The 110,113-nt window shown below is 68.2% G+C and carries 114 protein-coding genes, 1 tRNA gene and 2 pseudogenes (2 of these 117 cut by a window edge); 72 read left to right on the top strand and 45 right to left on the bottom strand.

Annotated elements, in window-relative coordinates; all coding sequences use genetic code 11:
• Both ABIB51_RS05075 and ABIB51_RS05070 read right to left on the bottom strand, forming a co-directional pair.
• Positions 1–199: pseudogene (locus ABIB51_RS05075) on the bottom strand (CapA family protein) (its annotated part extends 146 nt beyond the left edge of the window); the annotation flags it as partial.
• Positions 200–269: 70 nt separating this feature from the next.
• A complete protein-coding gene (locus tag ABIB51_RS05070) occupies positions 270–521 on the bottom strand; it encodes a DUF2630 family protein (protein WP_354186080.1) in 252 nt (83 codons plus the stop codon).
• Positions 522–754: 233 nt separating this feature from the next.
• On the opposite strand from ABIB51_RS05070, the gene ABIB51_RS05065 reads away from it, so the two are divergent.
• The gene (locus ABIB51_RS05065; RefSeq protein ID WP_354186078.1) at positions 755–1,321 is read left to right on the top strand and encodes a type 1 glutamine amidotransferase domain-containing protein; all 567 of its coding nucleotides are present in this window, start codon (positions 755–757) and stop codon (positions 1,319–1,321) included.
• 124 nt (positions 1,322–1,445) lie between these two features.
• A complete protein-coding gene (locus tag ABIB51_RS05060; RefSeq protein WP_354186076.1) occupies positions 1,446–1,859 on the top strand; it encodes a VOC family protein in 414 nt (137 codons plus the stop codon).
• A 32-nt stretch (positions 1,860–1,891) separates the two neighbouring features.
• Here the strand turns inward: ABIB51_RS05060 and ABIB51_RS05055 are convergent, their stop codons facing one another.
• Both ABIB51_RS05055 and ABIB51_RS05050 read right to left on the bottom strand, forming a co-directional pair.
• Positions 1,892–2,137 carry a hypothetical protein gene (locus ABIB51_RS05055; protein WP_354186074.1) on the bottom strand — a complete coding sequence of 82 codons (246 nt, stop codon included), beginning with the start codon at positions 2,135–2,137 and terminating at the stop codon, positions 1,892–1,894.
• Positions 2,138–2,258: 121 nt separating this feature from the next.
• On the bottom strand, positions 2,259–2,699 hold the full coding sequence (locus ABIB51_RS05050; RefSeq protein WP_354186072.1) for a MarR family winged helix-turn-helix transcriptional regulator: 441 nt from the start codon (positions 2,697–2,699) through the stop codon (positions 2,259–2,261).
• Between the two features lie 99 nt (positions 2,700–2,798).
• On the opposite strand from ABIB51_RS05050, the gene ABIB51_RS05045 reads away from it, so the two are divergent.
• The 7 genes from ABIB51_RS05045 (at position 2,799) to ABIB51_RS05015 (ending at position 9,260) form a co-directional block, all read left to right on the top strand.
• A complete protein-coding gene (locus ABIB51_RS05045; RefSeq protein WP_354186070.1) occupies positions 2,799–3,863 on the top strand; it encodes an ABC transporter permease in 1,065 nt (354 codons plus the stop codon).
• Between the two features lie 112 nt (positions 3,864–3,975).
• Positions 3,976–4,185 carry a hypothetical protein gene (locus tag ABIB51_RS05040; protein WP_354186068.1) on the top strand — a complete coding sequence of 70 codons (210 nt, stop codon included), beginning with the start codon at positions 3,976–3,978 and terminating at the stop codon, positions 4,183–4,185.
• Positions 4,186–4,252: 67 nt separating this feature from the next.
• Positions 4,253–5,074 (top strand): alpha/beta fold hydrolase, encoded by an 822-nt coding sequence (locus ABIB51_RS05035; protein WP_354186066.1) that lies wholly within the window; start codon positions 4,253–4,255, stop codon positions 5,072–5,074.
• On the top strand, positions 5,071–5,742 hold the full coding sequence (locus ABIB51_RS05030; RefSeq protein ID WP_354186064.1) for an esterase/lipase family protein: 672 nt from the start codon (positions 5,071–5,073) through the stop codon (positions 5,740–5,742). Before ABIB51_RS05035 ends, ABIB51_RS05030 begins: the two co-directional genes overlap by 4 nt.
• A gap of 159 nt (positions 5,743–5,901) precedes the next feature.
• Positions 5,902–7,257 (top strand): phosphoribosyltransferase family protein, encoded by a 1,356-nt coding sequence (locus tag ABIB51_RS05025; protein WP_354186062.1) that lies wholly within the window; start codon positions 5,902–5,904, stop codon positions 7,255–7,257.
• 63 nt (positions 7,258–7,320) lie between these two features.
• Positions 7,321–8,193, top strand: a complete 873-nt coding sequence (locus ABIB51_RS05020; protein WP_354186060.1) for an NAD-dependent epimerase/dehydratase family protein — start codon at positions 7,321–7,323, stop codon at positions 8,191–8,193.
• Positions 8,194–8,228: 35 nt separating this feature from the next.
• Positions 8,229–9,260 (top strand): aldo/keto reductase, encoded by a 1,032-nt coding sequence (locus tag ABIB51_RS05015; protein ID WP_354186058.1) that lies wholly within the window; start codon positions 8,229–8,231, stop codon positions 9,258–9,260.
• A 3-nt stretch (positions 9,261–9,263) separates the two neighbouring features.
• On the opposite strand, the gene ABIB51_RS05010 is transcribed toward ABIB51_RS05015, so the two are convergent.
• Complete coding sequence (locus tag ABIB51_RS05010) at positions 9,264–10,010, bottom strand: FadR/GntR family transcriptional regulator (RefSeq protein ID WP_354186057.1); 747 nt, start codon at positions 10,008–10,010, stop codon at positions 9,264–9,266.
• A gap of 140 nt (positions 10,011–10,150) precedes the next feature.
• Between ABIB51_RS05010 and ABIB51_RS05005 the strand changes: the two genes are divergently transcribed.
• The 7 genes from ABIB51_RS05005 (at position 10,151) to manD (ending at position 17,681) form a co-directional block, all read left to right on the top strand.
• The gene (locus tag ABIB51_RS05005; RefSeq protein WP_354186055.1) at positions 10,151–11,446 is read left to right on the top strand and encodes an ABC transporter substrate-binding protein; all 1,296 of its coding nucleotides are present in this window, start codon (positions 10,151–10,153) and stop codon (positions 11,444–11,446) included.
• Positions 11,447–11,558: 112 nt separating this feature from the next.
• Entirely contained in the window at positions 11,559–12,512 is a 954-nt protein-coding gene (locus ABIB51_RS05000; RefSeq protein WP_354186053.1) for a carbohydrate ABC transporter permease, read from the top strand.
• Positions 12,509–13,402, top strand: a complete 894-nt coding sequence (locus ABIB51_RS04995) for a carbohydrate ABC transporter permease (protein WP_354186051.1) — start codon at positions 12,509–12,511, stop codon at positions 13,400–13,402. The genes ABIB51_RS05000 and ABIB51_RS04995 overlap by 4 nt, the downstream gene beginning before the upstream one ends.
• Before the next feature lie 6 nt (positions 13,403–13,408).
• Entirely contained in the window at positions 13,409–14,557 is a 1,149-nt protein-coding gene (gene dgoD, locus ABIB51_RS04990; protein WP_354186049.1) for a galactonate dehydratase, read from the top strand.
• A 116-nt stretch (positions 14,558–14,673) separates the two neighbouring features.
• Positions 14,674–15,348: a bifunctional 4-hydroxy-2-oxoglutarate aldolase/2-dehydro-3-deoxy-phosphogluconate aldolase gene (locus ABIB51_RS04985; protein WP_354186047.1), complete on the top strand. Its 675-nt coding sequence runs from the start codon at positions 14,674–14,676 to the stop codon at positions 15,346–15,348.
• The gene (locus ABIB51_RS04980; RefSeq protein ID WP_354186045.1) at positions 15,345–16,382 is read left to right on the top strand and encodes a sugar kinase; all 1,038 of its coding nucleotides are present in this window, start codon (positions 15,345–15,347) and stop codon (positions 16,380–16,382) included. Before ABIB51_RS04985 ends, ABIB51_RS04980 begins: the two co-directional genes overlap by 4 nt.
• Positions 16,383–16,451: 69 nt before the next feature.
• Positions 16,452–17,681 carry a D-mannonate dehydratase ManD gene (manD, locus tag ABIB51_RS04975; RefSeq protein ID WP_354186043.1) on the top strand — a complete coding sequence of 410 codons (1,230 nt, stop codon included), beginning with the start codon at positions 16,452–16,454 and terminating at the stop codon, positions 17,679–17,681.
• Between the two features lie 137 nt (positions 17,682–17,818).
• Here manD and ABIB51_RS04970 read toward each other — a convergent pair whose 3' ends face one another.
• Complete coding sequence (locus ABIB51_RS04970; RefSeq protein ID WP_354186041.1) at positions 17,819–18,028, bottom strand: hypothetical protein; 210 nt, start codon at positions 18,026–18,028, stop codon at positions 17,819–17,821.
• Positions 18,029–18,228: 200 nt separating this feature from the next.
• Positions 18,229–18,657: a YybH family protein gene (locus ABIB51_RS04965; RefSeq protein WP_354186202.1), complete on the bottom strand. Its 429-nt coding sequence runs from the start codon at positions 18,655–18,657 to the stop codon at positions 18,229–18,231.
• A 99-nt stretch (positions 18,658–18,756) separates the two neighbouring features.
• On the opposite strand from ABIB51_RS04965, the gene ABIB51_RS04960 reads away from it, so the two are divergent.
• Positions 18,757–19,539, top strand: a complete 783-nt coding sequence (locus ABIB51_RS04960) for a phosphatase PAP2 family protein (protein ID WP_354186039.1) — start codon at positions 18,757–18,759, stop codon at positions 19,537–19,539.
• Between the two features lie 41 nt (positions 19,540–19,580).
• A complete protein-coding gene (locus ABIB51_RS04955) occupies positions 19,581–19,889 on the top strand; it encodes an MmcQ/YjbR family DNA-binding protein (RefSeq protein WP_354186037.1) in 309 nt (102 codons plus the stop codon).
• Between the two features lie 23 nt (positions 19,890–19,912).
• Here ABIB51_RS04955 and ABIB51_RS04950 read toward each other — a convergent pair whose 3' ends face one another.
• Positions 19,913–20,239, bottom strand: a complete 327-nt coding sequence (locus ABIB51_RS04950; RefSeq protein WP_354186035.1) for a MerR family transcriptional regulator — start codon at positions 20,237–20,239, stop codon at positions 19,913–19,915.
• A gap of 136 nt (positions 20,240–20,375) precedes the next feature.
• Here ABIB51_RS04950 and ABIB51_RS04945 point away from each other — a divergent pair, with 136 nt between their 5' ends.
• The 3 genes from ABIB51_RS04945 to ABIB51_RS04935 all read left to right on the top strand — a co-directional run bounded on the left by ABIB51_RS04945 (position 20,376) and on the right by ABIB51_RS04935 (position 22,894).
• A complete protein-coding gene (locus ABIB51_RS04945) occupies positions 20,376–20,801 on the top strand; it encodes an Hsp20/alpha crystallin family protein (protein ID WP_354186200.1) in 426 nt (141 codons plus the stop codon).
• Positions 20,802–20,918: 117 nt separating this feature from the next.
• A complete protein-coding gene (locus ABIB51_RS04940; RefSeq protein ID WP_354186033.1) occupies positions 20,919–21,308 on the top strand; it encodes a hypothetical protein in 390 nt (129 codons plus the stop codon).
• A gap of 56 nt (positions 21,309–21,364) precedes the next feature.
• Entirely contained in the window at positions 21,365–22,894 is a 1,530-nt protein-coding gene (locus ABIB51_RS04935) for a GH1 family beta-glucosidase (RefSeq protein ID WP_354186031.1), read from the top strand.
• On the opposite strand, the gene ABIB51_RS04930 is transcribed toward ABIB51_RS04935, so the two are convergent.
• Both ABIB51_RS04930 and ABIB51_RS04925 read right to left on the bottom strand, forming a co-directional pair.
• A complete protein-coding gene (locus ABIB51_RS04930; protein WP_354186029.1) occupies positions 22,891–23,961 on the bottom strand; it encodes an App1 family protein phosphatidate phosphatase in 1,071 nt (356 codons plus the stop codon). The genes ABIB51_RS04935 and ABIB51_RS04930 overlap by 4 nt on opposite strands.
• Before the next feature lie 57 nt (positions 23,962–24,018).
• Positions 24,019–24,565 (bottom strand): annotated as a pseudogene (locus tag ABIB51_RS04925) (DUF72 domain-containing protein).
• A gap of 93 nt (positions 24,566–24,658) precedes the next feature.
• On the opposite strand from ABIB51_RS04925, the gene ABIB51_RS04920 reads away from it, so the two are divergent.
• From ABIB51_RS04920 to ABIB51_RS04910, 3 genes are all read left to right on the top strand, one after another.
• Complete coding sequence (locus ABIB51_RS04920) at positions 24,659–26,452, top strand: glycoside hydrolase family 15 protein (protein ID WP_354186027.1); 1,794 nt, start codon at positions 24,659–24,661, stop codon at positions 26,450–26,452.
• A gap of 93 nt (positions 26,453–26,545) precedes the next feature.
• The gene (locus ABIB51_RS04915; RefSeq protein ID WP_354186025.1) at positions 26,546–26,854 is read left to right on the top strand and encodes a hypothetical protein; all 309 of its coding nucleotides are present in this window, start codon (positions 26,546–26,548) and stop codon (positions 26,852–26,854) included.
• Complete coding sequence (locus tag ABIB51_RS04910; RefSeq protein WP_354186023.1) at positions 26,841–27,572, top strand: HAD family hydrolase; 732 nt, start codon at positions 26,841–26,843, stop codon at positions 27,570–27,572. Before ABIB51_RS04915 ends, ABIB51_RS04910 begins: the two co-directional genes overlap by 14 nt.
• 32 nt (positions 27,573–27,604) lie before the next feature.
• Here ABIB51_RS04910 and ABIB51_RS04905 read toward each other — a convergent pair whose 3' ends face one another.
• Positions 27,605–28,486 carry a CHAD domain-containing protein gene (locus ABIB51_RS04905; RefSeq protein ID WP_354186021.1) on the bottom strand — a complete coding sequence of 294 codons (882 nt, stop codon included), beginning with the start codon at positions 28,484–28,486 and terminating at the stop codon, positions 27,605–27,607.
• A gap of 65 nt (positions 28,487–28,551) precedes the next feature.
• Here ABIB51_RS04905 and ABIB51_RS04900 point away from each other — a divergent pair, with 65 nt between their 5' ends.
• From ABIB51_RS04900 to ABIB51_RS04890, 3 genes are all read left to right on the top strand, one after another.
• The gene (locus ABIB51_RS04900) at positions 28,552–28,884 is read left to right on the top strand and encodes a hypothetical protein (RefSeq protein WP_354186019.1); all 333 of its coding nucleotides are present in this window, start codon (positions 28,552–28,554) and stop codon (positions 28,882–28,884) included.
• Positions 28,885–28,993: 109 nt separating this feature from the next.
• Complete coding sequence (locus tag ABIB51_RS04895) at positions 28,994–29,755, top strand: SDR family oxidoreductase (RefSeq protein ID WP_354186017.1); 762 nt, start codon at positions 28,994–28,996, stop codon at positions 29,753–29,755.
• A gap of 46 nt (positions 29,756–29,801) precedes the next feature.
• The gene (locus ABIB51_RS04890) at positions 29,802–30,458 is read left to right on the top strand and encodes a Pr6Pr family membrane protein (protein WP_354186015.1); all 657 of its coding nucleotides are present in this window, start codon (positions 29,802–29,804) and stop codon (positions 30,456–30,458) included.
• Positions 30,459–30,484: 26 nt separating this feature from the next.
• Here ABIB51_RS04890 and ABIB51_RS04885 read toward each other — a convergent pair whose 3' ends face one another.
• From ABIB51_RS04885 to ABIB51_RS04875, 3 genes are read right to left on the bottom strand one after another with little or no spacing between them, the layout of a single operon-like run.
• A complete protein-coding gene (locus tag ABIB51_RS04885) occupies positions 30,485–30,862 on the bottom strand; it encodes a sterol carrier family protein (protein ID WP_354186013.1) in 378 nt (125 codons plus the stop codon).
• An 8-nt stretch (positions 30,863–30,870) separates the two neighbouring features.
• Positions 30,871–31,887 carry an asparaginase gene (locus tag ABIB51_RS04880; protein ID WP_354186012.1) on the bottom strand — a complete coding sequence of 339 codons (1,017 nt, stop codon included), beginning with the start codon at positions 31,885–31,887 and terminating at the stop codon, positions 30,871–30,873.
• 36 nt (positions 31,888–31,923) lie between these two features.
• Complete coding sequence (locus tag ABIB51_RS04875; RefSeq protein ID WP_354186011.1) at positions 31,924–33,531, bottom strand: molybdopterin-dependent oxidoreductase; 1,608 nt, start codon at positions 33,529–33,531, stop codon at positions 31,924–31,926.
• 213 nt (positions 33,532–33,744) lie between these two features.
• On the opposite strand from ABIB51_RS04875, the gene purD reads away from it, so the two are divergent.
• Positions 33,745–35,058, top strand: coding sequence for a phosphoribosylamine--glycine ligase (gene purD, locus ABIB51_RS04870; protein ID WP_354186009.1), 1,314 nt, complete (start codon positions 33,745–33,747; stop codon positions 35,056–35,058).
• Between the two features lies 1 nt (position 35,059).
• Positions 35,060–36,022: a phosphoribosylaminoimidazolesuccinocarboxamide synthase gene (locus ABIB51_RS04865; RefSeq protein WP_354186007.1), complete on the top strand. Its 963-nt coding sequence runs from the start codon at positions 35,060–35,062 to the stop codon at positions 36,020–36,022.
• A gap of 57 nt (positions 36,023–36,079) precedes the next feature.
• On the opposite strand, the gene ABIB51_RS04860 is transcribed toward ABIB51_RS04865, so the two are convergent.
• A complete protein-coding gene (locus ABIB51_RS04860) occupies positions 36,080–37,348 on the bottom strand; it encodes a helix-turn-helix domain-containing protein (RefSeq protein WP_354186005.1) in 1,269 nt (422 codons plus the stop codon).
• Between the two features lie 130 nt (positions 37,349–37,478).
• On the opposite strand from ABIB51_RS04860, the gene ABIB51_RS04855 reads away from it, so the two are divergent.
• Positions 37,479–37,697, top strand: coding sequence for a hypothetical protein (locus tag ABIB51_RS04855; RefSeq protein ID WP_354186003.1), 219 nt, complete (start codon positions 37,479–37,481; stop codon positions 37,695–37,697).
• A gap of 138 nt (positions 37,698–37,835) precedes the next feature.
• Here the strand turns inward: ABIB51_RS04855 and ABIB51_RS04850 are convergent.
• The 5 genes from ABIB51_RS04850 to ABIB51_RS04830 form a co-directional block, all read right to left on the bottom strand.
• Positions 37,836–37,912 (bottom strand) — tRNA-Pro (locus ABIB51_RS04850).
• A 91-nt stretch (positions 37,913–38,003) separates the two neighbouring features.
• The gene (locus ABIB51_RS04845) at positions 38,004–39,833 is read right to left on the bottom strand and encodes an ABC transporter ATP-binding protein (protein WP_354186001.1); all 1,830 of its coding nucleotides are present in this window, start codon (positions 39,831–39,833) and stop codon (positions 38,004–38,006) included.
• Entirely contained in the window at positions 39,830–41,647 is a 1,818-nt protein-coding gene (locus tag ABIB51_RS04840; RefSeq protein WP_354185999.1) for an ABC transporter ATP-binding protein, read from the bottom strand. Before ABIB51_RS04840 ends, ABIB51_RS04845 begins: the two co-directional genes overlap by 4 nt.
• 308 nt (positions 41,648–41,955) lie before the next feature.
• Positions 41,956–42,903 (bottom strand): metallophosphoesterase, encoded by a 948-nt coding sequence (locus ABIB51_RS04835; RefSeq protein ID WP_354185997.1) that lies wholly within the window; start codon positions 42,901–42,903, stop codon positions 41,956–41,958.
• A 4-nt stretch (positions 42,904–42,907) separates the two neighbouring features.
• A complete protein-coding gene (locus ABIB51_RS04830; RefSeq protein ID WP_354185995.1) occupies positions 42,908–45,172 on the bottom strand; it encodes a transglycosylase domain-containing protein in 2,265 nt (754 codons plus the stop codon).
• A 37-nt stretch (positions 45,173–45,209) separates the two neighbouring features.
• On the opposite strand from ABIB51_RS04830, the gene sp36 reads away from it, so the two are divergent.
• From sp36 to ABIB51_RS04815, 3 genes are read left to right on the top strand one after another with little or no spacing between them, the layout of a single operon-like run.
• Positions 45,210–45,365, top strand: a complete 156-nt coding sequence (gene sp36 / locus ABIB51_RS04825) for a Sp36 family protein (RefSeq protein WP_107503899.1) — start codon at positions 45,210–45,212, stop codon at positions 45,363–45,365.
• A 2-nt stretch (positions 45,366–45,367) separates the two neighbouring features.
• Entirely contained in the window at positions 45,368–45,937 is a 570-nt protein-coding gene (locus ABIB51_RS04820; protein ID WP_354185994.1) for a RidA family protein, read from the top strand.
• An 18-nt stretch (positions 45,938–45,955) separates the two neighbouring features.
• A complete protein-coding gene (locus tag ABIB51_RS04815) occupies positions 45,956–46,870 on the top strand; it encodes an NUDIX hydrolase (RefSeq protein WP_354185992.1) in 915 nt (304 codons plus the stop codon).
• A gap of 324 nt (positions 46,871–47,194) precedes the next feature.
• On the opposite strand, the gene ABIB51_RS04810 is transcribed toward ABIB51_RS04815, so the two are convergent.
• Complete coding sequence (locus ABIB51_RS04810; protein WP_011693220.1) at positions 47,195–47,872, bottom strand: Crp/Fnr family transcriptional regulator; 678 nt, start codon at positions 47,870–47,872, stop codon at positions 47,195–47,197.
• A 191-nt stretch (positions 47,873–48,063) separates the two neighbouring features.
• Between ABIB51_RS04810 and ABIB51_RS04805 the strand changes: the two genes are divergently transcribed.
• A complete protein-coding gene (locus tag ABIB51_RS04805) occupies positions 48,064–49,248 on the top strand; it encodes a MarP family serine protease (RefSeq protein ID WP_354185991.1) in 1,185 nt (394 codons plus the stop codon).
• On the opposite strand, the gene ABIB51_RS04800 is transcribed toward ABIB51_RS04805, so the two are convergent.
• The 3 genes from ABIB51_RS04800 to acs all read right to left on the bottom strand — a co-directional run bounded on the left by ABIB51_RS04800 (position 49,238) and on the right by acs (position 53,058).
• Positions 49,238–50,386 carry a DUF2332 domain-containing protein gene (locus tag ABIB51_RS04800; RefSeq protein ID WP_354185989.1) on the bottom strand — a complete coding sequence of 383 codons (1,149 nt, stop codon included), beginning with the start codon at positions 50,384–50,386 and terminating at the stop codon, positions 49,238–49,240. The two genes, ABIB51_RS04805 and ABIB51_RS04800, sit on opposite strands and share 11 nt — an antisense overlap.
• Before the next feature lie 2 nt (positions 50,387–50,388).
• Positions 50,389–50,862, bottom strand: a complete 474-nt coding sequence (gene aroQ / locus ABIB51_RS04795) for a type II 3-dehydroquinate dehydratase (protein WP_354185987.1) — start codon at positions 50,860–50,862, stop codon at positions 50,389–50,391.
• A gap of 147 nt (positions 50,863–51,009) precedes the next feature.
• Positions 51,010–53,058, bottom strand: coding sequence for an acetate--CoA ligase (acs, locus tag ABIB51_RS04790; protein ID WP_354185985.1), 2,049 nt, complete (start codon positions 53,056–53,058; stop codon positions 51,010–51,012).
• A 464-nt stretch (positions 53,059–53,522) separates the two neighbouring features.
• Here acs and ABIB51_RS04785 point away from each other — a divergent pair, with 464 nt between their 5' ends.
• The 3 genes from ABIB51_RS04785 to ABIB51_RS04775 are packed head-to-tail and all read left to right on the top strand — an operon-like array spanning position 53,523 to position 56,503.
• A complete protein-coding gene (locus ABIB51_RS04785) occupies positions 53,523–55,031 on the top strand; it encodes a hypothetical protein (RefSeq protein WP_354185983.1) in 1,509 nt (502 codons plus the stop codon).
• Between the two features lie 9 nt (positions 55,032–55,040).
• Positions 55,041–55,826 carry an endonuclease III gene (gene nth / locus ABIB51_RS04780; RefSeq protein ID WP_354185982.1) on the top strand — a complete coding sequence of 262 codons (786 nt, stop codon included), beginning with the start codon at positions 55,041–55,043 and terminating at the stop codon, positions 55,824–55,826.
• Positions 55,823–56,503 (top strand): NUDIX hydrolase, encoded by a 681-nt coding sequence (locus ABIB51_RS04775; RefSeq protein ID WP_354185980.1) that lies wholly within the window; start codon positions 55,823–55,825, stop codon positions 56,501–56,503. The genes nth and ABIB51_RS04775 overlap by 4 nt, the downstream gene beginning before the upstream one ends.
• Before the next feature lie 22 nt (positions 56,504–56,525).
• On the opposite strand, the gene ABIB51_RS04770 is transcribed toward ABIB51_RS04775, so the two are convergent.
• Both ABIB51_RS04770 and ABIB51_RS04765 read right to left on the bottom strand, forming a co-directional pair.
• Positions 56,526–56,786, bottom strand: a complete 261-nt coding sequence (locus ABIB51_RS04770) for a YegP family protein (protein ID WP_354185978.1) — start codon at positions 56,784–56,786, stop codon at positions 56,526–56,528.
• A 143-nt stretch (positions 56,787–56,929) separates the two neighbouring features.
• Complete coding sequence (locus ABIB51_RS04765) at positions 56,930–58,645, bottom strand: bifunctional 3'-5' exonuclease/DNA polymerase (protein WP_354185976.1); 1,716 nt, start codon at positions 58,643–58,645, stop codon at positions 56,930–56,932.
• A 93-nt stretch (positions 58,646–58,738) separates the two neighbouring features.
• On the opposite strand from ABIB51_RS04765, the gene ssd reads away from it, so the two are divergent.
• The 7 genes from ssd to ABIB51_RS04730 all read left to right on the top strand — a co-directional run bounded on the left by ssd (position 58,739) and on the right by ABIB51_RS04730 (position 64,050).
• On the top strand, positions 58,739–59,845 hold the full coding sequence (gene ssd, locus ABIB51_RS04760; protein WP_354185975.1) for a septum site-determining protein Ssd: 1,107 nt from the start codon (positions 58,739–58,741) through the stop codon (positions 59,843–59,845).
• A complete protein-coding gene (locus tag ABIB51_RS04755) occupies positions 59,842–61,095 on the top strand; it encodes a TadA family conjugal transfer-associated ATPase (protein WP_354185974.1) in 1,254 nt (417 codons plus the stop codon). The genes ssd and ABIB51_RS04755 overlap by 4 nt, the downstream gene beginning before the upstream one ends.
• A 215-nt stretch (positions 61,096–61,310) precedes the next feature.
• Entirely contained in the window at positions 61,311–61,949 is a 639-nt protein-coding gene (locus ABIB51_RS04750; protein WP_354186198.1) for a type II secretion system F family protein, read from the top strand.
• Positions 61,946–62,584, top strand: coding sequence for a type II secretion system F family protein (locus ABIB51_RS04745; protein ID WP_354185972.1), 639 nt, complete (start codon positions 61,946–61,948; stop codon positions 62,582–62,584). The genes ABIB51_RS04750 and ABIB51_RS04745 overlap by 4 nt, the downstream gene beginning before the upstream one ends.
• A 250-nt stretch (positions 62,585–62,834) precedes the next feature.
• A complete protein-coding gene (locus ABIB51_RS04740; protein WP_502916072.1) occupies positions 62,835–63,134 on the top strand; it encodes a DUF4244 domain-containing protein in 300 nt (99 codons plus the stop codon).
• 179 nt (positions 63,135–63,313) lie between these two features.
• Positions 63,314–63,661, top strand: coding sequence for a TadE family type IV pilus minor pilin (locus ABIB51_RS04735; protein ID WP_502916071.1), 348 nt, complete (start codon positions 63,314–63,316; stop codon positions 63,659–63,661).
• The gene (locus tag ABIB51_RS04730) at positions 63,658–64,050 is read left to right on the top strand and encodes an Rv3654c family TadE-like protein (protein ID WP_354185966.1); all 393 of its coding nucleotides are present in this window, start codon (positions 63,658–63,660) and stop codon (positions 64,048–64,050) included. The genes ABIB51_RS04735 and ABIB51_RS04730 overlap by 4 nt, the downstream gene beginning before the upstream one ends.
• A gap of 27 nt (positions 64,051–64,077) precedes the next feature.
• On the opposite strand, the gene ABIB51_RS04725 is transcribed toward ABIB51_RS04730, so the two are convergent.
• Both ABIB51_RS04725 and ABIB51_RS04720 read right to left on the bottom strand, forming a co-directional pair.
• A complete protein-coding gene (locus tag ABIB51_RS04725) occupies positions 64,078–66,522 on the bottom strand; it encodes a DEAD/DEAH box helicase (RefSeq protein ID WP_354185964.1) in 2,445 nt (814 codons plus the stop codon).
• Positions 66,523–66,565: 43 nt separating this feature from the next.
• Positions 66,566–67,258, bottom strand: a complete 693-nt coding sequence (locus ABIB51_RS04720) for a GNAT family N-acetyltransferase (RefSeq protein WP_354185962.1) — start codon at positions 67,256–67,258, stop codon at positions 66,566–66,568.
• Between the two features lie 184 nt (positions 67,259–67,442).
• On the opposite strand from ABIB51_RS04720, the gene trhO reads away from it, so the two are divergent.
• Complete coding sequence (gene trhO / locus ABIB51_RS04715) at positions 67,443–68,348, top strand: oxygen-dependent tRNA uridine(34) hydroxylase TrhO (protein WP_354185960.1); 906 nt, start codon at positions 67,443–67,445, stop codon at positions 68,346–68,348.
• A 35-nt stretch (positions 68,349–68,383) separates the two neighbouring features.
• Here the strand turns inward: trhO and ABIB51_RS04710 are convergent, their stop codons facing one another.
• From ABIB51_RS04710 to srmL, 4 genes are all read right to left on the bottom strand, one after another.
• Positions 68,384–68,938 (bottom strand): DUF6023 family protein, encoded by a 555-nt coding sequence (locus tag ABIB51_RS04710; RefSeq protein ID WP_354185958.1) that lies wholly within the window; start codon positions 68,936–68,938, stop codon positions 68,384–68,386.
• A 176-nt stretch (positions 68,939–69,114) separates the two neighbouring features.
• Positions 69,115–69,681, bottom strand: a complete 567-nt coding sequence (locus tag ABIB51_RS04705; protein ID WP_354185956.1) for a hypothetical protein — start codon at positions 69,679–69,681, stop codon at positions 69,115–69,117.
• 57 nt (positions 69,682–69,738) lie between these two features.
• Positions 69,739–70,197: a DUF6023 family protein gene (locus tag ABIB51_RS04700; RefSeq protein ID WP_354185954.1), complete on the bottom strand. Its 459-nt coding sequence runs from the start codon at positions 70,195–70,197 to the stop codon at positions 69,739–69,741.
• 81 nt (positions 70,198–70,278) lie between these two features.
• Positions 70,279–71,436, bottom strand: a complete 1,158-nt coding sequence (gene srmL / locus ABIB51_RS04695; RefSeq protein ID WP_354185952.1) for a PheS-related mystery ligase SrmL — start codon at positions 71,434–71,436, stop codon at positions 70,279–70,281.
• Between the two features lie 283 nt (positions 71,437–71,719).
• Here srmL and ABIB51_RS04690 point away from each other — a divergent pair, with 283 nt between their 5' ends.
• From ABIB51_RS04690 to proC, 9 genes are all read left to right on the top strand, one after another.
• Positions 71,720–72,484 carry a MerR family transcriptional regulator gene (locus ABIB51_RS04690; protein ID WP_354185950.1) on the top strand — a complete coding sequence of 255 codons (765 nt, stop codon included), beginning with the start codon at positions 71,720–71,722 and terminating at the stop codon, positions 72,482–72,484.
• Positions 72,485–72,507: 23 nt separating this feature from the next.
• Positions 72,508–74,154, top strand: coding sequence for a DUF7059 domain-containing protein (locus ABIB51_RS04685; protein ID WP_354185948.1), 1,647 nt, complete (start codon positions 72,508–72,510; stop codon positions 74,152–74,154).
• A 561-nt stretch (positions 74,155–74,715) separates the two neighbouring features.
• Positions 74,716–75,381 carry an ArsR/SmtB family transcription factor gene (locus ABIB51_RS04680; RefSeq protein WP_502916070.1) on the top strand — a complete coding sequence of 222 codons (666 nt, stop codon included), beginning with the start codon at positions 74,716–74,718 and terminating at the stop codon, positions 75,379–75,381.
• Between the two features lie 266 nt (positions 75,382–75,647).
• Positions 75,648–78,386, top strand: coding sequence for a type I DNA topoisomerase (gene topA / locus ABIB51_RS04675; protein ID WP_354185946.1), 2,739 nt, complete (start codon positions 75,648–75,650; stop codon positions 78,384–78,386).
• Positions 78,387–78,505: 119 nt separating this feature from the next.
• Positions 78,506–78,958 carry an SseB family protein gene (locus tag ABIB51_RS04670; protein ID WP_354185944.1) on the top strand — a complete coding sequence of 151 codons (453 nt, stop codon included), beginning with the start codon at positions 78,506–78,508 and terminating at the stop codon, positions 78,956–78,958.
• Between the two features lie 42 nt (positions 78,959–79,000).
• A complete protein-coding gene (locus ABIB51_RS04665) occupies positions 79,001–80,020 on the top strand; it encodes a Ppx/GppA phosphatase family protein (protein ID WP_354185942.1) in 1,020 nt (339 codons plus the stop codon).
• A gap of 100 nt (positions 80,021–80,120) precedes the next feature.
• Complete coding sequence (locus tag ABIB51_RS04660) at positions 80,121–80,462, top strand: YciI family protein (RefSeq protein ID WP_354185940.1); 342 nt, start codon at positions 80,121–80,123, stop codon at positions 80,460–80,462.
• Between the two features lie 10 nt (positions 80,463–80,472).
• Positions 80,473–81,807 carry an RNA polymerase sigma factor gene (locus ABIB51_RS04655; RefSeq protein WP_354185938.1) on the top strand — a complete coding sequence of 445 codons (1,335 nt, stop codon included), beginning with the start codon at positions 80,473–80,475 and terminating at the stop codon, positions 81,805–81,807.
• A 451-nt stretch (positions 81,808–82,258) separates the two neighbouring features.
• Entirely contained in the window at positions 82,259–83,092 is an 834-nt protein-coding gene (gene proC, locus ABIB51_RS04650; protein ID WP_354185936.1) for a pyrroline-5-carboxylate reductase, read from the top strand.
• Positions 83,093–83,180: 88 nt separating this feature from the next.
• Here proC and ABIB51_RS04645 read toward each other — a convergent pair whose 3' ends face one another.
• On the bottom strand, positions 83,181–83,819 hold the full coding sequence (locus ABIB51_RS04645) for a potassium channel family protein (protein ID WP_502916073.1): 639 nt from the start codon (positions 83,817–83,819) through the stop codon (positions 83,181–83,183).
• A gap of 40 nt (positions 83,820–83,859) precedes the next feature.
• Positions 83,860–85,290 (bottom strand): TrkH family potassium uptake protein, encoded by a 1,431-nt coding sequence (locus ABIB51_RS04640; protein ID WP_354185932.1) that lies wholly within the window; start codon positions 85,288–85,290, stop codon positions 83,860–83,862.
• A 103-nt stretch (positions 85,291–85,393) separates the two neighbouring features.
• Between ABIB51_RS04640 and ABIB51_RS04635 the strand changes: the two genes are divergently transcribed.
• The gene (locus ABIB51_RS04635) at positions 85,394–86,617 is read left to right on the top strand and encodes an acetoin utilization protein AcuC (RefSeq protein ID WP_354185930.1); all 1,224 of its coding nucleotides are present in this window, start codon (positions 85,394–85,396) and stop codon (positions 86,615–86,617) included.
• Positions 86,618–86,671: 54 nt separating this feature from the next.
• Entirely contained in the window at positions 86,672–87,220 is a 549-nt protein-coding gene (locus ABIB51_RS04630; protein WP_354185928.1) for an ArsR/SmtB family transcription factor, read from the top strand.
• 25 nt (positions 87,221–87,245) lie between these two features.
• On the opposite strand, the gene ABIB51_RS04625 is transcribed toward ABIB51_RS04630, so the two are convergent.
• A complete protein-coding gene (locus tag ABIB51_RS04625; protein ID WP_354186194.1) occupies positions 87,246–88,574 on the bottom strand; it encodes an alpha-hydroxy acid oxidase in 1,329 nt (442 codons plus the stop codon).
• Between the two features lie 120 nt (positions 88,575–88,694).
• On the opposite strand from ABIB51_RS04625, the gene ABIB51_RS04620 reads away from it, so the two are divergent.
• The 4 genes from ABIB51_RS04620 to ABIB51_RS04605 all read left to right on the top strand — a co-directional run bounded on the left by ABIB51_RS04620 (position 88,695) and on the right by ABIB51_RS04605 (position 91,421).
• Positions 88,695–89,384: a FadR/GntR family transcriptional regulator gene (locus ABIB51_RS04620; protein WP_354185926.1), complete on the top strand. Its 690-nt coding sequence runs from the start codon at positions 88,695–88,697 to the stop codon at positions 89,382–89,384.
• A gap of 247 nt (positions 89,385–89,631) precedes the next feature.
• Positions 89,632–90,744, top strand: coding sequence for a 3-deoxy-7-phosphoheptulonate synthase (locus ABIB51_RS04615; RefSeq protein ID WP_354185924.1), 1,113 nt, complete (start codon positions 89,632–89,634; stop codon positions 90,742–90,744).
• A 175-nt stretch (positions 90,745–90,919) separates the two neighbouring features.
• Positions 90,920–91,132, top strand: a complete 213-nt coding sequence (locus ABIB51_RS04610; protein ID WP_354185922.1) for a helix-turn-helix domain-containing protein — start codon at positions 90,920–90,922, stop codon at positions 91,130–91,132.
• Between the two features lie 190 nt (positions 91,133–91,322).
• On the top strand, positions 91,323–91,421 hold the full coding sequence (locus ABIB51_RS04605; RefSeq protein ID WP_003792170.1) for a 30S ribosomal protein bS22: 99 nt from the start codon (positions 91,323–91,325) through the stop codon (positions 91,419–91,421).
• 133 nt (positions 91,422–91,554) lie between these two features.
• Here the strand turns inward: ABIB51_RS04605 and ABIB51_RS04600 are convergent, their stop codons facing one another.
• Positions 91,555–92,373 (bottom strand): HAD family hydrolase, encoded by an 819-nt coding sequence (locus ABIB51_RS04600; protein ID WP_354185920.1) that lies wholly within the window; start codon positions 92,371–92,373, stop codon positions 91,555–91,557.
• 106 nt (positions 92,374–92,479) lie between these two features.
• Here ABIB51_RS04600 and ABIB51_RS04595 point away from each other — a divergent pair, with 106 nt between their 5' ends.
• Both ABIB51_RS04595 and ABIB51_RS04590 read left to right on the top strand, forming a co-directional pair.
• The gene (locus ABIB51_RS04595; protein WP_354185918.1) at positions 92,480–92,752 is read left to right on the top strand and encodes a glutaredoxin family protein; all 273 of its coding nucleotides are present in this window, start codon (positions 92,480–92,482) and stop codon (positions 92,750–92,752) included.
• A gap of 73 nt (positions 92,753–92,825) precedes the next feature.
• Positions 92,826–93,521, top strand: a complete 696-nt coding sequence (locus ABIB51_RS04590) for a redox-sensing transcriptional repressor Rex (protein WP_354185916.1) — start codon at positions 92,826–92,828, stop codon at positions 93,519–93,521.
• Between the two features lie 50 nt (positions 93,522–93,571).
• Here the strand turns inward: ABIB51_RS04590 and ABIB51_RS04585 are convergent, their stop codons facing one another.
• The 3 genes from ABIB51_RS04585 to ABIB51_RS04575 form a co-directional block, all read right to left on the bottom strand.
• Positions 93,572–94,375: a hypothetical protein gene (locus ABIB51_RS04585; protein ID WP_354185914.1), complete on the bottom strand. Its 804-nt coding sequence runs from the start codon at positions 94,373–94,375 to the stop codon at positions 93,572–93,574.
• Between the two features lie 225 nt (positions 94,376–94,600).
• A complete protein-coding gene (locus tag ABIB51_RS04580; protein WP_354185912.1) occupies positions 94,601–95,383 on the bottom strand; it encodes a hypothetical protein in 783 nt (260 codons plus the stop codon).
• 186 nt (positions 95,384–95,569) lie between these two features.
• Positions 95,570–96,118, bottom strand: coding sequence for a YceI family protein (locus ABIB51_RS04575; protein WP_354185910.1), 549 nt, complete (start codon positions 96,116–96,118; stop codon positions 95,570–95,572).
• A 210-nt stretch (positions 96,119–96,328) separates the two neighbouring features.
• On the opposite strand from ABIB51_RS04575, the gene ABIB51_RS04570 reads away from it, so the two are divergent.
• Genes ABIB51_RS04570 through ccsB form a run of 5 tightly spaced genes read left to right on the top strand, consistent with a single transcriptional unit; the run spans position 96,329 to position 101,360 of the window.
• The gene (locus ABIB51_RS04570) at positions 96,329–96,994 is read left to right on the top strand and encodes a histidine phosphatase family protein (RefSeq protein ID WP_354185908.1); all 666 of its coding nucleotides are present in this window, start codon (positions 96,329–96,331) and stop codon (positions 96,992–96,994) included.
• A gap of 2 nt (positions 96,995–96,996) precedes the next feature.
• Complete coding sequence (locus tag ABIB51_RS04565; protein ID WP_502916069.1) at positions 96,997–97,626, top strand: TlpA family protein disulfide reductase; 630 nt, start codon at positions 96,997–96,999, stop codon at positions 97,624–97,626.
• A gap of 16 nt (positions 97,627–97,642) precedes the next feature.
• Entirely contained in the window at positions 97,643–98,398 is a 756-nt protein-coding gene (locus ABIB51_RS04560; protein WP_354185906.1) for a cytochrome c biogenesis CcdA family protein, read from the top strand.
• Positions 98,398–100,254, top strand: coding sequence for a cytochrome c biogenesis protein ResB (gene resB, locus ABIB51_RS04555; protein ID WP_354185904.1), 1,857 nt, complete (start codon positions 98,398–98,400; stop codon positions 100,252–100,254). Before ABIB51_RS04560 ends, resB begins: the two co-directional genes overlap by 1 nt.
• A complete protein-coding gene (gene ccsB, locus ABIB51_RS04550; protein ID WP_354185902.1) occupies positions 100,254–101,360 on the top strand; it encodes a c-type cytochrome biogenesis protein CcsB in 1,107 nt (368 codons plus the stop codon). The genes resB and ccsB overlap by 1 nt, the downstream gene beginning before the upstream one ends.
• Positions 101,361–101,673: 313 nt before the next feature.
• On the opposite strand, the gene ABIB51_RS04545 is transcribed toward ccsB, so the two are convergent.
• A complete protein-coding gene (locus ABIB51_RS04545; protein WP_354185900.1) occupies positions 101,674–102,093 on the bottom strand; it encodes a PLD nuclease N-terminal domain-containing protein in 420 nt (139 codons plus the stop codon).
• A 119-nt stretch (positions 102,094–102,212) separates the two neighbouring features.
• On the opposite strand from ABIB51_RS04545, the gene ABIB51_RS04540 reads away from it, so the two are divergent.
• Entirely contained in the window at positions 102,213–102,521 is a 309-nt protein-coding gene (locus ABIB51_RS04540) for a DUF4229 domain-containing protein (RefSeq protein WP_354185898.1), read from the top strand.
• 36 nt (positions 102,522–102,557) lie between these two features.
• Here ABIB51_RS04540 and ABIB51_RS04535 read toward each other — a convergent pair whose 3' ends face one another.
• The 5 genes from ABIB51_RS04535 to ABIB51_RS04515 all read right to left on the bottom strand — a co-directional run bounded on the left by ABIB51_RS04535 (position 102,558) and on the right by ABIB51_RS04515 (position 106,988).
• Positions 102,558–103,439, bottom strand: coding sequence for a 1,4-dihydroxy-2-naphthoate polyprenyltransferase (locus tag ABIB51_RS04535; RefSeq protein ID WP_354185896.1), 882 nt, complete (start codon positions 103,437–103,439; stop codon positions 102,558–102,560).
• Positions 103,440–103,487: 48 nt separating this feature from the next.
• On the bottom strand, positions 103,488–104,627 hold the full coding sequence (locus ABIB51_RS04530) for an AMP-binding protein (protein WP_354186190.1): 1,140 nt from the start codon (positions 104,625–104,627) through the stop codon (positions 103,488–103,490).
• Between the two features lie 23 nt (positions 104,628–104,650).
• Positions 104,651–105,616, bottom strand: a complete 966-nt coding sequence (locus ABIB51_RS04525; protein ID WP_354185894.1) for a 1,4-dihydroxy-2-naphthoyl-CoA synthase — start codon at positions 105,614–105,616, stop codon at positions 104,651–104,653.
• Between the two features lie 21 nt (positions 105,617–105,637).
• Complete coding sequence (locus tag ABIB51_RS04520) at positions 105,638–106,078, bottom strand: VOC family protein (protein WP_354185892.1); 441 nt, start codon at positions 106,076–106,078, stop codon at positions 105,638–105,640.
• A 148-nt stretch (positions 106,079–106,226) separates the two neighbouring features.
• Positions 106,227–106,988: a CPBP family intramembrane glutamic endopeptidase gene (locus ABIB51_RS04515; RefSeq protein WP_354185890.1), complete on the bottom strand. Its 762-nt coding sequence runs from the start codon at positions 106,986–106,988 to the stop codon at positions 106,227–106,229.
• Positions 106,989–107,040: 52 nt separating this feature from the next.
• Between ABIB51_RS04515 and ABIB51_RS04510 the strand changes: the two genes are divergently transcribed.
• The 4 genes from ABIB51_RS04510 to ABIB51_RS04495 all read left to right on the top strand — a co-directional run.
• Positions 107,041–108,009: a metal ABC transporter substrate-binding protein gene (locus tag ABIB51_RS04510; RefSeq protein ID WP_354185888.1), complete on the top strand. Its 969-nt coding sequence runs from the start codon at positions 107,041–107,043 to the stop codon at positions 108,007–108,009.
• Positions 108,006–108,878 carry a metal ABC transporter ATP-binding protein gene (locus ABIB51_RS04505; protein ID WP_354185886.1) on the top strand — a complete coding sequence of 291 codons (873 nt, stop codon included), beginning with the start codon at positions 108,006–108,008 and terminating at the stop codon, positions 108,876–108,878. Before ABIB51_RS04510 ends, ABIB51_RS04505 begins: the two co-directional genes overlap by 4 nt.
• 3 nt (positions 108,879–108,881) lie before the next feature.
• On the top strand, positions 108,882–109,757 hold the full coding sequence (locus tag ABIB51_RS04500; protein WP_354185884.1) for a metal ABC transporter permease: 876 nt from the start codon (positions 108,882–108,884) through the stop codon (positions 109,755–109,757).
• Positions 109,758–109,868: 111 nt separating this feature from the next.
• Positions 109,869–110,113, top strand: the beginning of a protein-coding gene (locus tag ABIB51_RS04495; protein ID WP_354185882.1) for an ABC-F family ATP-binding cassette domain-containing protein. 1,405 nt of this gene lie beyond the right edge of the window; only the first 245 of its 1,650 coding nucleotides appear in the window; its start codon is at positions 109,869–109,871; its stop codon lies beyond the right edge, outside the window.

Raw genomic sequence — 110,113 nt, 5'->3', positions numbered from 1 at the left:
CCGACCGCAGGCTTGCGACATTTTTGGGATCGGAACGGAAATGGAAGACCTTCCCGGCCTCCGGTTCGCCGCCGGCGGCAAGCACGAATTCGAGGTTGGCGGCCCGGAGGTCAGCGCGGGCCAGCACCGGGAGCGAATCTCCCCAGGGGTAGGCAGGCGGTGCGTTTTTCGGCCGCTCGTTCACCAGCCGGCCCAGCATGACGCCGCCCAGCAATGCGATCAACACATGGTTCACCTGCCCGTTCAGGCTCCGTCGCGGGCGCGTGCGCTCAGGACTCGTAGCCTTCCACCTGCTTGACGGGCCGCACTTCGGCCTCGTCCGGATTTTCGCCGTACTGGCGCTTCGCCCGCCGCTGCCGGAGCAGGTCCCAGCACTGGTCCAGATCCTCTTCCAGGCGTTTCAGCCGCTCGTGTTCGGGGCCGTGTTCGTAGTCGGGGGAGGAGGACGGCGCCTTCTCGCGGAGTGCCTGTTCCTCTTCGACCAGTGCTGAGATTCGTTCGAGGATGCGCTGTTCGTCCATGACGGCCTTCTTTCTTCCCTAGCGTCCTTCCGCCAGCGTAGTGAGGCGGAGGGGCGGTGGCCAGAGCGTTGCACATTCAGCACCGGGATGCTCCGCGACCGTCACGCATCATCAGCTTGCTTGTTATTTTCGGGCTTCCTAGAGTGGTGGGTGTAAGCCATCACGGTCTTCGCGGGGACAGAACGGACGGCGAAAATGCCCTTCGGAACCCCCGCCCGGCATGAGGAGGACAAATGTCACAGCACAACATTGCAGGCAAAAGGGTCGCGTTTCTGTTGACGGACGGCGTGGAGCAGGCTGAGTTGACCGGCCCGTGGAACGCCGTGAAAGAAGCCGGCGGGGAACCCACCCTCGTGGCGCCCAGGGCCGGCAAGCTGCAGGGCTACAACGGCACCGAGAAGGGCGCGATGTTCGACGTCGACCTCACCGCGGCCGAGGCCAAGGCCTCCGACTTTCACGCGCTGGTGATCCCGGGCGGCGTGGTCAACGCCGACCACCTCCGCGTCGACAAGGATGCCCAGGCTTTCACCCGGGCCTTCTTCGAACAGCACAAACCGGTGGCCTCGATTTGTCACGGCCCGTGGCTGCTGATCGACGCCGGGGTCATCAGGGGGCGGAACGTCACGTCGTACCACACGCTCCAGACCGACCTGAAAAACGCCGGCGCCAACTGGAGTGACGCCGAGGTGGTGGTGGACCAGGGCCTCGTGACCAGCCGGAACCCGCACGACCTGCCGGCTTTCAACGACAAATTGCTGGAAGAGATCGAAGAGGGCGAGCACGCCGGGCAGACCGCGTAGGCGGCAGGGGACCCCCTACCCAGTCCGGTCGATGTGGGGGAGGATATGCCCTGTAACTGCGTCCCGCCCGTCGCTGCGCTCTGGCGTCGTGGCGGGCACCCCGAAGCTACAAGGAGTCCCGGACATGACCACGCTCAACCCTTACCTTGGTTTCCGCGACAACGCGAAGGACGCCATGACCTTCTATCACTCGGTGTTCGGCGGGGAGCTCAACATGAGCACCTTCGGCGACTACCACGCCAGCGAAGACCCGGACGAGCAGGAAAAAATCATGCACGCCATGCTGACCACGGAAAACGGCATGGTCCTGATGGGTGCTGACACCCCGAAGAGTATGGACTACACGCAGGGCACCAACTTCTCGGTGTCCCTCAGCGGCAACGACGAGCCCGAACTCCGTGGCTACTTCGACAAGCTGGCCGACGGCGGTACCGTAGCCATGCCGCTGGAAAAGGCGCCCTGGGGGGACACCTTCGGGATGTGCAAGGACAAGTTCGGGGTGGACTGGCTCGTCAACATCGCGCCGGCAGCCACGTAACACCGCCGGCAGGCCCTACGGGGGCCGCGGGCTCAGTCCGGACTTGAATCCGTAGTGAGGCCGCGGTCGTCGACGGCCTGTTCGTCCTGCTCTTCCGCGGGGCCCGTCGCCTTGTTGGAGTCCTTGGCCCCGGCCGCTGCCTGCTGTTCGGTGGCGCCGGACGCCTTGGTGGCGGCCGGATGGCCCTCTTCGCGGGATACCGGAGCGCCGCTGGCCTGTGATTCGCCCTCGACGCCGTCTTTGACGATGTCCTCTGGTTCCTTGGATCCGGTACTCATCGATTCCTCCCGTTGCGGCCGCGGCGTCCGCGTTGGCCGTTGTTCCCATGGGGCTGACCGTCCCAAAGTTACAGGCCCCGGCATGCCCCGTACAGCACGGGGCCGGCTCATTGCCGGGCGGCTACTCCTCTGAACCGGCGTTGAAGCGGCCCAGGACCGCCGCGAAGTCCGCGATCTCCTCCGCGCTCCAGTCCTGGAGCCGCGCGGTCACCACACCGCGCTGCGCCTCGACCGAGCGCTCGCGCAACTGCCGCCCCCGCTCCGTCAGCCGCAGCACCCGGCCCCGGCCGGCCTCGTCCTCCTGGCGGGCGTACTCCACCAGCCCGAGCTCCATGAGAGAGGTGAGCTGGCGCGAGATCGTCGAGCGGTTCAGCTGGAAATCGGCGGCAATGTCGGTGGCCCGGCAGCCGGGGGTGGTCCCGATGAAGGTCAGGAGCGAGTGCTCCACAAACGACAGCGGGGCGCTCATCCGGCGCGCCCTGGCGACCGCGCGCCGCGAAATGGTCTGGATCTCGTTATAGACGGCCTGGATGCCGTCGGCCCGCTGTTCGGTGTGGTCCACGGATCAAAGCTAATCACAGCCGGGATGCAAAAAACGTTGCATCATGCAACAATTGAGTATGTTGCATGATGCAACAATGTCTATCCCGTTAGGTCTTTTGTGTCTGATTTCCCATCCCGGACAGTCCGTCCGCTCCGCCGGGCAGGGTTTCCCCCTGCCCCGTTCTGGAAGAGCCTCGGGCTGCACCTGCTCATCCCCTTCTTCCTCGCCGCCGGCATGGGCCTTGCCTACCTCGGCGCGTTCGCGCAGCCGGAGCCGGACCACCTGCAGGTCGCCGTCGTCGGCGCGGCCCCGCAGAGCCAGGTGTTCGCCCAGGCCCTCAACGACAAGGCGCTGGGGAAGCTGGACGTACGCACCGTTGCCGACGCAGCAAGTGCCCGCTCGCTGATCGCTGACCGGGAGATCGCCGCCGCCTACGAAGCCGGACCGGAGGGCGCCACGCTCTACGTGGCGTCGGCTGCCTCGGACACGACGGCGTCGGTGGTCCAGAAGATCTTCCTGCCGATCGCCTACGGCGAACACCTGCCGCTGAAGGTCGAAGACGTGGTGACGCCGGGCGGGCACGACCCGACGGCCCAGGGACTGTTCTTCCTGCTCGTTGCCCTCAGCGTGGGAGGCTACTCATGCGCGATCGCCATCTCCGTGGTCGCGGCCCGGGTGGGCGTTCTGTGGCGGATGGCGATCTCGGTACTCAGCGCCGCCGTCATCGCCGGCATCGGCGTGACTGTCGCCGGGCCGGTCTACTCTGTCATCGATCACAACGAATGGGGCATCTGGCTCCTCGCGTGGCTGTACGACCTGGCCATCATCCTGATCGGGGTCGGGCTGCATCCCGTGCTGCGGCAGTGGACGACGCCGACGCTGACGCTGCTGTTCGTCATGCTCAACTTCACGAGCTCGGGCGGCATCTTCACCGCGGACCTGGTGCCGCCGTTCTTTGCCGGACTCAGCACCTTCTGGAACGGCTCGGCCTGGCTCCACGCGGCCCAGACCCTGAGCTACTTCCCGGGTCTGGATTTCTGGACCGACGGGCTCAAACTGGGGCTGTGGGCGGCCGCGGGCGCCCTGCTGGTAATGCTGACGCACCAGTGGAGCGTGCGCCGCACGCGCCTCGCCGACGAGCTGGCGCGGGTCCGGGAGGAGGAAGAGGGCGTGGCGGCCTGAGCTCCCGATGGGCTCCGTGTGTATTCCCACGTGCTGGCGCCGCGGTTATCCTGAATACGGCCAGGACGTTGCATCACCGAGTCCATTTTTGCCTGGCCCAGAGAGGCCCGCAATGACCGAGAAGCTGCACCTAACGCCGGAAGACGAATTCCCGGAGGACCTCAGCAAGGTGGAGGACAAGGACCTGCAGGTCCTCGACAGCCAGGTCCAGCGCCAGCTGGACTACGAATACGTAGCTGAGGGCGAACCGAATCCGGAGACCGAATTCCGGCACTACGACCTCGACGAGGAGTTCAGCGAGCGGGACAAGCGGGACGACTAGCCGGCGGCGCATTGTCAGTATGCTTACTGTACGTTCCTCAGCCGTCTAAACAGAAACGAGTCCCACCATGCCCAGGCCCGTCCGCTTCGAGATCGAGGCCGCAGGCCACGTCGGGCATGTTTTCGCTTCCCGCCAGCCGGCGGTCGATGCCGACGGCGGCCCGGCCGGGCCGCCGTCGGGTCCCGCCGTCGTGCTGGTACATGGCATTGGCGTCTCGCACCGCTACCTGCAGCGCCTCCACGGTGAGCTGGCCCGGTCCGCCGACACGTACTCGATCGATCTGCCGGGGTTCGGCGCCACGCCCCGGCCGGAGGCCACACTCTCGGTGTCGGACCACGCCACCTACATCCTCGGTGCCATGGAGCAGCTCGGTGTGCTTGATTTTGTGCTCGTCGGGCACTCGATGGGAAGCCAGTTCGCCATCGAAGTAGCCCTCCAGCAGCCGGGGCGGATTCCCGCCCTGGTCCTGATGGGGCCGGTAGTGGATTCAAGACGCCGCACCGTGGCGCAGCAGGCGCTGGCGCTGGGCCGGGACAGCTTGCTCTTCGAAAGCCCTTCCTCGAACGCCCTCGTCCTCACGGACTACCTCCGTTGCGGGCCCTCCTGGTACCTCAAGACCCTGCGCGTCATGATGGGCTACCCCACGGAGGAGCGGATTGCCGGTGTCTCGGCGCCCGTCCTCGTGCTGCGCGGCGCCAACGATCCGGTGGCCTCCGCTGACTGGTGCCGCCGGCTGGCCGGGCTGGCCGTCGCGGGCCGATTCGTCGAAATCCAGGGCACCGGGCACGTCGTGCAGCACAACCGTCCCGCCGAGGTGGCCGGGGCCATCGCGTCCTTCGCCGGGCTCCCCGTCGCGGCGAGCGGGACCGCGCACGGGTTCACGGCGTGAGCGGCGCGCTGCAGGCGGGCCTTTGGTGGGTCCAGGACTACCTTTATGCCCTTGGCCGGCAGCTGCGCAGCGCCGCATCCAGGACCCGCGCGGATGGGTTCCGCAGCGGCACGCGCCGGCCCGTCGTCGTGATTCCCGGGATCTACGAGGACTGGCGCTTTATGCTGCCCCTGGTCCGCCGGCTGCACCAGGCCGGGCACCCGGTGCACGTGGTGACCCTGCTGCAGCGGAACCGCCTCTCCGTGCCGAGGGCCGCCGGGCTGATTGCAGCCTACGTCCGGGAGCAGGGCCTCGAGGACGTGATGATCGTGGCGCACAGCAAAGGCGGGCTGATCGGAAAATACGTGATGATGTCCCTGGACGCCGAGGCACGCATCGCGGGCATGGTGGCCGTCTGCTCGCCGTTCTCCGGCTCCCGGTACGCGGCGTTTATGCTCCTGCCCAGCCTGCGCGCCTTCTCGCCCCGGAACGCAGTGACAGTACAGCTCTCCCGGGAGGAGCGCGTCAACGAACGCATCACCTCGGTCTACGGGCTCTTCGATCCGCACATCCCCGAAGGCAGTGTGCTGCCCGGGGCCCGGAACATCCAGCTGCAGACCGGTGGACATTTCCGGATTCTGGGCCACGAGGACACCATCCGCACCATCCTGGCGGCGACGGCCGCCTGACTGGTGTCAGCCCGGGCGGCCGAATTCGGGCACAAAGGCCCTCACATCCGCCCGGCCGCTGGCCGATAGTGAAAGGGAGCGGCCATATGGTCATTTCCCCAGCCTGCAGTGCATGACTGGATGATGCCATGGCCGACGTCCCGACTGGAAGCCAGACTGATGAGCATCTTCGAAGACCGGGTCGACGCCGGTCGGCAACTTGGAAGGCGGCTGGCGGAACTGCGGGGGCAAGACGTTGTGGTCCTGGGTCTTCCCCGTGGAGGCGTCCCGGTGGCCTTCGAGGTGGCCGCGGCGCTGGACGCACCCCTGGACGTGATTGTGGTGCGGAAACTCGGACTTCCCTACCAGCCTGAACTCGCCATGGGCGCCATCGGAGAGGGCGGCACCCGGGTGCTGGAAGAGCGTGTGCTGGCGCACTCCCGGGTATCCGAGCAGGAACTGAAGGCCGTCGAGGAGCGCGAACGCTCAGTGCTGGAGAACCGGGTGGCCCGGTTCCGGAAGGGCCGGACCCGGCAGGATCTCACCGGCCGGATAGCCGTGATTGTGGACGACGGGATCGCCACCGGTTCCACGGCCCGGGTCGCCTGCCGGATTGGACGGAAGCTCGGAGCGGCACGGGTCATCCTGGCCGTTCCGGTGGCCCCGGCTGACACCCTGGCAGCCCTGACCGAACCGGATGAAGTCGTCTGCCTGGCAACACCACAACATTTTTCCGCCGTCGGCTACCACTACCGTGACTTTTCACCGACGGAGGACGAGGAGGTGATGCAATTGCTCGACTCCGCCGCCAAGCGGCTGCAGGACGCGGCGCCGGCGTTCCGCACCGCCGCCAACTCCGCTGTGGAGGACCCCGCAGAGATCAACGAGGAAGTGGAGATACCCTCCCGCGGCGTCCGCCTCCAGGGCCAGCTGCATCTCCCGGTTCCGGCCACCGGGGTGGTGCTGTTCGCGCACGGCAGCGGCAGCAGCCGGCACAGCCCTCGGAACCGGGTCGCGGCGGATGTGCTGCAGCAGGCCGGTCTCGGCACGCTGCTGCTGGACCTGCTGACCACGGGGGAGGAGCACAGCCGCGCCAACGTCTTCGACATCGAGATGCTCGCCCGCCGGCTGTCCTCGGCCACGGACTGGCTCGCCACCCGGGACGATACCGCTTCCTGCCGCGTCGGCTACTTCGGGGCGAGCACCGGGGCCGGAGCTGCGCTGTGGGCGGCTTCCGAACCCTCCGCGAGGATCGCCGCCATCGTGTCCCGCGGCGGCCGGCCGGATCTGGCGGGTCCGCGGCTTTCCGCGGTGCGTGCGCCGACCCTCCTGATCGTGGGCAGCCTCGACCACGAGGTGCTGGAACTCAACCGGAAGGCGAAGGCCATGATGCGCTGTCCCAACCAGCTGGCCGTCGTCCAACAAGCCACCCATCTCTTCGAAGAACCCGGCACCCTGGCGGCCGCGGCCATCCTGGCGCGGGACTGGTTCGCCCGGTACCTCCTGGTCCCGGCAGGCCCCGGTTCCCGGGCTTAGGGCTGCGCCGGGGCCAGGACCGTTCTAGGGTGGTACCCACCACACCACCCAGAGGAGACGCTGATGAGAGTTGCTGTAACCGGAGGAAGCGGAAAGCTGGGCCGGAGCGTGGTCCGCCGGCTGGGCGAAGACGGCCACGAGGTCACCAACCTGGATCGCACCGGCGCGCGCGGCCGCGGGTTCACCGAGGTGGACCTGCGGAACTACGGGCAGGTGCTGGACGTGTTCCTGGGCCTGGAGGACCGCCACGCCGGCTTCGACGCCGTCGTGCATCTGGCCGCGATCCCGGCCCCCGGGCATGCCCCGGACGCCGCGACCTTCGAGAACAACATGCTGGCCACCTACAACGTGTTCCAGGCGGCCCGCCGGGCCGGGATCGAGAAGATTGTGTATGCCTCCAGCGAGACGGTGCTGGGACTGCCGTTCGACGTCGACCCGCCCTATCTCCCCGTGGACGAGGAATATCCGGCCCGGCCGGAGAGCACGTACTCGCTGGTCAAGCACCTCGAGGAGCAGATGGCCATCCAGCTCACCCGCTGGGACCCGGAGCTGAGTATCACCGGCCTCCGGTTCTCCAACGTCATGGATCCGGACGACTATGAGGAGTTTCCCGCTTTCGACGCCGATGCGAGGCTGCGCAAGTGGAATCTCTGGGGCTACATTGACGGCCGGGACGGCGCCCAGGCCGTGGCCCGCGCCCTGGAGCACGGCAAGGCCGGCTTCGAGGCGTTCATCATCGCCAACGAGGACACCGTGATGAGCCGCTCCAGCGCGAGCCTCGCCGCAGAGGTGTTCCCCGACGTGAAGGTGGCCAAGGAGCTCGGCGAGCACGAGTCCTTGCTTTCGATCGACAAGGCGAAGCGGCTGCTGGGCTACGCCCCGGAGCACAGCTGGCGGAACTACCACTCGCTCCGCACCACCCCCACCGAAGACTGAGCCAGTCCCCAGAGATCCAAGAATTAAGGAGTTCCATGCAATACCGCACCCTGGGCAACAGCGGCGCCGTCGTCTCCAGCTACGCGCTGGGCACCATGACGTTCGGCGCCGAAGCCGGCGAGGAGCACTCCCACGCCATCCTGGACGACTACGTCGCGGCAGGCGGCAACTTCATCGACACCGCCGACGTCTACAGCTCCGGTGTCTCCGAGGAGATCATCGGCCGCTGGCTGGGCGCCCGCCCGGACGTCCGCGACCGGGTGGTGCTTGCCACCAAGGGCCGGTTCCCGATGGGGACGGCACCGAACGACGTCGGCACGTCCCGCCGGCACCTGACCCGGGCGCTGGACGCTTCGCTGCGCCGGCTGGGCGTGGAGCAGATCGACCTCTACCAGCTGCATGCCTGGGACCCGGTCACGCCGCTGGAGGAGACCCTGCGCTTCCTGCACGACGCCGTCAGCAGCGGCAAGATCGCATACTACGGCTTCTCCAACTTCCTCGGCTGGCAGCTGACGAAGGCCGTCCATGTGGCCAGGGCGCACGGCTGGAGCGCCCCCGTGACGCTGCAGCCGCAGTACAGCCTGCTGGTCCGTGAGATTGAGTCCGAGATTGTCCCCGCCTCGCTCGACGCCGGGATCGGCCTGCTGCCGTGGTCGCCGCTGGGCGGCGGCTGGCTCTCCGGCAAGTACAAGCGGGACCAGCCTCCAGCCGGCGCCACACGGCTGGGCGAAAACCCGGAACGCGGCATGGAGGCGTGGAAGGCCCGCAACGCCGATCCGCGGACCTGGGCAGTCGTCGAGGAAGTCGAGGAGATCGCCGGCCGGTACGGCGTGAGCGCCTCGCAGGTGGCGCTGGCCTGGCTGGTGGACCAGCCTGCCGTAACCTCCATCATCCTGGGAGCCCGCACCACCCTCCAGCTCGCCGACAACCTTGCGGCGGCGGAGCTCAGGCTCACCGAAGGGGAGATGCTGCGGTTGCGCGAGGTCAGCCGGCCGCGCGTCGGGGTCTACCCCTACGGGCCGATGGCCCAGGAACAGCGCAGCCGCAAGCTGGAGGGCGGCCGCTGACCGTCACTCGCCGGCTTTCCCGGATCCCCGCTGGTGGCTGGACCAGATGTCGCCCATTTCCTCGGTGGACTGCTCCACGATCCGGCTCATTGCGGCGTGTGCCGCGTCCGCCTCGCCGCGCTGGATGGCGCTGGCCACATCCACGTGCAGCTGCAGGGCCTCGTGGTGCGGCAGGCTTGGCATCAGTCCGTGCTCGGTGCGCCCGGTCAACACCTCGGTGACCAGGTTGTGCAGCTGGGAAAACATGGCGTTGCCGGAGGCCCGGAGCACCGCCGCGTGAAAGTCGATGTCGAGGCGGAGGAACTCATCATGGTCCCCGCGCTGGCCGGCCGACCATAGCCGGGCGGCCTGGGAGACGAGATCGCTGCCGGCATCCCATGACGCCCGCCCGGCGGCAAGGCGGGCGGCCTGCGGCTCGATCGCGCCACGGAGTTCATTCAGCGCCTGCAGCTGTTCCAGCCGTTTGGAGGATGCGAGCCGCCAGCGGATCACCTGGGGGTCGTACAGGTTCCAGGATTCCTCCGGCTGCACCACGGTGCCCAGCCGCCGCCGTGATTCCAGCATGCCCTTGGAGGAAAGCACCCGGGTGGCCTCCCGGACCACCGAGCGGGACACGCTGTGCTGCGCCTCAAGCTCGTCCAGCCGAAGGATGGAATGCGGGGCCAGGGTCCCCTCGGCGATCGCGAGTCCCAGGTTCTGGACCAGCACGGAGTGCAGGTCGGCCGGGAACTCCGCCTTTGGGGTTTTCATGAAATAAATCATACGGGTGGACGCAAGGGTCTTGTTTAAGTCTGCTTTATTTCTCTATGATCCTTTCAAGAGCAGATGTAAAGATGCATTTGCAGTCGGCTGGGCGTTCACGCCAGCCCTGAAAACCAAAGGAAGTCGTAATGAAGCGACGTTCAATTGCGAAGTTCGCGGCAGTCGCCGCGGTCCTGTCCCTGGGGCTCACCGCCTGCAGCGGCGGCAGCGGCAGCAACGACGCCAAGGCAGCAGGCACGGTCCGGGTCACGCTGGCCAACCACGTCTGGACCGAAGGCATCAAGGCAGCCATCCCCGAATTCGAGAAGTCCAGTGGCCTCAAGGTCGAGCTGACCCAGCTCGGCGAAGACCAGCTCTCTGATCAGTACAACGTCAAGCTCAACGCCGGCAGCGACGAGATCGACGTGATGATGTACCGCCCGCTCCAGGAGGGCAAGGCGTTCGCGAAGAACGGCTACCTCGCGGACCTGACGTCCAAGGTCTCCTCGGACGCCACGTGGGACTGGAAGGACTACCAGGAGGGCCCGGTCAAGGCCACCACCGCTGACGGCAAGGTGGTCGGCGTCCCGATCATCACCGAGCGCGAAGTCCTCTACTACCGCAAGGACCTGCTGCAGGCCGCCGGCCTCGGGGTTCCGAAGACCATGGAAGAGCTCGAAGCGGCCGCCAAGGCCATCAAGGCTTCCTCGCCGGATATCGCCGGCTTCGTGGCCCGCACCGGCAAGTCCGCCGCGGTCACCCAGTTCTCCAGCTTCCTGTACAGCTTCGGCGGCGACTTCACCGACTCCAGCGGCAAGTCCGCCGTCAACTCCGACGCAGCCAAGAAGGCCTACGCGTTCTACGGTGGCCTGATCCGCAACTACGGCCCCGCCAATGTCAGCACCGACATGAGCTGGCCCGAGGCGATGGCAATCTTCACCCAGGGCAAGGCCGCCTTCTACACCGAAGCCGACTCGCTCTACAAGAACGCCACCGACCCGGCCAAGTCCAAGGTCGCCGACACCGTCGGTTTTGCCGCCCTGCCCGCGGGCCCCGCCGGTTCCAAGCCGTACAACATCCCGTCGTGGGGCCTCGCTGTCAACCAGGCATCGGGCAACCAGGACAACGCCTGGAAGTTCATCCAGTGGGCCACCGGCAAGGAACGCACCCTGGCCGCACAGAAGGCCGGCGTCCCCGGACCCCGCGCCTCGGTCTGGGCCGACTCGGAGGGTACCTCCACCTACCCGAAGGACCTTGCCGAAGCCATTGCCGCGAGCGCCAAGAACGGCGTCGGCCACGACCGTCCCGAGGTTGTCACCGTCGGCAAGGCCCGCGAAATCGTAGGCGGACCGATCGTTGCCACCATCACCGGTGCTGACGCTTCCGCAGCCGCTGACACGGCCCACGAGGACTTCCAGAAGTTCCTGGATACCGAAAAGAAATAGCGCGCCCGGCGCGCTACGCGCCAGAGTGCTGATCAGCCCGGCGGGACGGTAGCCCCGTTGCCGTCCCGCCGCGGCCCGCTCTTCCCTTCACCCCCAACTCCTTAGGTGCACCATGTCTGTACTGAACCCTCCCCGCAGCGCGCCCGCCCGCAGCGCCGGCCGCCCTCCCGGTGCGCGGGAGAACTTCTCCGCCTGGGCCAACCAGCACCGCAAGTGGCTCTTCGCAGCCCCCGCGATGATCTTCGTCGGGGTCCTGATCGTCTTTCCTCTGGCCTGGACCCTGTACCTTAGCCTCACCGATTCGCAGGGCTCCGTCCGTGCCCCTTCGGAGTTCGTCGGGCTGCAGAACTATCTGAGCGTTCTCTCGGACACGGACCGCTTCTGGCCCGCCGTCGGCCGCACGCTGACCTTCACCGGCGTCGCCCTCGTCTGCGAGGTGGTGCTGGGCATGTGCATCGCGCTGCTGCTGTGGCGTCCGTTCCGCGGCGAAAAGTGGGTCCGCGTGGCCATCCTGCTCCCGCTGGTCGCGACCCCCGTGGCCGTCGGCATGATGTGGCGGCTGATCTTCGATCCCAACATCGGCTTCGCCAACCAGTTGCTCGGCATGATCGGCATCCCGCCCCAGCCTTGGCTCTCCGGCCAGGACACGGCGCTGGGCACCACCATCTTCATGGACGTGTGGCAGTGGACCCCCATGGTGGTGCTGATACTGCTCGCCGGCCTGACGTCCCTCTCCGAGGAACCCGATGAGGCGGCCCGGATGGACGGTGCCAATTCCTTCCAGCGCTTCTTCTTCATCACGCTGCCGCTCATGATGCCGACAGTGATCGTCGCCATCCTGCTCCGCGGCATCGACGCCCTCAAGACCTTTGACATCCTCTACGCCACCAAGGGCAAGGGCGGCGGTTCCTTCCACGAGGTGGAGACCCTCAACGTCTACGCCTACGGACTGAGCTTCGACTACAACCAGTACGGGCTGTCCTCCGCGGTGCTGATCCTGTTCTTCATGATCATCATCGGCTCCATGTGGCTGCTGACCATGCGCAAGAAAGCGGTAAGCAAATGACCGTACTGAACGAAAACACCGAAACCCGGACCGGCTCCGCGGCCGGGACCCCACGGGCCCCGCGCCGCCGGAAGCCCCTGGCCACCCGCGCGTATAAGGTCTTCCGCGTCCTGGCACTGATCGCCGTGGTGTTGTTCCTCGTCGCTCCGCTGTTCTGGATGCTGCTGGCGTCCTTCAAGACCAACGTGGACATCTACGACACCGGCAAGGCGCTGCTCTTCACCCCCACCGCCGAGAACTACGCCAACGTGCTGCAGCGCAACAACTACTTCGTCTTTATCTTCAACAGCTTCTGGGTGGCTTTTGTCTCCACGGTCCTGTCCCTGGTCCTGGGCGTCCCGGCGGCCTACGCCATGAGCCGCTTCACGATGCACCGCTCGGCCCTCGTGGTCCTGATGGCCCGCGTCATCCCCGGCGTCTCCCTGCTGGTGCCCTGGTACTACGTGTTCTCCAACCTGAGGATGGTGGGAGGCTTCGAGGTGCTGATCCTCAGCCACATGTTCGTCGCGCTGCCGCTGATCGTCTACATCATGATGAGCTACTTCGATTCGATGCCGCTGGAGCTGGAGGAATCAGCCCAGGTGGACGGGCTCACCCCGATCGGAGCCTTCCGCCGCATCACGCTGCCGCTCTCGGTCGCCGGCATCGCCACCGCCGGCATCCTGTCCTTCATCTTCTCGTGGAACAACTTCATGTTCGCCCTGGTGCTCTCCGGCTCCAAGACCAAGACCCTGCCGGTCGCGATCTTCGACTTCGTCTCCTACGCCAGCATCGACTGGGGCGGACTGATGGCGGCCGCCACCGTGGTCACCATCCCGATCATGATCATTGCGCTCTTCACGCAGAAGTACATCGTCTCCGGCATGACCGCCGGGGCGACCAAGGGCTAGGCACAGATGACACTCATCAGCAGGATTGAAACCTTCCTCGTCGCGCCGCGCTGGCTCTTCGTCCGGATCGAAACGGACAGCGGGATCGTCGGCTGGGGCGAGGCGACGTGCGAGGGCCGCAGCGAAACGGTGCGCACCGCCGTCGACCAGCTCTCCGAGCTGCTCATCGGCAACGATGCGCTCCGGATCGAGGACCACTGGCAGGTCATGACGAAGGGCTCCTTCTACCGCGGCGGGCCCATCCTGGCCAGCGCCGTGTCCGGCCTGGACCAGGCCCTGTGGGACATCGCGGGCAAGCACTTCAACACCCCGGTGCACCAGCTTCTCGGCGGCCACGTCCGGGACCGGATCCGGATGTATGGCTGGGTGGGCGGCGACGAGCCCAACGAGGTGGCAGACCAGATCAGCGCGCAGCTGGAGGTCGGGCTCACCGCCGTGAAGATGAACGCGAGCGGCCGGATGAGCCCCATCGCCTCCGTGGCCGAGCTCGACGGCGTCGTCCGCCGGGTGGCTGCCGCCCGCGAGGTCCTCGGGGACCACCGCGATGTCGCCGTTGACTTCCATGGCCGCTTCAGCCTCGCAAACGCCCGGCGGGTGGCGCCGCTGCTGGAACCGTACCGCCCCTTCTTCCTCGAAGAGCCGTTGGTTCCGGAAAACACCCACCTGCTGCGCGAGTTCACGTCCTCCACCACGACGCCGGTCTCTACCGGTGAGCGGCTCTACAGCCGGCAGGAATTCCTGCCCGCGCTGCAGGCCGGCATCGCCGTGGCCCAGCCTGACCTCTCCCACGCCGGCGGCATCACCGAGGTCCGCAAGATCGCCTCGCTTGCCGAGATCTACGAGGTCCAGCTCGCCCCGCACTGCCCGCTGGGCCCGCTGGCCCTGGCCGCCTGCCTGCAGGTGGGCTTCGCGACGCCCAACTTCCTGATCCAGGAACAAAGCATCGGCATCCACTACAACAAGGGCGCCGAAGTCCTGGACTACGTGGTGGACAAGTCCCCGCTGAAATTCGTGGACGGGCACATCGAACGGCTCACCGGCCCCGGGCTCGGGATCGAGATCGACGAGGCCGTGGTCCGCGCCGCGGACAAACGCGGTCATGCCTGGCGCGGTCCCGTCTGGCGGCACCCCGACGGCGCCTTCGCCGAATGGTGAACGCCCGCGTGGTAAGCGCCGGAACGGCAAACGCCGGAACGGTAAACGCCGGAACGGTAAACGCCGGAACGGTAAGCGCCGGAACGGTAAACGCCCCGACGAAGGAGAAGCCTGACATGGAGAACACCCTGACCGCCGGATCGCTGCTCGCCGGCATCCGGGAGACCCGGCTGGTGGCGATCGTGCGCGGAACGGACGGCACAGCCGCCGCCAAGGCGGCCCTCGCCGCGATGGAGGAGGGGTTCCGGTTCGTCGAAATCGCCCTCACCACGCCCAATGCCTTCGAGGCGATCAGCGCGGTCCGCGCGACGGCCCCGGCGGACTGCTTCGTCGGAGCCGGCACGGTGCTGACGGCGCAGGATGTTGACCGGGTAGCCGAGGCGGGAGGCCAGTTCATGGTGACCCCGTCGCTGGCAGAGTCGATCGCCGAATCGGCCCGGCTGGGACTGCCCGTACTGGCCGGTGCGCTGACCCCCAGCGAGGCCTACGAAGCCATGAACCGCGGCGCCACCGCGGTCAAGCTCTTCCCCGCCTCCATCGGCGGGCCGGGCTACCTCAAGGCGCTCCGCGATCCCTTTCCCGGGATCCCGTTCATCGCCGTCGGCGGGGTCGGTCTCCGCGAGGCAACGGCTTACTGGGAAGCCGGGGCCATCGCCGTCGGGCTCGGCGGACCGCTGTTCGGCGACGCCGGCTCCGGCGGCGACCTCGCCCCGATGCGCGACCGGGCCCGCGGCTTCGTGGACCTCGCCGCCGAATTCGCCCGCAGGTCCGGCGCGGAGATCCTGCGGTGACGGCCGCCGTCGGCCCCGCATCCGCCCCGCCGGCCGTTGACCTGCTCACCTTTGGCGAGTCCATGGTCTCGCTTCGGTCCGCCGGTCCGCTGTCCGCCGGCGGCAGCCTGGGCATGCACGTGGCCGGGGCAGAGTCGAACGTGGCTGTCGGGGTCGCCCGGCTCGGGCACAGCGTCAGCTGGGCCGGGGTGCTCGGCGCCGACCCGCATGGCGAGTTTATCCTGCGGCAGCTGCGCGCCGAGGGGATCGCACTGCGGCACCGGATTCACGCCGCCCGGAACACCGGCGTGATGTTCCTCGAACAACGCACGGCGGATGTCACCCGGGCCTTTTACTACCGCGCCGGTTCCGCCGGATCCACCCTCGGCCCCGAGGACCTGGACCGCGCACTCACGGCCGGCGCCCGGATCCTGCACCTGACCGGCATCACGGCCGCCCTGAGCCCGGACGCCCGGAAGGCCGTGGAGTACGCGGCCGAGCGCGCCGCCGCCGAAGGCATGGAAGTCTCCCTGGACGTCAATTACCGCAGCAAGCTGTGGTCCCGGGAGGAGGCCCGCGCCGTTCTCACGCCCCTCGCCCGCTACGCCAGCATCGTGATCGCCTCCGACGACGAGCTCGGCCTGGTCGCGGGCGGCGCGGGCCCGGCCGGAACATCGTACGCCGGTGCCGCAGATGTCGCCGACGCCGGTGCCGATGCCGCCGAAACAGCCATGGCCGCCGAACTGCTGGAGCACGGGGTCCGTGAAGTCGTGGTCAAGCGCGGTGCCGCCGGCGCCGGCGTGCACACCGCCGGCGGACGCTGGGAGGCGCCCGCAGTCCCCGTGACCAGCATCGATACCGTGGGAGCCGGGGACGCTTTCACTGCCGGCTACCTTTCCGCCCTGCTCGACGGCGCCGACGTCGCCGGCCGCCTGCAACGCGGCGCCCTGGCGGGAGCCTTTGCCGTCAGCACCGCCGGGGACTGGGAAGGACTGCCCGGCCGCGCGGAGCTGGCGCTGCTGGGCGCCACGCCCAGCGGAACCACGCAGCGCTAGGCCGCGCACACCCCGCCTTTCAAGCCGAACCAACCGTATTCAATCCAACATGGAAAGCCTGGACCAGCTGTGAAAATTATTGCCGCGGAAGTCTTCGTGACCAGTCCGTCCCGTAACTTCGTCACTCTCCGGATCACGACCGAGGACGGGGTGACCGGGATCGGGGATGCGACGCTGAACGGGCGTGAGCTCGCGGTGGCCGCGTATTTGAGGGAGCATGTCGTGCAGCTGCTGATCGGGAAGGATCCGCACCGGATCGAGGACACCTGGCAGTTCCTGTACCGGTCCTCGTACTGGCGGCGGGGTCCGGTGACGATGGCCGCGATCGCCGCGGTGGACATGGCGTTGTGGGATATCAAGGGCAAGATGGCCGGGATGCCGGTCTACCAGCTCCTGGGCGGGGCGTCCCGGAACGGGCTGCGCGCGTACGGGCACGCCTCGGGTGCGGATCTGGAGTCGTTGTTCGATTCGGTCCGGGAGCACCTGGAGCTCGGCTACAAGTCGGTCCGGATCCAGACCGCGGTGCCGGGGATCAAGGCCGTGTACGGGGTCGCGGCGCAGGCGCAGGCCTCGGGGGAGCGCTACGACTACGAGCCCGCGGGCCGGGGCGCGTTCCCGGTCGAGGAGGACTGGGACACCAGGGCGTATCTGCGGCACCTGCCGTCGGTGTTCGAGGCGGTCCGGAACGAGTTCGGCCCGGAGCTGCCGCTGCTCCACGACGGGCATCACCGGATGACCCCGATCCAGGCCGCGAAGCTGGGCAAGGCGCTGGAACCCTATGATCTGTTCTGGCTCGAGGACTGCACGCCGGCGGAGAACCAGGAGGCGCTGCGCCTGGTCCGGCAGCACACCACGACGCCGCTGGCGATCGGGGAGATCTTCAATACCGTCTATGACTACCAGACCCTGATCAAGGAACAGCTGATCGACTACGTCCGGGCCGCGTCCACGCACTTCGGCGGGATCAGCCCGTTGAAGAAGGTGATGGATTTCGCCGCGCAGTACCAGATCAAGTCCGGTTTCCACGGCCCCACCGACATCTCCCCGGTCGGGTTCGCCGCGCAGCTGCACGTGGGCCTGGCGATCCACAACTACGGCATCCAGGAATACATGCAGCACTCGGATGCGACCAACGAGGTGTTCGAGCAGTCCATGACGTTCGTGGACGGCTACCTGCACCCGGGCGAGGCGCCCGGCATCGGCGTCGAATTCAACGAACAAGCCGCCGCGGCCTACCCCTACCAGCAGGCCTACCTGCCCTACAACCGCCTCGTCGACGGAACAGTCCACGACTGGTGACCGGCCACGACTGGTGACCGGCCACGGCTGGAAACCATCCCTGAGGCACCAAAAAGGTCCCGGGCGGCGAGTCGATGCTCTGCCGCCCGGGACCTGGCTCTTTTGAGGCCGCTCTCAGCGTCCGGTTTTCAGGTGCCTCAGTGAACGAGTTCCTGGGTCATTCCGAAGGGGACCTGGTCGGAGAGTGCCGCAGTGTAGTGGCCCGGCTTGTGCCGCGTGAGCAGGATTCCGTGCGTACCCGTGGTCATGGCGAGCTCTTGCAGCCCGCGGACGGCGTCGTTGAGTCGCTCGTCGAGGACGTGCCGGTTGTCGACCTGGATCTCAATGGACTTGGTAATGGTAGTCATTGCTCAGTCTTTCTTGGAGTACTTCTAGTCGGCCCCAATGGATTCAGGAACACTAACGTCATATTTATTGACGCGTCAAATCACCACACCGTGTCCGCGCCGAGCCCGGCAGTCGGCAAATCCCGGCACGTCGCGGCCCGGGGCGTTGACCTGCAGTTCCATCGCGGCGCTGGTGGTCCCCGTGAGTCTGGTCACCGGCATCACTGCGGGCAGGGCGAGAGATGCTCGTGGACACAGAGGATGCTGCCGTCCTGAGCCCGGGAGAAGACGGTGGTCTCGCGTTCATCGCTCGTTTCGCGGCCACCTTCCCGGTCGATCTGGACTCTCGCGGCCACACGGTGCGAAAACACTGCAGTACGGCCCAGAAGCTGGATGTTCTGCTCGCTGCTCCGGCATTCCAGCACACGCCAGCCGCCGGCGAGCCAGCTGTTCCAGAGCGTGCGGCAGGCGGCCCGGGAACCGAGGCTCTGGTACTCCGGATGGAATATGAACGTCGCCTCGGGGCTGAAGGCTGCGAAGTAGGCCTCGGTGTCCGTCGCCGCGAAGGCGGCCACCAGGCGGTCCGCTGCATCCTGTACTTCTTCGCGGCTGAGGGCGCCGGGCTCCGGAAGTGCCTCCGGCGCGGCCAGCGGCCGGGCGACGGCGCGGACCGGCGCCGCACAATCGGCGGAACCGCGATAATCTTCAGCGGGAATGTCTTAACACATTGCAGAGGCGGAATACGGAACATGACCGAGGAACAAACCGGGAAATCGCCGGGCCGGTGGCGGGTTTTCCATGACAAGTTCATCGTGGAGGAACGCTTCATGGCCGAGCCTGCACGGAAGAATCTCTACCGGATCGCCGTCGGGCTCATGATCATCGGGTCCGTGCTGTTCGTCGTCCTCCTCGCCGGCGTGCTCCAGAACGGCGGCCTCAGCTCCCTGGACGAACCTGTGCGCTCCTGGCTCCTCACGCTGCGCTCCGAGCCGTTGACCAGCATCATGATCTTCCTCGCAATCGTCTTCGGGCCGGTGGCCCTGCCGATCATCATCCTGGTGGTGACCGCGGCCTGGGGCCTGTTGGCCAAACACGCCTGGCGGCCCATGCTGCTCGCCGGGGCCATGCTGACCGGAGTGATCCTGGCCCAAGCCATCGGCCGGACCGTGGGCAGGCAGCGCCCGCCGGTGGACTTGATGCTCTTCGGGCCAGACACCACTTTCTCCTTCCCCTCCGGACACGTCCTGGGAGCCTGCGACTTCCTCCTCGTCACGACCTTCCTCATCTTCTCGAGGCGCCGGAACCCCAAGGCCGCCGTCGCCGGCTTTGGGGTCGCCGGAATCGGGATCTTCTTCGCGTCGGTCAGCCGGCTCTATCTGGGCTATCACTGGACCACCGACGCGCTGGCCTCGCTGTCCATCTCCTTCGTGGTGCTGGGCGCGGTGATCGCCCTCGACACGTGGCGAACCGCCCGCATCCCCGGCGAGCAGATCACCGGGACCCGCTCGAAGGCCGACACCAGCCAGGACTAGCCGCCCTTGCCCGGGCAGTGCCGGCGGTGCGACAGTGGGCCATGGCCACCGAAGACGACGTCCGCCAAGCTGCCCTGGCACTGCCGGGCGTGACGGAGCGGCCCAGTTGGGGCAGGCCCGCGTGGTTCGCCGGCACGCTGATGGCCAGAATCTGGGAGGACGGGGTCCTTACGGTCAAGACGGAGGAGCGCGAGGCGCTCGCCGGAACGGACCCTGAAACGTACTTCTGGACCCCGCACCATGACCGCTCGCCGCTGCTGGTCCTGGTCCGGTTGGACCGGATCGAGGCCGTGGAACTAGGCGAGCTCCTGGCGGAGTCCCACCGCCTTGCCGGCGGACGACGGCGGTAGCCACAGCCAGGCGCGTGTCCGGGTCAGGGCGCCGGATCGGCGGGTGTGCACGTGGCCGCAGGAACGCGCGCCCGGGCGCGTTTCAGCTCGCTCCGCAGCCGGGCATTGGCCGCTTCCAGCTCGAGGACCTTGGCCACCCCGGCCAGGTTGAGTCCTTCCTCCAGCAGTTCGCTGATCCGTCCCAGCACGGCGAGGTCCGTCTCGCTGTACTGCCGGGTCCCGCCGGCTGTGCGGTCCGGCCTGAGCAGCCCTCTCCGCTCGTAGAGCCGGATGTTCTGCTGTCCGGTCCCGACGAGATGGGCCACCACGGAGATCGCGTACAGGCCCACGTCCGTTCCGCGTTCCGCCATAGTGCTCCTCCGCCCGGTCCAAAATTCCCTGTTGCAACAGTTTGGCACTGGTGCTATAAAAAATCTATATTCACCACCACAGATACTGGTTGGATAGCGGAGATCACAGGAATCCCGTCAGAAGGAGTGGATCATGATGTTGATGCGTACCGACCCGTTCCGGGAGCTGGACCGCCTGACGCAGCAGGTCCTCGGCACGGTGGCGCGGCCCGCTGCCATGCCGATGGACGCCTGGCAGGAGGACGGCGAGTTCGTCGTCGCATTCGACCTGCCCGGGGTCAACGTTGACTCGGTGAATCTTGACATTGAACGCAACGTCCTCACAGTCCAGGCTGAACGGCGCGATCCGACGCAGCCCAACGTGGAGCTGATCGCCGCTGAGCGGCCACGCGGCGTGTTCAGCCGCCAGCTGATCCTCGGCGACACCCTGGACACCGAGAAAGTCAAGGCCACCTACGCGGACGGCGTCCTGACGCTCCGCATTCCGGTGCTGGAAGCGGCTAAACCGCGGAAGATCGAGATCTCCCACACGCAGGACAATCTGCACCAAATCTCGAAGTAGCGGGTAGCCGCAGGGCAACGGACCGGCGCCCGCCGTGGCCGCATTCCCGCCGCCGGGCGGTCCGACAGCTGTCTGCGCTCCGACACAAGGGAAAAGCACACTAGAAGGAGGCCAGCCATGAGTGCGTGGCGCCGCTACGATTCCCACGTGATGCCGGTCTTCCGGGAGCGCTTCGAGGAGCGGTGGGGCGAGGGGACAGCACCGTTCCTTGACCCGGAAGCGTACGAGGCGCCACTTCCCCGGGCGCAGTGGATCAACATCGAGACGGGCGCCGCACTCGCGGTGGTTCCTGTCTGGACCGCCGACGACATCCAGCACCGCTCGTTCGGCGTGTTCTATCTGCCGCCGGCCGGCGATATATGGGTGCTCCGGCCGGGGTACACCGGGTACCTGGAACCGTCAGTGGATGAGGCCGAGCACCTCCTCTCGCTGAGGAACGATGCCTTCAAGAAGGCGGTGGCCCACGCCAAGGAATTCCTCTACGGACCCGGGGGATCCATGTACTGAGGGCCGGGCGCGCCTAAAATCAATCAACTGCCTGAACTACTTAAGGGACACCACCGATGAATGCTTCCGCCAAGAATCTGGCTGCGCTGCTGCCGCCGAGTTTCACCCTGGGGGTGGCGACCTCCGCGTTCCAGATCGAAGGGGCGCTGGACGAGGATGGCAGGGGTCCCTCCGGCTGGGACGTCTTTGCGGCGAAACCCGGCTCGATCGTGGAAGACCAAAGCCCCGCGGTCTCCTGCGACCACTATCATCGGATGCCCCAGGATGTGGCGCTGATGAAGGAACTGGGGATCGATTCCTACCGGTTTTCGCTGTCTTGGTCGCGTATCCAGCCCGGCGGCAGCGGGCCGGTGAATCCGGCCGGCCTGGACTTTTATGACCGGCTGATCGATCTGCTGCTGGCCAACGGGATCAGCCCCATGGCCACCCTCTACCACTGGGACACTCCGTTGCCGCTGGACGAGGCCGGTGGATGGATGAACCGGGACACTGCCTACCGGCTCGGGGAGTTCGCCGCCATCGCCGCGGCGGCGTACGGCGACCGCGTGGCCCGCTGGGTCACCGTGAACGAGCCGGCCACCGTCACCACCAACGGCTACGCCCTGGGCATACACGCGCCCGGCGAAGCGCTGATGCTGAAGGCGCTGCCCAGCGTCCACCACCAGCTGCTGGGCCACGGGTTGTCCCTGCAGGCGCTCCGGGCAGCGAAGGTGGCTGGTGAAGTCGGCATCACCAACGTGTACTCCCCGATGGTTCCGGCCTCCAGCAACCCGCTGGACAAGGTCAGCGCCGGACTCATGGACACAGCCCAGAACCGGCTGTACGCGGATCCGGTGCTAGTGGGGAAGTATCCGGACATGATCCGGGCAGCCACGTTGTTCTCCTCGGCATTCAGCCCGTCCAGCGAGGACATGGAGCTCATTTCACAGCCGCTGGATTTCTACGGCCTCAACTACTACATGCCGACGCGGGTCGGATCCGGGCCCGGGGACGGCACCGTGCCGGAAGGAATGGCGGAGGCGATGGGGGACGACCTCAGCGGCACTCCGGGTGCGCCTTTCCATATCGCCACGTTCCCGGACACCGAGACCACCGCCTACGGCTGGCCGATCAAACCGGAATACATGTCCGTGGCGCTGGCCGAGATGGCGGAGCGCTACCCGGACCTGCCGCCCGTCTATATCACCGAGGGCGGCGCAAGCTTCGAGGACGTGCTGGTCCGCGACGATGCATCAAACAGCACGATCATCCCCGACGAGCGGCGGCTGCGGTTCCTGGCGGACCACATCGGAACAGCCGTGCAGTCCACGTCGCCGGGCGGGGCCGCCGAGTCGATCGATCTGCGCGGCTACTACGTGTGGTCTCTCATGGACAATTTTGAGTGGTCCGGCGGCTACAACCAGCAGTTCGGCCTGGTGCACGTCGACTTTGACACCCAGGTGCGCACGCCCAAAGCCTCATTCTACTGGCTCCAGGAGCTCCTCGCGGCCCGCCATCAGGGCGCGGGCCCCGGTGGCCACTCGGCTGCCGGCGCGGGGGCTCCGGCGCCCGGTTCCGACGCCGAACGCCCGCACCCGGTGGGTTAGAGCAGCTTGAGCGGCTGTAGGCCTTTGGCCATGCCTGCGCCGTCGGGGGAGTAGATCCACGGGACAGGGGAATCTGTGTGGTCCCCGGTTTCCGAGTGTCCGCCGGCCAGCACGGCTTCCCCGGCTGAAAGCTGCCGGATGCAGATGGCTGCCACCGCGTCCGGGTGCCGCTGCGCGAAGTCGGAATAGATCGCTTCATCGTGCTGGCCGTTGTCTCCGAAGAGCAGCCAGCGCATGTGAGGGAATTCCTCGGCGAGAAGTTCCAGGTTCCGCCGCTTGTGGTCCTGGCCGCTGCGGAACCAGCGGTCATTGGTAAGGCCCCAGTCGGTGAGCAGCAGGGCACCGGAGGGGTACATGTTCCGGGTGATGAACCGGGCCAGCGTCGGGGCCGCGTTCCACGGTCCCGTGGACAGGTAGATCACGGGGGCCTCCGGATGCTCCACGAGGAGCCGGTCCATCAGGACTGCCACGCCGGGCGTTGCCATCCTGCCCCGTTCGTTCAGCACGAACGTGTTCCAGAGGGCAAGAAAGGGCCGGGGGAGGGCCGTCACCATGATCGTGTCATCGATGTCCGAGACGATCCCCAGCCTGGTGTCGGGGGAGATAACGAACACCTTGGCTTCCACCGGCTCGGTTCCGGCGGCCCGCAGCTTGGCCGTGTGCCAGCCCGGGGGGAGCGACACCTGCACAACGGTGTCCACGAGACCGCCGCGGTCCGCCCGCACACGTGCCTTCACGCCGCCAATCTCGATTTCCACTTCCGTGAACTGGATCGGGACGGACGTGAAGGCGCGCCAGCCGCGGATGTTCTGGTTGCCGTTCTGGGCCGCGAACTCCGCCCGGCTGCCGGGGGTCGCCTTGCTCGTCAGCACTACCCGGCCAAGCACGCGGACCCAGCCCGTGGAGCCGTAGCCCTGGTACGCGATGGTCTGCGGAATGAAGTGCCAGCGTCGGGCCGCCTTGAGCCGCAGCCCGTTGACGGCGTCCGATACCCAGTGGGCCAGCCGGAACGCTTTGTTGCCGGAGACCGGTGGCTGCTGGGGTGAGTGCTGCGTTGCCAAATCCATGCCTCCACTCTCCCACAGCGGACCGCCCGGGAACGGAATACGTCAGGCAACGCCGGTTCAGGCGTCCCCCGGCATCAAGCACAACGCGGCGGCGTTGCGCACGGCGTAGCCGCCGCCGTCGTTGTTGAAATACACGAAGACGTCCTTCCCGGCGGCCCGCCACTCGCTGACCCGGTCCGCCCACCAGCGAAGGTCAGCGTCGGAATACGATCCGCCGGAGAGATGCTCGTGATCCGGCCCGTGCAGCCGGCCCGGCGGCAGCTGGACCAGGAGTACGGCCCGCTTGTCCGCCAGCTCGTGCCAGCAGCGCGCAATCCGTTCCACCCAGACCCCGGGGGAGTAGAGCTTTCCTGCCGTGGGTCAGGCCGCGCGGGGCCCTCACGGACAGGAGGAAACGCTCCGGCAGCCGGCGGTGCCAGCTCGCGAAGGACGCTTCCCGCGGCCAGCGGTAAAAGCTGGCGTTCAGTTCCACCGTGACGAACCGGGCCGCGTAATGCGCGAGCCGGTCCCGGGCAGGGAGCCCGGGCGGGTAGAGCACACCCTCCCAGTGGCCATAGCTCCAGCCGCTGGTTCGGACGTGAAGAGTGCCCGGTCCTATGGCCAGTTGTTCCCGACCTCCCGTTCTTTCGGCATGTTTGGATCCTAGTCCCGGGCGGCATCGGCCCTGGCCTGCTCCGGGTGTGGCACTGTAAGTCCCATGGCACGCATCGAGGATTATGCAATGGTCGGCGATCTGCACACCGCAGCCCTGATCAGTACCGAAGGCTCCATCGATTGGCTGTGCCTGCCGCGCTTCGATTCGCCGGCCTGTTTCAACGCCCTGCTGGACACCCCGGAATCAGGTCGCTGGCTGCTGGCTCCGGAGGGCGGCGGCGAATGCACACGGCGGCGCTACCGCAAGGACACGCTGATTCTGGAAACGGAATGGGAGACTCCGAGCGGCAAGGTCAGGGTCATCGACTTCATGCCGCCGCGCGACGCCGTGGCGGACATCGTGCGGATCGTGGTGGGGGTCCGCGGCACGGTCCGGATGCGCGGCGAGTTGGCGTTGCGCTTCGACTACGGGCACATCGTTCCCTGGGTCCGCCACGACGCGCACGGGATCCACGCGGTGGCCGGACCCGACGCCGCCTACCTCGTGACGAAGGCGCCGCTGCGGGGCGAGCGGCTGCAGACCATCAGCGACTTCACCATCAAGGCGGGGGAGCGGGTGCCGTTCGTGCTGACCTGGACGCCGAGCCATCTGCGCCGGCCGCGGACCGTGGACCCCGAAAAAGCCCTGGTCTCCACCGAGTCCTTCTGGCAGCGCTGGTCCGCCCGGTGCACCGTCACCGGCACCTACCGCGAGGCCGTCCTGCGCTCGCTGATCACGCTGAAGGCGCTTACTTTCGCGCCAACCGGTGGAATCGTGGCGGCCGTGACCACGTCCCTGCCGGAGGAGCTCGGCGGCACGCGGAACTGGGACTACCGGTTCTGCTGGCTCCGCGACGCCACCCTGACGCTTCAGGCGTTGCTGGCCGCCGGCTACACGGAGGAGGCCGCCGCGTGGCGGGACTGGCTGCTGCGGGCCGTGGCCGGCGACCCCGCGGACCTGCAGATCATGTACGGAATCCACGGTGAGCGCCGGCTGCCGGAGGCGGAACTTCCCTGGCTGCGCGGCTATGAGGGCTCTTTCCCGGTGCGGACCGGAAACGGTGCGGCGGGGCAGCTGCAGCTGGACGTCTGGGGTGAGGTGCTGGACTGCCTGTCGCTGACCCGGAACTCGCTCCTGGAGCACACGGATGAATCCTGGGATGTCCAGGTGGCGCTGATGGAACACCTCGAGAAGGCCTGGGGCTGGCCGGACAACGGGCTCTGGGAGATGCGCGGGCCGCGGCGGCATTTCACCCACTCCAAGGTCATGGCCTGGGTGGCGGCGGACCGTATGGTCAAGGGCATCCGGGACTTCGGCCTGACCGGCCCGGCGGACCGTTGGGAGGAACTGCGCGACACCATCCACGCCGAGGTGATGGCCAAAGGATTCGACGCCGAACGCAACACCTTCGTGCAGTCCTACGGGAGTCCGGAGGTTGACGCGAGCCTGCTGCTCATCCCGCGGGTGGGTTTCCTGCCGCCGGATGACCCGCGCATAATCGGCACCATCGAGGCAGTCCAGCGCGAACTCACCCACGACGGCTTCCTGCGCCGTTACAAACCGGCCGAGAGCGACGACGGCCTGCCGGGCGAGGAGGGGGTGTTTATCGCCTGTTCCTTCTGGCTGGTGGAAGCGCTGCTGGGGGCCGGCCGGCACCACGAGGCCAAGGAGCTGTTCGAGCGGCTGCTCGCGCTGCGCAACGACGTCGGACTCCTCAGCGAGGAGTGGGGGGTGGAGGAAGGCCGGCAGCTGGGCAATACGCCGCAGGCGTTCAGCCACTTTGCGCTCGTGATGAGCGCCCTGGAGTTGAAGGCTGACGGCGTGCACCGCAGCGACACCCCGCTCGGCGGCGCCTGAACCGTGCCTCCAGCGACCCCGGTTCCTTTTTGAGCATCAATAAGTATACTTACTAATATCCCGGTGTGGGGTCGAGGATAGAAGGAGTGTGCGATGGCTGGATATTTCGAGCTCGTGGACGCGCCCGACGGCGGCTACCGGATTCGGATGCTGGACGGAGCAGGAACCCTGATGGCAATTTCAGTCACGTTTCCCACCAAGCGGGCCGCGGTGGCCGGCGTGGCCCAGGCCCGCGAGATCGCCGGCACCGGCCTGATCCGGGACCGCAGTTCGGACGGACAATCGGCGGAGATGACGCCGGGGCCACGCGTCATTCGCCGGACGCCCGGCGGGGCCAACCGCGGCACGGCGCTGAGCGTTGGATCGCTCGCGGCGGGAAAGAGAGCGCGTGCACACCGCTGATCCGGCCCCAACCGGCCAGCCAGGGCTGCCCGGCGGTCAGCGAGCGGCCGTACTGTTCGACGTCGACGGCACCCTGGTCGATTCGTGCTACTTCCACACCACCGCGTGGTGGCAGGCGTTCCGGCAGGCGGGGTACGACGTCCCCATGGCCAGCATCCACCGTTCAATCGGGATGGGCGGGGATAAGATCCTCGCCAGCCTCCTGCCTGCCGAGCGGGATCACTCCGCGGACAGCACGATCATGGCATCGCACGCGGCCGTGTTCGCCACCTTCTGGCCGGCCCTTCGACCCCTGGACGGCGCCAAAGAGCTGCTGGCCCGGTGCCATGAGAGTGGGCTTGCCGTCGCCCTGGCCTCCTCGGCCCGGGACCGCGACCTGGAAATCCTCCGCGCCACCATCGGGGCGGACGCATTCATTGATGCTGCCACGAGTTCCAGCGACGCAGCGGAGAGCAAACCCGCCCCGGACATCCTCGTCGCAGCCCTCAAGGCAGTGAACGTGCAGTCCCTGGACGCCGTCTATGTGGGCGACGCCGTCTGGGACATCTACGCGGCCGGGAAGCTCGACATCCCGGCTATCGGACTGACGTGCGGCGGCACCAGCGAAGCCGAACTCCGCGACGCCGGCGCCGTCGAAATCTACGCCAGCCCGCAGGCGCTGCTCGAGAACCTCACGGCCAGCGCCATCGGACAACTCGCCGCCCGCGCGCGCGGGTAGAGAGCCGCCCCGGGCGCCGGCAGGCGGTGTCGTCAGCCGTGGAACTTCCGCCAGGCCTTCAGGAAGTCCGCCTCCGAGCGCGCCGCCAGCGACTCCTCCCTGGCGTGCAGGCGGCCGTAGGTAAAGCCGTTCTCGCCGCTGCGCCGGGAGCGCATGCCGAGGTCCGCCAGCAGGGCACGCGCCATCACCGTGTCGTGATGCAGCCCGAGGGTTGTTTGGATCCTGCGCGCCGCCTTGGCAGTCTTGCGGATCCGCTTCGCGGCGCTGCCTCCGGTGGCGGTGGCGGCCAGCTCGGCGGAATACCGCAGCCGCTTCGCCGCCTTGCGCACCTCGTGCAGCCCGGCGTCCAGGGCGGGGGCGTTGCCGCCGGCCCCCGGCGGGAGGGCCTCCACGGCACGGAGCAGCCGGGCGGAATTGCCGGCGACGAATTTCCGGAACGCCCGCCGCGGCCGCCGGGATGCCTTCTGCGACAGCTTGTCGGTGCCGAGGAGCGACTCGAGGCCGGCGACCAGCCGCGCGTAGCGTTCACTGTCCAGCGCCGCGAGGGCGCCCCGGCGGCCGGCGGCTGCGGCGGCGTCCAGCTCTTCCGCAATGTGCCGGGCGGCCGGGCCCAGGACCAGCTCCTCGGGTTCGGAGGCGAGGAGCTCATCGAGCCGGGCGTGGATGACGGCGGGGTCACGGGCCGCGCCCAGCGCCTCGGAGAACCAGCGCAGCTCGGACCGGATCCCCTGCGGGCCGGCGCCGGCGAAGAGGTTGCGGCCGGTGGCCAGCACGGAACGAAGGCGGCGGGCCGCGACGCGCATCTCGTGGACGGATTCGGCGTCGTCGTCGCGTACGCCGGGCTCGTGCCGCCGCAGTTCAGCGAGCTGTTGTGTGAGGTAGCCCAGCAGGACGTCCCCGGCGGTCGGTGCCATGCTTCACCTTACTCTTGGCCGCAAGGGCCCGGCCGCCTGGCCCGGACCGCCGTTACAGTGGGTCCATGAATGCATTGGGGGAGGACGGAACGCGGCCGGACCGGCGGAATTTCCTGGCCCGGCTGGCGGTGCCCGTGCTTGCGGCGGCGCTCCTGCTGGCGGGACTGCTTTTGACCATGGTCCCGGCGCGCACGGAGACCGTCGGCTGGTTCGCTTATGCGCCGCTGTCACAGCAGCCCTTCCCGGTCCAGGGCCTCCTGCTGATCGGGACCGAGGCGTGGGTGGGAATCGCGATGATCAGCCTGGGACTCCTGATCCTCGCGTTCTGGACCGGATATCTCTTCGGTGTCCGCACGAGGCAACCCGGGAGCGGCCAGTCCCCTGTCCCCGCGAGGTGATCGTTCACGGCAATGCTTGCGCCGGACACTGCCGTGAAATGTCATCTCGGCATACGCTAGCGGGGCATCCAACTTCCCGAACCGCAGCACCGCCAGCCAGGAGTCCCGCATGACACGACATCACCAATTCGGCCCGGTCGCCGTCGTCACCGGCGCCGGTTCAGGGATCGGCAGGGCGGTAGCGCGGCTGATGCTCGCCGAGGGCTACCGGGTGGTGCTTGCCGGCCGGCGGGAGGCGCAGCTGCTGGAGACCGCCGCCGGCCACGCCCAGGCGTTCGCCGTCCCCTGCGACGTCACAGTGCCCGACGACGTCGAGCGGCTGTTCGCAGCGGTGCTGCAGCGCTGGGGACGGGTGGACGTGCTGTTCAACAACGCGGGCGTGTTCGGCCCCGCCGCCTCGGTGGACGAGATTAGTGTCGCGGACTGGGACGCGACCGTGGCGGTGAACCTTACGGGGGCCATGCTGTGCGCGGCGGCGGCGGTCCGGGCCATGAAGGCGCAGTCCCCGCAGGGCGGGCGGATCATCAACAACGGCTCGATCGCTGCCCATTCACCGCGGCCGCGGACCGTGGCGTACACGGTCACCAAGCACGCCATGACCGGGCTGACCAGGAGCATTGAACTGGACGGCCGCGGCTTCGGCATCACCTGCGGGCAGATCGACATCGGCAACGCGGCCACGGAACTCGTGGACGAGATCGGCGTCGGGTCCGGCGCGATGCAGGCCGACGGCAGCCGCCGCGCCGAGCCGACGTTTCCCGTGGACGACGCCGCCCGGGCCGTGCTGATGATGGCAGGGATGCCGCCGTCGGCCAGTGTCGGCTCAGTGGTGATCACGGCCGCGGGAATGCCGTTCATCGGGCGCGGCTGAGCGGGATATTCCGGGCGCTGCCTGCCCACCCGGCTAGGATCGGCTCATGATCGCAAACAAGGGGTTGGCGCTGTTCCGCGGCTGGTTCGCGATGCTGGGCTTCATGGCCGTGTTCTTCCAGCTGTTCCACCTGCTCCAGAACGCTCCCGGCGCTTCGGTCTGGAACTACTTCAGCTACTTCACCATCGAATCCAACGTGATTGCCTTTGTCACGCTGGCTGTGGCCGCCCGGCAGGCGTGGACGGGAGGGAGCCCCCGGTGGCTGGAGCTCCTGCGGGGCGCGGCGACGGTGTACATGACAATCACCGGGATCGTCTACTCGCTGCTGCTCAGCGACGTCGAGGTCAACACGCCTGTGCCCTGGGTCAATGTGGTGCTGCACTTCACGATCCCCACCGTCATGGTGATCGACTGGCTGGTCGACCTTCCGGGCACGCGTATTTCCGTGCGTCAATCCCTGGTCTGGCTGGCCTTTCCGCTGCTGTATCTCGTGTACAGCCTGGCCCGTGGTCCGTTCGTGGACTGGTACCCCTACCCGTTCCTCGACCCGGGCGCCAACGGCTACGGGTTCGTGGCGGTCATGTCGCTCCTGATCGCCGTCGGCGCCTTTGCCATTGCCGCCGTCGCGGCACTGTCCACCAGGCTGCTGACGGTCCCGCATCCGGTCTCGGCACCGCCGTCCCCGCTGGACCTGGCCCTCTAGAACGGGAGCCCTCTAGAACGGGAGCACTAGAGCGGCAGCAGCCCGGAGAGGTCGGCCCGCAGCCCCGATGCGGCGACGCGGCCGAGGCTCACGGCGTCCGCCCAGCTCAACTGCCCGCTGACCATGGCCAGCCAGGTGGCGGCGTCGCACTCGATGACGTTCGGGGGAGTGCCGCGGGTATGCCGCGGGCCTTGCACGCATTGGGTGACGCCGAACGGCGGCACCCGGACTTCCACGGAGTTCCCCGGCGCCCGTGCCGTGATTTCCTCCAGGGCGTAGCGCACCGCCGTCGCGAGGGTGGTTCGGGGGACGGCGGGGGAGTCCCCGCCGTCGCCGGCGGCCAGCCAGGCGGCCAGCGCCGAGCGTCCCTCCTCGACCGGAATCCGGCGCCGCGAAACAACCACGGTGGTGCCTAGTCCAGCAGCGCGGAGACGGCCTGGCCAAGGCGGATCTTGCCCACCGGGCGGCCGCCGCCAAGGACGGGGTCGACCACCTTGTCCAGCACGCTCGAGACCTCCGGGATGTCGACGGCGCCGGAGGCGGCCAGGAGCGTCAGGCCGACGAGTGTCGTGGCACGGATGTTGCCGTCGAGGACCTTGATGGACACGGAGACGCCCTGGCGGGTGGCCATGACCAGTACGCCCTCGGCGCCGATTTTCGCGAGGATGCCGAGCTCGTCCATGACGATGGTGTTGCTCTCGCCCCGGCCCTGCACCGCCCACGGGTAGTCCAGCATGGACGTGGCGATGGTGGCGGCGCGGGCGTTGGAGTTCTTGTCGCCGGGGGCCTTGGCCAGTTTCGAGAACGCCCGGGCAAGCCCTGTCAGCGAGACGGCGGCCACGGGGGCGCCGCAGCCGTCGATGCCGAGGTGGGCGATTCGTTCGTCGCAGTACTCCTCGATCACGGAACGGATCCGCTGCTGCAGCGGGTGGTTGGGCTCGAGGTAGCTGTGGGTGTCCCAGCTGTTCTCCGTGCAGGCCCAGAGGAACGCGGCGTGCTTGCCGGAGCAGTTGAAGGCCAGGCGGGACTTGCCGCGCTCGGAGTGGATCAGCCAGTTCCGCGCGGTCTCGTCCTGCGGCCAGTCGGCGGGGCACTGCAGCTGCTCCTCCTTGACCCCGGCGGCCTTCAGCATGCCCTCGACCACGTCCATGTGGTCCAGGGAGCCGACGTGGCTGCCGCAGGCAATCGCGGCCTGCGCCCCGCGCAGGGGCACGCCGGACTGCATGGCGGCCAGGGCCTGCAGCGGCTTGAGCGTGGACCGGGCGAAGATCGGGGTGGTGATGTCGCCGAGTTCGGTGACCACGGTTCCGTCGGCGGCCAGGACTACGGCGGAGCCGATGTGGCGGGACTCGATGAAACCGCTGCGTTCAACGACTGCCAGTTCGACGGCGGATTCGACTGTGAAGGTGGCATGCGAATTCAGGGGCATATGGCAAGTCTAAGGTGCCTCAGGGGGATACTCCGGTTATTCCACGGTCACCATGACGGACTGCCAGCCCGAGGCGCCGTCGGGTACCGGATCCGCGCGCTTGTCCGTCTGGACTTCGCCGGTGCCGTCCGTGGCGCGGGCCTTGATGTAGTGCGGACCCGGGGTGGCGTCCCAGTCGAAGGACCACTGCCGCCAGGTGATGAGGGAGGCCTCGTCGGAGAGGGTCGCCGCGGTCCAGGGGCCGTTGTCGATCTGCACCTCGACCTTGGTGATGCCGCGGGTCTGCGCCCAGGCCGTGCCGCCGATCGCCACGCGCCCGGCGGGGACCTTGGCGAAGGATTTGGGGACTTCGACCCGTGCCATGGTCTTGATCGGTCCGCGCTCGGACCAGCCGCGCTGGGTCCAGTACGCCTTGCTGTCGGCGAAGCGGGTGACTTCGAGGTCCACCACCCACTTGGTCGCGGAGACGAAGCCGTACAGCCCGGGGACCACCATCCGCACCGGGTAACCGTGTTCGAGCGGGAGCGGTTCGCCGTTCATGCCGATCGCCAGCATGGCGTCGCGGTCATCCGTCAGCACCTCCATCGGAGTGGAGGCGCTGAAGCCGTCAATGGAGGTGGAGAGCACCATGTCCGCGCCGTCTTTGGGGCGGGCCATCTTGAGGACTTCGCGGATGGGCAGGCCCAGCCATTTGGCGTTGCCCGCGAGGTTGCCGCCGACCGGGTTGGAGACACAGGTGAGGCTGACGTGGGATTCGATCAGGTCCGCGTCCAGCAGGTCCTGGAAGGTGAGCCGGACCTCCTGCTCCACCAGCCCGTGGACACGCAGTTCCCAGTCCTGGGCATTGATTTCCGGCACGCTCAGGGCGGTGTCGATCCGGTAGAAGTCCTTGTTGGGGGTCAGCCAGGGGGTGACGCCGGGGGCCTTGGACTGCACGCCGGCGGGCACGGCCGGGGCGGCCTTCGCCGGGGCGGGCAGCTGCAGGGACCCGCGGGCCTGGGCAACGTTGCTGCGGGCCGCGCTGAGCAGCCGGCCCCCGGTCGCGGCGACCGCGGAGGCGGCCGCGGTGAGGCCGGTCGCCGCAAAAAAGGCGCGCCTGCTGGTGGCAGGACGTTCCGGTTCCTTGGCGGCGAGGTCCGCGGCCGTGTCCGGCCACTCGGACATCCGCCACAGCCGGGTGATCAGGAGCCTGAGCACGATCAGCCCGGCCACCGTGCCGAGCAGTGACGGGATCGCGTCGACCGGCTTGACGCTGGCCCGGGTCACCACGCTGGCGACGATCACCGCGCCCATAAGCAGCACTCCGGCCACGCCCAGGGCCCATTTGCGGTAGGCCACCACGCCCAGTACGCAGGCGAGCAGCAGGATGGTCACCGCCATGCCGCCGAACAGGGCGGCCTTGTCATTGGTGCCGAAGGTGGCAATCGCGAAGTCCTTCATCCACGGCGGCGTGAAGTCGATGAAGGTCGAGCCGAGGGCGATCAGCGGCGTCGCGCGTGCCGTGAAGAAGGCGCCGATCAGCTCCGCCACGGACAGGACGACGGCAGCCGCGGCCACGCCGGCCAGTGCGGCCAAGGCCGTGGGTCCGGTAAAACGCCTCGCGGGCTGCGTCCGGGACTGCTTCTGCGTGCTGGGCTTCTTCATACAGGGTGTTCGTAGCCGGGTGCCCCGCGGATTGTCCCGCGCCCACGGGACATGCCCTCCCCTCGCGTCCGGGGATGGACATGTTGGCACAATGTCCTGTGCCCGGGGCCAGGACTGGGCATGTCCCACGCTCCCGGGCGCCGAAGAGGGGGCATGTCCAGCGGCAGACACAGCTTAGGAGCCTGCCCGGTCCACAAAGTACCCTTGAGAACTGTGAAGGTACTAGTCATCGGCCCCGGCGGCCGCGAACACGCCATTGTCCGATCCTTGCTCGCAGACCCCAACGTTTCCGAGGTCCACGCGGCCCCGGGCAACGCCGGCATCAGCAAGCTGGTTCCCACGCACGCGGTCGACGCGAGCGACCCCGACGCCGTCGCTGCCCTGGCCAGCCGGCTGACGGTCGACCTCGTCGTCGTCGGCCCGGAGGCGCCCTTGGCCGCCGGCGTGTCCGACGCCGTCCGTGCCGCCGGGATCCCGGTGTTCGGCCCGAGCATGGCCGCCGCCCAGCTGGAAGCGTCCAAGGCGTTCGCCAAGGAAGTCATGGCCGAGGCAGGCGTGCCCACCGCGATGGCGAAGGTGGCCGGCAACGCCGAGGAAGCCGCCGACGCGCTGGACACCTTCGGGGCCCCGTATGTCGTGAAGGACGACGGCCTGGCCGCCGGCAAGGGCGTCGTCGTCACAAACAACCGCGACGAGGCCCTGGCGCACGCCCAGAGCTGCTTCGACGCCGGCGGCACCGTGGTCATCGAGGAGTTCCTCGACGGTCCCGAGGTCTCCGTCTTCGTCCTCTGCGACGGCCGCGACACCGTCGCGCTCTCCCCGGCCCAGGACTTCAAGCGCATCTTCGACAACGACGAAGGCCCCAACACCGGCGGCATGGGCGCCTACACCCCGCTGGACTGGGCCCCGGAAGGCCTCGTCCAGGAGGTCATCGACCGCGTCGCCCAGCCCACGGTCAACCAGATGGCCCACCGCGGCACGCCGTTCGTCGGCGTGCTCTTCGTCGGCCTGGCCCTGACCTCGCGCGGCACCCGCGTCATCGAATTCAACGTCCGCTTCGGCGACCCGGAAACCCAGGCCGTGCTGGCCCGGCTCAAGACGCCCCTCGGCGGCCTGTTGATGGCGGCCGCCAAGGGCGAACTGGACAAGGTCCAGCCGCTGCGCTGGTCCAAGGAGTCCGCCGTCGCCGTCGTCGTTGCGGCCGAAAACTACCCCGGATCCCCGCGGACGGGGGACCGCATCCGCGGGCTCAAGAAGGTGGAAGCGATCGAGGGCGTCCACGTGATCCACGCCGGCACCAAGCTCGATGCCGAGGGCAAGGTGGTCTCCGCCGGCGGGCGGGTCCTCGCCGTGGTGGCGCTGGGGACCGACCTGGTCGAGGCCCGGGAACGGGCGTACGACGGCGTCGAACTGGTCCAGCTCGAGGGCGGCCAGTTCCGCACCGACATCGGCGGCAAGGCGGCCCGCGGCGAAATCAAGGTCACGACGCCCGGCGCCGCCCCCGCCACGACGAAAGCGAAGGCCTGAGATGACCACGCCCGAATCCTCCGGACCAACCCCGTCCGCGCCGAAGGGCGGCCTGGACACCGCAACGCTGGACCTGCCCGGATGGAAGCACGTCTATTCCGGCAAGGTCCGCGACCTCTACGTTCCGGTGGATGAGACCATCACCGAACGGATGGGCCACGAGTGTGTCCTGGTGGTCGCCAGCGACCGGATCAGCGCCTACGACCACGTCCTGGCCAGCGAAATCCCGGACAAGGGCCGCATCCTCACCCAGCTGAGCCTCTGGTGGTTCGACCAGCTCGGCGTGGAGCACCACGTGCTCGCGTCCACGGTCGACGGCGGTGTCCCGGCCGAGGTCGAGGGCCGGGCGATGATCTGCAAGAAGCTGGACATGTTCCCCGTCGAATGCATCGCCCGCGGCTACCTCACCGGGTCCGGCCTGGCCGAGTACCGGGAGTCCCGGACCGTGTGCAGCATCCCGCTGCCGGAAGGGCTCGTGGACGGATCCCGGCTCGCCGAAGCCATCTTCACCCCTTCGGCGAAGGCCGAGGTGGGCGAGCACGACGAGAACATCACGTACGACGCCGTCGTCGAGCTGGTCGGGGAGGACATCGCCGCCCGGCTGCAGGAGCTCACCCTCGAGATCTACACCAAGGCCGAGGGCATCGCCCGCGGCCGCGGCATCATCCTGGCCGACACGAAGGTCGAGTTCGGCTTCGACGTCACCACCGGTGTGATCACCCTCGGGGATGAGGTGCTGACCCCGGACTCCTCACGGTTCTGGGACGCCGCCACCTACGAACCCGGCCAGGCCCAGCCCTCCTACGACAAGCAGTACGTCCGCGACTGGCTGACTTCGGCCGCATCCGGCTGGGACAAGTCCTCGGACACTCCTCCGCCTGCGCTGCCGGCCGACGTCGTCGCCCGCACCCGCAGCCGCTACGTGGAGGCCTTTGAAAAGCTCACCGGCCGGACGTTCGCCTAGCCTTGCAGATCGTCCCGGACCGGGGCCCGGTGGAAGCCCTGCCGGGTTCCGGTCCGGCTAGGCTTCGGCCGAAGCGGCCGCCTCGGCGCGGCGCTGCGCCAGCCGGATTTCCAGCACGGCATCCATGGCCTGCTGGACCCGGTCGGATGCGCCGGCAGCGCTGAACTCCTTCTGCGACTCCTCGAGGTAGACGAGGGCCTCGGACGCTTCGCCGGCGGCCTTGAGCGCCTTTCCGAGCAGCAGCGACACCTCGCCGGCGGTGTGCCGGGCCAGTGCCTCCCGCTCGGCATGGATCTCACGCAGTTTCTGCACGGCTGCCACAATGTCGCCGGTCAGGTAGAGCCAGCGGGCGCGGATGAACGCGACCTCAAGCTGGTCGGTCTTGTTGCCGCCCACAATCGAGAGGGCGAGCTCGGCCCGTTCGATCGAGGACAGGGTCGCCGGTTCCACGATCCCGGAGGACAGCCGGACGGCGGCGGAGGCCTTGTTGAACCGCGCCCAGAGGTCGATGTCGTTGGCGGGGGAGAGCAGCTTCGCGGCCCGCTCGTGATACTTGATCCCCTCGGGATAGTCGTGCCGCATGAAGGCGACGTTCCCGATGACCCACGCGACCTCGCCGGCGAGCTGGGTCATCGAATGGTCGTCCATCTGCTCGTTCATGTCCTGGCAGTACCCCCAGGCCTCATCGAGCCGGCCGCTCTCGGCCAGGGCGCCGATGAGCGCCCGCAGGGCGCCGATGATCATGGTCGAGCCCTTGAGCAGCTCGGCGCAGAGGCGTACCGCCTCCTGGGCGTGGCTGACGGCGGCGGTCAGCTGCCCCTGCCCCTGTGAGGCGGCGGCGAGCATTTGCTGGGCCCTGACCCCCAGCCCCGCCGATTCCGCGGCCATGGGGTGGTCCAGGAGGTGCTGGACCACGTTCTTGCACTCCTGCCACATCCCCTGCTTGATCAGGCATTCGGCCTGCATGTAGGTCATGTTCCACCACGCGCTGGTGTTTTTCGCGTCCTGGGCGATCTGGGCTGCAGCCGCTGCGTGCGTTGCCGCCAGCGGGTAGTCCCTGAGATCCCACGCCTGTCTGGCGTAGAGCCCGGCGAGCACGTACTCGGCGTCGCTCACCGACACCGGCTGGCTCCAGGCCTCGAGAGCCTTGGGTGCGAGTTCGAGCCGACGGGCAAGCTCCTCGATGACATCTGCGGTCGGTTCGCGGCGTCCGGTTTCCAGCAGTGAGATGTAGCTGGGCGAGTACAGGTCCTTGCCCAGTTCCGCCTGGGTTAAGCCCCGCTCCAGCCGTTCCGCGCGGAGCTTCTCCCCAAATCCGTTCCCCACGGATACCTCCTAATTCCGGACATTCTTTGTACAAAATGCTTGACAGTCTCTGTGGAAAACATTTTACAATGTATGTCAACAAGGGTAGTGCTGACTTGGTAAAGGACCCCGACTCATATTGAGGATCTCTATGTTGAAGAAGATTGCAGCCGGCGCCGTTCTGGCGGGCGCCCTGGCGTTCTCCGCTGCGGCTCCGGCCGTTCTGTCCGCAGGTTCCATCGCCGATAACGCCGGAATCACGGCAGTCGGCAACTGGCCGGATCCAATGCGCGCAGCACAGGCGGTCGGCAACTGGCCGGACCCGATGTCCAACAAAACCAACGTCGGCAACTGGCCGGACCCCATGTAACTTCCACAGCCAGGCGTAACAGCCCCGGGACATGCGCGAACCGTGTCCCGGGGCTGTTTCGTTTGCCCCGCGCCGCGGGCCCGCAAGGGCCGGCACACAAAGAAGAGGGCCTTCCGAATGGAAGACCCTCTTCTTGATTGGTCGGGATGACAGGATTTGAACCTGCGACCTCGTCGTCCCGAACGACGCGCGCTACCAAGCTGCGCCACATCCCGATCCGCTGCTACAAAAGCAACTTCACAAGAGTATCCGATTGGAGCCCCGGATGCGAAATCGGCCGCGCGCCGGCCGGTTCAGCCGGCCGGATCAGACCAGTGAGTCCTTCCAGGCCCCGTGCAGCTGGGCGAAGCGCCCGCCGCCGCCGATCAGCTGCTCGGGGGTGCCGTCCTCCACCACCCGGCCGTCGTGGACCACCAGCACCCGGTCCGCGGTCTCGACCGTGGACAGCCGGTGCGCGATGATGAGCGCGGTCCGGCCGGCGTCGCTGCCGATGCCCTGCAGGAGCCGAGCCAGCCCGCTCTGCACCAGCCGTTCGGACGGGATGTCCAGCGAGGATGTTGCCTCGTCCAGGATCAGCACGGCCGGGCGCGCCAGGAACGCCCGGGCGAAGCTGATCAGCTGGCGCTGCCCGGCCGAGACGCGGCCGCCGCGCTTGTTGACGTCGGTGTCGTAGCCGTCCGGGAGGTCCTGGATGAAGTCGTGGGCGCCCACGGCCCGGGCCGCGTCCTCGATCTCCGGCCGGGAGGCCTCGGGCCGGCCCAAGGCGATGTTGTCCGCCACGGAGCCGCTGAACAGGAACGCCTCCTGGGTGACCATAACGACGTTGCGCCGCAGATCCGCCGTCGTGAGCTGGCGCAGGTCCACGCCGTCGAGCGTGAGGGATCCGGAGGAGACGTCGTAGAAGCGGGCGATCAGCTTGGCCAGCGTCGATTTCCCGGCGCCGGTCTGCCCCACGAGGGCGACCGTCTGGCCGGCGGGGATGTGCAGGTCCATGGTCGGGATGATCACCGGGCCGTCCCCGTAGCGGAACTCGACGCCGCTAAAGTCGATGCTGCCCTTCGCCTCGTGCAGGGCCACCGGGTTCTTCGGCGGCCGGACGGTGGGCACTTCCTCGAGCAGCCCGGAGACCTTTTCGAGGGCCGCCTGGGCGCTCTGGAAGGAGTTGTAGAACATTGCCATCTGGTCCACCGGCTGGAAGAAGCGTTTGGTGGACAGGATCAACGCCAACAGCACCCCGACGGCGAGCTCGCCGCTGAGCACCCGGAAGCCGCCGAAGAGCAGCACGACGGCGACGCAGACGTTGCCGATCAGCACCAGGCCGGGCTGGAAGATGCCGTTGAGGTTGATCGAGCGGACGGTGACCTTGCGGTAGTCCTCGGAGAGTTCGGTGTAGCGGGCGGAGTTTTGGCGTTCCTTGCGGAAGGTCTTGACGGCGCGGATGCCGGTCATGGTCTCCACGAAGTGCACGATCAGCCGGGCCGAGACCACCCGGGATTCGCGGAAGACGATCTGGGAGTGCTTCTGGTACCAGCGGGCCAGGAAGTACATCGGGACGCCGGCGGCCAGCACCAGCAGCCCGCTGCGCCAGTCGAGGGCGACGATCGTGGCCGCCGTGAACACCATGAACAGCGTCCCGGACGCGAGCGAGCTGACGCCGGAGTCCAGGAGCTCGCGCAGCGCCTCGAGGTCCGAGGTCTGCCGGGCGATGATCCGGCCGGAGGTGTATTTTTCGTGGAATTCCAGACTCAGCCGCTGCGTGTGCCGGAAGACCCGGACGCGCAGGTCCAGCAGCATGGCCTGGCTGAGTTTCGCCGTCGAGGTCACGTACAGGGCGGTGAGGCCCGCCGTCGCGACCGCGGCGGCGAGGTAGGCGGCGCCGGTGAGCATGAGCGGGAGGTTGTCGCCGGCGCGCAGGGCCGGCAGGGCGCCGTCGATGCCGAAGGCGATCAGCGCCGGTCCGGCCACCCGTGCGGCCTGGGAGAGCACCACCGCGGCGATGGTCAGCCAGAACCGGCGCCGGACCGGGCGGATCAGGGAGCGCAACAGGGCCAGGGAACGGCGCTGGACGGTTTTGCTCTCGCTCTTGGACAGGTGCGCGTTGTCCTCGTTGGCGGTTCCGAAGGTAGCGCTGCTCATCGGGAAATCTCCTCGGCCTCGAGGGCTGACAGTTCGGAGTCCAGGTCCCGCGGTGCCGGGTCCAGGCTGGCGATCACGTAGCGGTAGTGGCTGTTCCGCGCCAGCAGCTCGGCGTGGGTGCCGACGGCGGTGATGCGGCCGTCCTCCAGCAGCGCCACACGGTCGGCCAGGGCCACGGTGGACGGGCGGTGGGCGACGATGAGCGTGGTCGTGTCCGCGAGGACCTCCCGCAGCCGGTGCTCGACGAGTTCCTCTGTGTTGACGTCCAGGGCCGAGAGGGGGTCGTCGAGGACCAGCACCTTGGGCCGGGCGGCGATGGCGCGGGCCAGGGCGATGCGCTGCCGCTGCCCGCCGGAAAGGCTGAGGCCTTCCTCGCCGATCAGGGTGTCCAGCCCCTCCGGCAGGGAGTACGCGAAGTGGGCCTGGGCGACGTCGAGCGCCTCCTCCAGGGCTTCCTCGCGGCCCTCAGGCGAACTGGTGCCGGGCGCGCCCAGCAGCACGTTGTCGCGCACGGAGTTGGAGAACAGCGTGGTGTCTTCGAAGGCCACGGCGACGACGTTCCGCAGTTCCTCGACGCTGAATTCGCGCAGGTCCACCCCGTCGATCGTGATGGAGCCGTCGCTGACCTCATAGAGGCGGGGGACCAGCTGGAGCAGGGCGCTTTTGCCGCTGCCCGTGATGCCGACCAGGGCCATGGTCTCGCCGGGGGTGATCTCCAGGCTGATGTCCTTCAGGATCGGCTTGTCCGGGGCGTCCTCGAAGGCGAACGTGGCGTGGTGGAAGCTGAGCGCGCCTTTGAGCTCGGCGGGGCGGCGCGGGTCCTCCGGGCTGGTGATCGTGTTTACGGAGTCCATCACCTCGAAGTGGCGGTCCACCGCCGTCTTGGCCGTCAGTGCCATGGCCAGCAGCATGCCGCAGAACTCGACCGGGGCCGCGATCACGGCCGCGGTGGCGAAGAAGGCCACGAGGGCGCCGATGCTGAGTTCGCCGGTGGACGCCAGCACGATGCCGACGACGAGCCCGGCGCCGAGGGCCAGCTCCGGCAGCAGGGTCACCACCAGGCTGAAGGTGGCAAGGTGCTTGGCCTTGGCAATCTCGGTCTGGCGGAGTTCCTCGGCCTGCTCGTTGAAGTTCTCCAGCGCTTCCCGGCTCCGGCCGAAGGCCTTGAGGACGCGGATGCCGTGGACGGACTCCTCCACGGTGGTGGCGAGGTCGCCGGCCTGGTCCTGGCTGCGGCGCGCCACCTTGCTGAAGCGGGTGCGGAAGCGGAAGCCGTAGATCATGATCGGCACCGCGGCGGCGAGGAAGATCAGGGCCAGCTGCCAGCTCATCGTGAACATCACGACGACGCCGATCACCACGGTCAGGCTGGTCACCACGAGCATGATGGCGCCGAAGGCCATCCAGCGCCGCAGGAAGTTCAAGTCGGTCATGGCGCGGGAGAGCAGCTGCCCGGAGCCCCAGCGGTCATGGAAGGACACTGTGAGGTCCTGCAGGTGGGCGTAGAGGGACACCCGCATCCGGGTCTCGACGGTGGTGGCGGGGTTGATGACGAACTGGCGGCGCAGGGCCACGAGGCCGGCCTCGGCCACACCCAGGACCAGGATCACGAGCGAGGCGATCCAGACGGCGTCCGTGCCCCCGCCGGGCCGGAGGGATTCGTTGACCAGGACCCGCAGCACCTGGGGGATGGCGAGGGCCACGACGCTTGCGAGCAGCGCGCAGACCAGGCCCATGATGAGCCGCGGCAAGATCGGCCTGACGTGGGGATAGAGACGGCTGATTGAGGAGAAAAAGGGAGTCTGCTTGGCCATGCCTGCTTCTTAAACGCGCCTGCGAATATCTAACGCAACTGGATGTAGTTTCCTTTAGCAACTACCCTAGGCCATCAGGTGACCGGGTTCACACCAATTGGGGCAGCGTGAGGATCTGGGCCAGAAATTACGTTCCGCTATGAGAGCCCGGCCGGCCCGCAACCGGGGGACATGTCCCTTTTTGGCGGCGGGGAGTGGGCATAAGTCCGGCCGTCCGCGGGACATGTCCCCTCCTGGCGGCGAAGCATGGGCATAAGCCCATTATGTCCATCCGTGGACCCCGGGGGAGGACATGTCCCCCGGCGGGGTCAGGGGCGGGCGGCGAGGGTGAGCAGCACGGCCTCGGGTTTGCACGCGATGCGGACCGGGGCGAAGCGTGAGGTGCCGATGCCGGCGGAAACGTTCACCGGCGTCGTGCGTCCGTTGCTTTCCCAGTCGTTGAGCCCCTTGGCGCGCCAGGTGGGGAGGTCGCAGTTGGCCACGAGGGCGCCGTAGCCCGGGAGGCAGATCTGGCCGCCGTGCGTGTGCCCGGCGAGCAGCAGGTCCGCGGCGTCCCCGGTGAAGTGGTCCAGGACCCGCTGGTAGGGGGCGTGCGCGACGGCGACCCGCAGGTGCGGTTTGGCGTCCTGGCCCTTGGTGCCGCGCGGCCAGCCCGCGTACCGTTCCAGGCCCAGGTGCGGATCGTCCACGCCGGAGAAATCAACGCGGAGACCCTGGATGACCAGTGACTGGCACCGGTTGGTGAGGTCCAGCCAGCCTTCCATGCCGAAGCCGGAGCGAAGCCGCGGCCAGTCCAGTTCCACCGGGTCCTTGCCCTGGCCGGACGGGCCCAGCAGATAGGAGGCAGGGTTCTTCGGGCGCGGGCCGAAATAGTCGTTGGACCCGGGCACAAAAACTCCCGGGAAGTCCATCAGGGGCCGCAGCGCCGCCAGCAGCGGTTCAACCGCCTTGACGTGGCTGAGGTTATCCCCGGTGTTCACCACCAGGTCCGGCTTCAGTTCCGCCAGCGAGGCGAGCCACTCGGCCTTCCGCCGCTGGCCGGGCACGAAGTGGATGTCGCTGATGTGCAGGACCCGGATCGGGCCGTAACCTGCCGGCAGAATGGCCAGCGATTCCTCCCGGAGGACAAACTGGTTCTTCTCCCACAGACCGTAGCCTGCCACGGCCGCCCCAGCCGCTGCCCCCGCCGCCGCGGTGACGGCAAAGCCGCGCCCGATGCTTCGGACGCGGCCTGCCAGCGTGGATCCCCCGGCCACCGGACTACTTCTTCTTGTCGCTGGGCGACGGGGACGGCGAGTCGCTGGGCGCCGGCGCCGGCGTCGGCTGCGTGCTGGGCCTGGGCGCCGGGGCCGGTGCCGGTGCCGGGCTGTTGAGCATGTTTGACGGCGGGGCCAGGAACGGGTTGGTGCCGTACGCCGGTGCGATCTGGGCCATGTAGTTCGAGAACTGCGGCCCCGCGATCATGTAGCCGTCGATGCCCTTGTAGAAGTTGCCGTTGATGGTGATGTTCTGGCCGGGCCGCTGCTGGTTGCCGAGGGGGTCACCGAACCAGGTGGCCGTGGCCAGGCCGCTGGTGTAACCCACCACCCAGGTGGAGCTGTTGTTGTCGTTGGTGCCGGTCTTCGCGGCGATCGGGAAGCTGGTCCGGGTCGAAATCCGGGGCTGGATGAGCGAGCCGGAGCCACGGTTGAGCACTTCCTGCATCGCGTAGGCAACCCCGCGGGCCACCTCGGGCTTGATGGCATCCCGGCAGCTGGTGGCCTGCGCCGGCAGCGGGGCGCCGGTCTGGTCCGTCACCGATTCGATGGCGATCGGCTCGCAGAACTTGCCGTCGTTGGCGAACGTGGCAAAGGCGCTGGCCATGGTCAGCGGCGCGGCCTGGCGGGCACCGATCAGGCTGCTCAGCCGGGTCATCGGCATCTTGGGGTTCGGCTCGTCCCCGAACGGCAGCCCTTCGTGGATACCGACAGCGTCCACGATCTTCTGGATGCCGCACAGGTCCACCTGGGCGGCGGAAGCGAACGTGATGGTGTTGATGGAGTTCGCCAGACCGTCCAGGACGCTCATGGACTTGTAGTGGTCCTCGTCGGCGTTCTGCAGGTCCTTGCTGCCGGCGACGGTGCTGTCGTAGGCGCCTTCAGTCGGGCTCGGACACGTGTTCCTCCAGGGGAAGCTCGGCGAATACCGGCGGACGGCACCGTTGAGCTGCGTGTTCATGGACTTGCCCTCGTTGAGCCACTCCGCGAACGTGAACGGCTTCATCGTGGAGCCCGGCTGGAAACCGCCCAGCCCGTTCAGGTCCTGGCCCTTGGCGTCCTGGCTGTCCACGTTGAAGTTCTGGGTCTGGTCAAACTTGCCCTCAGCCGGGAAAAAGACGGTGTTCTGCGCCATGGAGACGATCTTGCCGCTTCCCGGCTGCACCGAAACCAGCGCGGCGCCCCACTTGTCCGGGTTCGCGCCGGCGGACGCATCGACCTGGGCCTGGGCCACAGCCTGGGCATTCGGGTCAAGGGTGGTCTTGATGGTCAGGCCCCCGCGGAAGATCTTCCGCCCGCGCTCGTTGGCGTCCGCGCCGTAGGCCGGGTTGTTGAGCAGCAGGTGCAGGACGTAGTCGCAGAAGTACGGCGCCGTCGTCGAGTACGCGCAGCCCTGGCGGGGCTGGGTGACTTTGGTCTCGACCGGGGTCGCCACGGCGGCATCGAAGTCGGCCTGTTTGATCTTTCCCTGGCTCAGCATGGACTGCAGCACGAGGTCGCGCCGGCTCTTGGCGTTCTCCGGGTTGGTGATCGGATCGTAGTACGAGGGGCTGTTCACCACGCCGGCCAGCAGCGCCGCCTGCGGCAGCGTCAGGTCCTTGGCGGTGGTGCTGAAGAAGAACTTCGAGGCGGCCTCGATGCCGTAGGCGTCACGGTTGAAGAAGACAATATTCAGGTAGCCCTCAAGGATCTGCTCCTTGGTGAACTTCTTCTCCAGCGCGATGGCGAGTTTCATCTCGCGCAGCTTGTCCCCGACGCCCTTGTTGACGCCGTTGAGGAGGACCTGGTCGCCCTTGCCCTCGGCCTCGAGGGAGGAGTTGATGACGTTGTTGACGTACTGCTGCGTAATCGTCGACGCGCCCTGCTTGTTGCCGCGGGCGGTGCTGACGAGGGCACGCATGATGCCGGTGGTGTCCACGCCGCCGTGCTCGTAGAAGCGGCTGTCCTCGATGGCGATGACCGCGTCCTTGATGTATGGGGACATCTGGTCCAGCGGCACACGGGTGCGGTTTTCCGCGTAAAGGGTGGCGATCACACTGCCGTCCGCGGCCAGGACGGTGGTCGACTGGCTGGGCGGATCCACTTTGAGCTCGGCCGGGAGGGTGTCGAAGAACTTAATCGACCCGCTGGCCGCACTGCCGGAAACGGCCGCCGCGGGGACCAGCAGCCCCGCCACCAGAACGCCACAAATAGCGCTCACGCCCAGGAAAAGAAAGATCTTTCCGAGGGTGGTGGCCGTGTCAAATAGGGGGTTTTTACCAGTCGCCATGTTTTCCACTTTACCGGCAAGGACTAGGCTTGAGCTCATGACCAAATGGGAGTACGCCACGATTCCGCTCATTATCCACGCTACAAAGCAGATCCTGGACCAGTGGGGCGAGGACGGCTGGGAGCTTGTCCAGGTTGTCACGGGCCCCGACGGAAACGGCCTGGTTGCCTACCTGAAGCGGGAGAAGGCGTAGCCATGAGCACCCCAGCATCGGCAGTTCCGGGCGCCTCGGCGGCCCCGGAAAATTCCGCCGGCAGCACCGCCAACACGGGCGCGTCGTCCGCCGTCGAACAACGGCTGGCCGAGCTTGGCCTGACGTTGCCGGACGTCGCCGCCCCGGTGGCCGCGTACGTCCCGGCCGTCATTTCCGGCAACCATGTCTACACCTCCGGCCAGCTGCCCTTCATCAACGGCCGGCTCGAGGCCACGGGCAAAGTCTCCGCCGGCACTGAAGGCACGTCGGATGAGCCGACCGTCTCCCCGGAATTGGCCAAGGACTACGCGGCCGTCTGCGCCGTGAACGCGCTCGCCGCGGTGAAGAGCGTCATCGGCGACCTGGACCGCATCACGCGCATCATCAAGGTGGTCGGCTTCGTCGCCTCCGACCCGTCCTTCACCGGCCAGCCCGGTGTCATCAACGGCGCCTCGGAGCTGCTGGGCAAGGTCCTCGGCGACGCCGGCCAGCACGCACGCTCCGCCGTCGGCGTGTCCGTCCTGCCGCTCGACTCTCCGGTTGAAGTCGAACTGATCGCCGAATTCGCCTAGAGGGACCGGTCAATTCCCTTGTCTCAGTTAGCCCGACGATTGTTTGCCCTCCCTCCGGATCTCGAGGGGGCGGCCCGCAGTTGGATTGAACACGGCGAACGGACGCCCCGTGCCCCCCGTTTCGCCTCCTCCGTTGTCCTCCTCCGGGATTCACCGACGGGCCTGGAGACCTGGCTGGGGTACCGGCCCGGGTCCTCGCCGCTGGGCGTGCTCGCCTTTCCTGGAGGCTCGCTGGAGGCGTCCGACGACGACGCCGTCGGCTGGCTGGGCCCCTCGCCGCTGCATTGGGCCGAGCAGATGGGGACGGCCGAGGTCGGGCTGGCGCGCCGCCACGTGGTGGGCGCCATCCGCGAACTGTTCGAGGAGACCGGCATCCTGCTGGCGGGGCCCGACCTGGCCACCACGGTGGAGGCGACCTCCACTCCCGAGTGGATGCGCGCCCGGGAGGCCGTCGCCAACCAGGAGAAGTCCTTCACCATGGTGCTCGCCAAGCGCGGGCTCTCGGTACGGACGGACCTGCTCAAGCCGCTGGTCAACTGGCTCAGCCCCGACTTCGCGCACCGGCGTTTCAACACCCGCTATTTCGCGGCCACTGTGCCCGTGAACCAGCGGCCCTCCCTGCTGGCCAGCAAGGGCGTCTGGGGCCGGTGGGTCTGCGTCCGCCAGGTCATCAACGGGCGGGACACAACCGCGCTCGGCGACGAGGCAGGCCAGGAGAACTCCGTCGGGCTGCCACTGGGCCAGTTGCTGGTCCCGGGCTCGGAGATCATGCTGGAAAAGATGGCCGCCGCCAACGGGTGCATCGCGTATCTGAGCTACAAACGCAAAGCCCACGTCTACCAGCCCAAACTGGTCGAGGAGGACGACGGACGGCTCATGCTTGAGGTCGAAGCGGCCAAGACCATCGCCGGAGAGCCGCAGCGGGAACGCTGACCTGACTGGCCCGGACCCGGCGGCGGGACATGCCCCCCGTTCGGCCCCGCCCGGGAGCATGCCCCCTTTCCGGCCCTGCCACTGGACATGCTCCCCGCACTTGTCCCGGTCGCGAGGGACATGTCCTGCCCTGACCCGGACCGGTGGACATACTGGGCTTATGTCCACTCCTGGGCGCCAGGACTGGGCATGTCCCCCCGGGGCTCCAGTCCGGCCCGCAACGCCGGAGGCCGGCCCCGATGTCACGGGGCCGGCCTTCGTTTGTGCTGCTGAATTCCGTGCTGCGGAATTCCTATCCTGCGTAATTTGTGCTGCGGAATAAGGTCAGCGGGAGCGCTGGCGGAGGCGCTGCATGTCGAGGATGACGACGGCGCGGGCCTCCAGGCGCAGCCAGCCGCGCTGCACGAATTCCGCGAGAGCCTTGTTGACTGTCTCGCGGGACGCGCCCACCAGCTGGGCCAGCTCTTCCTGGGTGAGCTCGTGGGCCACCAGGACGCCGTCGGTCGCGGGACGGCCGAAGCGGTCCGCGAGGTCCAGCAGGGCCTTGGCCACGCGCCCCGGGACGTCGGAGAATACGAGGTCGGAGAGTGAATCGTTGGTGCGGCGCAGGCGGCGGGCGAGTGCCTGCAGCAGCTGCGCGGAAACCTCCGGGCGCGTGCGCAGCAGGGCGTTGAGGCTCTCGTTCTTCAGCCCGGCCAGTCGCGTTTCCGAAACGGCCGTGGCCGTTGCGGTCCGCGGACTCGGATCGAACAGCGCCATCTCGCCGAACAGCTCGCCCGGGCCGAGGATGGCCAGAAGCGACTCGCGGCCGTCCGGTGACGTGCGGCCAAGCTTGACCTTGCCGGAGACGATGAAGTAAAGCTGGTCGCCCTGATCGCCTTCCCGGAATACCGAGGCTCCGCGTGAGAGGTCCACCTCGGTGAGTTCGTCCGTGAGCAGACGGAATGCCTCGTCGTCGAGCGTGGCGAAAAGTGGGGCGCGGCGCAATACCTCGATGTCCATAAAATCTCCTGACTTACTGTGTCGGCTGGGGCGCTTCAGCCATTCTTCCAGAATTTTGGAGCATCTGTGACGTAGTTGGCATCGAAACGCGCGAATTGGAGCCGTTGTGGGCGCCGGGCGTCCGGGTATTCGCGGCAAACTGTCAGCCACCATCGGTAGAATTGGGGCTTACCTGCCTATAAGGAGCTCCGGTGTTCGGCATGACCATCTTGGACCTGGCGTTGATCCTGACGCTGCTGTCCTACCTGATCTATGGCTTGCGCAACGGCTTCCTGGTGACGCTCGGCGGCATCGGCGGGTTCGCGGCGGGCGCCGTGGCCGCGTTTGTTTCCGTCCCCGTCGTCAGCGGCCTCGTGGACAATGCCGGCTGGCGGCTGACGGCCATCGTCGCCACGGTCGTCCTGCTGATGGTGCTGGGCCACGGCGTGGGCACGATGATCGGGCGCAGGGTCCGCAGCGTTGTGAAAATCAGCCCGCTCCGGGCCGTAGACCGTCTGGTGGGCGGCGGAGTGAACGTGGTGGTCTCCGCCCTTGTCATGTCGATGCTGGCCTTCAGTATCGGCGCGCTGGGCGTCCCCTTAGTTTCCCAGCAGATCGCCGAGTCCAAGGTGATCCGGTACATCGACGGCATGACGCCGACGCCGGTCAAGACGTCGATGGCGCAGCTGCGTTCCGCGGTGATCGGTGAGGGCATCCCCACCGTGTTCGAGGGCTTTGCGCAGGGCCAGCCCGTGGCCGTCCCCGACGCCAGTACCGACACGCCGGCGTTGAACCGGGCCGCGGCGTCCGTGCTGAAGATCGCCGGAACCGCCTACCAGTGCGGCCAGAACCAGACCGGGACCGGCTTTGTGGTCTCACCGGGCCGGGTGGTGACCAACGCCCACGTGGTCGCCGGCGTTCCGGAGCCGGTGGTCGAGGTCCCCGGCGGCGGCGCCCTGCCCGGACGCGTGGTGTATTTTGACAGCCAGCACGATCTCGCGGTCCTGGCCGTCGACGGCCTGCGTTCCGCGCCGCTGCCGCTCAGTTCAAACCTTCCGGCCGGCAGCCCCGCGGCGTTTGCCGGCTATCCGCATGGCGGCCCCTTCCAGTCCAAACCGGCAACGGTGCAGGACATCGCCACCGTGCTCGTCCCGGATATCTACGGCAGCAACCCGGCGCCGGAGGACGTGTACCGCCTGGCCGGGGACGTGCAGCCGGGAAATTCCGGGGGTCCCTTGCTGACCACTGACGGTCAGGTCGCCGGCGTGGTCTTTGCCAAGGCCACGAGCGAATCCGCGCTCGGGTTCGCGATCACCATGACCGACCTGGGCCCCGTCGCCGCCCAAGCGCCCGGGCTCGACAGCCCCGTCTCCGCCGGGCAGTGCATCAGGAAGTAGCCGCCGGAAGCCATTCGAGGCTCTGGCCGTGCGGGCCCGAAATGGCCACCGGCGTGCCATCGAGGACCAGCAGGAACCTGCCTTGCAGCCGGGCCTCGTCCATTTCCGGAACCACGCTGGAGCCGTCCGCCTGGAGGATCACGCTGTGGCCCTCGTTGGACAGCCAATGGCACCCGCGGTCCCGGGCGAGCCCGGCCATGGTGCTGCGGAACCGGTCCCGGTCCGCGGCGTCCAGGTAGCCCATGACGGCGCTGTGGAACACGACCAGCTCCGCGTCCGGCGGGGCCTGCCCGGCCAGTGTGAGGAGCTCTTCGTTGAGGTCCCCGGCGACCAGGAGGGGTGGGTCGGCCCGGGCGACGTCGATCGCCTGGCGCAGCCGTTGGCGGCGGAAGTCCTGCTCCGGCCAGATGAGCGCTTCCAGCCAGGCGACGTCCTCCGGGTCTCCGACGTCGAGCGGATTGAGGTCGATGCCGGCGCGCCAGACCACCCGGGGGAGGTCCGCCGGCAGCGGGACCGGACCCGTGACGGTGCAGTGCAGGACGGGGAAGGTCCCCTCCGCCGCCCCGGCCGGGGACAGCCGCGTCACCGCACCGGCCGCTTCGCGCGCCCCGGCAACTTCGCGCGCACCGGCCGCTTCGCGCGCCCCGGTGCGCGCGCCGGGGCCTCCAACCTCACTCTGCCCGGCGGACCGGAACTCGTAGCCGTAGCGGTCCGGGAACAGTGCCAGCCCGGCTGACGCGCCGACCTCGAGCAGGGCCAGCGGGCGATCCTCTGCGGCGGCGATCCGCGCCAAAACAGGGAGCAGTGTGGCGCAACGCCCGGCCTCGTTGGTCTGGGTGGCGCGGGAGAGCACAATCCGCGAGACGTCCTGCCAGTGCCTGTCGAGGAAAATCCGGAACTGTCTGTAAGGGCTGATCTGCGCGCCCAGAAACCGGGCCGCCGCGAGCATCAGCAGCGGCTGGCGTTTGTTGTAGGGCCACTCGTCGATGCGCCGGATCAGGTCGTCGTCCGCGGCGATGCCCACGGCCCACTCGGCGTAGCACGCCGAGTTACCGGGCGCGTCCACGGTGCCGAAGTGCCGGTACCACTCCGCCGTGGCCGATCCGGAGGGCGCCGACGCGGATTCTGCGGGGGACATGCTCAGTCCTGGCCCGGCTGCAATCCTGCGAGGTATTCCACGGCGAAGCGGTAGCCCAGGATCCCGGCCCCGGCGATCACGGCCTTGCTGATGTCCGAGAGGTAGGAGTGGTGCCGGAACGCCTCCCGGGCGTGGACGTTGGTGATGTGGACTTCGACGGCGGGCAGCTGCACCGCGGAGATGGCATCCCTGATCGCCACCGACGTGTGCGTGTAAGCGCCGGCGTTGATGACGATGCCGATCGCCTTGCCGCGGGCGGCGTGGATGGCGTCGACGAGGGCGCCCTCGTGGTTGGACTGGAAGCATTCAACGTCCAGCCCGTGCGCCGCGCCGGCATCCTTGGCGAGCTGTTCGACGTCGGCCAGCGTGGCCGTGCCGTACTTCTCGGGCTCGCGGGTGCCGAGCAGGTTCAGGTTGGGTCCGTTGAGGACCAGGACGGTGCCGCGGCCGGCACCGGCGGGGGTGGCTTCGCTCATGCCTGCCAATGTATCGCAGAGTGCCCGCGGTTTCCTCCGCCGCTGGCCCTCACCGGATTCCGGGAGCCGGATATGACGGCGGCACCGCCCGCGGGTGTGGGCGGCGCCGTCGTCGGGCCGTGCGTGGGGTGGCGCGGGTCTACTGGCTTATTTCTTCAGCGACTGCGCGATTTGGGCCATGACGGTGTTGTCGGCCAGGGTGGTCGCGTCGCCGACTTCGCGGCCTTCGGCGACGTCTTTGAGGAGGCGGCGCATGATTTTCCCGGACCGGGTTTTGGGCAGCTCGGGGACCACGAGGATGGTTTTGGGTTTGGCGATCGGGCCGATTTCCTTGCCGACGTGGGTGCGGAGTTCCTGGACGATTTCGTCGCCAGTGTCCGCCGCGTCCCCGCGGAGGATCACGAAGGCGACCACGGCCTGGCCGGTGGTCTCGTCGGCTGCTCCGACCACGGCGGCTTCGGCGACCGCGGGGTGGGAGACGAGGGCGGATTCGATTTCGGTGGTGGAGAGCCGGTGCCCGGATATGTTCATCACGTCATCGACGCGGCCCAGGAGCCAGATGTCTCCGTCCTCGTCTTTTTTGGCGCCGTCGCCGGCGAAGTACATGGTCTCGAAGCGGGACCAGTAGGTTTCCTTGAACCGTTCCGGGTCGCCCCAGATCCCGCGGAGCATGGCCGGCCAGGGTTCGCGGATCACCAGGAAGCCGCCGTGGCCGTTGGGCACGGACTCGCCGAGTTCGTCCACGACGTCCACGGCGATGCCGGGCAGGGGGACCTGGGCGGAGCCGGGTTTGGTGGCTGTGACCCCGGGCAGCGGGGCGATCATCTGCGCCCCGGTTTCGGTCTGCCACCAGGTGTCGACGATGGGCGCGGGGGTTTCTTTGCGTTCGCCGTTTTTGCCGGCGTTGGCGCCGATGACCTCGCGGTACCACATCCAGGCTTCCGGGTTGATGGGTTCGCCCACTGAACCCAGGACGCGGATCGAGGAGAGGTCGTACTTGGCCGGGATCTCCTTGCCCCACTTCATGAAGGTGCGGATCGCGGTCGGGGCGGTGTAGAGGATGGAGACTTTGTACTTTTCCACGATTTCCCACCAGCGGCCCTGGTGCGGGGAGTCCGGGGTGCCTTCGTACATGACCTGGGTGGCGCCGTTGATGAGCGGGGCGTAGGCGACGTAGGAGTGCCCGGTGACCCAGCCGACGTCGGCGGTGCACCAGTAGACGTCGGTTTCCGGGTGCAGGTCGAAGACCGCTTTGTGGGTGTAGGCGGTCTGGGTGAGGTAGCCGCCGGTGGTGTGCAGGATGCCTTTGGGTTTGCCGGTGGTCCCGGAGGTGTAGAGGATGAACAGCGGGTGCTCGGAGTCGTGGCCGACGGCGGTGTGCTCGGCGGGCGCGGCGTCCACGGTGTCCGCCCACCAGTGGTCACGGCCCTCGTGCCAGTCGACGTCCGCCCCGTTGCGCTTGACCACCACGACGTTCTGCACGGTGTGGCCGGGCCGGGCCAGGGCCTCGTCGACGGCGGGCTTGAGGGCGCTGGGCTTGCCGCGGCGGTAGGTGCCGTCGGCGGTGACCACGAGCTTGGCCTCGGCGTCCTCGATCCGGGACCGCAGGGCGTCCGCGGAGAAACCGCCGAACACCACGGAGTGGATGGCGCCGATCCGGGCGCAGGCCAGGAGCGTGATGACGGCCTCCGGAATCATGGGCAGGTAGACCGCGACGCGGTCGCCCTTGGCCACGCCGAGGGATTCGAAGGCGTTCGCGGCCTTCTTCACTTCCTCGGTGAGCTGGGCGTAGGTGTAGGTGCGGGTGTCTCCCGGTTCGCCCTCGAAGTGGATCGCCACCCGGTCCCCGTTCCCGGCCTCGACGTGGCGGTCCAAGGCGTTGTAGGCGGCGTTGACCTCCCCGCCGACGAACCACTTGGCGAACGGCGGCGTGGACCAGTCCAGGGCCTGGGTGAAGTCCTTGGACCAGCTCAGCAGCCCGCGGGCCTGCTTCGCCCAGAACGCGGGACGGTCGGCGTCGGACTCCGCATAATCAGCGGCCGTAACCACGGCATTGGCCACGAACTCCGCCGACGGGGCGAACTTACGGTTCTCATGCGACAGATTCTCGAACGCGTCGCCCTGATGGGGTGCCGTGGGGGAAGACGTGGCGCCGGGGACGTTGGTTGTCGTGGCGCCGGGGGTCTGTTGGGACATGGTGAACCTCATCATTCATCGATCCGTGCTGCGGGTGCCGCCCGGACCTCCGCCGGGCCGGACCGCAGGCGCGGCGTCGGGCAGCGGCCGATCACGGGCGTACCGCAAAGAGCTGTTCCGCACTAAACACTAATACCTGGGCACGACAGTAGGTGTGCCCCGTCACACTGTGAACCGTGAGCGGTGCTTGTTTAGCGCCGAATGGCGGCGGGACAGTGCGGACCGAGCCTGATCGTCCGGCCCTTCACGGGGCACTTCGCCCGCCGCTTCATGGCCCGCCATCCGGCCGGAAAGCGCCGCTGAACCGGGCCGTCCCGTCACGGCTTGTCAGCTAGTGATCGGACCGTCACTTGGCTAGGCTGAGAGGGAATTGGGACTTCCACGGAGGCGACAGGGCCGCGCGCGGCCCTGTCCGCCCCTCGGCGGCACCGTCCAGGGTGGCGCCATGCTAAGGAGAACAAAAAATGAACGAGCAAGCTGACGGGCAGCTCCACGCGCCCTCCCAGAACCAGGGCGACGGCGGTCCCTCCCGCCCTGCCGGTTTCGGGGACGCGCCCCGTTTCACGGTGGACAAGACCAAGGCAAAGACCGGCAAGAAAAACGAGGCCGTGCTTGGTCCCTTCACCATGCGGGATGTCACCGTTTTCGGCTCCACGTTGATTCTCTTCATCGCCTCGCTGATTCCGATGTTTGCTGTCAGCTACAACCTGTGGAATCTGGGCAGCCACTTCTTCCTGGGCCTCGGCATCCTCCTGCCACTGATCGTGAGCGCCCTGTTCGTGGCTCGCCGCGTCAGCCCCGGCACGAGAATCCGGATCGGCTCCCTCTCCGTGGACCAATTCGCTTCCGTCGTGGCGTCCTTCGCCCTCGCCTTCTTCTTCCTCGCCGTTGCGGGCGCCTATGTGCCCAGCATGCTGTTGGCCCTCGTCGGTGCGCTGGGACTCTTTGCCGCGACCGTCCTTGCCCGGCTGATCCCGCCGTTCGCGGGTGACTTCCTGGACCGCGAGGAGGCCCCGGCCCACGTGGCGGCGCGCGAATCCGCCGTGCCGGTCCGCAAGCCCCGTGCCCCCAAGGAACCCAAAGAAGCCCATGAGCACAAGGAGGGCGCGACCGGCCCGGTCGCAGGCTGGGCCAAGCGCATGACGTCCGGCGGCAAGGGAGCAGCCACGGACGCCCCCCAGGGCGGCGGTGCCTCCGCCGTTGGCGCCGTAGCGGGCACCGCAGCTGCCGCGGGAACCGCCGCGGCCGCACCCGCTCCGGCAACCACGGCGCCCGGCCAGGCAGCAGCTTCAGCTCCGGCAACCACCGCCGCCCCGTCGGCCGCGCCCGGCCAGGCAGCAGCCTCAGCTCCGGCAACCACCGCCGCCCCGTCGGCCGCGCCCGGCCAGGCACCACCCGGCCAGGCCACGGCAGCCCCCGCAACCCAGGTCTCCGGCGTCGTCCCCCCCGCGGCCTCCGCACCCGCGGCCTCCACCCCGGCGGCGCCCGCCGATGCCGGGAAACCGTCCGTTCCGTCCCCGGCGGAGCAGACCCAGGCTTCCGGTGCCGCGCCGGCCGCGCCGGCCGCCACAGCAGCCTCCACGGGAGCCGCACCGGCACGCGAGGAGGAATGGCAGGTCCAGGCAACAACGGCCGCCGAGCAAACCCGGGCCGCAGAGGTACCGGCAGCCACCGGCAACAGCGCCCCCACCACCGTCAACCCGCAGGTGCGCTCGCAGGAGCCGATCGGCGCCACCGTCGACCCGGCGAACCGGCCCGAACAGCACCACGCCCAGCCCGTCCACGAGGCGTTCTGGTTTGCCGTCGCCCAGCCCCGGACCGCCGTCGACGAGCACACCGGAGCGCCCGCGTTCGTCATTGAACCCGGCGGCTGGGTCCTCGCCCTCGAGGACCGGGGCCGCGAATTCCTGGTCCAGCACACCGACGGCAGGGTGGGCGTGCTGCGCGACCTCAGCAACATCGAGCGCGGTTAGCCAAGGCCGGTGTCCGCCGAAACGTTCCTGGGACGCAAGCGTCGCGCGCGCCGCATCAACCGTGCGCTGGCGGAACAGTACCCGTACGCACATGCCGAACTGGACTTCCGCAGCCCCTTCGAACTCGTGGTGGCCACGGTGCTCTCGGCGCAGACCACGGACGTGCTGGTCAACCAGATCACGCAGTTGCTGTTCGCCCGGTACCCGGACGCACGGAGCATGGCGGAGGCCGACCCCGCGGAGCTGGAAGCCATCATCAAGCCCACGGGGTTCTTCCGCGCCAAGGCCAGGAACCTGCTGGCCCTCTGCAACCGGCTCGTGGACGAATACGATGGCGAGGTGCCGGGACGCCTCGAGGATCTAGTGACGCTGCCCGGCGTCGGGCGCAAGACGGCGAACGTTGTGCTGGGGAACGCCTTCGGCATTCCGGGCATCACAGTGGACACGCACTTCGGCCGGCTGGCCCGCCGCTTCGGCTGGACGGAGTCAGATGATCCCGTGCGGGTCGAGTCCGACGTCGCCGAACTGTTCGAACCCAAGGACTGGACCATGCTCTCGCATCGTGTGGTGTTCCACGGCCGCAGGGTCTGCCATTCCCGCAAACCGGCCTGCGGCGCCTGCGCGGTGGCCAACTGGTGCCCCAGCTACGGGATGGGCGAAACCGAGCCGGAAAGGGCGAAGAAACTGCTGAAGTACGAACTCGCCCCGGGACAGGAAGAGCTGCTCGCGAAGCTGCTGGCCGAGACTCACCGGGCGGCGGAAATCCGGATGGAATCCCAGAGGAAGCCCCGGTGACCGCACGCCAGGATCTCATCGAGCTGGTGGCGGCGGTTGAGGCGGGCACGGCGCCGTCGCCGGATCCTCGCTGGCGTCAGCTCGTCATCGAACCGGGCGAACGGGTCCGCAAGGCGGCGGTGCTGATGCTGTTCGGCGGACTCGATGCTGTCCCCGCGGCGTCTGTGAAGTTGCTGGCCCCGGCGGATCTGGACGTCCTGTTGCTGCAGCGCGCCCAGACACTCGATGACCATCCGGGCCAGGTCGCGTTTCCCGGGGGCGGCATCGACGCCGGGGAGTCGGTGGTTGACGCCGCCCTGCGCGAAGCGGAGGAGGAAACCGGGCTGGACCCGGCCGGGGTCGAGGTGCTCGGCGTCATGCCGGAACTGGCTTTGCCCCGCGGCAACTTCCTGGTGACACCGGTCCTGGCGTGGTGGGCCGCCCAGTCACCCGTGCGCGTTGTCGACTACGGCGAATCTTCCCAGGTCTTCCGGGTTCCCGTCCGGGACTTGCTGGACCCGGACAACCGGGTGATGGCGACGGTCAGCCGGGCCGGCCAGACGTTCCAAAGCCCGGCCTTCACCGTCAACGGGGTGGTGGTCTGGGGGTTCACCGGGATGATCCTCAACCAGCTGTTCGAGCAGCTGGGCTGGGCGGTCCCGTGGGACCGTACGCGGCTCTACGGGATCGACGTCTGAGGCGGCCGGAGCGTTCCTCCGCCTAGCTTGGGGCCAGCCGGGCGCCGGTCAGCGGCGTGGCGGACCGTGCTGCTGCGGTGCCGATCGGCGGTTTCTTCCGGGTCCGGGACTTGTCGACGATCAGTCCGGTTGCGGCGTTCTCGCGCACGGCGGTGATGCCGGCGGCTGCGCCCTTGATGGTGTTGAACAACGGTGAAACGGCGACAACCGTTCCATCCGGCGCCGTCAGCTTGAAGAAGTACGCTTTCTCCCCAGCTTCGGCGATCTCAAAAATGCCAGCCAATATACTGCCTCCCCAAATCCATGCCCCTTTGCATCAGCCGGCGGAAGTGTCCAAATAGACGCCAGCCTTTTCGAGAGTAACCGGGGAGACGGACCATATACAACGCTACCGACGGGTACGTTATATCTGGTGTCTTACGCCACTTATTTGGCCTTGTCGTACGAGTCCACGACGGCGACGCTGACCGGGAATTCCACCGGGATCCGGCCGAACAGCAGCTCCTTGGCGGCATTCGCGGCCCCCTCGATGGCAACGATGCAGTCGGCCACGGCGTCCTGCGGGCAGTGGACCATGACCTCGTCGTGGAGGAAGAACACCAGTTCCCCGGCAGGGAGGCCGTCCGTGCGCATGGCCCGCAGCCGCCGTCGCAGTTCCGCCAGCCAGCAGGCAGCCCAGTCCGCGGCGGAGCCCTGGACCACGAAGTTCCGGGTGAACCGCCCCCGCGAACGGGCCAGGGAATCCGCCCGGCGCTGTTCCTCCGCGGTGGCGGACTGCTGGCTCCGCAGCCAGCCTTCCGACGGCGGCGGGCTGCTGCGGCCCAGCCGGGTGGTGACGGTTCTTCCCGCTTCGCCCTCGCGGGCCGCCTGCTCCACGAAGCCGACCGCGCGGGGGTAGGTGCGGGCCAGCTGGGGCATAAGCCGGCCGGATTCGCCGGTAGTGGCCCCGTAGATGGCGCCGAGGAGCGCCACCTTAGCCTTGGCCCGGTCGCCACCGAAACCCTGCGCCGCGATGCCGGCGTAGAGGTCCTTGTCCCGGGCAGCCTCGGCCATCTTTGAATCCTGGGCAAGCGCCACGAGGACCCGCGGTTCGAGCTGGGAGGCGTCCGCGACGATCAGCTTGTGGCCCGGATCGGCATGCACGGCGCCACGGATCTGGCGCGGGATCTGCAGCGCCCCGCCGCCGCGGGAGGCCCACCGGCCCGAAACCACGCCGCCGACGACGTACTCCGGCTGGAACCGCCCGTCCTTGACCCAGGCATCCAGCCACGTCCAGCCGTTGGCTGCATGAAGCCGGGACAGCTTTTTGTATTCCAGGAGCGGCTCGATCGCCGGATGCGTGGATTCCTTCAGTTCCCACTGGCGGGTCGACTTCACTTCGATGCCGTTGCGGTGCAGGGCGCGCATGAGCTCCTGCGGAGAGTCGGGGTTGAGCGCAGGCGAATGCAGCAGTTGCCGCAGCGCCCCGTTCAGTGCCTCGAGTTTGGCCGGGCGGTGCCCCTGCGGAGGCCGCGGGCCAAGGTAGTCGAAGAGGATCTGTTCGTGCAGCTCCTCCCGCCACGGGACGCCGGTACGCTGCATCTCCGCGGCGATCATGGCGCCCGCGGACTCCGCCGCCAGTAGCAGCTGGAGGCGCTGCTGGCGGTTGTCCGCCGGGATTGCCGCTCCGGCATCTCCGAGCGCGGCCTGCTGCGCGGCGAACTCTTCTCGCAGTTCCTCCGGAGTGTGCCGTGGCGCGCGGCGGAACCCCGGATCGTCGAACAGCGCATCCTGGTCGGCCGGTGGAGGCGGCGGCAGGAGGGCTTGAGGCGGTTGCTGCAGCTCATCGTCCAGGGTCAGCTTCTCGGCGTTCCGGGCGTAGGAGGTGTGGGCGGTGAATTCCGAATGGGCCAGAATCGCGCCGCAGAGCGTGAGGTCGTAGCAGCGTTCCAGCTCCACGCCGGCCGCCAGGAGGGAGGGGTACCAGTCCTGCGTGCGGTGCCAGATCCAGCGCGGCCGCCGCTTCTCAAGCTGGCGCACGACGCCGGGAAGTTCGGCGGCGCTAATCACCCGCGGTGTGGCGGCATCCGGGTGCGGGGCCCCACCGGCGGTGAGTTCCTGGAGGGCTGCGCCGTCAGCGTGGGCGGCGAGCAGCAGATACATAGGGTCAATTCTGCCCTGTGCCGCAGGGCAGCTTTGTCCACATAGCGCGGTGAACGGATTTCGGTCCGCCCGGCCTCAGGGCAAGGTGGCGGTATGAGCCGGCACCAGCAATCCGATTCCCACCTGAATCGCGCACACGGGCCGGAGCAATGGCTGCCGGACGAGGCAGCGGAGACCCTGCTGGTCACCGGAATCGAGGTGCTGCGCAATGAGGTGGAACGGATCGTGGCGGCGGCCGGGGGCCGGTTGCGGACGGTGCAGGACGTGTCGGAGGCGGCCCCCTTCTGGGACCTTGCGGCTGCGGTGCTGGTCGGCAGCGACATCCTCGACTTGCCTCCACGGAGGCGCGCGCCGGCCGTGCTCGTTGGCCTGGCCGGGGAGGGGGACAGCCTGTGGCATCTCGCTGCCGCCATCGGAGCCGAACGGGTTGCCGTCCTCCCCGAGGCTGCGACATGGCTCGCCGAATACCTTAGCCGATCCCGCTCACCCGAGGCCGGAGGGCTCGTCCTCGGCGTCACCGGTGGTTGCGGCGGGGCCGGAGCGACGACGGCCGCCATCTGGCTGGCCCAGGCCGCGGCCCGGTACGGGGCGCGGGTCCTCTTGGTGGACGGGGATCCCTGGGGTGGCGGCCTGGAACTGGCGCTCGCCGCCGAGGACTCCGACGGACTCCGCTGGCCGGACCTCGCGGGGGCCAGCGGAAGTATCGATCCGTACCAGCTCAGGGATTCCTTGCCGGAGGCCGGCGGCTTCTCGTTCCTGTCCTGGCCCGGCAACCGGGAGCAGCCCGGGGTGGATGCCGTTTCGGTGTCGGGGGTTCTGGACGCGGCCCGGCGCGCCTTCGAGCTGGTGGTGCTGGACATCGGCCGCGGCCGGGAGGTGCTGAGGGCGTTCGCCTGGGAGTGCGACCGGATGGTGCTCCTGGCGCCTGCCCAGCTGCGCGCGGCCGTCGCAACCGCCCGGCTGCTGCACGAGCTGCCACCGGTGGAGACAGCTCTTGTGCTCCGGGTTAAGCCGGGGGCCGCGCTGGATGAGTTTCATATCGCCGAAGCGGTGGGGCTGCGGCTGCATGGGATCATGCCTGAGGTCAGAGGGGTCGCAGCCGCCACGGAACGAGGCCGTCTGCTGGAATCCGGCCAGCAACGCGGCGTCCGCCGGTTCGCCGAGGCACTTCTCGACCTCAGCGGCGGGGATCTCGGATGAGTGCGCATGCGGCGCCTGTCCCGCCGGATACGAACAGCACCCTGCGCCCGCCAGGACACCGGCCGAGGGCGCACAGTGCCGCCGATGTGCGGCTGCTGGAGTCAGTCCGGGAGTCGGTGATGTCCGGGACCGGGCCGGTGACACCGTCCCGGGTGGCCGCCGCCGTGCACGCGACCGGACGCCTTCTGGGCACTGCCGGAGCCCTGGCCGCCGTCGAAAGCATCAGCGCGGAGCTCAACGGGCTCGGTCCGTTGCAGGCGCTGGTGAGGGATCCCGCCGTGACGGACATTTTCGTCAACGGCCCGGAGGCGGTCTGGCTGGACCGCGGAAACGGCCTGGAGAAGGCGCCGGTCGTCTTTTCCGGTGAGCCGCAGATCCGCGCCCTCGCCGCACGGCTTGTCGCGGCAGGCGGCCGGCGTCTGGATGACGGGTCTCCCTGCGTGGATGTCAGGCTCGACGGCGGCTACCGCGTCCATGCGGTCCTGCCGCCGATCTCCACTGCCGGGACCCTGCTGAGCGTGAGAATCCGGCGGGAAAAGGTCTTCACCATGGGTGAGCTGCGGCAGCTTGGCATGTTCGGGACCCTCGTCCAGGACGTGCTGGAACGCAGCATCGAACGCCGGTTGAGTTTCCTGATCAGCGGCGCAACAGGCTCCGGAAAGACCACGCTCCTCGCGACCCTCCTCGGCTTGTGCCACCCGGCGGAACGGCTCGTGCTGATTGAAGACGCCTCGGAGCTGAACCCCGTGCACCCGCACGTTGTGTCGCTGGAATCCCGGCATGGAAACCTCGAGGGAAACGGGGTCGTGGATTTGGGCGAACTGGTCCGGCAGGCATTGAGGATGCGTCCCGACCGGCTGGTTGTGGGCGAGTGCCGGGGCGCTGAAGTCAGGGAACTCCTGTCAGCCATGAACACCGGCCACACCGGCGGAGGCGGAACCATCCACGCGAACACCGCCGCCGCGGTGCCCGCCCGGCTGACCGCCCTGGGTGCCCTGGCCGGCATGGGCCAGGACGCCGTGCGGCTGCAGACAGCCAGCGCGCTCGACGCCGTGGTCCACGTGGCCCGGGCGGGGAACAACCGGTACGTGGCCTGCATCGGCGTGCTGGAGGACACCGGATCCGGTCTGGCGGTCAGCGTTGCACTCGACGTCGGCGGCGGAGGGACCGGGGTCCGTTACGGTCCCGCGTGGCCGCGGCTGGCGGATCGGCTGGGCCTGGATCCCGGGGTGGAGGACGTCCCGGTGTGAGTCTCTTCCTGATCGGAGTGCTGGCTCTCGCTGCCTGGTTGGCACTTTCGCCGCCGGGTGGCCCGGGCAGGCGGTACCGGCGGCTGTTTGCCGGACCTCGGCCTCGGCTCGCACCGTGGCAAATCGATTCCGGCCCTGGCATAGGCCGGGACCGGGGCCTATGCCAGGGCCGCAGCCCGCGGCTGCCTTGGCAGCCTGACCCGGTTCCCGTGCCGATGGCTGTTCTGGTCCAGCAGCTGGCCGCCCTGCTCAAGGGTGGCCGCAGCGCCTCCCGGCTCTGGGATGAACTCTGGCTGCTCTACGGAGAGGAGGCCCCGCCGGGACAGCCAAGGCACGGCGAGACGCGCCACGGCGGCGCAGTGCTCGCTCCGGCCTCCCTGGCCGCGGTGGCTGCGGCCCGTGCCGCGGCGAGGTGCGGTGCCCCGGTGTCGGAGGCCATCCGAAGCGCGGCCGTGGGCCGACTCGCAGGTACGTGCCGGGGATCAGGACGTGGTGCCGCGGCCCGGGAGCTTGGGCCGTGGATCGACTTGGCCGCTTGCTTCGACGTGGCGGAGGCCAGCGGATGTCCGTTGGCCGATGTACTGACGCGCTTTGCCGCCCAGCTTGAAGCCGAGGACGACGCGGAAGCCGCCCGGCAGTCAGCGCTTGCCGGCCCGAGGGCGACGGTGCGCTTGCTCAGTTGGTTGCCCGTCCTTGGCCTTGTTCTGGGCACGCTGCTGGGCGTGGATCCCGTCATGATTCTGCTGCAGGAGCCCGCAGGTCTGCTGGCCTTCGCCACGGGTGTTGTCCTCACGGCCGCCGGACGTATCTGGTCGGCCAAGCTCGTCCGGTCTGCGGCGGGGCCGGCACGGTGAACGCCGAACTGGCCGGTGTGGCGGTTGCGGTGCTGCTGGCCGGGGCCGCGGTGGTGGCGCTGGCCGGCCGCTCCGGGACGCGACGAAGACTCAGCCGGCACCGGCCCGGGCGGTGGCAGGCCGGACCCGCCGGACTCGACGGACCTTTCGGACGCGCCGGGCCTTCCGGGAAGGCCGGCGCCGGCGGAGGTTTGGCTGGCGGGCCGGGTCTTCGCGACACGGCCATGATGCTTGAACTGATCGGTGCGATGCTGGACGCCGGTGCCGGTCTTGGCCGCGCGCTGGAGCTGGTGGCGGCCCTGGCCGTACAGGACATCAGTATCCAGCTTCGTCCCGTTGTGGCGGCGCTTGCGATCGGCGCGGACTGGCAAACCGCCTGGCGCAGCTCAGGCACCAGGTCGCCCCAGCTCCTTGCCCTGCAGGACGCCCTGGGATTCGCCGCCCTGACCGGGGCGCCATCCTCTGCCATCCTGTACGCGCAGGCGGCCCGGATCCGCCGCGAACGCTTCCGGACCGCCGAGAAGCAAGCTGCTGCCCTTGGCGTGAGGCTCGTTGTTCCCCTGGGGCTGTGCTCCCTGCCGGCCTTTGTGTGTCTCGGCGTCGTTCCCGTGCTGCTGGCGATGCTGCCCGGCTGATCCGCGGCTGATCGGTGGAGTCCCAAACCACCGCCATTGCTGCCGGTCCGGCGCGTCCCAACGCCTCCACGCATTTAGCCACCGGGCAGACCGCACCGCAGCCCGGCCGGCGTCCCGGTGGGCTTCCACGGCCCCAGTACTCCTCCACAGCCGGCTGGCGCGGGACGTTATCCACTTGGACCGGCTCCCTGCTTACCGGTATGCCAGGGAGCGGGCAGAGTCGAGACAGCCGGCATTCCCGCCGGAACCCGTGAAAGGAAAACACATGTCGAACCATCGAGCCGCGCCCGCAGAACACCCCCGAATCACGGCAGAAGCCGGAACCGCGGAAGTCCACGAGATCTTTCCCGGCGCCCGCACCGCTGTCCCGGTCCGCGGCGGCGGCAGCCGGCGGATCGGCCCGGCCGAGGCCGGCATGGCCACGGCCGAGTACGCCATCGCCACCCTGGCCGCGGTGGGGTTTGCCGGGGTGCTTGTATTCATCATGCGCAGTGACGAGGTCCGGGGCTTCCTGCTCAACCTCATCCGCACGGCCCTGGCGTTGCCGTGACGTCCCGGGAGCCCGTCGCCGGGAAGGCATGCAGGCGGGCGGCCCGGACACCGCTGCGGGGATCCCCGGGAGCCGCGTCTCCACCGGCCGGCGGCCGCTGGCGGGACCAGCCGGATCCCCGTTGCGGCTCCTGTCAGGGAGCGGTAACAGCTGAGTTCGCCGTCGCGCTGCCCGCCGTCATGCTCTTACTGGCCCTGCTGCTGGCCGGCTCGGCCGCAGGGGTGACGCAGCTGCGATTCGAGGAAGCCGCCCGGGCCGGGGCACGGGCCCTTGCGCGGGGCGAGGGCGCTGCTGCAGTTGACGTAATCGTCCGCCGGCTGGCCGGCGAGTCAGCGGTGTCGGCCGTGGCGGACGACGGCGGCTGGCTCAGCGTCACTGTCTCCGGCCGGGTGCCGGGCTCCGTGGGCTCGCTTGTCCCGTGGACCCTGACCGCGCGCGCCTGGGCCCGGGGCGAGTCCTCCCCGGCGGCTTCCGTCGCCCCGGCTCCGGATGCCCGGAATCACCCGTCCGTCGGGCGGCGCGCATGAAGGGATCTCGTGCCGTCTCAGTAAACCCGGAGCCGCCGCCGGAGCGCGGCTCGGGAACAGTTCTAGCCGTGGGTCTGGGGCTGGTCCTGATCATGGCGACAGTCGTGGCCCTCCTCCTGGCCCAGGCGGCCGTGATGGCGTCGCGGGCCGCTGCCGCTGCCGATCTGGCGGCGCTGGCGGCAGCGGATGCGGCCCGGGGAATCACTGCGGGCCAGCCGTGTGCCGTCGCTGCGGAAGTGGCGCGGCGAAACAACGCACGGGTCCTCAACTGCACCGAAGGGACCGGCGAAACGGTTCAGGTCCGGACCGAGCTCAACATCGGAACCATGCTCGGGGCGGCCACAGGGTTGGCACGCGCCGGTCCTCCACCCCCGGGAACCGCGCCGTAGCCACGGCCAGTCCCGGGCGGACCCGGCTCAGGCCTGGAGCTTGGTCGCGGACCGGTCCGCGAGGCTATGCGCCGCGTCGTGCGCCGTGTCGGCCACCGGACCCCCGCCTTCCGGACCGGAATCCATCCACTCGGCCGCGTCCTTCAACAGCACACCGATCAGCGTCACGGCGGCGTCCTTGTCCAGGGGGTTGTTCTTATTGCCGCATTTGGGCGACTGCACGCAGGACGGGCAGCCGGACTCGCATTCGCAGGCCTTGATGGCGTCGCGGGTGGCCGTAAGCCAGACCCTCGCTTTGTCGTAGCCGCGTTCGGCGAAGCCCGCGCCGCCCGGGTGCCCGTCGTACACGAAGATCGTGGGCACCCCAGTGTCTGCATGGATGGCCGTGGACACCCCGCCGATGTCCCACCGGTCGCTGGAGGCCACGAGGGGCAGCAGCCCGATGGCGGCGTGTTCGGCGGCATGTAGGGCCCCGGGGAACTGCGCCTCGATCAACCCCGCGCCGGTCAGGGAACGGTTGTCCATCACAAACCAGACGGCCTTGGTGAACAGGTCCCGGGCGCCGAGCTGGAGCGGTTCCTCGCCGAGGATCTCGTTGGAAATCAGCGCTTTTCGCTGGAAGGAGACCACCTGCGTTGTTACTTTCACGTCCCCGAAATGCACAGCCACATCGCCCCATTGGGTGGTGCGCTGGGTCTCGAGCACTTCGATCTGGGTCACGTCCCGGGCGGTGGTGTAGTAGTCCGGATTGGCGCGGCGGACCATCACGCAGTGATCGTCCTCGTTCAGGTCCTCCACCACGTAGCTGTCACCCTGGTGGACGTACACGGCTCCGGTATGGGCCTGGTAGTGCGTCTGCGGCGAGTCCATGGTCCCCAGCAGGGAACCGGTGTCGGCGTCCACAATGCTTACCGGGCCGCCGCCGTCGGCCCGCAGGTTCACCATGGCGGCCGCGCTCTGCGGGTGGGTCCAGAACCAGCCGGCGGGACGTTTGCGCAGGTAGCCCTGGGTCACGAGCTGGTCCAGCAGCTTTTCCGCCGTGCCCCCGAACAGCTCCAGCTCGGCGTAGCCCAGCGGAAGTTCAGCGGCGGCGGCACACAGGTGCGGGCCCAGCACATAGGGATTGGAGGGGTCAAAGACGGTCGCTTCCACCGAGACGTCGAAGATCGCCTCCGGGTGATTCACGAGGTACGTGTCCAGCGGATCGTCGCTCGCCACGAAGGCGGCGATGGCATCCTGGCCGGCGCGCCCGGCCCTGCCGATCTGCTGGAACAAAGACGCCCGGGTGCCCGGCCAGCCGGCGACCAGCACCGCGTCGAGCCCCGAGATGTCGATGCCGAGCTCCAGGGCGGAGGTGCTGGAGACGCCTAGGAGTTCGCCGGACCGGAGGGACCGCTCCAGGGCCCGCCGCTCCTCCGGAAGGTAGCCCGAGCGGTAGGCGGCGACGCGCTGCGGCAGGCTGGGATCCACCTCGTCCAGGAGCCGTTTCGTGATCGAGGCGATGGTCTCCGCGCCGCGCCGGGACTTGATAAAAGCAATGGTCCGGATCCGGGAGGACACCAGGTTGGCCAGCAAATCCGCGGTTTCGGCCACGGCGGTCCGGCGCTCCTTGGCGCCGTTTTCGCCGCGGAGCTCGGTCAGGGCGGGTTCCCAGAACGCCACCGTCGTGGAGCCGTGCGGGGAGGAGTCCTCGGCCACCGCGCGGACCGGCGCGCCGATGAGCCGGCCGAACGACTTGCCCGGTTCGGAGGCCGTGGCGGAGGCGGCGATGAACACCGGACCGGGATGGGAGCCGCCGGGGCTGTAGTAAGCGCAGATGCGGCGCAGCCGGCGCATGAGGTTGGCCACATGGGATCCGAAGACCCCGCGGTAGCTGTGGGCCTCGTCCACGATCACGTAGCGCAGCCGGCGGAAGAACCGGGCCCACCAGGCGTGGTTGGGCAGGATGCCGAAGTGGAGCATGTCCGGATTGGCCAGGATGAAGTTGGCATGGTCGCGGATCCAGCGGCGCGAGGCCGGATCGGTATCGCCGTCGTAGGTTTCGGCCCGGACCGTGGGGAGGTTCAGCGCCCGGATGGCGGCCAGCTGGTCGGCCGCCAGGGCCTTGGTGGGGGACAGATAGAGCGTGACGGCGCCGTCGTCGTGGATCTTGCCCGGATCGGCGAGGACACGCAGCTCGGACCGGTGGATCGCGTCCAGAGCCGGCAGTTGGTAAGCCAGCGACTTGCCGGAGGCCGTCCCCGTGGCGATCACGACATTTTCGCCGGCGTGGGCCAGTTCGGCGGCCTCGATCTGGTGGCGGTACGGCTCGTGGATCCCCAGGGAGCCATAGGCGGTCACCAGTTCGGGATGCGCCCACCCGGGCCACGGCGCGTGCACGGCCTGGCGGGCGGGGATGGTGCGCACATGGCGGAGCTGCTCCGGGTCCGGGCCCCGGCCCAGCAGTGGAATCAGGGACTCATGTGGGTTCACTCAGACATTCTTTCACCCGGGCTCAAATCGACCGGGCGAGGCGTCAGCTCACCGACAGGTCCGAACCTTCGTCCGAGGCCGAGAGCATCAGCACCTGGCAGACCGTGCCCCAACCTAGGTGGGAGTACAGTTTCTGGCCGTCCGATGAGGCCAGCAGCAACCCGGTTTCGACGTCGTGCTCGAACGCCTGCGCGGCCAGGGCCTTCATGATGAAGCTGCCAAGCCCGCGCCGTTGATACCCCGGCTCCGTGACGATCCTGTCGAAGATCGCCGTGCGGTCCACAACGAAGACCTGCCCGCTGGCGGCAATTTCGCCTCCGGCATGGACCACGGCACGGTGGACCCGGCCGGTCTCGGAGGTTGACAGCTTCAGGTCGTCGTCGGAGAGCCAGGGGTCCTCGGAGTCTTGGGTCTCCATATCGACGATCATCATCGTCTGGGTAGCGGACGTGACGTTGAGCCCGTGGGTCTGCGCCAACGCGGTGAATCGGGCCACGTCATTGGTCAGGACGGTGAGGATACGGGCCGGGACTTCGGCGGTGCGGCCGGCCAGCAGCGCGAACTCGGAATCCGAGGGATCGTGGGCGAAATACTCCCACTCGCGGGTTGAGTCCGCGCGCAAAGCCGCCGGGAACCGGCCCTCCCGGCGCGTCTCATACCCACGACAGCCGGCCCATCCGGCCACCCAGATTTCCAGGAGGTGGGTGGTGTCTTCAACCATGGCGTCAAGACTCATGAGATGAGCGTATTCCAGCCCCGCCACAAGCAACAGTGGCCGGGTCCGGGAACCGGACTTGCTTACGAAATTGTGACCGGACCGCTGACCAGCCCGCTCTCGACGCCGGTCCTTCCGTGCCCTGCGGTCCGTCACCGAAGCATCGGGTGCTCCGCCAATCGGACCCTCCAGTACCCTTAAATACGTGGCTTTGAACCGAATTGTGCTCTTTTACGGCTTTACCCCCCTCGCGGATCCCGACGCTGTCCGTCTCTGGCAGCGTGCCCTGTGCGAAAAACTCGGGCTGACCGGACGCATCATCATCTCCAGGGACGGCATAAATGCGACCGTCGGCGGCGAACTCCAGGCGGTCAAGCAGTATGTGAAGACCACCCGCGAATACCAGGGCTTCCACGGCATCGACGTGAAGTGGTCCGACGGCGGTGCCGCGGATTTCCCGCGGCTGAGCGTCAAGGTGCGGGACGAGATCGTGTCCTTCGGTGCGCCGGGCGAGCTCAGGGTGGATGCCAGCGGCGTCGTAGGCGGCGGCAGGCACCTCAAGCCTGCGGAACTCCACGAACTCGTGGAGGCCAGGAAGGCGTCCGGCGACGAGGTCGTCTTCTTCGACGGGCGCAACGGCTTCGAGGCCCAGATCGGTAAGTTCAAGGACGCAATCGTCCCGGACGTCGCCACCACCCACGACTTCATCAAGGAACTCGACTCCGGCAAATACGACTCGCTCAAGGACAAACCTGTCGTCACCTACTGCACAGGCGGCATCCGGTGCGAGGTGCTCTCCAGTCTGATGGTGAACCGCGGTTTCAAAGAGGTCTACCAGCTCGACGGCGGCATCGTCCGCTACGGCGAGGCCTTCAAGGACCAGGGACTGTGGGAGGGCTCGCTGTACGTGTTCGACAAGCGTATGCACCTCGAATTCAGCGAGGACGCCAAGACGATCGGCGAGTGTGCCCGGTGCGCAGCACCCACCAGCAAGTTCGAGAACTGCTCCAACCCGGCGTGCAGGACCTTGACGCTCTACTGCGCGGATTGCGCCGCCAGCCCGGAAACCCTCCGCTGCCCCGACGGCTGCCCCGACGGCTGCGCCGCCTGAGGCACGATCCGGACGTTTGACCGGCCGGGAAGCCCCTAGATGCGGCTCACACGGTATGCAAAGTTCGCCGCTTCGTTCGCATCCACTTTGATCGAGAGCGACGCATCGGCAACCAGTTGCACCACGTTCACCCTGGTCGTCCCGCACCGGAGACTCAGATCCACGAGCTCGTTCTCACCGCTCTCGATGGAAAAGGACACCCTGCGGGTGCTCCGGCAGGCCAGGGTCAGGGCATACGTGCCCTTGGGCAGCTCGGTTGTGGTCTCTTTCACTTCCTCGTCGGCCTCGAGCGTCCCGAAACTCGTATGGAAGACCTGCCCTTGGGCGTCGGGCAACACCTCCAGGACCCAGGCATCGAGTTCGGCCCCTTCGGCGGGCTGGTTCAGGTGGGGATCCTGCGTCCGCGTGGCATCCGTGAAGGTCGGTGTGGGCTGCCCCGACCCGTCATCGCTGGAAAGGCCGTCGTCGTACTCATAGGCGCAGCCAGCTAACACGAGGCCCAGTGCGAGCGTGGTGGAGAGCGCGATGGCAGCTGCCGCGGTTTTAATCCGTGGCAGCCTCGTTCCCGGCACAGTTCCCCGCACAGGCATGCCCAGACTCTAAGCGCGACGGAACGAATTTGCCAGAGTCTAACGGCCCGGACCGGACCGCCCCTGTGGGGCGCCCGAGCGGCCCGCGCGACCCGGCGGGGCCCGGACCGGACCGCCCCTGTGGGGCGCTCAACAGGCGGCGCCGGCTCGCGCCTCCGGCACCCCGGCCTGGGCCGCTACGGCGCCGGGCCTCCCGGACCGCCGGGGCTGATCCGGAAGCCGGCGACGGCTCCGGTGCCGGGTTCGGAGCTGTTCCTGACGAGCTGGACCCAGACCCGTCCGGCTTCCAGCTCCAGCGCGGTCTCGACCAGGGCGCCGCAATCAAGGCTGAGCTGAAGACTGCCGCCCCCGGGGCGGGTGTCCTGCGAAACGAACAAAAGCGCATTCGGTGTGCCGACGCACGCGACGGAGACGGCATGGGTGCCCTTCTCCGCGGACCGGAGGGAGTTGCGGAATCCGCTGCCGCCGATCCCGCCTGCCCCCCGCATCAGGACATCCTCGGGGCCGGTTCCCAGAATCCGGTCTAGCTCCGCCATGTTCCGGGCTTCGGTCGCTACTAGCTCCGGCTCCTGGGTAGGCAGGGGCGCCCTGGGCGGAGAAGTCCGGGCGGTCGGGCTGGCAGCGGCGGCGTCCAGGCCGACGTCGTCCGCATATTCGCATCCGGCCAGTCCCGGGGCGCCGACGGCGAGGGCCAGCGCGAGCGCAGCCCGGCGCGTCCCTCGCAGACCCCGGGCAGCAGACATGCCCCTGAGCCTACTGGCTGGCGCCGGGAGCGCAAGGCAGCAAGGCCGCCAGGCGTGTCAGCTGGCGGGCGCCAGCTGGTAGGCGAAAATGAGCGGGGCGTCCACGCTGGCCGCGCTGATCTGCACGGTGCCGTCCGCGGGCACCTTGATCCGGGCCGTCTCGCGGCTGCCGTTGCAGGCGGCCCCTGCCTCGGTCAGCCGTGTCCCGTCGAGGGAGACGTCGAAGAAGGCCTTGCCTCCGCCGTCGCAGCTCATGGTCAGGGTGTAGCTGCCGGCCCGTATTGCGGCCGTCTTCACGATCGGATTCCGGTTGAGGATCTTGCCCGCGTCTTCGAACACGATTCCGGTGGCCGAAGGAAGGGCGGTGGCCTTCCACGCCGGCACATCGGCTGATTCGATGGAACCCGCGGCCGAGCAGGCCGAGGCCGCGAACAGGATGGCGGCACCGGCCGCAGCGCCGGCGAACCGCCGCCGCAGCATCGGGGTGCCGGGCAGGCGAAGGGAACGGAAGCGCATTTCACCAACTTACCGGTTGCCGGCGGGTCGTTCGGACCGGGGTCGGGTCGTCCGGACCGGGGTGGGGGCGCCCTGCCTGCCTTAGCCCGCAATCAGTTCGAGCACTTTTCCCTGGTGCAGGGCAAGGTACACCCGGTCGCGGAGGCGGTTCGCCGCGTCATCAGTCAGCGTGCGGTCAAGCGGCTGCAGCACCAGCCGGAGGAGCACATTCACCTGCTCCGGCGCCATCCGGAGACGTGCGACGGCGGCGGCGGGGAGCGCCTCCGCCGCGGTCACCGCCAGGATCTCCAGGGCGGCCAGCACATCGGACTCCGGGCCCAGCGTGGTGCGCGCCAGGTCGCCCAGCAGCTCGACGTCGGCGTCATCAGCCGACCCGAGGACGAGGGAGAGGTCGCGACGGACCTCGGGCAGGACCGACACCGGGCGGTAAGGGTCCAGATCCAGCATCTGCGTCCGGACGGCGGGGTTCTCCGAGCGGAGCAGCCGGATATCGGCCATTCCCTTCCGCAGCATCAGGGCACGGTCCAAGCCCATGCCCAGGGCGAGCCCGGCCCAACGTCCCGGGTTCAGCCCGGAGCCGCGCAGGATGTGCGAGCCGACGATGCCGCACTCGGCCAGCTCCAGCCATTCCCTGCCGCCGTCAGGCAGGGCCACCAGCACATCCAGTTGCTGGCCGCCGTCCGTGTAGCTGTGGGCCGACGGGGTGGCCCGCCACTGCACGTCCGGGTACAGCGCGGCCGGCAGCACGGCTTCCACGACAGCGGCCATCATCCTGTGCAGTTCGGCGGGACCGAGCAGGCCGCGGGCCTTCAGGCGCCACAGGTCCACCTGGTGCGGGGCGCCCACATGGGTGCGGTCAATCGAGTCGCGCCGGTAGACCAGCCCGGGCAGGACGTGCAGCCGGTCGTAGTGCCCGAGCTCGCCGCGGAGCGAGTCCAGCAGGGCCGGCATCCCGGCGGACGTGTGGCTGCGCAGCATCACTGTGGGACTGACGTGGCGCGAGTAGCGCGAGTCCCTGGTGACGTCGTCCGGGGAGTAACCCAGGCGGTCGTAGTTGTCGGCCGTCGCGACGAGCGGGCTGAGCCGGTGCATCGACGTCCCGACGTTCCAGAGCCGTTCCAGCCCTGCCGTCACGTCATCGAGCACCAACTGCAGGGCGTGCGGGCCGGCGGCGGGATCGCTGAGGTCGCGGAGGTCCAGGGCGGAGTGCAACTCGGCTGGGGTCAGGTACTTCTTCATGAGGGGGGGGGTCCTTCGTGTCAGGGCGGCGGGAAGTGGGAACTCACCCTCAGCCACTGCACCGGACGGACCCCGGCGGCTGCAGTTATGCGCGCGTCGCGTAGCCCGTGCGGCCGGAAAGCGGCCGAGGGCTGATAAATCGCTGCTGCATCTGCATGGCTCAAATGCTACGGCACGCCCGTGCGGAACATCCGCCGGACCCCCTTGACCTTGACGTTACGTCAAGCTTTAGAGTGAGAGGACACGCAGGAAAGCACCCGGGACACGGGAGGAGGGCCGCCACTTGGACTGGTCCGTGCAACAGATCGCCAAGTTCGCCGGCACCACCAGCCGGACCTTGCGCCACTACGACGACATCGGGCTGCTCAAGCCCAGCCGCACCGGCGACAACGGATACCGGTATTACGACCAGACAGCACTCGTGCGGCTTCAACGCATCCTGCTCCTGCGTGGCCTCGGACTCGGGTTGCCGGTGATCGCCGACGTGATCAGACACGAATCGGACGCGGCACGAGCCCTGGGCCGCCACCTGGAGTGGCTCCGGCAGGAACAGGACCGGCTGGCCCGGCAGATCGCCTCGGTCCAGCAAACCATCGCAGCAGTGAAGGAAGGAGGAGAGATCATGGCAGAGAAGATGTTCGACGGCTTTGACCACACCCAGTACAAGGAGGAAGTGGAGGAACGGTGGGGCGACGAAACATATGCCACGTCCGACGCCTGGTGGCGGGGGATGGGCCCGGCCGGCCAGGCCGCCTGGAAGCAGCGCTCGCAGCAGCTGAGCGCCGACTGGATGGCCGCGGCGGCGTCAGGCATGGCGCCTGACAGCGGGCCGGCGCAGGAACTGGCACGCCGCCAGGTCGAGTGGCTCACCGGCATTCCGGGCACACCCGCGTCCGCCGCGGGAGGCGGCGCGGACGTCAAGGGCTATGTGGCCGGGCTGGGCGAGATGTATGTGGCAGATCCGCGTTTCGCCGCGAACTACGGCGGGGAGGCCGGAGCGGCCTTCGTCCGCGACGCCCTCCGGATCTACGCCGGGAAGCACCTCTGACCAGGCACCTCTAAACTTGTCCGGTGACTGACTCAACGCATTTCACCGACGGCAACGTCCCCGACGCACCCCGCAGCGACCTCCCCGGGCTCCTCGAACTGCTGGCCGCGGACCTGCGGACCATCGGCTACACCGTCGACGGCGTGGCGGGGCTGCTCGGCCCGGCCGCGCACTCAGCCCTCAGCCGGGACCAGCTCATCCCGGCGCTGATCGTCACGGAACGCGCCGCCGGCGGTGAGCGGACGACGGCGGCGCTCGCCGCCGTCGTCCGGCTGTGGCTGCTGGCGGAACCGCAGCCGGCCGGCACCCTCGATGCTGCCCTGCCCGGTATCCGCACCGCAGGCCTGCTCGACCTGGGCCTAGTGGAGCAGTCCGCGGAGGGCCTGGTGCACGCGCGGGCGGACCTCCGGCCCTACGGCTGGGACGGCGCGGCCGGGACCGACGCCGACGGGACCGAGGCGGGCGGCGGCGCTGAGCTGTGGGTGGCCAGCGACCTCGCTGCCCACCAGAGCGCCGGCGTACTGCGCCATGACCATGTGCTGGGGATCGGGCAGGCCTCGACCACCCTGGTGCAGGTCACCGCCCGCCGGCACGTGGCCCGGGCCCTCGACCTCGGGACCGGCTGCGGCATCCAGACCTTCCACCTGCTGCACCACGCGGAGCATGTGACAGCTACCGATATCTCCGAACGTGCCCTCGCGTTCACGCGCTTCAACCTGCTGCTCAACGCCGAAGCGCTGCACGTGGATCCGGCCGACCTTGAGGCCCGGGTGAGCCTGCGGCTGGGTTCGCTGCTGGAACCCGTGGCGGGCGAGGAATTCGGGCTGGTGGTCTCCAACCCGCCGTTCGTCATCACGCCCCGCAGCCCCGGCGAGGCCGCGGCGGAGCAGTTCACCTACCGCGACGGCGGTCTCCCGGGGGACGGGATCGTCTCCTCGCTGGTCCGGGAGCTGCCCTCGGTCCTGGCCCCGGGCGGAACGGCCCAGCTACTGGGCAACTGGGAGATCCCCGCGGGCTCGCCCTGGGCGGACCGGCCGCAAAGCTGGGCCAGCCCGGAGACCGACGTGTGGTTCATCCAGCGTGAGCAGGTGGGGCCCGAGCAGTACGCGGAGACATGGCTGCAGGACGCCTCCGAATCCCGGGACCGCAGGCTCTACCAGGACTCCTACGCCGCATACCTGGACGACTTCGCGGCCCGGAACGTCGAGGCCATCGGCTTCGGAATGATCTGGATGCGACGCCCGGCCGACGGTGCGCGCCCGGTGGTCTCGCGCTTCGAGGAGATCACCTACCCGATCGAACAGCCCGTCGGGCCGCACCTGGGCGCCGCCATCGAGCGTGCGGACTGGCTGGCCGGCCAGGCGCTGGCCGACGCGCACCTGCTGGTCGCCGAGGACGTAACCGAGGAACGGCACCAGCGTCCCGGGGCCGAACACCCCGGCGTCATCCTGCTGCGCCAGGGTGCGGGACTCCGCCGTACGAACCTGCTGAGCACCGAGCTGGCCGGCTTTGTCTCAGCGTGCGACGGCGATCTGACCGTCGGGCAGATCATCGGCGCCCTCGAGGCTCTCCTGGGCGGCTACGACGGTTTCGACGCCGGGTCGTTCCGCGGCGCGCTGCTCAGCGAGGTGGGGAACCTGGTCCGCGACGGCTTCCTGCTGCCCGCCTGACGGCTGCGCGCCCTCGTGGCCGAAGCGTGGCAGGACATATGCCGCGACGGCCAGGGCCACCAGGACTCCGCCCGCCCCGGCGACCAGGAAGCTCAGGCGCACCGGCAACAGCGCGCCCAGCAGTCCGCTCAGGGCCAGTGCGGCAATGGACCCGGCCCGGGTCCGTCCGCTGACAATGGACGACGCCGTGGCCAGCGTGCGGGAGTCCCGGGTGTCCGCCAGCCGTCCCGCCCAGGGGGCCAGCAGTACCAGCGGCAAGGCCGAGCAGAGCAGGTAGGCCGCCACCAGCCAGGGTCCGGCAACCGGCGTCTGGCCGGCGGCGGCAAGGTTCTGCAGGTGCAGCATGACGCTGACGACGACGGCGCCCATGCCGGCGGTCGCGGCGAAGCGGGCGCTGCTGGCGAGGAGGAAGTCGCGGTTGCGCCAGAGCGGCTGCAGGGTCCGGCCCATTCGCCGGCAATTTATGAAGCACCTGTTTCATAAATAGCAAACTACGCCCCTGGCGAAAGATAGTGTCAAACATTTCTTTCATAGTTTGGCGGTGCTCGATAGACTGGTTTCGTGAATGCAGAAACCCCAATGGCGGAGTCGCCGGTTCCGCCGTCCGCCAAACGCCGGCAGCGCCCGGAAAAGAAAGTGGAAATCACTGATCCGAAGGCGATCCGGGCGCTCGCCCATGCCGCCCGGCTGGAGGTCATTTCCGAGCTGTATTCCACCCAGGTGAGCCGGACGGCCACCGAGCTTGCCGCGCAGACCGGCCTCACCCCGAGTGCCATGAGCTACCATCTGCGCGCCCTGCAAAAGTGGGGCATCGTGGTTCCGGCCGCCACCGCCGGCGATGCCCGCGAACGCCGCTGGAAAGCCGCGGGCACAGACTTCACCATCAACTCCGGCGGGGGAGTGGCGAGTCCGGAGTTCGCCGTGCTGGACCTTGAGCTGGACGCCTACCGCCGCCGCGTCAACGCCTACGCCAAGGCCCGGGACGAGCGGCGCAAGCGCGGCGAACCGGCCGACTCCTCCGTGGTGCTGGCCAGCAACCTGCTGTACCTGACGCCGGCCCAGCGGACCGAACTGACGGAGCGGCTCTTCGACCTCCTGCGCGACTACGAGCTGGAAGACCCCGACCACGTGCCCGAGGGTGCCGAACGCATGGCGACCATGTGGTCCATGATCCCGGATGACCGCGGCAGGGCTCCGGCCGCCGGCGCCCCCGGGGCCGGCTCCTGACACGCCCGGCCTGAGCCCCCCAGGTGGCCCCGGCCGGCTCTCCGGCCGGCCCCTCACGTGGCCTCCGGCCGGCCCCTCACGGGGGTGGCCTCCGGCCGGCCCCTCGGGCGGGCCGTCCGGCCGCCACAGGCGGGCGACCCATTACGGCCGGAAGTCGCCGCGGGAAGCCCGGGTTTTCCACCCGGATGCGCGGGAATCTGCAAAATATGGTGAACTAGGCGGGTATGGGCGCATCTGCCCGAGCAACCTTTTTCTGTAGGAGCACCGTGCCAAGCAAGGCCAAAACCGGCAAGAAACTCGTGATCGTAGAGTCTCCCGCCAAGAGCAAAACCATCGCCAAGTACCTCGGCGACGGCTTCATCGTGGAGGCCTCCATCGGTCACATCCGCGACCTTCCGCAGCCCTCGGAGCTCCCCGCGGAACTGAAGAAGACGTCGGTCGGCAAGTTCGCCGTCGACATTGAAAACGACTTCAAGCCCTATTACGTGGTGTCCTCGGACAAGAAGAAAAAGGTCGCCGAACTCAAGGCGCAGCTCAAAGATGCCGACGCTCTTTATCTCGCAACCGATGGGGACCGCGAGGGCGAGGCCATCGCGTGGCACCTGCTGGAAGTGCTCAAGCCCAAGGTTCCCGTCTACCGGATGACCTTCGGTGAAATCACCAAGGAAGCCATCCACCGCGCCATGGACAACCTGCGCGACGTCGACCAGGACCTCGTGGACGCCCAGGAAACCCGGCGGGTCCTGGACCGCCTCTACGGCTACGAGATCTCCCCGGTACTGTGGCGCAAAGTGGCCCGCGGCCTCTCCGCCGGCCGCGTGCAGTCCGTCGTCACCCGCATGGTGGTGGACCGCGAACGCGAGCGGATGGCCTTCAAGGCAGCCTCCTACTGGGACCTCACCGGCCAGTTCGGCACCGGTTCCGGCTCCTTCAAAGCCAAGCTCGCCGCCGTCGACGGCGCAAAGGTCGCCAGCGGCCGGGACTTCAACGACAGCGGCGAGCTCACGTCGCGCAACGCCGTCCACCTCAACGAGGAGCTCGCCACCTCGCTCGCGGCGGGGCTGCAGGAGGCCGACTTCCGCGTCCGCTCCGTCGACACCAAGCCGTACACCCGCCGCCCGACCGCGCCGTTCACCACCTCCACCCTGCAGCAGGAGGCAGGCCGCAAGCTGCGCTTCTCCTCGAAGAGCACGATGCAGGTGGCCCAGCGCCTCTACGAAAACGGCTACATCACCTATATGCGTACGGACTCGTCCGCGCTGAGCAACGAGGCCGTCACGGCCGCCCGGCGCCAGGCCTCCGAGCTGTACGGGCCCGAGTATGTGCCCCAGTCGCCGCGGGTCTACAGCGGCAAGGCGGCGAACGCGCAGGAAGCCCACGAGGCCATCCGTCCCGCCGGTGACTCGTTCCGCACCCCGGCCCAGGTGGCCAAGCAGCTCTCCGGCGACGAATTCCGGCTCTACGAGCTCATCTGGAAGCGCACCGTCGCCTCGCAGATGGCCGACGCCAAGGGCTCCACCGCCACCATCCGCCTCGGTGCCGTGACTGTTGGAAACCCGGCCGATCGCCGCGACGCCGAATTCTCGGCTTCCGGCACCGTCATCACCTTCCCCGGCTTCCTCGCCGCATACGAAGAAGGCAAAGACGAAAGCCGCGGCGACGACGAGTCCGAGGAAGCGCGCCGGCTGCCCAACGTGGCCAAGGACGACGCGCTCACCGCCAACGAGATTGTCGCCGTCGGCCATGAGACTTCGCCGCCGCCGCGATTCACCGAAGCATCGCTGACCGCGGAGCTGGAAAAGAAGGGCATCGGCCGTCCGTCGACCTATGCCTCCACCATTTCCACGATCCAGGACCGCGGGTACGTCCGGAAGCAGGGCTCCGCGCTGGTCCCGAGCTGGATCGCGTTCTCCGTGATCCGGCTCCTTGAGCAGCACTTCCACGACTACGTGGACTACGAGTTCACGGCCGACATGGAAGCCGACCTCGACAAGATCGCCAACGGCCAGGCGGCCGGACCGGCCTGGCTCAAGCACTTCTACTTCGGTGCGGACTCCGAGCCCGGCCTGCTGAGCATCGTCAACAACCTCGGCGAGATCGATGCCCGCGAGATCAACTCCATCCCCATCACGGACGGGATCACGCTGCGGGTCGGCAAGTTCGGCCCGTATCTGGAAAGCTCCGTCGCGACCGTGGATCCCGAGACCGGCGAAGTGGTTGAAGCGGCCCGCGCCAACGTTCCCGAGGACCTGGCCCCGGATGAGCTCACGGCCGCCAAGGCAATCGAGCTGATGGAAACCGCGGCACCGGAAGAGCGCGTGCTCGGCACGGATCCGCACACGGGGCATACCGTAGTGGCCAAGAACGGCCGCTACGGCGCCTACGTCACCGAGGTCATCCCGGAAATGACCGAGGAGCAGCTCGCCAACCAGCCCGTGGAGTACTACAAGAACGGCAAGCCCAAGCCGCCGAAGAAGCCCGTCAAGGCCAAGCCGCGCACCGGATCCCTGTTTGCGTCCATGAGCGTGGACACCATCACCCTGGATGAGGCCCTGCAGCTCATGAGCCTGCCCCGGGTGCTGGGCCAGGACGCCGACGGGAACCCGATCACGGTGCAGAATGGCCGCTTCGGCCCGTACCTGAAGAAGGGCACGGACTCGCGCTCGATCGGCTCCGAGGAAGAAATCTTCACCATTACGCTCGAACAGGCGCTGGAGATCTACTCGCAGCCCAAGCAGCGCGGCGCCCGCGCCGCCGTCCCGCCGCTCGCGGAATTCGGCCCGGACCCGGTTTCGGAGAAGAACATCGTGGTGAAGGAAGGCCGCTTCGGCCCGTACATCACCGACGGCGTCACCAACATCACAGTGCCGCGCACCACCTCGCTCGAGGAACTGACCCGGGAACGCGCCGTCGAGCTCCTTGCCGAAAAGCGCGCCAAGGGACCGGTCAAGCGCACAACGACGGCCCGCAAGGCTCCCGCCCGCAAGGCTGCCGCGAAGAAGTAGGAGCCGCCACACCGACTTCGCCGGAAGCGCGCGGGTTCGCCGGAAGTTTCCGGCGAACCCGCAGCGGACCGGCGAATTCGCGTTTGCGGACGGGGGGCGCGGCGTGATCGAGTAGGACTATGACTGAAAAGCCGACTCCCGTGGACATCCAGCCGCTGAACGACCTCGAAGAGAAGCTCGCCCGGGGCGAGCAGCCCGACGCCAACCCGGTCGACGTCATCCTGGCCTTCCTCAACAACGAGGTCTACGTGGTCAGCTCCGACGCCCTCGAAGGCGCCGACTCCCAGGTGGAGCCGCTCGTGCTCGCCAATTCCTCCGGGAAGCCGGTCCTGGCCGTGTTTTCGCACCCCAGCCGCGTCGGTGAGCAGTACCTCGCGGCCGCGCCCAACGTGCTGGGCACCCAGGGCGCCGCGATCATCGGCAACCTCGGGGACGAACTCGGCATGGTGATCAACCCCGGTGCCGCCTTTGGGTTCGAGATCGATCCGGAAGGCGTCGCCAACATCCGCCGAGACTTCAAGCCGTCCGACGAATCGGACGACGCTCCAGGGCAGGACGGCCCGCAGGCCTGACCGCAGTTAGGCCAGCCGCCTCACCGGAGGAATAATGGCAGCATGCGTCTTGGCGTCCTCGATATCGGCTCAAATACTGTCCACCTGCTGCTGGTCGACGCGCATCCGGGCGCACGCCCGGTGCCTTTCGCCTCGCATAAGCGGCCGCTGTCCCTGGTCCAGTTCCTCGACGGCGCCGGAAACATCAGCGACGCCGGCCAGCATGAGCTGATCGAGTTCGTCCTCGAGGCCTGGGAATTCGCGGCCAAGCACAAGGCCGACGACCTCCTGGCCTTCTGCACCTCCGCAATCCGCGAAGCCACCAACGGCCCGGCCGTCCTGGCCCGGGTCAAGCATGAGACCACGGTGACGCTCCAGGAGCTGACGGGCAGCGAGGAGGCGTCCATGACGTTCTTTGCCGTCCGGCGCTGGTACGGATGGGGCGCCGGTCCCATCCTGGACCTGGACATCGGCGGCGGTTCCTTCGAGATGGCCTACGGACAGGACGAACTCCCCGAACTCGCGATGTCCGTCCCGCTCGGAGCGAGCCGCCTCACCCGGGACTGGCTGCACGAGGACCCTCCCTCGGCCAAGAGCGTCAAGGAACTGCGGCGCCATATCCGGGCCACGCTCAAGCCGGTAGTGCGGAACTTCGAACGGCTGGGCCGGGCGAACCTCGTGGCCGGAACGTCCAAGACCTTCCGCTCGCTGGCCCGCATTGCGGGGGCAGCCCCCAGCGCCGCCGGCCCCTACGTCAAACGGGAACTGTTCGCCACGGACATGGGCCTCTGGGCGCAGCGCATCTCCGCCATGGAGGTGGAGGACCGGCTGCATCTTCCCGGCGTCTCCGAGGCACGGGCGCCCCAGCTGCTGGCAGGGGCACTCGTGGCGGAGGCCGCCCTGGAGCTGTTCGAGTTCCCGAGCCTGGAGATCTGCCCGTGGGCCCTGCGTGAGGGGCTTATCCTCCGGCGTCTGGACCAGCTGGTCTTCGACGGGCCTCTGGAACCCGCACCGCATGTGGGCCGGGCCCAGTCAGCCGCCGCGATGCGGTCGACCGAAGGCCGCGGCGCCGACATCCGGTAAGCGCTGCCCGCCGGTCCGGTGTCGATCCGGACGCGGCCCGTTCGTTTAGTTGGTGAGAGGCCGGCAACCAGCCGGCCGAACCGTTAAGGAGGACACCGCAATGGCACAGTACCTGCTCAGCGTCTACCAGCCCGTCGGACCGGCCCCGGACCCGGAAATCCTAGCGCCCATCATGCGGGACCTTGAAGCCCTGAACCGCGAGATGAAGGCTGCCGGCGCCTGGGTGTTCGCAGCCGGGCTCCACCCCACTCAAACCGCCACAGTCGTCCGGCAGCAGGGCACCGAGGTGCTGCTCACGGACGGTCCCTTCGCCGAGGGGAAAGAGCACCTCGGCGGGTTCACCGTCATCGACGCATCCGATCTCGACGCGGCGCTGGGCTGGGCGGGGAAGCTCGCCCGGGCCACCACCCTGCCCATCGAAGTCCGGCCCATCCAGCACTAGCGGCACTCACATGGCGCACGCCAGTGAGCCCCCGGCCCCGGCCGCCGGACCGGGCCGGTCCGGCCCGTCCGCGGAGGCGGAAATCGCCCGCGTCTTCCGGCAGGAGTACGGACGTGCGGTGGCGGTCCTGACCCGCATCTTCGGCGACATCGACATCGCCGAGGATGCGGTCCAGGATGCCTTCGTCGCCGCGGTGCAGCGCTGGCCTTCCGCCGGCATGCCGCCAAGTCCGGCCGGCTGGATCATCACCACCGCCCGGAACCGCGCGATCGACCGGCTGCGCCGGGAGGCCAGCCGGGACGGCCGGCAGGCCAGCGCTGTGCTGCTGCAGGCAGCCCGGGCGGGCGATCCGGATGCGTCGCCCGAGGAACAGCTGCTGGCGGAACTGTCAGGGGAGGGTACGGTGTCCGATGATCGGCTGCGGCTGATGTTCACCTGCTGCCACCCGGCGCTGAACACGGCAGTCCAGGTGGCGCTGACGCTGCGGCTGCTGGGCGGACTGACGACGGCGGAGATCGCCCACGCCTTCCTGGTGCCGGAGGCGACCATGGCCCAGCGCCTGGTCCGGGCCAAGGCGAAAATCCGGGACGCGAGGATCCCCTACCGGGTGCCCCAGGGTGCCGAACTCCCGGCGCGGCTGCAGGCGGTGCTCGCCGTCGTCTACCTCATCTTCAACGAAGGCTACAGTCCCAGCTCCGGCGCCGGCCCCGTCCGTGCGGAGCTGTGCCAGGAAGCGATCAGGCTGGGCCGGCTGCTGGACGCGCTGATGCCGGATGAAGCCGAAGTGAAGGGCGTGCTGGCGTTGATGCTGCTGATCGAATCACGACGCGCGGCCCGGCTGGATCCCTCGCATCCGGACGCCGACGCCGGGCAGGTGCTGTTGCCCGGCCAGGACCGGCGGCTGTGGGACAGCGGGCTGATTGCCGAGGGCCAGGAGCTGGTGCGCCAGTGCCTGCGGCGGAACCAGCCCGGCCCGTACCAGCTGCAGGCTGCGATCAACGCAGTCCACAGCGACGCCGCCGACGCGGCGGAGACGGACTGGGGGCAGATCCTCCGGCTCTATGACCAACTCCTTGACGTCGCCCCCGGCCCGGTTGTCGCCCTGAACCGGGCAGTCGCCGTGGCCGAACTCGAAGGCCCGGACGCCGCGTTGCGCCTCGTCAACGGGCTCGGGCTGGTTACCTACTACCTCTTCCATGCTGTCCGCGCCGATTTCCTGGTCCGGCTGGGCCGTACTGACGAGGCCGCCGCGGCGTACACGGCGGCGTTGCCGCTGGCGGGCAATGCCGCCGACCGGAAATTCCTCGAGGCCCGTCTGCGCGGCCTCACCGGTACAGCGGGTTGATCGGCGGGGCGTGATCGGGGCGGCGGTTTGAATGAGTGAGCGCCGGGCGATTCCGCAGAAGAAATTGGGGGAATTCTTCTGCAGCCGCCCGGCGCCATCATCATCACTCGCGCCTTGGTTGAGGAGGCACTTTCCACGCTATTCGCCGAGTTTGGGTTTTCCAGCAGATTTACCTGTGCGTTGGCTGGAAATCCAGGCCGGGCACCGGATTCCGCGGAGTACGAGCGGCCGGCCGCGCACCGCCGTTAACGACGAAGGCACCGGCCGTCTGCTGCGGGAAAATGGGGGAAAACCCGCCGCAGACCACCGGTGCCGGGCAGCCATCCGCATGGCCGCCGTATCACTCGCACCCTCAATGAGGTACTTACCAAGGTAGTCCCGGAGTTTGTGAGAACGCTGCGCCGAGGATGGGAGCTGGCTGTGAATCGGACCGGACTGCAATGATGGGTGCATGAGTATCCGAATTGCATTCCTGGGCTGTGGGTCAATGAACGAGGCAATCCTGGGCGGCCTGATCAAGGGCGGCACCGACCCGGCAGACATCGTCGCCACGGTCCGCCGTGCCGAGCGCGCCGCCGAACTTGCCGAACGGCACCACGGCATTACCGCCATCGCCGGCGAGGAAGAGCCGGAAAACAACAAACAGGCCACCACCGGCTCCGACGTCGTGATCCTGGGCGTCAAGCCCGTGGGCATCGCGGACCTGGCGCGGGAGATCGGTGATTCGCTGTCGCCGCACACGATCGTCATCAGCGTCGCCGCCGCAGTGTCCCTAGAGCAGCTGGAGGCCGCGCTTCCGGCCGGCCAGCCCGTGATCCGGACCATGCCCAACACTCCGGCGAAGCTGGGCCGCGGCGTCGTCTCCGTCTCCCCGGGCACCAACTGCACCACCGCGCAGCTGCAGCTGGCCAAGGACCTCCTGGTCTCGGCCGGCACCGTCGTCGAGGTCCCCGAACATCAGATCGACGCTCTGTCGGCGATCAGCGGCTCAGGCCCGGCGTACGCGTTCTACCTGGCCGAGGCAATGGCCGCCGCCGGCGTCGAGCTGGGACTCGACCCTGAACTGTCGCTGCTGATCGCGCGGGAGACCGTCGCCGGGGCCGGCTTCATGCTGGCCGAGCCGGGCGCCGATCCGACGGCGCTCCGGAGGGCCGTCACGAGCCCCAACGGCACCACCGAACGCGCCATCGCCACCTTCGATGAGCGCGGTCTCCCTGGGATCCTGGCCGACGGCGCCCGTGCCGCCGCCGCCCGGGCCGCCGAGATCACCCAGCAGCTCGCCTGACCAGCGACCCGGGAGTGACCCGGGGCTGCGACCCGGGGAGCCGGAGGGGCCCCTGTACGGGCCCCGGCCCCCGGTATACGCCGCGGCCTTACGGCCTTGCGGCGAACCGCTCGAGCAGGTCCACGTGGCCGGACACGATGAGCATGTCCCGTGCCGAGACCTTGGTCTCCGGCCGGGCGTAGGTGAAGTCCTCGCCGGGGGACTTCACGCCCACGATCGTGACCCCGTACTTGGAGCGGACCTTGGACTCCTCCAGGGTGAAGCCCACCGTCTCGCGCGGCGGGTACATTTTCACGATCGCGAAGTCGTCGTCGAACTCGATGAAGTCCAGCATGCGCCCGGAGACCAGGTGCGCGGCGCGGACGCCGGCATCGGCCTCCGGATAGATGACGTGGTTGGCGCCGATCCGGGTCAGGATCTTGCCGTGCGAAGGTGTGATCGCCTTGACCCAGAGGTGCTCAATGCCGAGGTCCACGAGGTTGACCGTGATCAGCACGGAGGACTCGATCGACGTGCCCACACCCACCACCGCGGAACTGAACTCCTGCGCGCCGAGCTGGCGGAGCGCATCGATATTCGTGGCATCGGCCTCGACGACGTGGGTCAGGACGCTGGCCCACTTCTGCACCAGCGTCCGGTCGCGTTCAATGGCCAGCACCTCGCGGCCCTGCTTGACCAGCTGTTCGGCGGTGGATGCGCCAAAGCGGCCCAGCCCGATCACCAGCACTGGGGCGTTATGGGCGGGCCGGTTGACGGCGTCTGAGGAGTTAGCCAATGATCGGTCTCTCTTCCGGGTAGTGGTACAGCTGGCTGCGCTGGCGCAGGGCCAGGGCGGCGGCAAGGGTGACGGTTCCGACGCGGCCGGCGAACATCAGGACGCTGAGGACGTAGACGCCCGACGGCGGCAGTTCGGCGCTGAGGTTGGTGCTCAGCCCCACGGTGGCGAAGGCGGAAATGGTTTCGAAAAGGACCCGGTCCAGGGACGCGCCGCTGATGTGCAGCAGCAGCAACGCCGACACCGCGACGAGCGTGGCGCCGGCCACGATCACCGAGATGGCGACCCGCATGGTGCCCTCCGGGATGGTGCGGCCGTAGATTTTCACATCGGAGTCACCGCGGGCTTCGGCCACGATCGCCAGGAACATCACGGCGATGGTGGTCACCTTGATGCCGCCCGCCGTCGACGCCGAGCCGCCGCCGGCGAACATCAGCGCATCCGTCAGCAGCATCGTGGTGGAATCCATGTGGTTCTGGTCCACCAGGTTGAAGCCGCCGGAGCGGGTCATCACGGATGCGAAGAGCGAGTGCGTGACCTTGTCGCCGAGGTCCATGCCGCCAATGGTCCGCATGTTTTCCCACTCCAGCAGGCCCCACAGCACGGTGCCCGCGGCGAGGAGGATGAAGGAGACCTGGATGGTCAGCTTGGTGTGCAGGTTCCATTTCTTCCAGTTCAGCCCGTTCTGCTGGAGCACCATGACTACGGGGAAGCCCAGGCTGCCCAGGAAGACGCCGATCATGAGCGGGATGAGGATCCACAGATCGGTCTCATAGGGGACGATGCCGTCCGAGTGCGGGGTGAAGCCGGCGTTGTTGAAGGCCGAAATCGAGTAGAACACACCGTGCCAGACCGACTGGCCGAAACTTTCCCCCAGCGTCAGGAACCTGGGGATCAGCAGGAGGGCGAGCGCCGCCTCAATGACGACGGAGGTGACGATCACGATCCTCAGCAGCGTACCGACCTCGCCCAGCCGGCCGGCGTTCATGGCCTCCTGGGCGATCAGCTTTCCGCGGACCCCCAACCGCTTGCTCACCATCAGCGCCAGCAGCGAGGCCAGCGTCAGGGTGCCGAGGCCGCCGACGAAGATGCCGATCAGGATGATGAGCTGGCCGAAGAAGGACCAGTGCACGGCGGTGGACACGACGGTCAGCCCGGTGACACACACGGCGGACACCGCGGTGAAAAGGGCCTGGTGCAGGGGAGTGGCTTCACCCGTGGCGGATGACACCGGCAATGAGAGCAGGCCCGTGAAAATCAGGATGACGACGCCGAACGTCGTCAGTGCGAGCCGGGCAGGCGAACTGTTGGCGATGTGGTCGATGAAGTCGCGCAGGCGGGTGAAAATCCACAGGCCCTCCCGCTCCGAAGCTCCCGGGTGCCAGCTGGCCGGGCTCGTGGACCTCGACTGGCGTTGCGTCATGTGTGGCTTGTCCTCGGTTGAAACGGCTTCCTCCAGTAGTAAACCACTAAACCCCGCGCAATGACGGGGGATCGGGCCGGCACGCTCCGGTAGCCTGTGATTGATGACATACCTGCCCGGACTCGCCCAGACCGCATTGCCGACGACGGTGGTGTGGGATCTGGAGATGACCGCGTACAACTTCGGCCACGGCCACCCGATGGCCCCGGAGCGGATGGAGCTCACGGCGCGGCTGGCGAGCAGCCTCGGCCTGCTGGACCTGGACCACGTCACCGTGGCGGCCCCGGACGTGGCCTCGGACGAGGACCTCCGCACGGTCCACAGCCCCGAGTTCGTCGCCGCCGTCCGGCGCGTCAGCGCGGATCCGGACACCCCGGACCTGGAGCGTGGACTCGGCACCGAGGACGATCCCGCATTTGCCGGCATGCACGAGGCGAGCGCCCGACTTGCCGGCGGCTCACTCCTGGCCGCCGCCGCGATCCTGGACGGCAGCGCGGTCCGCGCGGTGAACTTCGGCGGCGGCATGCACCATGCCTCACGCGAGCGCGCTAGCGGCTTCTGCATCTACAACGACGCCGCCCTCGCCATCCAGCGGCTGCTCGACGGCGGGGTCCAGCGGGTCGCGTACATCGACGTCGACGCCCACCACGGCGACGGCACACAAAGCATTTTCTGGGACGATCCCCGGGTGCTGACCATTTCCCTGCACGAGTCCGGGCTGACACTTTTCCCGGGCACCGGATTCGCCAACGAGACCGGCGGGCCGGGAGCACAGGGCAGTGCCGTGAACGTTGCACTCCCGGCCGGCACGGGCGATGCCGGCTGGCTCCGGGCCTTCCACGCGGTGGTGCCCCAACTGGTCGGAGCCTTCGAACCGGAAGTGATTGTCAGCCAGCATGGCTGCGATTCGCACCGGCTGGATCCGCTCACCCACCTGAACATCAGCGTGGACGGACAGCGGGAGGCCGCGACGGCGATCGGCAACCTCGCCGCCCGCCACTGCGGCAACCGCTGGATCTCCACCGGCGGTGGCGGCTACAACGTCGTCACCGTGGTGCCCCGATCCTGGAGCCATCTGATCGCGATCGCCGCCGGACGCCCGGTGCCGCTCCGCACGCCGGTCCCGGAGGACTGGCGCCGCTATGTGCGGGACAAATACGGGGCCAAATATGGCGTGGAACCGCCCGCGGTTATGGGCGACGACGTCGACCTCTGGTGGCGCTCCTGGGAGGTCGGCTTCGACCCCAACGACGAAGTGGACCGCACCGTGATGGCGACCCGCAAGGAAGTCTTTCCGCTCTACGGCCTGGACCCCTGGTTCGACTAGCGGGTCAGGAAATAGTTGATGCCATCCGGCGTATATGTCGCTAGTGTGGAGGGCATGGTGACAGACGACGTATTTGCCGTCATTGCTGAGGCAACCCGGCGTGACATTCTGGTGGCCCTCCGCAAGGGGGACAAAGCAGTGGGGGAACTGGTCCAGGAGCTTGAGGCGAGCCAGCCCACCATTTCCAAACATCTCAAAGTGCTCCGCGAAGCGGACCTCGTGAGCATGCGCGCGCAGGGCCAGAAACGCTACTACGCGCTGAACCCGAAGCCCCTGGCCGGCGTTGCCAGCTGGCTGGAGACATTCGACGTCGGTGGTCCGAAAACCGCAACGCCGGAGGCTCCGCCGGTGCCCGCCGACACCCGGCCGCAGCCTGTCCCTGACAGCATGGCGTCCGCTGCCGTGCCGGTCGCGGCGCCGCCGGCCGCCGCCGCACTGTCCGGCCGGACCGCGGGCAGCCCGCTGAGTCCCGCCGTCGTCCTCCCCGTCGGAACGGCCGGCGAGGACAAAATGCCGCAACAGATCGGACGCTCCGTGGGGCGGGCCGCCACGAAGGCCGCAGACCTGCTTGCCAACCTGCCGAAGTTCGGCCGGAAGAAGTAACCTGCGCCAACTGTCATTTCGCGGGCTACCTGCCGAGCAGCCGGACGTGGTCGGGGTTCAGCTCGGAGATCCGGCTGACTCCCAGCAGGGCCATGGTGCGGACCATGTCCGTCTTCAGGATCTGGATTGCCCGGTCCACGCCGGCCCGCCCGCCGGCCATCAGCCCGTAGAGGTAGGCCCGGCCGATCAGCGTGAAGTCAGCGCCCAGGGCCAGCGCCGCGATGATGTCCGCACCGCTCATGATGCCGGTGTCCAGGATGACGGCGGCGTCGCTGTGGTCCTTCCGCAACGCTGCGGTGACCTCGGGCAGCAGATGGAACGGGATGGGTGCCCGGTCCAGCTGGCGTCCGCCGTGGTTGGACAGGATGATGCCGTCGGCGCCGTGGTCCACCACCTTGCGGGCGTCCTCGACGGTCTGGATGCCCTTGACCACGAGCTTGCCTTTCCAGGTTTCACGCAGCCAGTCGAGGTCCTCGAACGTCAGGGTGGGGTCGAACATGGAGTTGATCAGGTCCGCCACCGTTCCCGTGTAGCGGGAGAGCGAGGCAAACGTCAGCGGCTCGTGGGTGAGGAAATTGAACCACCAGGCCGGGCGGTAGGACGCGTCCAGCACGGTCTTGAGCGTCAGGGCAGGCGGGATGGTCATGCCGTTGCGGACATCGCGGAGGCGGGCGCCGGCGACGGCCGTGTCCACGGTGACCATCAGGGTGTCGTTGCCGGCCCTGGCGGCGCGTTCGATGAGCTCCAGTGAGCGGTCGCGGTCCGTCCAGAGGTAGAGCTGGAACCAGTTCCGGCCGTCCGGGGCGGCGGCCGCGACGTCCTCGATGGACGCCGTGCCCATCGTGGAGAGTGTGTACGGGATGCCGGCTGCCGCGGCGGCCCGGGAGCCGGCGTATTCACCCTCGGACTGCATCATCCGGGTGAAGCCCGTCGGGGCGATCCCCACCGGCAGCAGCGACGGCTTACCCAGGATCTGGGTGCCGAGGTCGACCTTGGATACATCCCGCAGGATGCCGGGCCGGAACTCGATGTCGAGGAACGCCTGGCGCGCGCGGCGCAGCGTGATCTCGGCTTCCGCTGCGCCGTCGGTGTAGTCGAACGGGGCCTGGGGCGTGCGGCGCTTGGCGATGTCGCGGAGGTCCCAGATGGTGCTGGCCCTGCGGAGCCTGGCTTCCCGGCTGAACTCCGGCTTCTTGAACTGCATCAGCGGCGCGAGGTCCGAGTACTTCGGGATACGTCGCTTCAGGGCCGCCGGAACAGTCCCGGCCGCGGCACCGGACGCGTGGTTGTCCGGTGTGGTGGCTGCGGGAGTGGTGGGCGCCTCGGGGTTGCCGGGCTCGATCGTCTGCGTCATGGCTGCCTCCGGGCAGGTCTCGTGTTCCTGGGTGTCTGCGAGCCCGGCGAAACTCCGCCAGGCATGTGGTCCAACCACAGTCTAAGGGTGTGGTCCAACCACATCAAGTACGATGGGGCCATGCGCACCCACCAGCTTGTCCTGAAGTGGATCGAGGGCCAGCTCTCCAACGGCCAGCTGGCTCTCGGCGGACGGCTGCCCGCGGAGCGGTCGCTCGCCGAGCAGCTCCAGGTCTCCCGCACGTCGGTCCGTGAGGCCATCCGCGTTCTGGAGGCCATGGGCGTTCTCCGCGCCGGGGTCGGTTCCGGCCCCGACGCGGGCACCGTGGTGATTGCCGACCCCACCGCGGCCCTGGGTTCGGCCCTCCGGCTGCACGTGGCCACCTCGCACCTGCCCGTCAAGGACATTGTGGAGACCCGGGTGCTGCTGGAATCCTGGGCAGCCTCTCGGGCCCGCCCGGAGTCGCCGGCCCTTGCCGAGGCCGCCCGGCTGCTGGAACAGATGGACAGCTGTGAGGGCACGGAGGCGTTCCTCGAACTGGACGTGCGCTTCCACCTGGCGCTCGCCGATGCCGCAGGCAACGCCGTGGTCAGCGCCATGATGGGGTCCCTGCGTGAAGCCATCCAGGACTACGCGGGCCGGCTCACCGGTAACCTGCCGGACTGGAACGCCACCGCGGCCCGGCTCCGGGCGGAACACCGGGGGATCCTGGCGGCCATCAGCGCCCACGACGGCGGCCGCGCGGCGCAGTTGGTGGCGGACCACATCGAGGGCTACTACGCGGAGGCCGGGCTGGGATCCGGGGCCTGACCTGCCTGCCGCGGCTGGAATGTTACGTCCCGGATTTTGCGGCGGAGGCAATGCCGGAGCTATGGTCGGGGTTATGACAAACCGTTGGTATGCGTATTTTTCGTTGGCTCTGGAGGGGCCCGCGTCGAGCTGACACGCATCCAACCTTCCTTCAGAGCCAACAGGGCAGAGATCATTCTCTGCCCTTCGCCATTTCTCGGCGGGTTCTGATCAGGGCCCGCTCCGCATCCCGGAACAGGACCCGAACATGAGCATCGAAGCAGCCCACGAATCCCAGCAGGCCACCTCCAATCTCCGTGTCAGCGAGTTCACCCCGCTGCCCACCCCGCAGGCCGTGATGGCTGAATTGCCGCTGGACACGCGGACCGCCGAAGTCGTCGGCCGGGGCCGGGATGAGGTCCGCGCCATCATGGACGGCGTCGATGACCGCCTCCTGGTGATCGTCGGTCCGTGTTCCATCCATGACCCCAAGGCCGGGCTGGAATACGCCCGCCGGCTGGTCAGCCAGGCCGAGAAGCACCGGGAAGACCTGCTTGTCGTCATGCGCACCTACTTCGAGAAGCCGCGCACCACGGTGGGCTGGAAAGGCCTGATCAACGATCCCCGGCTCGATGGCAGCCACGACATCGCCGGAGGGCTCCGCGCCGCCCGCCGATTCCTGCAGCAGGTCACCGCCCTCGGGCTGCCCACGGCCACCGAATTCCTCGAGCCGATCAGCCCCCAGTACATGGCGGACCTGGTCTCCTGGGGAGCCATCGGCGCCCGCACCACCGAAAGCCAGATCCACCGGCAGCTGGCCTCGGGCCTGTCGATGCCGATCGGCTTCAAGAACGGGACCGACGGCGCCCTCCAGGTCGCGCTCGACGCCTGCAGCGCCGCCGCGGCGGCCCAGGCGTTCCTCGGGATCGACGGCGAGGGCCGGGCCGCGCTCGTCTCAACGGCCGGGAATCCGGACACCCACATCATTCTCCGCGGCGGACGCAAGGGCCCCAACTACTCGGCCGCCGACGTCGACGCAGCCTCCGCCGCGCTGTCCGCGCGGCAGCTGAACCCGCGGCTGATCGTGGACGCCAGCCACGCCAACAGCGGCAAGAACCACCACCGCCAGGCCGAGGTGGCCCTGGAAATCGGCGCCCAGCTGGAGAACGCGGGGGAGTCGGCGGGTGCCATCGCAGGAGTCATGCTGGAGAGTTTCCTCGTCGGCGGGGCGCAGAACCTCGACGTCGCGGATCATGCCGCCGGGAGTGACGATCTGGCCTACGGCCAGAGTGTCACGGATGCCTGCATGGACTGGGACGTGACGGTATCGGTCCTCGGGCAGCTGGCGGCGTCGGCCCGGATACGCCGCACGAAGGCGTAGGCTCGGCAATCTTTGCCGATTCCTGCGGAAAGTCCGTAGGGATTCCTGCGAAACCTTTCACATTGGCACCACGAGCACCTAGAGTTACTAACACATGGTTGTTAGATGGCTCAGCATCGGCACACCGCCATGTCATTCAGATGGGCTGCCGTTCGCTTGAGCAAAAGGAATAGAGATGTCTCCTGAGGCAAATTTCTCCAACGCACGCTTCTTGACCGTGGCTGAAGTCGCGGAACTGATGCGGGTGTCCAAAATGACTGTGTATCGCCTCGTCCACTCCGGAGAGATGCCCGCTGTCCGCTTCGGCCGCTCGTACCGGGTGCCGGAAAATGCCGTGGAACAGTATCTCAAGGGTGCTGTTGTTGACGGACACACGGAGACTGCCTGAGTTTTGCGGAACCGGATACCGGCCGCGGGCACCATACCGGGGTCGCGGTCATGGTGTGCCCCGGATAGGCGGTACCCTGTTAAGGAACGTTTTACGTCATTGTAAGAACCTGTCAGTTGTACAGTCTGCTGCTTAGCCCGCGGACCCTTACCAACCGGCAGGTACTACATCTAGCCGGTAAGGAACTTTCGTGGGTTCAGTTATTAAGAAGCGTCGCAAGCGTATGGCCAAGAAGAAGCACCGCAAGCTGCTTCGCAAGACGCGCCACCAGCGCCGCAATAAGAAGTAGCAATACTTCGCACTGCGTGAAATGCCCGTTGCCTACCCGGCGGCGGGCATTTTCTTTTGCCCTGGCCCGGCGGCCGAAGTGGCCCCCCGGAGCGGCGGCCCGAACCGGCGCAGTGAACGGATCAGCCTGCTGGTCAGCGGGTGGGGCCGCGGAAGCGGGAGAATCCCCGCCAGAGGCCGTAGATGGCACCTCCCACCGTTGCGGCCTTGAGGCCCAGCGTGGCGGCCCGGCGTCCGGAGCGGAAATCGTAGACCGGCCAGTTGTGCTCGCGGGCGTGGCGGCGCAGCCGGGAGTCGGGGTTGATGGCGACGGGGTGCCCCACCATGCTCAGCAGCGGGATGTCGTTGTGCGAATCGCTGTAGGCCCAGCACCGGTTGAGGTCCAGGCCCTCGACCCGGGCAATCTCCTTCACGGCCACTGCCTTGGCCGGCCCGTGCAGGATGTCGCCCACCAGGCGGCCGGTATACGAGCCGTCCAGGATTTCGCCGACCGTGCCTAGGGCACCGGTCAGGCCGAGCCGGGTGGCGATCACCGTAGCGACCTCGATCGGCGTCGCTGTCACCAGCCAGACCCTGCGGCCCACCCTGAGATGCTGTTCGGCCAGGGCTTTGGCTCCGGGCCAGATCCGGGACTCGATCATCTCGTCGTAGACTTCTTCGCCGAGCGCCTCGACGTCTTCAACCGTGAATCCCGAGGCCAGCGTCAGGGCGGAGTCCCGGACGGCGTGCACGTCGTCCATGTTTTCCCCGCGCAGCACGAACATGAACTGCTTCCAGGCGAAACCGGCGGCCTGCGGGATCGTGAACGCGCCGCGCTGGTGCATCTTGCGGGCCACGTGGAAGAGGCTGGCGCCCTTCATGAGGGTGTTATCGACGTCGAAAAAGGCGGCTTCGCCGTGCTGCGGTGCTGCAACAGGCCGCGTGACCACAGCGACGTACTTCTCCTCGGGCATGCCTCGAGTCTAGTCAATGCCTGATCAGGTTCCGTCGCCTGGGGGTTCCGGCGGCCCGCGGCGCCGCGCTTCGACGCCGGACGGGGTGCGGGACTACCGTGGAACCATGCCCAAGCCCGCGACCCTGCCCGACGTCGTTCTGATCACCAAAGCCGACTGCCATCTGTGTGCGGAGGCGCGCGCCGTCGTCGGACGTGTCACGGATGCCCTCGGGATCGGGTGGAGGGAGCAACCGGTGGATGACGATGCGGAATTGCGGGAGCGTTTCGCGGAGGAGATCCCCGTGGTGCTCGTCGACGGCATCCAGCGTGATTTCTGGAAGATCGATGAAGTCCGCCTGGCGCGGACCCTGCGACGGGCGCTGGACACGCAGCCCTGAACGTGACTGCTTTGTTGGCTGAACTGCGGGGGCTTTAGAGTGGGAAGCACAACGCGACGCAATGGAGCAGATAGTGACTTCGCTGGACTCATCCCCCGAGGCTGTGCCCGGGGCGGCCGGGACTGCCGCCAAGCAGATTCCGCCCGCGGCCGTGGCCCGGCTGACCATTTACCTGCGCGCCCTCACCACGCTGCTGGCCGATGGCGTGGACCGCGTCTCCTCCGAATCCCTGGCCGAGGCGTCCGGCGTCAGTCCGTCGACCCTGCGCAAGGACTTGTCCTACGTGGGGTCCTACGGAACGCGCGGAGTGGGCTACGAGGTTCAATACCTGAACCGGAATATTGCCGCCGCCCTGGGGCTGACGCACGACTGGAAAGTCGCGATCGTCGGCGCCGGCAACCTGGGCAAGGCTCTCGCCCGGTACGGCGGCTTTGAATCCCGAGGATTCGACATTGTGGCGATTTTCGATGCCGACCAGATGGTGGTGGGCAGCGAGGTGGGATGGCTTCGGGTCAGCGACGCGGCCGACCTCGAACCGGTCCTGCAGCGGACGGGCGCCAACATGGTGGTCCTGGCACTTCCAGCCGCAGTGGCGCAGAGCGTGTGCGACAGGGTCGTTGCCGCCGGAGTGCGGAGCATCCTCAGCTTCGCGCCGGTGATGTTGCAGGTTCCGCCGGGAGTCAACCTGCGCAAAGTGGATATGGCGACCGAACTCCAGATTTTGGCCTATCACGCACAAAGGACGCAGGATCCGGAGGATGCTGACTAGCCTCAGTCAGACCTCCCGGTTCCCGCGCCCTGTGCGCTGAAGCCTGCGGACTACTTCCGGAACGTGCCACCCGGCTGGCCGTAGGGATTGGCGAACGGCTGCTGCTTGCTGAAGTACGGCGACGTCGCGGGCAGGTACAGCATCACGATGGCCGCAATGCCGGCGAGCACCGCAAGGGTGCCGATGCTCAGCGGGAAGAGGCTGAAGACCGACAGCGCGGCGAAGACCGTGCCCAGGATCCTGGCCCAGTTCTTCCCCTTGCGGACGTTGAGGGCGACGACGGCGTACAGTGCGGCGCTGATCACGGCGAAGACGACGATCGTACCGACGAGGAAGGGCTTGATCTCGCTGAAGTTGACCTCCGCGGCGCCGCTGGCCGCCATCTGGTCTTCAAACATGTTCCGCACCGCCGGGGTGTCCAGCGTGAAGATGGCCAGCAGGAGCGAGAGCAGCCACACTGCGCCGGAGCCGACGATCAGCCAGAACGCGATATTGACGAGCTTGGGCACGCCACCGGGAGCCTGCTGCTGGCCGGCGGGGTACTGGGCGGCGTAGGGGGACTGGCCGTACTGCGGGGCCTGGGGGGACTGCTGGCCATACTGCGGCGCTCCGTACTGCGGCGCCTGCTGTCCGTACTGGGGAGCCTGCGGGGCCTGCTGGCCGTACTGGGGAGCCTGCGGGGTCTGCTGGCCGTACTGGGGAGCCTGCGGGGTCTGCTGGCCGTACTGGGGAGCCTGCGGGGTCTGCTGGCCGTACTGCGGAGCCGGCGGCGACTGCTGGCCATACTGCGGCGTGGGCTGATCGCCGGGGACGGAGCCGTCCGGGTTTGACGGCGGGACTGGAGGATTACTCATGGTCGGTCCTTTGTAAGTCGATCGGGATCGGCTACCGGGACCAGTCATCCTGCCCTGCCCCCAGCATGGTTTACTTCAACCGTACAGCGGGCCAGCCGCGGCGCGGATCATTCCGGAGAGGTATTCTCAACCGAATCCGGCGGCAGGGTCCGTGCGCCGAAGAAGCCGCCACGGGGCAGGTGCCCCGCTGCGGCCTCCCGCCGTGTGCTGCGGCCGGGCCGCGCGTCAGGCGCGGCCCCGCAAGGACGCGAACCAGGCCTGCGAATTTGGCAGCCACATCAGCCCGGTGGCCGCGAGGCTGATGATGAAACCGGGCCAACCGCTGCCGTTGCGGCCGTCCGCGGCGCCGGCGCCGATGATGGCCAGGAGCAGGGACACCCCGGCGACGATTGTGAGGGCGAACCGTGCCCACTCCCGGCCTTCCTTCATTTTCATGGCCAGGATGATCTGCGCCGCGGCCAGCGCCAGTGCCACCAGCACCAGCAGAAGCAACAGGACGCCGATGCCCGGCACGACCGCCAGCAGGACAAAGGACCCGAAGAGGCCGATGACGCCGCCCAGCAGCCCGAGGAGGCCGCCGATCAGCCACACCCAGTAGGACACCTTCAATTCGGTAGGCATTCCGGTGACGCTGAACATCCCGGAGAAGCCGCCGCGGGGCATCACGTCGTTGAAGTTCCTGGGCCGGTCGGCGGGCATCTCAAAGCGGAACCCTCCCGCGGCCCCAGGCTGCGCCGGTGCCTGGTAGCCCGGTTGGGGTGCCTGGTAGCCCGGCGATGGCTGGTAGCCCTGCTGGCCCGGTGCCTGGTGGCCGGGCGGCCGGTAACCCTGCTGTGGCGGCTGGTAGCCCTGCTGTGGCGGCTGATAGCCGGCCGGCGGGGGCTGGTATCCCTCTGGGGCCGGCGGACTGACCCGGGGCGGCTCGGCGCCGGTGGGCGGATCGCTGCTGGGCTTCGGCGGTCGGGCATCCGGCTGCTGCGGCGGGGGTACCTCATTTGGGTTGCTCATGGCTCTCACTGTAGACCGCGATACAGCCCTTATCTACGGAATTTCAGCCCGTTGCGGGCCATATCGGGACTCCCCTGGAGGGGCCGTCCCGGCGGGCGAGAATACCGGCGTCCGGGGTTTCCTTCGCTTAAACACAGCACCCCGCTTCGTCGCAGTGACGAAGCGGGGTGAAGCTGCAGGTTCTGACTATGCTGCGGGAGCGATGAAGGCCAGTTCGAGGCTGACGGCAACCTTGTCGCTGACCAGCACGCCGCCGGCATCCAGCACGGCGTTCCAGGTCAGGCCGAAGTCCTTGCGGCTGATGGTGGTTTCAGCGGACAGCCCGGCGCGGGTGTTGCCGAACGGGTCAACGGCCACGCCGTTGAACTCGGTCTCCAGGGCCACCTGGCGGGTGACGCCCTTGATGGTGAGGTCGCCCTGCAGCTCATAGGCGTCGCCCTTGGCAACGATGGAGTTGGACACGAAGGAGATCTCCGGGAACTTCTCGACGTCGAAGAAGTCTTCGCCGCGGACATGGCCGTCGCGGTTGACGTCGCCGGAGTCGAAGCTCGCGGTCTTAATGGTGGCGTTCACCTTGGAATCGGCGACGTTCTCGGCGAGGTTCAGGGTAGCTTCCGCATCCTTGAACTGGCCGCGGACCTTGCTGATGCCTGCGTGGCGGACGGTGAAGGCAATCTCGCTGTGCGAGTTGTCGAGCGTCCAGGTGCCGGTGGTGACGTTGGCGGGAAGAGCCATGGTGTTTCTCCTTGAGTCGGGTGGGTGGTGCGGTAGGTCTGATCGTCACCTGAAACCTCATTTGTTGAAGTCTCAACTAACTGCTTCACCAAGTATAAACATGCATTTGCATCTTTTATTCCAACGGTGGGGAACATTTCTCAAATCTCTTCAGTTCTACTTCTTGTAGAAGATTTCGAATCGCCCGATATCTTTGAGAAACTGGTACACATGCCCCAAGCCACTGTTCACTTGCTTCGCCACGGCGAGGTCCACAATCCCGATGGCGTCCTGTACGGCAGGCTGCCGGAATTCCACCTCTCCGAGCTCGGCCGGGAGATGGCGCAGATGCTTGCGGAGCACTTCAGTGAGCGGTCCGCGCAGGGGGTGAAGATCGTCCACCTCGCCGCCTCGCCGCTGACCCGGGCACAGGAGACGGCGCAGCCCATCTCCGAGGCGCTCAATCTCGAGATCACCACCGAGGGACGGATCATCGAGGCCGCCAACTACTTCGAGGGGCTGCACGTCTCCAAGGCGGAACTCTTCAGGCCCCGGCACTGGCCGATGCTGCGCAACCCGTTCCGGCCCTCCTGGGGGGAGCCCTACAAGGAGCAGGCCGCCCGGGTCATCGCCGCCGTCCAGGACGCGCGGCTGCGGGCCATCGAACTCGGCGGCGACGGCGCCGAGGCCATTCTGGTCAGCCACCAGCTGCCCATCTGGGCCACCCGGCTCAGCGCCGAAGGCAAACCGCTCTGGCATGATCCGCGTAAGCGGGAATGCACCCTCACCTCGGTCACGTCCCTCGTGTTCGACGACGACGGCGCCCTTGTGCGCGTCGACTACAGCGAGCCCGCCGCCGTCCTCCTGCCCGGTGCGTCCAGCACCCCGGGAGCCTGAGCATGACAGGCGGTAGTTCACCCTTGTCCGGATCGCCGCTGTCCCGCCGGCGCATGCTGAGTGCGGGCGGCGCGGCGGCGCTCGCCGTCGTGCTGGGGCTCTCCGGCTGCGCGCAAGAGGATGCGCTCGCCAAGCAGGCCAAGGCCGGCGACAACAAGAACTACGTGGCCGGCGACGGGTCGGTGACGGAGTTCGCCGTCGCGGACCGCAAGAACCCCATTGCCATCAACGGCACCCTGTTCGATGGGACGGCCGTGTCCGCTGCGGATTTCCAGGGCAAGGTCACAGTGCTCAACTTCTGGTTCGCCGCGTGTGCCCCGTGCCGGGTGGAGGCGCCCTCACTGGAGGCCCTGCACCAGGATTTCAAGAGCCAGGGTGTGCAGTTCTACGGTGTGAACCTGCGCGACGAGAAGGCCACCGCCGAGGCGTTCGACAAGACGTTCAACCTCACCTACCCGAGCTTCAACGACAAGGACGGCGCCGTGCTGCTGGCCGTCTCCGGCCTTGTCCCGCCGGGGGCGGTGCCCACCACGCTGGTGCTGGACAAGCAGGGCCGGGTGGCCTCCCGTGTCCTCGGCGAAATCCAGAAGGGCACCCTGAAGTCCCTTATTGCCGCCGCCGTGGCCGAGTAGCGGACGGCCCGCCATCGTGAACAGCCCCTTCGCCGAAGCCATCCTGAACGGTTCCCTCCTGCTTGCCATCCCCGTGGCGCTGCTGGCCGGATTCGTCTCTTTCCTGTCGCCGTGCGTGCTGCCCCTCGTCCCGGGCTACCTGGGCTACGTCACTGGACTGACCGGCGTCGACCTCCAGAAGCAGAAGCGCGGCCGGATGCTGGCCGGCATCGGGCTCTTTGTCCTGGGCTTTTCGGTGATCTTCGTGCTGCTCGGCGGGGCGTTCGGCCAGCTGGGGACGCTGATCACCGGGTCGCAGAACAAATGGATCACCCAGCTGCTCGGCGTCCTCGTGATCGTCATGGGCGTCGTGTTCATGGGCGGCTTCGGCTGGCTCCAGCGCGACGCCAAGATCCATGCCAAGCCGCCCGCCGGGCTGTGGGGAGCGCCGCTGCTGGGCATCACCTTCGGGCTGGGCTGGGCACCGTGCATCGGGCCCACCTATTCCGCCGTCCAGCTCCTGAGTCTGTCCGGCGGATCCTCCGCCGCCAAGGGCGCCTTCCTGGCCTTCGTGTACAGCCTGGGGCTGGGCATCCCGTTCCTGCTGATCGCCCTGGCCGTGCGCCGGGGCATCGGCGTGATGTCCTTCTTCCGCAAACACCGGCTCGCCATCCAGCGCACCGGTGGCGCCATCCTGATTGTGCTGGGCCTGCTAATGGCCAGCGGCGTGTGGGGAACCTGGGTTTCCGGGTTGCAGTACTGGTTCCAAACCGATGTGAAATTGCCGATCTGATGAGCGAGCGAGTGAACGTAGAGAAGAAGTCCCCGGCCCCCGGCACCACGCCGGAGGGCACGCCTGTTCCGGCCGACAAGCCCACCGCAGATGCTGTATCCACCGCTGTATCCACCGCTAAAGCGGAGGCTGTCCTCCCGGTCCTCGGCCCGCTGGGCATGCTCCGCTGGGCCTGGACCCAGCTGACCAGCATGCGCACGGCGTTGTTCCTGCTGCTGATGCTCGCGGTCGCGGCGGTGCCCGGCTCGCTGTTCCCGCAGCGGCCCGCCAACCCGTCCATCGTCACGCAGTACATCAAGGACCACCCGGACTACGGCAAGCTCCTGGACACGCTCCAGCTGTACGACGTCTACTCCTCGGCGTGGTTCTCGGCCATCTACATCCTGCTGTTCATTTCGCTCATCGGCTGCGTCGTTCCCCGGGCCATCGCGCACTACAAGGCCATGCGCTCCCAGCCGCCGCGCACGCCAGCCCGGCTCTCCCGCCTGCCTGAATACGGCACGCTCGTGATCCCTGCCGACGCCGGGATCCCGGCGTCGGCGGCCATCACCGAGGCGGCCGGACTGCTGAAGAAGCGCGGCTACCGCGTCGATGTCCGGGACCGCGACGGCGCGCGGCCGTCCCTCGGGGCGGAGCGGGGCTTCCTGCGGGAAGTCGGCAACCTCGTCTTCCACACCTCGCTGATCGGTGTCCTGGTCTCGGTCGCGGTCGGCGGCCTGTTCGGCTACAGCGGCCAGCGGATCCTGGTGGAGGGCGACACGTTCGTCAACACCCTCGTCGGCTACGACCAGTTCACCCCCGGCACCAACTTCCAGAGCAGCCAGCTGCAGCCGTACTCGGTCCAGCTGGACAAGTTCCAGATCACCTTCGACCGCGAATCGAAGGGCAAGTTCGGCCAGCCCATCGACTTCAAGGCCGACGTGACCACGAAGGAAACCCCAGACTCGCCCGCCAAGAAGGACATGCTGAAGGTCAACGACCCGCTCGCGCTGGGCGGCACCAGCATCTACCTCACCGGCAACGGCTACGCGCCGGTGGTCACAGTCCGCGACGGCGCCGGCAATGTGGCCATGCAGGGCCCCGTGGTGGCCAAGCTCCAGGGCGACAACTATTACTCCTCCGCAGTCATCAAGGTCCCCGACGCCAAACCGGAACAGCTCGCCTTCGCCGGCTTCTTCCTGCCCACGGCTTTCGTCACCGAGGAAGGCGTCTCCTTCAGCGGCGATCCGGAGCTGATCAACCCGCAGCTGACCCTGAACTCGTACTACGGCGACCTCGGCCTGAACGACGGCGCCCCGCAGAACGTCTTCGAACTCGACGTCAAGAAGCTGACTCCGCTCAACGCCCGGAACCTCGACGCCGGCGGCATCACGCTCACGCCCGGCGCCAGCTTCACCCTGCCTGACGGCAAGGGGTCCATCAGCTTCGACGGCGTCAAGCGCTACGTCGGCGTGGACATCCACCACAACCCCGGCCAGCTCTACGCCCTGATCTTCGCACTCCTGGCGGTCGCCGGCCTGGTCACCTCGCTGTACGTCAACCGCCGCCGCGTCTGGGTGCGGACCGGAACCCACGCAGACGGGCGCACCATGGTGGAATACGGCCTCCTGGCCCGCGGCGAGGATCACCGGCTCGCCGGTGAAGCCGCCGGCATCCGGTCGCTGCTCGCAAAGGAATGGGAACTGGACGGCGGCGCCTCCGCTGGCTCCCAGTCAGCTCCCAGCGGGAAAGCGGATAATGACCGGGCGGCTGCGGACATGCCCGGCGCCAGCCCGGAGCAGGCCGCCCAGGACAGTTCCGCAACAGACTCCATCCCGTCATCAGCCGGCTCGCCTGAGTCAAAGAAGGATCAGTAATGCTCCCCATCAACGAAACCATGGGCCAGTACAGCGAGCTGTTCATGCTCCTCGCGGCCGGCACCTACACGGTGGCGTTCATCGCCTTCGCCTGGGACCTGGCCAAGAGCAGCAAAGTATTGCGCGCGGTGGACCTCAAGGCTGCCGGGCTCGCTGACGCCGAGGCGGCGCGCGTTCCGGTCGCTGCCGGCGTAGGCGCCAGCGGTGCCGTTGACCGCGCAGACTCGGACGTGGCCGGGCCTGTCGGCCGGGCCGAGCGCCCGTCGTCGTCCGTCTCGGGCAGCACCGGCGACGGCGGAAGCGGGATCGGCCGGACCGCCGACAGCGCCATGCGCTACGCCGCCGAGCGCCGCGTCCCCGCACGGGTCGCCGTCGCCCTGACCGTACTCGGCGCTGCCATCCACGCGGCCGGTGTCATCACGCGGGCCATCGGAGCCGGCCGGGTGCCGTGGGGCAACATGTACGAGTTCCTGACCACCGGCGCGTTCGTCGCCGTGGCCGTCTTCCTGCTGGTGCTGATCCGCCGCGACCTCCGCTTCCTGGGCACCTTCGTGATCGGCCTGGCCATCATCATGCTGGTCGCGGCCGCCGTGGCCTTCTGGACGCCCGTGGGCCACCTGGTGCCGGCGTTGCAGAGCTACTGGCTGATCATCCACGTTTCCATCGCAGTGATCTCATCCGCGCTCTTCACCCTGACGTTTGCGATGTCCGCGCTGCAGCTGGTCCAGGCCCACCGGCAGAAGACCGTCGCGGCCGGCGGCGGTGACAAGCTCGGGTTCATGCGCCTGGTGCCGTCGGCGCTCAGCCTCGAGAACCTCTCCTACCGGATCAATGCCATCGCCTTCGTCGGCTGGACCTTCACGCTTATGTTCGGTGCCATCTGGGCCGAGAAGGCCTGGGGCCGGTTCTGGGGCTGGGACACCAAGGAAGTCTGGACCTTTGTGATCTGGGTGGTCTACGCCGGCTACCTGCACGCCCGCGCCACCCGCGGCTGGACCGGAACCCGCGCGGCCTGGCTCTCAATTGTCGGCTACCTCTGCGTCGTCTTCAACTTCACCATTGTGAACCAGTTCTTCAACGGACTGCACTCCTACTCGGGCCTGTAGACGCTGCGCACGCGGTCCTTCCCGGGCCGCGGGAACACGTTTCGCCACACCACGATTCGCCTCGAATGGCCGCTAAGCCGCCCCGCTTAGCGGCCATTCGCGTCCGTCGGGCGGGGGGCTTGCCGGGCGGGCCCGGGCCACGGTGAAGGGTTGGTTCAGGAGATGCCGGGGAAGCCCGCGGGGAGGACGCACAGGAGCATTCTGCGGCCGCGCGGCCGGGGTCCGACGGTTGTCCACGGCGCAGGCCGGATGCGGCAAACGGTGCGGCACGGAGCCCGTCGGGGAAGAACCAGCAGGCCTGGCCTGACCGGCCTTATTTGACCTCGTCGGTGCCCGGTGTGCCGGCGTCGCCGGATTCGGAGCCGCGTGCCTCGCCGGTCCCGGCGGAGGGACCGCCGTCGGCCCCGCGCTCCTTGGCATCGAGCTCGGCTTTGAGCCTCTTGATCCGCTCGACCTCGGCCTGGTTGCGGCGCCGGATTTCGAGGTTGCGCAGAAAGTCGGGATCGTCGTCGGGGGCGACGGGGTGGCTGTAGCTGGCCGTGGCCGGTCCGGTGCCGCGCGGGCGCCCGATGAGGAACCAGAGAATGGCGCCGATCACGGGAAGGACGATCTGGACCACGATCCATGCCGGTTTGGAAATGCCCTTGGTCTGGCGGGCATCAGTGCGGATCACGTCGACCAGTCCGTAGACAAACACGACGAGAACGGCGACGACAACCACTACACGGAGCATGTAATCAGTCTAGCGTCCGGGGGAGTCTCCGGCTTCTCCCGTGCCGCCGGCAGGGCAGGAAGCGGCCCCGGCGAACACCGGCTGGGCAGCGGAGCCGATCGGACGGCTAAACTTGCAGTGTGGCTTTCCTGAAATACTCCCTGATCCGGCTGGCGCTGTTTGTGCCATTGTTCGCGCTGTTCGTCTACCTGCAGCTGGGGTGGTTCCTGGCTGTGGTTTGCGCCGGCATGATGGCCTTCGCCATCAGCTTCCTCTTCTTCCAGAAGCAGCGCGACGCGGCCGCCGCGTCGCTGCACAGCCGGTTCTCCGGCAAAGCGAAGCCAATGCGCAGCGCCGGTGAAGTGGCCGACGCCGACGCCGAGGACCGCCTGGTCGACAAGCACCCCGACATCACTGTCCACACGGACACCCGCCCCAAGGACTCCTAGGCACCGGCTTTCCCGGGCAGCGGCCCGGGAAAGCGGCTAGAACCCGCGGCTCAGCACCAGGCCCAGCGAGAACAGCACGGCGTAGCCGAGGTTGATCAGCCCCGTCTGCTTGAGGACCGGGATCAGGCTCTTGCGGCGCCGGCCGGCAATCATCAGCCAGGACGGCATGAGGCTGGCGGGGACCAGCAGCAGCACAATGAGCATCCAGGGCCGGGTCGGTGCCAGCACAATCACGAGCAGGATCGCGACGGCGAGCATCAGCACGTAGCTTTCCCGGGCATGCTTGTCCCCAAGCCGCACCGCCAGGGTTTTCTTCCCGGCTTTCCGGTCCGTGGGGATGTCCCGGACATTGTTGGCCATCAGCAGTGCGCAGGCAATGAGGCCCGTGCCGATGGCGCCGATGATGGCAGCGAGGCTGAGCTGGCCGGCCTGCGTGTAGGTGGTGCCGAGCGTGGCCACCAGCCCGAAGAACACAAAGACAAACACATCGCCCAGGCCCAGGTATCCGTAGGGATTCTTGCCGCCGGTGTAGCCCCACGCCGCGAGGACGCAGCCGATGCCCACGAGGATCAGCCACCAGGTCTGCGTCATGATGACCAGCGCCAGGCCGAAGACCATGGCGAGCCCGAACGCAGCGAACGCGGCGTACTTGACGTGCTCGGGCTTCGCGGCGCCCGAGCCGACCAGCCGCAGCGGGCCCACCCGGTCCTCGTCGGTGCCGCGGATGCCGTCCGAGTAGTCGTTGGCGTAGTTCACGCCGATCTGCAGCAGCAGGGCCACCAGCCCGGCCAGCACGGCGTTGAGCGGGCGGAACGCGTCCATCTCATACGCGGCCGCGGTGCCGATCAGGACGGGCGCGATCGCGGCCGGCAGGGTGCGCAGACGGGCGCCTTGGATCCATTGAGCGGCTGTGGCCACGGTCAGTACCTCGTGTTGGTTTGGCGGCGCCGGGAGTGCCCGGCCTATCTATTTTCCCTGATGCAGGTCGTTGAGCCGGACAGCCATGCCCAGCCGGTCCGGTTTCCCGTTGGGCAGCATCAGCAGTTGGCCGGCGGCCAGCACGGTCTTCGGGGCGAGGGTGCCCGGGATCTGGCCCCAGGCGGCGTCGCGGGTAAAGCCCGCAAGGCCCTCGGGCGAGCTGTCGGTCACCGCCACGTACGCGGCGAGGGCCTGTCCCCACTCGGCGGAGGGGACGCCGGCCACAAAGGCGGCCAGCACGCCGTCGAGCTTCTCCAGTTCCGCCTGCACATGCGCGGCGGACACCTTGACGCCGCCGGTGATGACGACGTCGTCGGCCCGGCCGAGCACGGTGAGCCTGCCGTCGTCGTCCAGTTCACCCAAGTCATTGGTCCGGTACCAGCGGACGCCGTCCACTTCTACGAACGACTCCGCCGTCAGCGCGGGGGTGTCCAGGTAGCCGGCGGCGATGGTGGCCCCGCCGAGCAGGATCCGGCCGTCGTCCTCCACCCGGACCAGGACGTCCTCGAGCGGGAAGCCGTCGTACACGCACCCGCCGCAGGTCTCGGACGAGCCGTAGGTGATCACCACGCGTACGCCGGCGTCCCGGGCCGCGGCGAGCAGCTCCGCGGGCGCGGGGCCGCCGCCGAGCAGGATGGCGTTGAAGCGCCGCAGCGCCGCCAGGGTCTCGGCTGAGGGCGCGTCCAGCAGCCTTTGAAGCTGGGTGGGCACCAGCGAGGTGAAACGGATCTTGTCCGTGAGCTCCAGCGCCGCGGCGGTGAAGGCCTCCGGCGTGAAGCCGCCGGACAGGTCCATGACCCAGGGCCGGGTCCCCGCAAAGAGCGAGCGGACCAGCACCTGGACGCCGGCCACGTACTGGACGGGAAGGGCCAGCAGCCACTGCCCCTCGCCCTTGAGCGCAAAGGCGGTCGCCATGGACGAGGCCGCCAGGGCCTCGACGGTAAGGACGGTCGCCTTGGGGGCGCCGGTGGAGCCGGAGGTCCGCACCACAACGGCCGCGTCCCCGATGCCGGGTGTGTCAGGAAACCCCAGCGCCGGTGAGCCGTCGGGCCCGACGGACAGTTCGACGGCGGGACCCTCGCCGTGGAGGGCAGCGGCCAGCGCCTTGAGCGCGGGCTCGATGTTCATGGCTCCGGAAGTCACAGCGCGCCTTAGAAGTAGTACGGGAAGTTGGACCAGTCCGGGTCGCGCTTTTCGAGGAAGGCTTCTTTGCCCTCCACGGCCTCGTCCGTCATGTAGGCCAGCCGGGTGGCCTCGCCGGCGAAGACCTGCTGGCCGGCGAGCCCGTCGTCGGCGAGGTTGAACGCGAACTTGAGCATCCGGAGGGCCTGCGGGGACTGCCGGGCGATGTCCGCGGCGTACTCCAGGGCCACGTCCTCGAGCCGGTCGTGGTCCACCGCCTCGTTGACGGCACCCATCCTGACCATGTCCTCGGCGGAGTATTCGCGGGCCAGGAAGAAGATTTCGCGGGCGGCTTTCTGGCCGATCTGGCGGGCCAGCAGCGCTGAGCCGTAGCCGGCGTCGAAGCTGCCCACCGTGGCGTCGGTCTGCTTGAACTTGCCGTGCTGGCGGGAGGCGATGGTGAGGTCCGAGACGACGTGGAGGGAGTGTCCGCCGCCGGCTGCCCAGCCGTTGACGACGGCAATGACCACCTTGGGCATGGTGCGCATGAGGCGCTGGACTTCCAGGATGTGCAGCCGGCCGGCGCGGGCGGGGTCGATGGTTTCCGTCGTTTCACCATCAGTGTTTTGTACTACGTACCGGTAGCCGTCCCGGCCGCGGATCCGCTGGTCCCCGCCGGAGCAGAACGAGTGGCCGCCGTCCTTGGCGGAGGGGCCGTTGCCGGTGAGCAGGACAGTTGCCACGTCCGGGGTCATCCGGGCGTGGTCCATGGCGCGGTAGAGCTCGTCCACGGTGCCGGGGCGGAAGGCATTGCGCACCTCCGGCCGGTCGAAGGCGATGCGGACGGTGGGCAGGTCCCGGACCACGGTGCCGTCCTCGGAGCGCTCCACCTGCCGGTGGTAGGTCATGTCCTGGAAGTCGCCAAAACCGGACACGGTGCGCCACCGGGTGGGGTCAAAGACGTCGGATACCTTGGCGGGGATTTCGTTGCTCACAGTCCGAGTCTAGTAATCGGCTCAGCTGATGCAGAACTCGTTGCCCTCCGGGTCGGCCATGGTGTGCCAGGAATGCGGTCCCTGGTTGGCTGTCCAGAGGAACGTGGCGCCGCGGGCTTCGAGCGCGGCGCGCACGGCGTCCTTGTCCGCGCCCGCGAGCCGCACGTCCCAGTGCACCCGGTTCTTGATGGTCTTTTTCTCCGGGACCGTCTGGAAGAGAATGCGGCGGGCCGGGGATTTGGCGTCGAGTTCGTCGGGCGGGCGGATGGCGGCACCGGCACCCCACACGAGTTTGCCGTGGTGCCGCAGGGTGTCGGCCTCGGTGGCGAAGCCCTGGTTGATCATGGAGCGGATGAAGTGCTCATCCTGCGGCTCCACGGCCCAGTCCAGGGTTTCGGCCCACCAGTCGGCAAGCTGATGGGGGTTCAAGCAGTCGACGGCGATCTGGATGTTGAGTGTCATGGAAAGAAACTACGACGCCGTGCCCTCCGGCCGGAAGGGTCCCGGGCCTGCAAATCTCCGCGAGATGACAGTTCGCGGCAGTGTTTCCGCGGCAAAGTCAACCTGTCGGAGCAACGGCGGCCAGCGGGCGCTGACGCGCGCGCCCGGCTCAGCCCTGCATCCGCTGCAGCTGCTCCAGGACCTCGGGCGGAATGGCATAGATGAAGATGACGGCCAAGAGGTTCTTCCCGGCATGCACGAAGTAGGAGAACATCACGTTCTTGCCGGTCCAGACGTAGACAAACACCAGGACGGCGCCCATCGCGAGGTAGGGCATCAGTACGGGCAGGGTCAGATCTTCCTGGCCCACGATGTGCAGGGCAGCGAACAGCATCACGGACAGTGCGCAGCAGATCCAGATGTTGACCCGGCGGCTGAGTTTGCCGATCAGCAGGTGGCGGAAAATGTATTCCTCCACGAAGGGGCCCACGATCACCAGCAACGGCACCATCAGCCAGACAGGGACCTGCTGCATGAGGGCCTGAAGCGCGGCCTGGTTCGCCGACGTCTGAACCGGACCGCTCACCGCGACGAGGATCGCGGTCAGGATCATCATGGCCACCACCGCCAGCGGGACCATCAGGAGCGTGAACCACCGCCTCGTGGCCAGGACGCGGAGATCACGCGCGGCGATGTGCCGGGCCGCCACCAGGGCCAGGACGCCGATGGACCCGTAAAAGATCAGGTTCACCGAATAGGAGGCCACCGCGGGATTCGGCGAGATCTGCAGCATCAGCGGCGCCAGCACGTCCCCTGCCGCGGTGAAGAAAGCGGCCACGGCCACATAGAGTCCGGCGGTGGTGAGATCGAGCCGCGTGAATTGATATAGCTCCGGCCGCGGCGCCGGTGAAGTGCGGAGAGCTGTGCCCATGTCACCAGCCTAGCGCCGGGGGAGGGCGGCACGGTCACGTAGAATATTCGGTATGCCTAAATCTTCTTTTCGGTGCACCAAAGTCGTCCGTCGATCTCGTCCTGCCCGCACTGCCAGCGCCGCCGTCGCTGCCGTCCTGCTCTGCCTGTCCCTCGCCGCATGCGGGAACGCCGCCCAGGGCCAGGGTTCCGGGGGCGGGAAGCCGGTCGTTTTGACCACCTTCACAGTCCTTGCCGACGTGGCGCAGAACGTGGCCGGGGACAAACTGCAGGTCGAATCAATCACCAAGGCCGGTGCCGAGATCCACGGCTACGAGCCTACGCCCGGGGACATCCGCAAGGCCTCCAAGGCCGACCTGATACTGGACAACGGCCTGAACCTCGAGGCGTGGTTCGCCCAGTTCGTTGAGGGCCTGGACGTTCCGCACGCCGTGGTGAGCGACGGCGTGGACGTGATGTCCATCAGCGAGGACTCCTACCAGGGCAAGCCGAACCCGCACGCCTGGATGTCGCCGGTCAACGTTCAGATCTATGTGGACAACATGGTGAAGGCGTTCTCGAAGCTCGATCCGGACAACGCGGCGGTCTTCGAGGCGAACGGCGCGGCGTACAAGGCCAAGCTGCAGTCCGTGAAGGACGAGATGGTCCAGAAGCTTGCGACTGTCCCCGAGGCGCAGCGGGCCCTCGTGACGTGCGAGGGCGCGTTCTCGTACCTGGCGCGCGACGCCGGCCTCCGGGAGGTCTACATCTGGGCCGTCAACGCCGAACAGCAGGCCACCCCGCAACAGATCACCAAGGCAATCGAATTCGTGAAGACCAACAAGGTCCCCGCCGTGTTCTGCGAATCCACGGTGTCGGACGCCCCGATGCGCCAGGTGGTGGGAGCCACGGGCTCGACGTTCGGCGGGGTGCTGTACGTGGATTCGCTCTCCGAGTCGGACGGGCCCGTCCCCACGTACCTGGACCTCATCCGGCACGACTCCAACATCATCACCGAAGGCCTGACAGGAGCGGCATCATGAGCAATCCGGCGATTCTGGTGGAAAACGTCACCGTCCATTACGGCGACGTCCTGGCGCTCGACGCCGCGTCGCTGTCCCTTGAAGCTTCCCGGATCTGCGGCCTGGTGGGCATGAACGGCTCCGGCAAGTCCACGCTGTTCAAAGCGATCATGGGAATGATCAAGCCCGACGCCGGCCGCGTCCTCATCAACGGTGAGCCGCCTGCCAAGGCACGCAAGGAGGGCGGGATCGGCTACGTCCCGCAGAGCGAGGACGTGGACTGGCAATTTCCGCTGTCCGTCCGCGACGTCGTCATGATGGGCCGCTACGGGCACCAGGGGTTCACCCGCCGCCCTTCGAAGGCGGACCGCGCCGCCGTCGACCTCGCCCTGGACCGGGTGGAACTGTCCGAATTCGCCGGCCGGCAGATCGGCCAGCTCTCCGGCGGCCAGAAGAAGCGCGCATTCGTGGCCCGGGGGATCGCCCAGGGTGCCACCATGATGCTCCTCGACGAGCCGTTCGCCGGGGTGGACAAGCGCTCCGAAGCAACCATCACGCGCCTGCTGAAAGAGCTCGCCTCGGACGGCTGCACCATCCTGATCTCCACCCATGACCTGCACGCCCTCCCGCAGCTCTGCGACGAAGCCGTGCTTCTGATGCGCAAGGTCCTCATGCACGGCCCGCCCGAGGTGGTCCTGCAACCCGAGCACCTGGCCATGGCCTTCGGCCTCGACGTGCTCAACCGCGATCTCCCGGACGCCGACGCCGACTCCGTCGCCGTCGCTGTCCGCGATCTCCCGGACGCCGACGCCGACTCCGTCGCCGTCGCTGTCTCCGCCGATCGAGACGTCCCCGGACTCCCCGTTTCGAACCCACAGGGCAGGAGCTGAACCATGGATCTCTTCGACATCCTGCTCGAACCGCTGAGCTATGACTTCATGGTCCGTGCCATCATCACCACGGCGCTGGCTGCGATTGTGTGCGCCGTGCTGAGCTGCTGGCTGGTGCTGATCGGCTGGTCGCTGATGGGCGACGCCGTCTCCCACGCAGTGCTTCCGGGCGTGGTGCTCGCCTACATCGTCGGGGCGCCCTTCGCCTTGGGGGCGCTGGTGTTCGCGCTCATTGCCGTGACCCTCATTGGAGTGGTCCGCAACACGAGCCGGGTGAAGGAAGACGCAGCGATCGGGATTGTCTTCACCTCGCTGTTCGCCCTGGGCCTGGTGCTCATCTCCGTCACGCCGAGCCAAACGGACCTGAACCACATCATCTTCGGCAACCTGCTCGGCGTCAGCATCCCGGACCTCATCCAGGTTCTGGTGCTGGGCGTGGTCGCCTTCACCGTCCTGATCCTCAAGCGGCGCGACCTGACGCTCTACGCCTTCGACCCCACCCACGCCCACGCGATCGGCCTGTCCCCGAAACGCCTCGGAGCCCTCTTGCTGGGCCTGCTGGCGCTGACCTCCGTCGTGGCGCTGCAGACCGTGGGCGTGGTGCTGGTGGTGGCCATGCTGATCATCCCCGGCGCCACGGCCTACCTGCTGACGGACCGCTTCTCCCGCATGCTGGTGATCGCGCCGGTCATTTCCGCGGTGTGCTCCATCGCAGGAATCTACCTCAGCTACTACCTCGACACCGCCTCCGGCGCCATGGTGGTCCTCACTCAGGGGGCCGCCTTCGCCGCCGTCTACCTGTTCAGCCCCCGGCAGGGCCTGATCGGGACGCGGCTGGCGAAGGCCCGGCGCAAGAACGCGGTTGTCCTCGCCGCCTGAGCACCGGCCCGACGGCGGCGGGCGCCTCGGTACCTCCGCACCAGCCGGCGGTGCCATACTTGAGGACTTAAGCCGCCGCCGGCAGGCTGGGCACCTACTTGCGAGGACTCCTTGAGCGAACATCTCCGCCTTTCGGGCGTATCCCATGGCTACGGGGACCGCCAGCTGTTTGCCGGCGTCGACATTGCCATCACGGCCGGCGAACATGTGGCGATCGTCGGCGAAAACGGTGCGGGCAAATCCACGCTGCTCCGGATCCTGGCCGGGCTCGAGGCCCCGGACGAGGGCACCGCCGCCAGCCAGGGCCGCGTTGGCTACGTGGCCCAGACCCTTGGCCTGCCCGATAAGTTCACCGT

The sequence above is a fragment of the Arthrobacter sp. UYCu712 genome (assembly GCF_040547005.1).
GTDB lineage: Bacteria > Actinomycetota > Actinomycetes > Actinomycetales > Micrococcaceae > Arthrobacter.
This window is presented reverse-complemented; position numbering and strand designations above follow the sequence as displayed.

What these genes read in the sequence shown, in the direction of transcription:
- ABIB51_RS05070 (WP_354186080.1), bottom strand. Translation starts at nt 521, where the DNA reads ATGGACGAACAGCGCATCCTCGAACGAATCTCAGCACTGGTCGAAGAG.
- ABIB51_RS05065 (WP_354186078.1), top strand. Translation starts at nt 755, where the DNA reads ATGTCACAGCACAACATTGCAGGCAAAAGGGTCGCGTTTCTGTTGACG.
- ABIB51_RS05060 (WP_354186076.1), top strand. Translation starts at nt 1,446, where the DNA reads ATGACCACGCTCAACCCTTACCTTGGTTTCCGCGACAACGCGAAGGAC.
- ABIB51_RS05055 (WP_354186074.1), bottom strand. Translation starts at nt 2,137, where the DNA reads ATGAGTACCGGATCCAAGGAACCAGAGGACATCGTCAAAGACGGCGTC.
- ABIB51_RS05040 (WP_354186068.1), top strand. Translation starts at nt 3,976, where the DNA reads ATGACCGAGAAGCTGCACCTAACGCCGGAAGACGAATTCCCGGAGGAC.
- ABIB51_RS05035 (WP_354186066.1), top strand. Translation starts at nt 4,253, where the DNA reads ATGCCCAGGCCCGTCCGCTTCGAGATCGAGGCCGCAGGCCACGTCGGG.
- ABIB51_RS05025 (WP_354186062.1), top strand. Translation starts at nt 5,902, where the DNA reads ATGAGCATCTTCGAAGACCGGGTCGACGCCGGTCGGCAACTTGGAAGG.
- ABIB51_RS05020 (WP_354186060.1), top strand. Translation starts at nt 7,321, where the DNA reads ATGAGAGTTGCTGTAACCGGAGGAAGCGGAAAGCTGGGCCGGAGCGTG.
- ABIB51_RS05015 (WP_354186058.1), top strand. Translation starts at nt 8,229, where the DNA reads ATGCAATACCGCACCCTGGGCAACAGCGGCGCCGTCGTCTCCAGCTAC.
- ABIB51_RS05010 (WP_354186057.1), bottom strand. Translation starts at nt 10,010, where the DNA reads ATGAAAACCCCAAAGGCGGAGTTCCCGGCCGACCTGCACTCCGTGCTG.
- ABIB51_RS05005 (WP_354186055.1), top strand. Translation starts at nt 10,151, where the DNA reads ATGAAGCGACGTTCAATTGCGAAGTTCGCGGCAGTCGCCGCGGTCCTG.
- ABIB51_RS05000 (WP_354186053.1), top strand. Translation starts at nt 11,559, where the DNA reads ATGTCTGTACTGAACCCTCCCCGCAGCGCGCCCGCCCGCAGCGCCGGC.
- ABIB51_RS04995 (WP_354186051.1), top strand. Translation starts at nt 12,509, where the DNA reads ATGACCGTACTGAACGAAAACACCGAAACCCGGACCGGCTCCGCGGCC.
- dgoD (WP_354186049.1), top strand. Translation starts at nt 13,409, where the DNA reads ATGACACTCATCAGCAGGATTGAAACCTTCCTCGTCGCGCCGCGCTGG.
- ABIB51_RS04985 (WP_354186047.1), top strand. Translation starts at nt 14,674, where the DNA reads ATGGAGAACACCCTGACCGCCGGATCGCTGCTCGCCGGCATCCGGGAG.
- ABIB51_RS04970 (WP_354186041.1), bottom strand. Translation starts at nt 18,028, where the DNA reads ATGACTACCATTACCAAGTCCATTGAGATCCAGGTCGACAACCGGCAC.
- ABIB51_RS04960 (WP_354186039.1), top strand. Translation starts at nt 18,757, where the DNA reads ATGACCGAGGAACAAACCGGGAAATCGCCGGGCCGGTGGCGGGTTTTC.
- ABIB51_RS04955 (WP_354186037.1), top strand. Translation starts at nt 19,581, where the DNA reads ATGGCCACCGAAGACGACGTCCGCCAAGCTGCCCTGGCACTGCCGGGC.
- ABIB51_RS04950 (WP_354186035.1), bottom strand. Translation starts at nt 20,239, where the DNA reads ATGGCGGAACGCGGAACGGACGTGGGCCTGTACGCGATCTCCGTGGTG.
- ABIB51_RS04945 (WP_354186200.1), top strand. Translation starts at nt 20,376, where the DNA reads ATGTTGATGCGTACCGACCCGTTCCGGGAGCTGGACCGCCTGACGCAG.
- ABIB51_RS04940 (WP_354186033.1), top strand. Translation starts at nt 20,919, where the DNA reads ATGAGTGCGTGGCGCCGCTACGATTCCCACGTGATGCCGGTCTTCCGG.
- ABIB51_RS04935 (WP_354186031.1), top strand. Translation starts at nt 21,365, where the DNA reads ATGAATGCTTCCGCCAAGAATCTGGCTGCGCTGCTGCCGCCGAGTTTC.
- ABIB51_RS04930 (WP_354186029.1), bottom strand. Translation starts at nt 23,961, where the DNA reads ATGGATTTGGCAACGCAGCACTCACCCCAGCAGCCACCGGTCTCCGGC.
- ABIB51_RS04920 (WP_354186027.1), top strand. Translation starts at nt 24,659, where the DNA reads ATGGCACGCATCGAGGATTATGCAATGGTCGGCGATCTGCACACCGCA.
- ABIB51_RS04915 (WP_354186025.1), top strand. Translation starts at nt 26,546, where the DNA reads ATGGCTGGATATTTCGAGCTCGTGGACGCGCCCGACGGCGGCTACCGG.
- ABIB51_RS04905 (WP_354186021.1), bottom strand. Translation starts at nt 28,486, where the DNA reads ATGGCACCGACCGCCGGGGACGTCCTGCTGGGCTACCTCACACAACAG.
- ABIB51_RS04900 (WP_354186019.1), top strand. Translation starts at nt 28,552, where the DNA reads ATGAATGCATTGGGGGAGGACGGAACGCGGCCGGACCGGCGGAATTTC.
- ABIB51_RS04895 (WP_354186017.1), top strand. Translation starts at nt 28,994, where the DNA reads ATGACACGACATCACCAATTCGGCCCGGTCGCCGTCGTCACCGGCGCC.
- ABIB51_RS04890 (WP_354186015.1), top strand. Translation starts at nt 29,802, where the DNA reads ATGATCGCAAACAAGGGGTTGGCGCTGTTCCGCGGCTGGTTCGCGATG.
- ABIB51_RS04880 (WP_354186012.1), bottom strand. Translation starts at nt 31,887, where the DNA reads ATGCCCCTGAATTCGCATGCCACCTTCACAGTCGAATCCGCCGTCGAA.
- ABIB51_RS04875 (WP_354186011.1), bottom strand. Translation starts at nt 33,531, where the DNA reads ATGAAGAAGCCCAGCACGCAGAAGCAGTCCCGGACGCAGCCCGCGAGG.
- ABIB51_RS04865 (WP_354186007.1), top strand. Translation starts at nt 35,060, where the DNA reads ATGACCACGCCCGAATCCTCCGGACCAACCCCGTCCGCGCCGAAGGGC.
- ABIB51_RS04855 (WP_354186003.1), top strand. Translation starts at nt 37,479, where the DNA reads ATGTTGAAGAAGATTGCAGCCGGCGCCGTTCTGGCGGGCGCCCTGGCG.
- ABIB51_RS04845 (WP_354186001.1), bottom strand. Translation starts at nt 39,833, where the DNA reads ATGAGCAGCGCTACCTTCGGAACCGCCAACGAGGACAACGCGCACCTG.
- ABIB51_RS04840 (WP_354185999.1), bottom strand. Translation starts at nt 41,647, where the DNA reads ATGGCCAAGCAGACTCCCTTTTTCTCCTCAATCAGCCGTCTCTATCCC.
- ABIB51_RS04830 (WP_354185995.1), bottom strand. Translation starts at nt 45,172, where the DNA reads ATGGCGACTGGTAAAAACCCCCTATTTGACACGGCCACCACCCTCGGA.
- sp36 (WP_107503899.1), top strand. Translation starts at nt 45,210, where the DNA reads ATGACCAAATGGGAGTACGCCACGATTCCGCTCATTATCCACGCTACA.
- ABIB51_RS04820 (WP_354185994.1), top strand. Translation starts at nt 45,368, where the DNA reads ATGAGCACCCCAGCATCGGCAGTTCCGGGCGCCTCGGCGGCCCCGGAA.
- ABIB51_RS04810 (WP_011693220.1), bottom strand. Translation starts at nt 47,872, where the DNA reads ATGGACATCGAGGTATTGCGCCGCGCCCCACTTTTCGCCACGCTCGAC.
- ABIB51_RS04800 (WP_354185989.1), bottom strand. Translation starts at nt 50,386, where the DNA reads ATGTCCCCCGCAGAATCCGCGTCGGCGCCCTCCGGATCGGCCACGGCG.
- aroQ (WP_354185987.1), bottom strand. Translation starts at nt 50,862, where the DNA reads ATGAGCGAAGCCACCCCCGCCGGTGCCGGCCGCGGCACCGTCCTGGTC.
- acs (WP_354185985.1), bottom strand. Translation starts at nt 53,058, where the DNA reads ATGTCCCAACAGACCCCCGGCGCCACGACAACCAACGTCCCCGGCGCC.
- ABIB51_RS04785 (WP_354185983.1), top strand. Translation starts at nt 53,523, where the DNA reads ATGAACGAGCAAGCTGACGGGCAGCTCCACGCGCCCTCCCAGAACCAG.
- ABIB51_RS04765 (WP_354185976.1), bottom strand. Translation starts at nt 58,645, where the DNA reads ATGTATCTGCTGCTCGCCGCCCACGCTGACGGCGCAGCCCTCCAGGAA.
- ssd (WP_354185975.1), top strand. Translation starts at nt 58,739, where the DNA reads ATGAGCCGGCACCAGCAATCCGATTCCCACCTGAATCGCGCACACGGG.
- ABIB51_RS04755 (WP_354185974.1), top strand. Translation starts at nt 59,842, where the DNA reads ATGAGTGCGCATGCGGCGCCTGTCCCGCCGGATACGAACAGCACCCTG.
- ABIB51_RS04750 (WP_354186198.1), top strand. Translation starts at nt 61,311, where the DNA reads ATGGCTGTTCTGGTCCAGCAGCTGGCCGCCCTGCTCAAGGGTGGCCGC.
- ABIB51_RS04735 (WP_502916071.1), top strand. Translation starts at nt 63,314, where the DNA reads ATGCTCTTACTGGCCCTGCTGCTGGCCGGCTCGGCCGCAGGGGTGACG.
- ABIB51_RS04730 (WP_354185966.1), top strand. Translation starts at nt 63,658, where the DNA reads ATGAAGGGATCTCGTGCCGTCTCAGTAAACCCGGAGCCGCCGCCGGAG.
- ABIB51_RS04720 (WP_354185962.1), bottom strand. Translation starts at nt 67,258, where the DNA reads ATGAGTCTTGACGCCATGGTTGAAGACACCACCCACCTCCTGGAAATC.
- ABIB51_RS04710 (WP_354185958.1), bottom strand. Translation starts at nt 68,938, where the DNA reads ATGCCTGTGCGGGGAACTGTGCCGGGAACGAGGCTGCCACGGATTAAA.
- ABIB51_RS04705 (WP_354185956.1), bottom strand. Translation starts at nt 69,681, where the DNA reads ATGTCTGCTGCCCGGGGTCTGCGAGGGACGCGCCGGGCTGCGCTCGCG.
- ABIB51_RS04700 (WP_354185954.1), bottom strand. Translation starts at nt 70,197, where the DNA reads ATGCGCTTCCGTTCCCTTCGCCTGCCCGGCACCCCGATGCTGCGGCGG.
- srmL (WP_354185952.1), bottom strand. Translation starts at nt 71,436, where the DNA reads ATGAAGAAGTACCTGACCCCAGCCGAGTTGCACTCCGCCCTGGACCTC.
- ABIB51_RS04670 (WP_354185944.1), top strand. Translation starts at nt 78,506, where the DNA reads ATGACTGAAAAGCCGACTCCCGTGGACATCCAGCCGCTGAACGACCTC.
- ABIB51_RS04665 (WP_354185942.1), top strand. Translation starts at nt 79,001, where the DNA reads ATGCGTCTTGGCGTCCTCGATATCGGCTCAAATACTGTCCACCTGCTG.
- ABIB51_RS04660 (WP_354185940.1), top strand. Translation starts at nt 80,121, where the DNA reads ATGGCACAGTACCTGCTCAGCGTCTACCAGCCCGTCGGACCGGCCCCG.
- ABIB51_RS04655 (WP_354185938.1), top strand. Translation starts at nt 80,473, where the DNA reads ATGGCGCACGCCAGTGAGCCCCCGGCCCCGGCCGCCGGACCGGGCCGG.
- proC (WP_354185936.1), top strand. Translation starts at nt 82,259, where the DNA reads ATGAGTATCCGAATTGCATTCCTGGGCTGTGGGTCAATGAACGAGGCA.
- ABIB51_RS04640 (WP_354185932.1), bottom strand. Translation starts at nt 85,290, where the DNA reads ATGACGCAACGCCAGTCGAGGTCCACGAGCCCGGCCAGCTGGCACCCG.
- ABIB51_RS04635 (WP_354185930.1), top strand. Translation starts at nt 85,394, where the DNA reads ATGACATACCTGCCCGGACTCGCCCAGACCGCATTGCCGACGACGGTG.
- ABIB51_RS04630 (WP_354185928.1), top strand. Translation starts at nt 86,672, where the DNA reads ATGGTGACAGACGACGTATTTGCCGTCATTGCTGAGGCAACCCGGCGT.
- ABIB51_RS04625 (WP_354186194.1), bottom strand. Translation starts at nt 88,574, where the DNA reads ATGACGCAGACGATCGAGCCCGGCAACCCCGAGGCGCCCACCACTCCC.
- ABIB51_RS04620 (WP_354185926.1), top strand. Translation starts at nt 88,695, where the DNA reads ATGCGCACCCACCAGCTTGTCCTGAAGTGGATCGAGGGCCAGCTCTCC.
- ABIB51_RS04615 (WP_354185924.1), top strand. Translation starts at nt 89,632, where the DNA reads ATGAGCATCGAAGCAGCCCACGAATCCCAGCAGGCCACCTCCAATCTC.
- ABIB51_RS04610 (WP_354185922.1), top strand. Translation starts at nt 90,920, where the DNA reads ATGTCTCCTGAGGCAAATTTCTCCAACGCACGCTTCTTGACCGTGGCT.
- ABIB51_RS04600 (WP_354185920.1), bottom strand. Translation starts at nt 92,373, where the DNA reads ATGCCCGAGGAGAAGTACGTCGCTGTGGTCACGCGGCCTGTTGCAGCA.
- ABIB51_RS04595 (WP_354185918.1), top strand. Translation starts at nt 92,480, where the DNA reads ATGCCCAAGCCCGCGACCCTGCCCGACGTCGTTCTGATCACCAAAGCC.
- ABIB51_RS04585 (WP_354185914.1), bottom strand. Translation starts at nt 94,375, where the DNA reads ATGAGTAATCCTCCAGTCCCGCCGTCAAACCCGGACGGCTCCGTCCCC.
- ABIB51_RS04580 (WP_354185912.1), bottom strand. Translation starts at nt 95,383, where the DNA reads ATGAGCAACCCAAATGAGGTACCCCCGCCGCAGCAGCCGGATGCCCGA.
- ABIB51_RS04575 (WP_354185910.1), bottom strand. Translation starts at nt 96,118, where the DNA reads ATGGCTCTTCCCGCCAACGTCACCACCGGCACCTGGACGCTCGACAAC.
- ABIB51_RS04570 (WP_354185908.1), top strand. Translation starts at nt 96,329, where the DNA reads ATGCCCCAAGCCACTGTTCACTTGCTTCGCCACGGCGAGGTCCACAAT.
- ABIB51_RS04565 (WP_502916069.1), top strand. Translation starts at nt 96,997, where the DNA reads ATGACAGGCGGTAGTTCACCCTTGTCCGGATCGCCGCTGTCCCGCCGG.
- resB (WP_354185904.1), top strand. Translation starts at nt 98,398, where the DNA reads ATGAGCGAGCGAGTGAACGTAGAGAAGAAGTCCCCGGCCCCCGGCACC.
- ccsB (WP_354185902.1), top strand. Translation starts at nt 100,254, where the DNA reads ATGCTCCCCATCAACGAAACCATGGGCCAGTACAGCGAGCTGTTCATG.
- ABIB51_RS04545 (WP_354185900.1), bottom strand. Translation starts at nt 102,093, where the DNA reads ATGCTCCGTGTAGTGGTTGTCGTCGCCGTTCTCGTCGTGTTTGTCTAC.
- ABIB51_RS04530 (WP_354186190.1), bottom strand. Translation starts at nt 104,627, where the DNA reads ATGAACATCGAGCCCGCGCTCAAGGCGCTGGCCGCTGCCCTCCACGGC.
- ABIB51_RS04520 (WP_354185892.1), bottom strand. Translation starts at nt 106,078, where the DNA reads ATGACACTCAACATCCAGATCGCCGTCGACTGCTTGAACCCCCATCAG.
- ABIB51_RS04515 (WP_354185890.1), bottom strand. Translation starts at nt 106,988, where the DNA reads ATGGGCACAGCTCTCCGCACTTCACCGGCGCCGCGGCCGGAGCTATAT.
- ABIB51_RS04510 (WP_354185888.1), top strand. Translation starts at nt 107,041, where the DNA reads ATGCCTAAATCTTCTTTTCGGTGCACCAAAGTCGTCCGTCGATCTCGT.
- ABIB51_RS04505 (WP_354185886.1), top strand. Translation starts at nt 108,006, where the DNA reads ATGAGCAATCCGGCGATTCTGGTGGAAAACGTCACCGTCCATTACGGC.
- ABIB51_RS04500 (WP_354185884.1), top strand. Translation starts at nt 108,882, where the DNA reads ATGGATCTCTTCGACATCCTGCTCGAACCGCTGAGCTATGACTTCATG.